Genomic DNA, 81181 nt, shown 5'->3' with positions numbered 1-81181 from the left:
GCCGCCGCGGAGCCGGCCCAGCTCGGCGGCGAGGTCGGCGCCGGAGGAGAGGGCGACGGCGTCGAGCAGGGCGACGAGCAGCGGCGCGGCCCGCGACCTGACGGCGGCGGCGCCGTCGTGCAGGGCGCGGGCCAGCCGGGGGTGCAGCCCGAGCCCGGCCATCCGCTCGCCGCGGGGTGTGGCGGCGCCGCCGGCGTCGACCGCACCGAGCGCCCGCAGCACCTCGCGCCCGGCCGCGAGCGGGCCATCCGGCGGGGTGTCCCACCAGCGCAGACCGGACCCGTCCGGGGTGCCCCAGACGGCGAGGTCGAGCGCGAGCCGGGTGAGGTCCGCGGTGCGGATCTCCGGCTCCGGGAAGGGGGCGAGCACCTGCCCCTCGGGCCAGCAGCGGTACGCCTCGCCCGGCGCCTCCCGGCCCGCCCGTCCCGCCCGCTGCTCGGCGACGGCCGCGGACTCCGGGATCGTCACCAGCCCGGCCAGGCCCCGGCGGTGGTCGACCCGCGGGACCCGCGCGAGCCCCGAGTCGACGACCGCGCGCACGCCCGGCACGGTCAGGCTCGACTCGGCGATCGAGGTCGCCAGGACCACCCGCCGCCCGTCGCCGCGCAGGGCCGCGTCCTGCTCCGCCGGCCGCAGCCGGCCGTGCAGCGGCAGCACCGGCACCCCGAGCCCGGTCAGCAGCCCGGCCAGCGCGGCCTCGGTCCGGCGGATCTCCGGCACGCCCGGCAGGAACGCGAGCACCGCGCCGTCCGTCCGGTCGAGGGCCGCGCGGACGCCGCGCGCCACGCACGCCTCGATCCGCTCGCCCCGCTGCGGCGGCAGGTGCCGGACGGCGACCGGGTGGGTGCGGGCCTCGACCTCCACCACGGGGGCCGGCTCGTCGGCCCCGAGCAGGGCCGCCAGGCGGCCGGCCGCGACCGTGGCCGAGGCCGCCAGCAGCGGCAGGTCCGGGCGGAGCCCCTCGCGCGCGTCGAGCAGGAGGGTGAGCAGCAGGTCGGCGTCGAGGTGCCGCTCGTGGCACTCGTCGAGCACCACGGCCCCGACGTCCGGGAGCTCGGGGTCGCGGGCCAGCCGGCGCAGCAGCAGCCCGGAGGTCACCACCTCGACGCGGGTGTCCGTCGAGGTGCGCGAGTCGCCGCGGACCGAGTAGCCGACCCGGCCGCCGACCTCCTCGCCGAGCAGGGCCGCCATCCGCCGGGCGGCGGCCCGGGTGGCCACGCGCCGGGGTTCGGCGACGACCACCCGCCCGTCGACCGCGTCGGCGAGGGCGAGCGGGACGAGGGTGGTCTTGCCGGTGCCCGGCGGCGCGACGAGCACGGCGGCGCCGTGGGCGGTGAGCGTGCCGGTGACCGCGGCGAGCGCCGCCCGGACGGGCAGGTCGGGGAGCGCGCCGGGATCGGCGACCAGGGCGGGCACGGTCCGCAGTGTGCCCGCCGGACCGGTGAGCGCGGGCGGCGGGCATGCGGACGAGCGGGGCGCGCAGGGCTGCGCGAGGGCCGGGTGCGCGGGCGCCCGCACACGCGGCGGGGCCGGAGGGGCCCGCCGGTCCGGGTGGGTCGGTCAGACCTCGGTGCCGCTGTCGGCGCGGCGCTGCGTGGTGGCCTCGACCGCGGCGCGGGCGCGGGCCAGGTTGCGGCCGACCAGGGCGAGGATGCCGACGGTGCCGCCGATGCTCAGCAGCACGGCCAGCGCACCTCCGGCGCCGCCGACCGCGGCCGCGACGATCACCATGATCAGGGCGACCACGGCGAAGACGGCGCGGGCGAGACGGACCTCGGCGGGCGCGGCGTGGCCGGCGCCGGCGGTGTTCTGGAAGCGGTGGTCGAGATCGGGGAACTGGCCGACCAGGCGACGCTCGAGCTCCTCGAGCTGCTGGCGTTCGGCATCGGTCAGGCGCGGGGGGCGGGACTCCGGGACGCTCACCCTTCCTGCATACCCCTGACGTGCGGATCCCGACACTCCAGGGGCGTCCGGTCCGTCACCCGTTCGGTGAACAGGCGTCCGCGCGGGGCGAGCGGCCCGGCTCTATCTTAACGAGCGTTCATCACATATCGTCGCGGCATGAGCACCGCTGCCGACTCGTCCCGGGTCGCGGACGCCGCGCGGAAGGTCGTGCAGGAGCACGACCCGACGAGCGTCCCGACGCGGGAGTTCCTCGCCGCCTGTTTCGACGCCGGCCTCTCCTGGGTCCACTTCCCCGAGGGCCTCGGCGGGCTCGGCGTCTCCCGTGGCCTGCAGTCCGTGGCCGACGGGATCCTGCAGGACGCGGGCGGGCCCGTCCCGTTCGCCCTGAACCCCATCGGCTACGGCATGGCCGCGCCGACCCTGCGTGAGCACGCCCGGACGGACGAGCTCAAGCGCGAGTGGCTGCGCCCGCTCGCGACCACCGAGAACATCTGGTGCCAGCTCTTCTCCGAGCCCGGTGCCGGCTCCGACCTGGCCGGGCTGGCCACCTCCGCCGTCCGGGACGGCGACGAGTGGGTGGTCAACGGGCAGAAGGTGTGGACCTCGCTGGCGCACCGGGCCCGCTGGGCGCTGCTGCTGGCCCGCACCGACCCGGACGCGCCCAAGCACAAGGGCCTCACCTACTTCGTCGTCGACATGCAGGGGCCGGGCGTGGAGACCCGGCCGCTGCGGCAGATGACCGGGCAGGCCGAGTTCAACGAGGTCTACCTGAACGACGCCCGCATCCCCGACGCCCACCGGCTCGGCGAGGTCGGCGACGGCTGGCGGGTCGCCATGACCACGCTGATGAACGAGCGCAGCTCGATCGGCGCGAGCGGCAGCCGGCGCGGCACCGGCACGATCGCCGACGCGGTGGCCCTGTGGGCCTCGCGGCCGGACCTGCACACCCCGGTCCTCGAGGACCGGCTGACGAAGCTCTGGCTGCGGGCCGAGGCCCAGCGGCTGACCTCCGAGCGCTCGCGCGCCACGGCGACGGTCGGCGGCCCGGGCCCGGAGGGCTCGGTGGGCAAGCTCGTGGGCGCCGAGCTGAACCAGCAGGTCTACGAGTTCTGCATGGACCTCCTCGGCCCCGAGGGGATCCTGTACGACGACTACACGATGCGGGACATGGAGCGCACGGACGACTGGCGCGGCCCGCTGCAGCAGCGCTTCCTGCGCTCGCGCGCCAACACCATCGAGGGCGGCACCTCCGAGGTGCTGCGCAACATCCTCGGCGAGCGGGTGCTGGGCCTGCCCGGTGACCTGCGCGCCGACGCCGGCAAGCCCTGGAAGGAGATCCCCCGTGGCTGACCAGCAGGAGACCCGGCCGTTCGTCTTCTCCGACGAGCAGCGGGAGCTGCGCACCGCGGTGCGGAAGTTCGCCGCGGACAACGCCGACGAGCAGACGGTCCGGCGGCTGATGGAGTCCGATCCCGGGTTCGACGCCAAGGCCTGGACGCGGCTGGGCTCCGAGCTCGGGGTACTGGGGCTGTCGGTGCCGGAGGAGCAGGGCGGGGTCGGCGGCACGCTCGTCGACCAGGCCGTCGCCGTCGAGGAGCTGGGCGCGACCCTGTACCCGGGGCCGGTGTTCGGCACCGTCGCGCTGGCCATCCCCGCGCTGGTCGCGGCCTCGGACGGCCCGGTGCGCTCGGAGCTGCTCGGCCCGCTCGTGGAGGGCACCCGGACCGCGGCGGTGGCCGTGGCCGACCGCGCGGGGGCGTTCGACCCCGCCGCGGTCACCGTGCGGGCCGCGCGGGCCGGCGACGACTGGGCGCTCTCCGGGACCGTCGAGCGGGTGGTCGACGCGGCCGCGGCGGACGACCTGCTGGTCGCCGCCACCGGCCCGGACGGCGTGGCGCTGTTCGCCGTCGACGCGACCGCCGGTGGGGTCGAGCGGACCCCGCTGACCACGCTCGACCTGACCCGCCGCCAGGCCACGTTGCGCTTCACCGACGCCCCGGCCCGGCTGCTCGCCGGCCCGGACGAGGCGGAGCGGGTGATCGGCCACGCCCTCGTGGTGGGCTCGGTGCTGCTCGCCGTCGAGCAGGTCGGCGCCTCGCAGCACCTGCTCGACCTCACGGTCGAGTACGCGAAGGGGCGGCTGCAGTTCGGCCGGCCGATCGGCTCGTTCCAGGCGGTGAAGCACCGGCTGGCGGACATGCTGGTCGACCTCGAGCACGCCCGCTCGGCGGCCTACCACGCGGTCTGGGCGCTCGGCGACGGCTCGGACGACCCGGCCCTGGCCGCGAGCATCGCGCAGGCGACCTGCTCCGAGGCCTTCTCGCGGATCGCCGCCGACACCATCCAGCTGCACGGCGGCATCGGCTTCACCTGGGAGTACCAGGCGCAGCTGTACTACAAGCGGGCGATCACCGACGCCGCCCTGCTGGGCAGCGCCGAGCAGCACCGGGCGCGGATCGCGCGGCTGGTGCTCGACACGGCGTCGGGCGACGGCGCCCCGTCGATCGCGACCGGCTGACCCACGCACGAACGAACGGCGCTCCCGCTGTGAAGTGAATGGACTGCAGCCGGGCTACGCGGTCTTGTCGAGGGTGACGCGGTAGCCGAGGTTGTGGAGTTGGCCGACGAGTCGGTCGCGTTGGCGGTCGGTGTTGCGGCGGGTGAAGTAGTCGCCGCCGAGGTCGGTGTAGTCGCGGTCATCGGCCAGCAGGTGCCAGCTGATGACCAGGATGGAGTGGGCGACGGCGATGGCGGCTTTCTTCTTCCCGATCCGGCGGGCGAGGCGCCAGAACTGGGCGGACAGGTAGGTGTCGCGGGTCCGCGCGGCGGCCCAGGCGCACTGGACGAGGATCTCGGTCAGCCACACGTCGCCGTGGGTGGTCTTGCCCGAGCCGCGTTTGCCGCCGGTGATGTTGTTGCCCGGGGCCAGGCCGGCCCAGGACGCCAGGTGCGCGGCGGTCGGGAAACGGGTCATGTCGACGCCGATCTCGGCGATGATGGTTTCGGCGGCCCGTTTCCCGACCCCGATGATGGTGTCGAGCCGGTCACGGGCCCGGACGAAAGGGACCCCGGGCTCGCTGTCCCGGTCGGGCCCGGTGTGGGTGGCGAACAGGGTGTCGACGCGGTCGTCGAGTTGGGCGATCGCCTGCTCCAGGGTGCGCGGTGTGTGCCAGCGACAGCCCGATCAGCAGGGCGTGGTGGTCGGTGAACCGGCCGCGCAGCGCCTTGCGTAGCGCGGGGATCTTCTTGCGGAGCTTGCCCTTGGCCAGCTCGGCGAGCACGTTCGGGTCGCGTTCACCGGTGACCAGGGCGGCCAGCATCGCCCGCCCCGAGACGCCCAGGACGTCGGAGGCGACCGAGTCGAGCTTGATCCCGGCGTCTTCGAGGGTCTTCTGGATGCGTTGACACTCGCTGGTGTGGTCCTGGATGAGCCGTTTGCGGTAGCGGGTCAGGTCCCGCAGCTGCCGGATCACCGGCGGCGGCACGAAACTGCCCCGCAGCAGCCCGTGCTCGAGCAGCTCGGCGAGCCACTCGGCGTCGAGCACATCGGTTTTGCGACCGGGCAGGATCTTCACGTGGTGGGCGTTGACCAACATCAACTCCCACCCCTGGCCCTGTCCCGCACGGTCTTCGAGGACGTACCAGATCGGCTTCCAGTACGACCCGGTCGCCTCCATCGCGATGGCGGTGACCCCTTCGGCGGCGAACCAGTCGGCCATCGCCTCCACCGAGGAGGTGAAGGAGGCGAACGTGCGGGTCTGCTTGCGCCGGCCCCGCCCCTCGGCGGCCGGAGTTCGCACGCAGGCGACCACCTCGTCCTTGCCGATGTCGATCCCCGCGCACCGCTCGATCAGCACGTCCACCGTCGGCCTCCCCGCCGTCCCCGGACAGATCCAGGCGGGGCCGGCGGGGCCAACCGATCAACGACGCTGTGAAGCGTGTACGAGATCAACAGTTCGAGGTGCCGGGAAGGCCCCAGGCGTCAGTCTCAGTACCGGGTTCGCACGCACCAAGCGCGAACGAGCACAGCCGACCCCCACCCCGATTCTCATCCCTCGAGGCGGCCCGGGGTAGGGCCATGACATCTCAGTTGGGTCTGAGCGGGAGCGCCGTTCGTGTGTTCCGGGGCCGGGTGTCAGGACACGATGACGTAGAGCCCGTAGCCGACGATCAGGGCGCTCGCGGCCAGGCACAGTCCCGCGACCGCGGTGCCGGCGGCCGGGCTCAGCCCGCGCCGCCCGGCGGTGGCCGGCTGGCTGCGGGCCGACAGCCCGACCAGGGCGAACGCGAGCAGCGCGATCACGGCGACCCCGACGACCAGCGACACGACGACGACGGTGCCGAGCGCTCCCCAGGCGATGTTCACGGGTTCCTCCCTCGGATCCGTACGGTCTCAGGCCGCCAGCCGCACCGGCGGCTCGGCCGGCTGCGGGGCGGGGACGTCGTTGACGTTCTCGGCGGTGACCGGCTTGCGCCGGGACGCCGCGTAGATCCCGGCGGCCACGGCGACGCCGACGACCGCGACCACGATCGTTCCGAGGGTGCCGCTCGATGCGACCCATGCCGCCGCCGCGCCGACGATCCCGGCCGCGGGCAGGGTGAGGACCCAGGCGATCGCCATCTGCCCGGCGACGCCCCAGCGCACCCCGGCGAGCCGGCGGCCGGCGCCCGCGCCGAAGATCGCGCCGGTGGCGACCTGGGTGGTGGACAGGGCGAAGCCCAGGTGCGAGGAGGTCAGGATGACGGCCGTCGAGGCGGTCTCGGCGGCGAAGCCCTGCGGCGACTCGATGTCGCTGACCCGCTTGCCGAGCGTCCGGATGATCCGCCAGCCGCCGAGGTACGTGCCGAGCGCGATCGCCAGGCCGGCCGAGGCGATCACCCAGAACGGCGGGCCCGAGTTCGGGGCCAGCACGCCCGCGGTGATCAGCGTCAGCGTGATCACGCCCATGGTCTTCTGCGCGTCGTTGGTGCCGTGCGCGAGCGCGACCATCGACGCGGACACGATCTGCCCGGTGCGGAAGCCCTTCGAGACCGTGTCACGCTCGGCGCGTGCGGTGACGCGGTAGCTGATGTAGGTCCCGATCAGGGCGACCAGCCCGGCCAGCACGGGGGAGATCAGCGCCGGGACGACGACCTTCGTGACGACCGTGCCGAAGTTGACGGCGCCGACACCGGCCGCGACCAGCGACGCGCCGATCAGCCCGCCGAACAGCGCGTGCGAGGAGCTCGACGGCATCCCCACCAGCCAGGTCACCAGGTTCCACACGATCGCGCCGACGAGGCCGGCGAAGATCACCACCGGAGTGATCTTGGATTCGTCGACCATCCCGCTGGAGATCGTCTTGGCGACCTCCACGGACAGGAACGCGCCGACCAGGTTGAGCACACCCGCCACGGCGACGGCGACCTTGGGCTTCAGGGCCCCGGTGGCGATGGACGTCGCCATCGCGTTCGCCGTGTCGTGGAAACCGTTGGTGAAGTCGAAGATCAACGCGGTGACCACGACCACGATGACGATGAGGGACAGATCCATGTCGCCGCCCGCTTCTGCAGAGGTATTGCCGGGCGAAACGGTAGGTTCACCGGGTGAACGGAGGGTGAACACAGGGCGAAGGTGAGATGCGGAGCGTGCGCGCTGTGTCACGCGCGACGACGAAACGACGTCACACCGTGCGGTTCCCGGGACTACTCCGTTCGGCCCTGTCGGGAACTACGTACAGACGCGGCGGAGGCGCGGGGGTGCAGTGGATCACCCACCACGGGTGGGCCGACCGACGTGCGGAGGACCCGATGGCCAGGATGATGATCGACTGTCGCACGATGCCGAGCGAGTCGGGCTGCAGCCTGACGATCGCGGGGGAGCCCGAGGAGGTGCTGCGCGCGGCCGTCATGCACGCGGTCGACGTGCACGGTCACACGGACGACGAGGAGCTCCGCGACGGGATCAGCGCCGGCATGGTCCCGGCCCCCGCGGACGTCGGCGCCGAGAGCTTCGTCCAGGTCGTCGACTTCACCAGCGACGACGTCGAGCGCTTCGAGGAGCTCGAGGCCGAGTGGCTCGAGGGGATCGGCGACGGCCGCACGGCCACCTGGTCGGTGATGGCCACCGACCGCGACGAGCCGGGCCGCTACTACCTGCTGGTCGGCTTCCCCGACTACGAGGCCGCGATGCGGAACTCCAAGCACCCGGCGACCCAGCAGATCGCCGAGAAGATGACCGCGATGGCGTCGAACGAGCCCACCTTCCGCAACCTCGACGCGAAGCGGGTCAAGAACTTCTGAGCCCGGACGCCCGGCCGGGACCCGTTCCGGGGCGACGGATCCCGGCCGGAGGAGCACCCTGGGGGCATGGTTGCCTCCATGCGTACCGCGGTGCTGCGGCGGGTCGGGGAGATCGTGCTGGAGGAGCGGCCGGTGCCGGAGCCCGGCCCGGGCGAGGTGCTGGTCCGGGTGGCGGCGGTGGGTGTGTGCGGCTCCGACGTCCACTACTACGAGCACGGCCGGATCGGCGACTTCGTGGTCGAGGCGCCGCTGGTGCTCGGGCACGAGCCGTCCGGCGAGGTCGTCGCGCTGGGGGAGGGGGTGACGCGGGTCGGGCGGGGCACGCGGGTGTCGATCGAGCCGGGCCGCCCGGACTTCACCTGCGCGCAGTGCCTCGCGGGCCGCTACAACCTGTGCCCGCGGATGGAGTTCTTCGCGACGCCGCCGGTCGACGGCGCCCTCGCCGAGTACGTCGTGGTCCACGAGGCCTTCGCCCATCCCGTCCCGGACTCGCTCGACGACGACCGGGCCGCGCTCCTCGAGCCCCTCTCGGTCGGCGTCTGGGCGGCGCGCAAGGGCGGAGTCGGGCCGGGGAGCCGGGTGCTGGTCAACGGCGCCGGCCCGATCGGGCTGGTCGCGGTCCAGGTCGCGGTGGCCGCCGGCGCGGCGAAGGTCGTGGTCGCCGACGTGAACGCGCACCGTCTCGAGGTGGCCGCCCGGCTGGGCGCGACGGCCACCGTCGACGTGTCGCAGTCGAAGCTCGACGGGCTCGAGCCCGAGGTGCTGCTGGAGTGCTCCGGCCATCCCGCCGCCACGCGCGCCGCGCTCGAGGTGCTGGCCCCGGCCGGCCGGGCGGTGCTGGTCGGCAGCGGCTCGGCGGACCTCGCGCTCCCGCTGGGTTCGTTGCAGCGCAGGGAGATCGAGCTGACCGCGACCTTCCGCTACGCCAACACCTGGCCGACCGCGATCGCGCTGGCCGCCTCCGGACGCGTCGATCTCGACGCCCTCGTGACGGGTCACTACGGGCTGGCGGACACGGAGGCGGCGCTCACGGCTCCGGGCCGTGACCGTACCGCGATCAAGTCGGTGATCCGTCCGGGCGACTGAGCTGCGAGAATGCCGGGCGTGGACGTGCGCACGCAGATCCTCGACGCCGCGGTCGAGTGCCTCGCCGCCACCGGGTTCGACGGCACGTCGCTCAGCGCCGTGGCCGGCCGGGCCGGCGTGTCGCGGCCCACGGTGTACCGGCACTTCGGCTCCCGCGAGCAGCTGGTGGAGGCGGCCCTGCTGCGGCTCTCGGAGCAGATCGTGGAGCGGATCTGGGAGAGCGCGCAGGGGGCGGGCTCGGCGGCCGAGCTGGTCGTCGAGACCACCCTGCGCGCCCGCTACGAGTTCCGGACCCAGCCGGCGCTGGCCCCGGTCGCCTTCCCGGACCGCTCGACGTTCGTCCTGGCCAGGGCCAGTCTCTCGGCCGAGGCGCTGGCCATGACCAAGCGGTTCCTCACCCCGGTGCTGCGGTTCCAGCCCGAGCTGGAGGCCGAGCTCGACGAGATCGCCGAGACCGTCATCCGGTTCCTGCTGTCCCTGGTGTGGTTCGACGGCGACGCCGCCGACGAGGACGCGCTGCGCGGCTACCTCCATCGCCGGCTGGTCCCGGCGCTCGGGATCCGGCCGGCCGACGACCCCGTCGCCGCCCGCGCGGGTCAGACCCGGCCGATGACCTCCGCCCCGTAGGCCTCGATCGTCGCCTCGCGGTCGTCGTGCATGGCGTAGATCGCGAACTGGTCGACGCCGAGCGAGGCCAGCTCGGCGAGCCGTTCGCGCTGCGCCGCGGGCGGCCCGAGCAGGCAGAACCGGTCGACGACCTCGTCGGGCACGAAGTCGGTGGACCGGTTCCCGGCCCGGCCGTGGTGGCTGTAGTCGTAGCCGGCGCGGCCCTTGATGTAGCCGGTGAGCTCGGCCGGCACCGCCGCGGAGGTCTCGCCGTAGCGGGTCACCAGGTCGGCGACGTGGTTGCCGACCATGCCGCCGAACCAGCGCGTCTGGTCCCGGGCGTGCGCAGTGGAATCGGCACTGCCGTCGGTCACGTACGCGGGCGCGGCCACGCACATGGTGATCGCGTCGGGATCGCGGCCCGCGTCGGCGGCGGCCGCCCGCACGGTCTTGATCGTCCACTCCACCAGGTACGGGTCGGCGAGCTGGAGCACGAACCCGTCGGCGCAGCGCCCGGCCAGCGCGAGCGCCTTGGGCCCGTACCCGGCGACCCAGACCGGCACGGCCGGCGCGCCCTCGCGGACCCACGGGATCCGCACCTCGGTGCCGCCGAGGTCGACGGCCCGCCCGGCGGTGAGCCCGCGGATGACCTCGATCGACGCCTCGAGCCGGGCCAGTGTGGTCGGCGGCCGGCCCTGCACGCGCATCGCCGAGTCGCCGCGCCCGATCCCGCAGACCGTGCGCGGGCCGAACATGTCGTCGAGCGTGGCGAACAGCGAGGCCAGCACCGTCCAGTCCCGGGTGCCCGGGTTGGTGACCATCGGCCCGACGACCAGCCGCGAGGTCCGCTCCAGGATCCGGCTGTAGATCACGAACGGCTCCTGCCAGAGCACGTGCGAGTCGAAGGTCCAGCCGTGGCCGAACCCGAGCCCCTCCGCCCGCGCCATGAGGTCGACGACCGTCGACGCGGGCGGGTCCGTCTGCAGCACCAGTCCGATGTCCACCGCACTCACTCCGATCAGCGCAGGTACTGGCAGGTGTCGCGGGGCAGGAACGTCCCGTGCCCGGGCTGTCCGAGGTACTCGCCGCCCGCGATGATCACCTTGCCGCGGGAGAGCACCGTCTCGACCTTGCCGGTGGTGGTCCGGCCCTCGTAGCAGGAGTAGTCGACGGCCATGTGGTGCGTGGCCGCCGAGTGCGTGTGCTCCGCGGTGGGGTCGTAGATCACGATGTCGGCGTCCGACCCGGGCGCGATGGTGCCCTTGCGCGGGTAGAGGCCGAACATCCGCGCCGGCGTGGCGCACGCCAGCTCGATCCACCGCCGCCGCGAGATGTGCCCGTCGACGACGCCCTGGTGCAGCAGGTCCATCCGGGTCTCGACGCCCGGGAGCCCGTTCGGGATCTTCGTGAAGTTCCCGCGCCCCAGCTCCTTCTGCCCCTTGAAGCAGAAGGGGCAGTGGTCGGTGGAGACCACCGACAGGTCGTCGTTGCGCAGCCCCCGCCACAGCGCGGCCTGGTGCTCGGCCGGGCGCAGCGGCGTCGAGCAGACGTACTTGGCGCCCTCGAAGTCCGGGCGCGCCAGGTCGTCCGTGGACAGGAACAGGTACTGCGGGCAGGTCTCGGCGAACGCGTTCACGCCGCTCTCCCGCGCGTGCGCGATCTCCGCGAGCGCCTGCTGCGCCGACAGGTGCACCACGTAGAGCGGGGCGCCGGCGACGCGGGCGAGCTGGATCGCGCGGTAGGTCGCCTCGGCCTCGAGCAGCGCGTGCCGGACGTCGCCGTGGTACCGCGGGTCGGTCTGCCCGCGCGCGAGCGCCTGCTCGGCCAGCACGTCGATGGCGATCCCGTTCTCGGCGTGCATCATGATCAGGCCACCGGTCTCGCCGGCCTTCTGCATGGCACGAAGGATCTTGCCGTCGTCGGAGTAGAAGACGCCGGGATAGGCCATGAACAGCTTGAAGCTGCTCACGCCCTCGCCGACGAGCACCTCCATCTCCTTGAGCGAGGACTCGGTGACGTCGGCCAGGATCATGTGGAAGCCGTAGTCGATCGCGCACTTCCCGGCGGCCTTCTCGTGCCAGGCGTCGAGGCCCTCGCGCAGCGACCGCCCGACCGACTGGATCGGGAAGTCGATGATCGTGGTCGTGCCGCCCCACGCCGCGGCGCGCGTGCCGGTCTCGAAGGTGTCCGCGGCGAAGGTCCCGCCGAAGGGCATCTCCATGTGCGTGTGCGCGTCGACCCCGCCCGGGATCACGTACCGGCCCGCCGCGTCGAGCTCGGTGTCGGCGCGGAAGTCCAGCGCGCCGGGCGCGGCCAGCGCGACGACCTTCTCGCCGTCGACGAGGACGTCGGCCACCACCTCGTCGGCCGCGGTGATCACCGTGCCGCCGCGGATCGCCAGGGTGCTCACGACGGGCCTCCCTTCGCCGGAACCGCCGCCTCGAGCGCGTCGACCAGGATCGCCAGCCCCTCCTCGGCCTCGTCGGCGGTGAGCGACAGCGGGGGAGCGATGCGCAGGACGTTGCCGTGCAGGCCGCCCTTGCCGACCAGCAGCCCGCGCTCCCGGCAGCCCTCCAGCACCACGGTGGCGAGCGCCGGCGCGGGGCGGCCGGGCGTTCCGGAGCCCGGCTCGACCAGCTCGACGCCGATCATCAGGCCCTTGCCACGGACGTCGCCGACGACCGGCACCCGGGCCGCCTTCAGCCCGTCGAGCAGGATCGGGCCGACCTTCGCCGCGTTGGCCTGCAGGTCGTGCTCGCGCAGGTGGCGCAGGTTCGCCAGCGCGCCCGCCGAGGTGATCGGGCTGCCGCCGAAGGTGGAGATCGAGTTCGCCGGCAGGTTGTCCATGATCGACGCCGGGGCGATCACGCCACCCATCGACAGCCCGTTCCCGACGCCCTTGGCGAAGGTGACGATGTCCGGCGTGGCCCCATGCGCCTGCCAGCCCCAGAAGTGCTCGCCGGTCCGGCCCCAGCCGGTCTGCACCTCGTCGGAGATCCAGAGGATGTTCCTCGCCCGGAGCACCTCCGCGAACGCGCCCAGCACGCCGTCGGGCCCCGAGGTGAAGCCGCCGACGCCCTGGATCGGCTCGGCGATCAGCGCCGCCACCCGCCCGTCCGTCTGGTCGAGCACGTCCTCCAGGTCCGCGACGCAGGCCTCGACGAAGTCCTCGTCGGACAGGTGCGCGAAGGGCGACCGGTACCGCTGTCCACCGTGGACGTAGTAGGTCTGGAAGGGCGAGAGCGAGGTCGGCGACCAGGCGCTGTTGCCGGTGATCCCGATCGTCGAGAAGGACCGGCCGTGGTAGCTGTTGCGCAGCGCCAGGATCTGGTTCGCCCCGTTGCGGGAGCTGGCCAGCAGCAGCGCGGCGTCGTTGGCCTCCGTGCCGCTGGTGGTGAGGAAGACCTTCGCGTCGGGGATGCCGCTGACCTCGGCGATCTCCTCGCACAGCTCCACCATGGGCCGGTTCAGGTACAGCGTGGACGAGTGGACGATCTTCGCGGCCTGCGCGGCGACGGCCTCGGTGACCGCGGGGAGCGCGTGCTCGGTCATCGTGGTGAGGATGCCGCCGAAGAAGTCCAGGTAGCGGTTCCCGTCCGCGTCCCAGACGTGCCGGCCGGAGCCGTGGTCGAGCTCGATCGGCTCGGCGTAGTAGAGCGCGAGCCAGCTCGGCAGGACCGCGCGGGTGCGGTCGTAGAGCTCGCTCATGACTCCACCAGCGGGCCGTACGCGTCGGGCCGGCGGTCGCGGTAGAAGGCCCACAGCTGCCGGACCTCCTCGATCATGTCCAGGTCGAGGTCCCGGACGAGCAGCTCCTCCTCCGTGCCGGACGCGACGTCGCCGACGAACTGCCCGCGGGGGTCGACGAAGTAGCTGGTGCCGTAGAAGTCGTTGTCCCCGTACTCCTCCACGCCCACCCGGTTGATCGCGGCGACGAAGTACTCGTTGGCCACGGCGGCGGCCGGCTGCTCGAGCTGCCAGAGGTAGGCCGAGAGCCCGCGGCTCGTGGCGCTGGGGTTGAACACGATCTCGGCGCCCGCGAGGCCGAGCGCGCGCCAGCCCTCGGGGAAGTGCCGGTCGTAGCAGATGTACACGCCGACCTTGCCGACCGCGGTGTCGAACACCGGCCAGCCGAGATTGCCGGGCTTGAAGTAGTACTTCTCCCAGAAGCCCTTGACCTGCGGGATGTGGTGCTTGCGGTACTTGCCGAGCACGGTGCCGTCGGCGTCGATCACGGCGGCGGTGTTGTAGTAGTTCCCGGCGCTCTCGATCTCGAAGACCGGCACCACGAGCACCATCCCGGTCTCCCGGGCGAGCGCCTGCATGCGCTGCACGGTCGGCCCGTCCGGCACGGGCTCGGCCCAGCGGTAGTGCTCGGACTCCTGCACCTGGCAGAAGTACGGGGCGTTGAAGACCTCCTGGAAGCCCATGACCTGGGCGCCCTGCTCGGCGGCGGCACGGGCGTACGACTCGTGCACGTCGACCATGGACGCGGTGTCGCCGGTCCACTTGGCCTGCAGGATCGCCGCCCGGACGGTTCGCGACATCGAAGCCCCCCTTCGCGCGGAACGTGAGGCGGTCACCTTGCTGCCGCGACGCCCGCCCGCGCAAGGGGCATCGGTGCCGCGACGCGTGATCGTCACGTCCGGTGCGCGTGCTGTCACCCCGTTGCCGAGTCGTGACCGCGGGAGACCGGTTGGAGGCAGTGGGAACCTGTCGGTAACGCCGCCGTCATGCCAACCTCTCAGGATTCGCCTTCGTCCGGATCACCGGGCGAGCGAGGGGGGCACCATGGGGAGCACGCGGAGGCTGCGCAGCGCGGCGTCGGCCGTCGCCGCGTTCGTCCTGCTGGTCGTGCTGTGGGAGCTGGCCAAGCTCGTCCTGCCCGACGCCGGCGTGACGGTCGGCGGCACCCGGATCCTGCCCCGGACCGACGACGCCGCGATGCCGCATGTGTGGACGGTGCTGGCCCGGCTGGGCGCCCCGGAGGTCGCGGGCGCCGCGGAGCCGCGCGCGGTCGGGGCGGCGATCGCCTCGGGCGCGCTGTTCACCCTCGGGCTCGCGCTGGGCGGGCTGGTCCTCGGCGGGATCGCCGGGGTGCTGCTCGCGGTGCTCATGCAGCGGTTCGCCGTCGCCGAGAAGGCGGTGCTGCCCTACGTGATCGCCTCGCAGACCGTCCCGCTGATCGCGATCGCGCCGCTGGTCGCGGGATGGGGCGGCAAGATCGCGATCGGGGGCTGGGCGTGGGAGCCGTGGGCCAGCGTCATGGTGATCTCCTCCTACCTCGCCTTCTTCCCGATCTCGGTCGGCATGCTGCGGGGGCTGACCTCGCCGCGGGAGGCGGACGTCGAGATGTTCCGCAGCCTGGCCGCGGGCTGGTGGACGACGCTGGTGCGGCTCCGGCTGCCCGCGTCGGTGCCGCACCTGGTCCCGGCCGTGCGCCTGGCGGCGGCCGCCGCGGTCGTCGGCGCGATCGTCGCGGAGATCTCCACCGGCACCCGCGGCGGGATCGGACGGTTGATCATCGAGTACGCGCAGTCCGCCACGGGCGACCCCTCGCAGATGTACGCCGCCATCCTCGGTGCGGCCGTCCTGGGCCTGGTGGCCGCGGGCGCGGTCGGGCTGCTGGAGCTGGCGCTGCGGCGGTACCGGGGGAGCGTCGCGTGAGCACGGAAAGGAATGCGGAGACGAACGCCGCGGGGAACGCGGGGATCAGCGCCGTCGAGCTGCAGGGGGTGGACAAGACCTTCGGCGTCGTGCGGGCCCTCGCGGGTGTCGACCTGACGGTCGCCGCGGGGGAGTTCGTCTCGCTGATCGGCCCGTCCGGCTGCGGCAAGTCCACGTTGCTGCGGGTGGTCGCGGACCTGGTGGAGCCGACCGCCGGGACCGTGGCCGTCGCCGGCACGAGCGCCCGGCAGGCCCGGCTCGACCAGCGCTACGGCATCGCGTTCCAGCAGGCCGGCCTGCTGGACTGGCGGACGGTCGCCGAGAACGTCGAGCTGCCGCTGCAGGTCCACGGGGTCGGCAGGGCGGAGCGGCGGCGCCGGGCGGTGGAGCTGCTCGAGCTCGTCGGGCTCGCGGAGTTCGCGGGGGCCCGGCCGGCCGAGCTGTCCGGCGGCATGCAGCAGCGGGTCGCGATCGCGCGGGCGCTCGCGCCGAGCCCGGGGCTGCTGCTGATGGACGAGCCGTTCGGCGCCCTCGACGAGATGACCCGCGAGCGGATGCAGGCCGAGCTGCTGCGGATCGCCGGGGAGACCGGCGCCGCGGTGCTGTTCGTGACGCACTCGATCCCCGAGGCCGTCGTGCTCTCGGACCGGGTCGTGGTGATGTCGCCGCGGCCGGGGCGGATCACCGAGATCGTCGCCGGGCGCCGTCCGCCGGTGGCCGGGGACGACCTCGTCCCCGACACCGTGGAGGACGTCCGCGAGACCGCCGCGTTCTTCGAGGCGGTCACCGCGGTGCGGGAGGCGCTGCGCAAGGGCGCCGCGACCGAGGGGCACGCGGAATGAGCGCGGAATCGAGCGCGCTGTGAGCGCGCCGGTCGGGGGTGCGGCCGCCGCGGGTGGCGTCGGTGCGGTGGCCGGGCCGGGCCGCCGGTTCCGCGGCGTCTCGGTGATCGTCGCGCCGGTGGTCTTCGGGGCCGCGGTCCTGGTGGTCTGGCAGCTGGTCGTGACGGTCGGCGGGCTGCCGGCCTTCCTGCTGCCCGCGCCGACCGCGATCGCCGAGCAGATCGGCGCGCAGTTCCCGGTGCTCCTCGAGACCGCGGCCGTCACCGGCGGGAACGCGCTGGTCGGGCTGGTCCTCGGGTTCGTCCTCGGGGTGCTGCTCGCGATCCTCGCCGCCGGCGTTCGGGTGGTGTCGGACCTGGTCACGCCGGTGGTGCTGGCGGCGAGCGCCATCCCGATCGTCGCGCTGGCGCCGGTGTTCACCACGATGTTCGGCTCCACCACCGAGATCCCGCGGCGGCTCGTCGTGATGGTCGTCGTCGTGGTGCCGGTGTACGTGTCGACCGCGCGCGGGCTCCGCCAGGTCCGCCCGGTGCACGACGAGCTGATGGTCGCCCTGGCGGCCACCCGCCGTCAGTACACCCGGTTCGTGCGGTTGCCCGGGGCGATCCCGTACGTGATGACCGGCCTGCGGCTCGCCGCACCCGCCGCCGTGATCGCCGCGATCGTCGCGGAGTACTTCGGCGGCCTGCAGAACGGGCTGGGCAGCCGGATCTCCGCGGCCGCCGCCAACACCGCCTACGCCCGCGCGTGGGCCTTCGTCGCCGCCTCGATCGTCCTGGGGCTGCTCTTCTTCCTCGCCGGGCTGCTCGCCGAGCGGCTCGTGACCCGCAACCGCCCCGGAGGTGCCTCGTGAAGAGACCCCGTTTCGGCCGCACGGCCCTGGCGGCGATCGGCGCCGCCGCGGCCGTCGTGCTCGCCGCCTGTTCCACCACGCCCGCCGGCCAGCAGGCCTCCGGTGGCGCCACCACCGCGGCCGGCGGTCTGCAGCCGGTGACCCTGCAGCTGCAGTGGTTCACCCAGGGCCAGTTCGCGGGCTACCTGGCCGCGATCGACCAGGGCTACTACCGGGAGAAGGGGCTCGACGTCCGGATCAAGGAAGGCGGTGTCGACATCGTCCCGCAGACGGTGCTGGCGCAGGGCCAGGCGGACTATGCGATCGCCTGGGTGCCCAAGGCCCTCGCCTCGCGGGAGCAGGGCGCCGCGATCACGGACGTCGCGCAGATCTTCCAGCGCTCCGGCACCCGGCAGGTGGCGTTCGCGGACAAGGGCATCACCCAGCCCGGGCAGTTCGCCGGGAAGAAGATCGGCAACTGGGGTTTCGGCAACGAGTTCGAGCTGTTCGCGGGCATGACCAAGGCCGGCCTCAAGCCCTCCGACGTGACGCTCGTGCAGCAGCAGTTCGACATGCAGGCGCTGCTCTCGGGCGAGATCGACGCGGCGCAGGCCATGTCCTACAACGAGTACGCGCAGGTCCTCGAGGCGCAGAACCCGGCGACGGGGCAGCTGTACCAGCCGTCGGACTTCACGGTCGTCGACTGGAACACCGACGGCACCGCGATGCTGCAGGACGCGATCTGGGCGAGCACCGACAAGCTCTCCGACCCCGCCTACCAGGACCGGACGGTGCGCTTCGTCGCGGCGTCGATCAAGGGCTGGGCGTACTGCCGGGACAACGTCGCCGCCTGCCGCGACATCGTGGTCAAGGCCGGGTCGAAGCTCGGCGCCAGCCACCAGCTGTGGCAGGTCAACGAGGTCAACAAGCTGATCTGGCCCTCGCCCGCCGCGGGCGCCGGCACGATCGACCCGGCGGCCTGGGCGCAGACGGTGAACGTCGCCCGTACCGCGGTCAACGCCGACGGCCAGACCGTGCTCACCAAGGACCCCGACCCCGAGGCCTACAGCAACGACTACGTGACCAAGGCGATCGACATGCTCAAGGGCGAGGGGGTCGACGTCGTGGGCACGAGCTACCAGCCCGAGACCGTCACCCTCAACCCCGGCGGCAACTGACCGCCGGCTGCAACGACGATCCGCTGAGACGGGGCGCCCGGGCGAGCGGCCCGGGCGCCTCGCGGCCTCCCGGAGCTGCTGTCCGCGAGTCGCGAGTTCCGGTAGCGCGAGTCGCGAGTTCCGGCAGCGCGAGTCGCGAGTTCCGGCAGCGCGCGGGTTGATCAAAGCCTCTCCACACATGATCGGCGACTGCGTGCAGCGGGGACAGCTCGACCAGCCGCACGTGCACACCAGTGGCGATCATCAGGTGCTGTCGGCACAGTCGTGCGGCGCGGCTGGTGCCGTAACTAGCGCTTCCGTGCAGTGGTGGCGGGTCAAGGAGCCCTGCGCGCACACCTTCGGCGATCACCGAGACGAGACGCGCCTGTCGCACTGCCCCGGCCGACTCGCCGCCGACCTCCGCTCGTAGTCGAGCGAAGCGCTGCCCGGAGCTGCCGCGCAACGCCTCACACACCCCGTCCGCCGGCCCTCGGCGTTCTCGCAGACTGCACTGACCAGGCGATCTGAACGAGTGTTCTGTACGCCACACCTCCGGGCGGTCAGAACTGACTGTTTCGCTGCTACGGTGCGGGGAAGGCGACGGCGCTCCGCGCGGGCACCGTCGGCAGCAGTCCGCTGCGACCTCACCCGCGAGACAAGGAGCTCGACCGTGCGTGATGCAGTCATCGTCGAAGCCGTGCGCACCCCCGTCGGCAAGCGCAACGGCGGCCTGTCCGGCATCCACCCCGCCGACCTGTCGGCGCACGTCCTGACCTCGCTGGCCGAGCGGTCGGGCGTCGACCCCGCCGTGATCGAGGACGTCATCTGGGGCTGTGTGTCCCAGGTCGGCGAGCAGACCATGGACATCGGCCGCACCGCCGCGCTCGCGGCCGGGTTCCCGGAGACCGTCACCGGCGTGACCGTGGACCGCCAGTGCGGGTCCTCGCAGCAGTCCGTGCACTTCGCGGCCGCCGGCCTGATCGCGGGCCAGTACGACGTCGTCGTGGCCGGTGGCGTCGAGTCGATGTCCCGGGTGCCGATGGGCTCCTCGTCCAACGGCCAGAACCCGTTCGGCGAGAAGTTCCTCGCCCGCTACGACGGTGTCTTCCCGAACCAGGGCATCGGCGCCGAGATGATCGCCGAGCAGTGGGGCTTCTCCCGCACCCAGCTCGACGAGTTCGCGATCGGCAGCCACGAGAAGGCCGCCGCCGCCCAGTCCTCGGGCCGGTTCGAGAGCCAGATCGCCCCGGTCACGCTGCCCGACGGCACCGTGATCAGCCAGGACGAGGGCATCCGCCCCGGCGGCTCGGTCGAGGGCCTGGCCAAGCTGAAGACGGTCTTCAAGGAGGACGGCGTGATCCACGCCGGCAACGCCTCCCAGATCTCGGACGGCTCGGCCGCGCTGCTGATGACCACGTCGGAGAAGGCCGCGGAGCTCGGCCTCACCCCGATCGCCCGGGTACACACCGCCGTCCTCGCCGGTGCCGACCCGGTCATCATGCTGACCGCGCCGATCCCGGCCACCCAGAAGGCGCTCGCGAAGTCCGGCCTCAAGATCGACGAGATCGGCGCCTTCGAGGTCAACGAGGCGTTCGCCCCGGTGCCGATGGCGTGGCTGGCGGACATCGAGGGCGCGGACGTCAAGGCGCTCAACCCCAACGGCGGTGCGATCGCCCTGGGCCACCCGCTGGGCGGCTCCGGCGCGCGGATCATGACCACGCTGGTCCACCACATGCGCGACAACGGGATCCGCTACGGCCTGCAGACGATGTGCGAGGGCGGCGGCCAGGCCAACGCCACCATCCTCGAGCTGCTCTGACCCCCATTCGTCGAGGGCGCGGCGCCGACCGGTGCCGCGCCCTCGTCACTTCCCCCACCGAGCTGGAGGTTCCTCACCCCATGGACATCACCGGACAGGTCGCGCTCGTCACCGGCGGGGCCTCCGGTCTCGGCCTCGCCACCGCCGAGACCCTGCTCGACGCCGGCGCGTCGGTCGTGATCGTCGACCTGCCGTCGTCGCAGGGCGCCGAGATCGCCGAGAAGCTGGGCGAGAAGGCCCGGTTCGTCGCGGCCGACGTGACCGACGAGGCACAGGTCACCGCGGCGCTCGACGTCGCCGCCGAGCTGGGCACGCTGCGCGTCGCGGTCAACTGCGCCGGCATCGGCAACGCGATCAAGACCGTCGGCAAGCAGGGCGCGTTCCCGCTCGACGCCTTCACCAAGGTCGTCACGGTCAACCTGATCGGCACGTTCAACGTGATCCGGCTGGCCGCCGAGCGCATCGCGCAGACCGACCCGGTCGACGGCGAGCGCGGCGTCATCATCAACACGGCCTCGGTCGCGGCCTTCGAGGGCCAGATCGGCCAGGCGGCCTACTCGGCGTCGAAGGGCGGTGTCGTCGGCATGACGCTGCCGATCGCCCGCGACCTCGCGAGCGCGCAGATCCGGGTCAACACCATCGCGCCGGGGCTGTTCGAGACCCCGCTGCTGGGCGGCCTGCCCGAGGAGGCCAAGGAGTCGCTGGGCAAGCAGGTGCCGCACCCGGCCCGGCTGGGTAAGCCGAGCGAGTACGGTCTGCTCGCCGCGCACATCGTGGCGAACCCGATGCTCAACGGCGAGGTCATCCGCCTCGACGGCGCCATCCGCATGGCCCCGCGGTAGGGAGTTCCCGACATGAAGCGCACCCTCTACGACAGCGACCACGAGGCCTTCCGGGAGTCGTTCCGGAAGTTCGTCGAGGTCGAGATCGCCCCCCACGACGAGCAGTGGAACCGGGACAGCATCGTCCCGCGGGAGGTGTTCGCGAAGGCGGGGAAGAACGGCTTCCTCGGCATGGACGTGCCCGAGGAGTACGGCGGCGGCGGGGTCAAGGACTTCCGCTTCAACGCCGTGGTCATCGAGGAGCTCATGCGCGCCGGGTGCGGCGGCTCGGGCCTCGGCCTGACGCTGCACAACGACATCTGCATGCCGTACTTCCTCACCTACGCGAACGAGGAGCAGAAGAAGCGCTGGCTCCCCGGCATCGTGTCCGGTGACCTGATCACCGCGATCGCGATGACCGAGCCGGGCATCGGCTCCGACCTCGCGTCGATGTCGACGACGGCTCGCCGCGAGGGCGACCACTACGTCGTCAACGGGGCGAAGACCTTCATCACCAACGGGATCAACGCCGATGTGGTGATCACCGCGGTGAAGACCGACCCGTCGCAGAAGCACAAGGGCATGTCCCTGCTCGTGCTCGAGCGCGGGATGGAGGGCTTCGAGCGCGGCCGCAACCTCGACAAGCTCGGCCAGCACGCCCAGGACACCGCGGAGCTGTCGTTCACCGACGTCCGGGTCCCGGTCGCGAACCTGCTGGGCGAGTCGGAGGGGCAGGGCTTCACGCAGCTGGTCACCAAGCTGCCGCAGGAGCGGCTGTCGATCGCCGTCGCGGGCGTCGCGGCCGCGGAGGCCGCGCTGAACTGGACCCTGGAGTACGTCAAGGAGCGCAAGGCCTTCGGCCAGCCGATCGGCTCGTTCCAGAACTCCAAGTTCGTGCTCGCCGAGATCGCCACGGAGGTCGAGCTGGCCTGGCACTACGTCGACGACTGCATCCGCGCGCTCAACGCGGACGACCTCACCGCGGTCGACGCCAGCAAGGCCAAGTACTGGTGCACCGAGCTGCAGGGCCGGGTCGTCGACCGCTGCCTGCAGTTGCACGGCGGCTACGGGTACATGAACGAGTACCCCATCGCGAAGGCGTACGCGGACGCCCGGATCACCCGCATCTACGGCGGCACCACCGAGATCATGAAGGAGGTCATCGGCCGTTCCCTCGGCCTGTGACCTCGCCTGTGACCTCATGACGGGCACCGAACCCAGGACCCGGGCGCAGCGCACGAGCGACAGCCGCGCCCGGATCCTGGACGCCGCGGTGGCCGCCCTCGTCGAGGGCGGCTACTCCGGCGCCACCACCCTCACCATCCAGGCCGGCGCGGGCGTCTCCCGCGGACGCCTGCTGCACCACTTCCCCTCCCGCGACCTGCTGCTGGTCGCCGCCGCCGGGCACCTCGCCGCCAAGCGCGTGCAGGACACCGAGGACCGCCTGACGCGCCTGCTCGACGAGGAGGGCACCCGGGACGTCCGCCGGCGGGCCGACCGGGTCGTGGAGCTGCTGTGGGAGAGCTTCTCCGAGCCCCACTTCTGGGCCGCGATCGAGCTGTGGACGGCCGCGCGGTCCAACCCGGACATCGCCGGGGCGCTGCGCCCGACCGAGCGCGGGCTGGGGTCCGCGATCCGCGAGTCGATGGCGCGCATGTTCGGCGAGGAGCTCGCCGGGCACCCGCGCTTCCGCCAGCTCCGCGACATCCTGCTCACGAGCATGCGCGGAGCCGCCCTGACCTACGCCTTCGATCCGCGCGACCACACCACCGATCCGCTGGTGGCGCAGTGGAAGGACCTGGTCAGGACGTTGCTGACCACCTGACGCCACATCTCGGACGCACCGTCGCCCGCCCGGGTTGCTTCTTCGTGGGGAATCCGACTTCTCGCAGCGGAGCCGTAACGTCGCGGGATCTCACTGAGCGTGGTCAGCACGCACTCACCTGATCACGCAGGGTCGAGCTGGTTGACAGTTGAACGCGTGTATAACATCGTTATGACTCGCCTCAGTGACCTCTCAGCCACCCTCTGGTGACCGTCCGGAAGGGACCTCGCTAGCTTCTCGACATCCCGATCGGTCACGCAGAGCAACCCCTTTGTCGTACCGGACGGGTGGTCATGAGAAACCTGAGAGGGGAGACCTCCATGCAGATGCGCACCACCGTTCGTCGGACGGCGACGGTCGGGGCACTGGCCCTCCCGTTCGCCCTGGCGGCGTCCGGGATGGCGTTCGCGGGCGAGTCGGGCGGGCACGGACACGGGCACGGGCACGACTGCGACGGCGCCGGTCCGGTCGCGACCCAGGACGGCGGGCTGCTCGGGCTCGACGGCGGCGTGAACCCGGGCCTGAACGTCGGCGGCGTGCTGGGCAACGGGCCCACCACGCAGCAGGTCGTCCAGGCCGACCAGGCCAACTCGGGGATCGTGCAGTCAGGCGGTGGCTGCACGAACCCCGGCGCGGAATCGATGGTCGGCTACGCAGGCTCCGCATTCCAGAGCAGGGACCTCGTGGACGCGGCGCTCGACGTGAGCCCGGGCGTGAACGTCGGCGGCATCGGCGGCGGCCCGGTGAGCCAGTCGATCAGCCAGGTCGACCGGTCCAACTCCGGGATCCTGCAGGACGGGCCGGGTGCCGGCGGGTTCGCCTCGCAGCAGGGCGGCCTGCTCGGGCTGGACCTGGACGTGAGCCCGGCGATCAACATCGGCGGCATCCTCTCGGGGTCGACGCAGCAGTCGATCGCCCAGGCGGACGCGTCGAACTCCGGGATCGTGCAGGGCTGAGGGCCCGCCCGGGAACGCTCCGCCCGGGTCCTGCGCGACGGTCCCGGGCGGGGCTCCGGCCGGTCCGCCCGAGTGCTCGGCGGTGGGCGCTCGGGCGGGCCGGCCCCCGGAGACCGCTGTCCACGGCCGGACCAGCGGTTTCCGGTCCGACGGCGACGGAGCGTGGCGACGCGGGATCCGGATCACCCACCCGGAGCCGTGAGTCCCGGAGATCGGAAAGTTAGCCTGCCCTGAGTAAAGAGAGGCTTGCCGACCGTGCCTGACGCCGGGCACCGAGAGGACACGATGACCGTCGCGCCCACGAACACCCCCGACCACCCGCGCGCCGAGCGGGCGGCCGACGGCGTGGAGGTGGTCGACGTCCTCGGGATCGGGTTCGGGCCGTCCAACCTGGCGCTGGCGGTCGCGCTGGCCGAGCGCAACGCCGCGGCGCCGCCGGACGAGCGGCTGAGCTACCGGTTCGTCGAGCGGCAGGAGCGGTTCGGCTGGCACCGCGGGATGCTCCTCGAGGACGCGACGATGCAGATCTCGTATCTCAAGGACCTGGTCACGCTGCGGAACCCGGCCAGCCCGTTCACCTTCCTCGCCTACCTGCACGACCGGGACCGGCTCGTCGACTTCATCAACTACGGCAGCGCGTTCCCGACCCGGCTGGAGTTCCACGACTACCTGGAGTGGGCGGCCGCGCGGTTCGCCAACGTGGTCGAGTACGGCGCCGAGGTCACGGAGGTCGTGCCGGTGGAGGGTGAGGGGACCGTCGAGCTCGCCGAGGTGGTCGGCTTCCGCTCCGACAGCGGGCCGGTGCGGATCCGGGCGCGCAACGTCGTGCTGGCCCCCGGACTCACGCCGAACGTCCCGCGCGGGGTCACGCTCGGGCCGCGGGTCTGGCACAACCGCGACCTGCTCCACCTGGCTCCGCAGCTGCGCACCGCCGCGCGCTGTGCGGTGGTGGGCGCCGGGCAGAGCGCCGCCGAGACCGTGGACTACCTGCACCGGACCTACCCGGACGCCGAGGTGCACGCGGTGTTCGCCCGCTACGGCTACAGCCCGGCGGACGACAGCTCGTTCGCCAACCGGATCTTCGACCCGGCGGCGGTCGACGACTTCTACGCCGCGCCCGACCCCGTCAAGAAGATGATCATGGGTTATCACGCGAACACGAACTACTCCGTGGTCGACCCGGACCTGATCACCGAGCTGTACCGGCGGCACTACCACGAGCGGGTCGCGGGGCGGGAGCGGCTGCGCTTCCACAACGTGTCCCGGGTGGCCGACGTGGTCGACACCGGCGAGCGGGTCGAGCTCGCGGTGGAGTCGCTGATCGACGGGGCGCGGGACGTGCTGACCGCGGACGTCGTCGTCTACGCCACGGGGTACCGGCCCACGGACCCCTTGTGGCTGCTCGACCCCGCCCTCGCCGCCGCGTGCACCCGCGACGACGCCGGCCGCCCCGAGGTCCGCCGCGACTACCGGCTGACCACGGGCGCGACCCCGCAGGGCAGGCCCGTCGACGTCGGGCTGTTCGTGCAGGGCGCGACCGAGCACACCCACGGCATCACCTCGACCCTGCTCTCCACGGTCGCGGTGCGGGCGGGGGAGATCGCGGCGGCGCTGGCCGGCGCGACCACCCCCGCCCCGGCCCGGCTGCCGGCCTGGGAGACTGCCTAGCCGAGGACCTCGGCCAGCTGCGGGGAGACCTCGTCCGCCGCGTACGGCAGGCTCAACGGGCTGGAGTAGCCCAGCGCGCCGGCGAACGGGGTGGTGTAGCCGCCCATGTTCACGACCCGGCCCTGCTGCACGGCGTTGAGGTTCTGGAACACCGGCGAGTCGTACTGCTCCTGCGTGCGGCCCATCGACACGATCACGTCCTGGTCGAGCGGGCCGAGCGTCTCCGGGCTGAGCGTCTCGGTGGTGGCCGGGACGGTGAAGCCCAGCCCCGTGAACAGCTGGGCGCGCAGGTCGTCCGTCCCCAGCTTGTACGGGGTGCCGTCGACCATGAAGTCCATGGCCAGCGTCCTGCCGGCGAACGACGGCGCGGCGGCGTCCTTCAGCTTCTGCTCGGTCTCGGCGATCACCTGCTCGGCCCGGTCGCTGCGGCCGAGCGCCTGCCCGGTGATCCGGGTCTGCTCCTGCCAGGTGGCGGCGGCACCCTCACCGTTGGCCGTCGGCTGGGCGACGGTCGGGGCGATCGTCGACAGCCGCTCGTAGGTCGGCTGGTCGATGAACGAGTACACCCCGAGGATCAGGTCGGGCCGGAGGCTCGCGATCGTCTCGAGCGGCAGCTCGCTCGACGCCAGCGGCACGGGCCGGGCACCGTTCTTCGCCGCGGCGGCCCAGGGCCGGTTCTGCCAGTCGAAGCCGCCGAAGAACTCCCGCTCGGCCAGCGGCACCACGCCCAGGGCGAGCGCGAAGTCGCCCTCGTTGAAGCCGATGGTGACGACGCGCGTCGGCTCGGCCGGGATCGTCGTCTCGCCGTAGGCGTGCTTCAAGGTCACCGGGAAGGCGTTCTGCGCCGCGGCCGACGTCTCGGGCGCGCCGGACGAGGGGGCCTGCGAGGGGCTGGAACAGGCGGCGGCCACGAGGGCGGTCAGGGCGGCCGCGGCGAGCGCCCGCAGGGCGGTGCGCCCGGCGCGGCGGCCGGGGCGGGGGACGTGCGACATCTGGGTCCTTCCAACGACGATCACGATCCCGGTGAGGTTTGCCTAACCAACTGATCGTGTCAATTCAGGCGGCGTGCCCGATTCGTGTCGCGCAGTGCTGCCCGTGCCGCCGCCCGGGGTCGGTCCTGTCGATCAGTGCCGCTCCGCCCACGCCGCCCACAGCCGCGCGTACACGCCGTCCGCGGCGACGAGCGCCTCGTGGGTGCCCTGCTCGACGATCCGGCCGCCGTCGAGCACCACGACGTGGTCCGCCCCGGCGGCCTGGGTGAGCCGGTGGGCCACGGTGATCGCCGTGCGCCCGGCCAGCGCCCGCTCGGCCGCCGCCTCGAGGACCCGGGAACCGGCGCTGCCCGCCTCGGCGGTGGCCTCGTCGAGGATGGCGACCGGCGGGTCGGCCAGCACGAGCCGGGCCAGCGCGAGCTGCTGGGCCTGCACCGCGGTGAGCGCGTGCGCCCCCGCCCCGACCACGGTGTCGAGACCGTCGGGGAGGGTCTCCGCCCAGCTCAGGGCGTCGACCGTGGCGAGCGCGGCGCGCAGCTCGGCGTCGGACGCGCCGGGCCGGGCGAGCCGCAGGTCCTCGGCCAGCGGCCCGGCGAACACGTGCACCTCCTGCGTGATCAGCGCGATCGTGCCCCGGACGCCGGCCGGGCCGAGCTCGGCGAGCGGCACGCCGCCGAGGTCGACCGCCCCGCGGGTCGGCTCGTGCACCCCGGCGAGGATCGACGCCAGCGTGGTCTTGCCCGCGCCCGACGCCCCGACCAGCGCGACCCGGGTCCCGGCCGGGACGTCGAGGTCCACGCCGTGCAGCACCGGGTGCCCCTCGACGTAGGCGTGCTCGAGCTCCTTGGCGCGCACCCCGCCGTCGATTGGGACGCCCGGCTGCTCGGGCTCGGTCTCCGGGTCCAGCGAGGCGACGCCGACGATCCGGGCCAGGCTCGCCGCCGCGGACTGGGCGACGTCGAGCAGGAAGAGGACCTGGTTGACCGGCCCGAACAGGTTGATGAAGTACAACGCGGCCGCACTCGCCGCGCCGACCGTGGCCCCGCCCGAGCCCACCAGCAGGAAGCCCGCCCCGAGCACGCCCGCGACCCCGACGAACTCGGCGGCGTTGAGCCGGCCGAAGAACCGGGTCTGCAGGACGACCACCCGGCGGTTGAGCTCGACGACCTCACCCGCGCGCTCGCGGATCCGCACGGCGCGGCGGTCGTGCAGCCGGAAGGCGCGCACGGTCCCGATCCCGCCGACGGTGTCGAGCAGCTCCTGCTGCTGCGCACCCCCGGCGATCCGCTCGGCCGCGTAGACCTTCTGCGAGCGGCCGAGGTACCAGCGCGCGGTCCACACCTGGATCGGCACGGCGAGCAGCGCGCCGACGAGGAAGCGCCAGTCCAGCGCGGCCAGGCCCACGAGGGTGAGCAGGATGATCAGCGCCGCCCGCGCGAACTCGGGCACGGCCTCGCGGACCGCCTCGCCGACCGTCGTGACGTCCGTGGTGACCCGCGCGGTGAGGTCGCCCGAGCCGGCCTCCTCGAGCCGGCCGAGCGGCAGCTCCAGCGCGCGGGCGACGAACCGCTCGCGCAGCGTGGCCAGCATGGTCTCGCCGACCCGGGCGAGCAGCCGCAGGCCCAGCACGGCCAGGACGCCCTGCACGATCGCGACCACGACCAGCAGCAGCACCGGCGCCGTGAGGGCTGCCGGCTCGCCACCGCCGACCACGAGGTCGACGATCCTGCCCAGCAGGGGAGCGGTGACCAGGCTCGCCGCCGCCCCGGCGACCAGCGCGAGCACGGCGGCGACGGCCCGTCCGCGGTGCGGCCGGGCCAGCTCGCCGATCGCGGCCCGGACCGCGCGGCCGTCGGCGACGGGGAGCAGTCGGCGTGTGCTCACGCGAGCACCAGGCCGCGGTAGGCGGGGTCGCCGGCGAGCAGGTCGGCGTGCGTGCCCTCGGCCCGCACCCGTCCCTCGTCGACGACGACGACGCGATCGGCCACCGCGAGCAGCGTCGGGCTCGTGGTGAGCAGCAGGGTGGTCCGGCCCGCGCGCAGCAGCCGCAGCCCCTCGGCGATCCGCGCCTCGGTGACCGTGTCGACCGCAGTGGTCGGGTCGTGCAGCACCAGCACCGGGGCGTCGGCGACCAGCGCCCGGGCCAGCGCGACCCGCTGCCGCTGCCCGCCGGACAACGACCGGCCCTGCTCGGTGACCGCGGTGTCCGCGCCCTCGGGCAGGCTCTCGACGACCTGGTCGGCACCCGCGGCGGCCAGCGCGGCGGCCGGGTCGCCCGGCCCGCCGGCCCGGACGTTGTCGGCGACGGTCCCGGCGAACAGCGCCGCCTCGTGCGCCGCGACCAGCACCACCGCGCGGGCCTGCTCCGGCGGGTACGCACCGAGCGGGACCCGGTCGAGCTCCACGCTGCCCTCCTCGGGATCGGTCTCGCGGGCCAGCGCGGCCAGGAGCGCGGTGGCGGCCGCCGGATCGGCGACGACCCCGACCAGCTCTCCGGCCGGGACGTCGAGGTCCAGCCCGGTCAGCGGCCCCGCGCGCAGGCCGCGCACGGTGAGCGCGCCGGGGGAGTCCTCGGGGACGGGGCGGTCGCCGGGCGCGACGGCCGGCGGCGCCGACAGCACCTCGGCGATCCGCTCCGACGAGGCGCGCGCCTGCGCGAGCCGGGCGTTGACGAAGCCGATCGTCTCCAGCGGCCCGACGAGGAACTGCGCGAGCCCGACGGCGGCGACCAGCCCGCCGACGCTGAGCTCGCCGGCCAGCGCGAGACGTCCGCCGACGAGCGCGACCAGGGCGAGGAACAGGCCGTTGAGCAGCAGGACCGCGCCCTGGAACCACGCCTGCGAACCGGTGGCCCGCAGGGTCGCGCGCAGGGCCGCGCGGCTGGTGCCGGTGTAGCGGTGCACCGCGGCCGGCCCCGCGCCGATGCCCTTCAGCACGCGGATGCCCGCCACGAGGTCCGCGGCGACGCCCGACGCCTGGGCGGCCCGCTCCTGCTCGGGCCCGCTCCGCTTCTCCAGGGGGCGGCCCAGCAGGTGCAGCAGCAGGAGCAGCGGCGGCGTGCCGAGCAGGATCAGCAGCCCGAGCGGGAGCGAGATCCGCAGCAGCGCGACGGCGGCGACCACGAGCGCGGTGCCCTGCGCCAGGAGCAGCGGCAGCCCGAACCCGAGCCCGGCGACCCGCTGGGTGTCCGAGGTGGCCACGCTCGCCAGCGCACCCGGGAGCCGCCCGGACTCGGCGCCGCCGCGCGGGTCCAGCACCCGGTCGGCGATCCGCAGCCGCAACCGGCGGTCGGTGTGCCGCTCGGCGTGCCTGGCCCGGCGCGCGCCGAAGCGGTAGCAGTTCGACAGGAAGAGGAAGTCGAGGCCCAGCACGAGCAGCCACAACAGCATCGCCCGCAGGTCCCCGCCGGCGACGCCCTGGTCGATCACGACACCGACCAGGACCGGGACCAGCGCCTCGCCGGCCTGGTGCCCGCAGAGCAGCAGCACCGCCGCGAGCACGTGCCACCGTTCGGCCCGGATCGCTCCCCATCGGACGGACCGCCCGGTGATCTCCCCCGTCATGTGGGGAAGGCTAACCTCACCCACCGACGCTCTCGGGGTGCCGGTGGTCGTCAACGCACTGTCCGTTCGGGTCTTCTCCGGCCCCGTCCGCCGTGGGTAGCGTCGGTGCTCCTGCCCGTCGACGTGCGAGGAGATCATGTCCGACCTCACGACCCTGCGCGCGGTGAGCGGCCTCCCCGCCGACCCGCCCGCGCTGTCCGCGTCCACGCTCGTCCTGATCGACTGCCAGAACACCTACACGCGCGGCCTGATGGAGCTCGAGGGCGTGCAGGCGGCTCTCGACCAGGCCGAGGAGCTGCTCGACCGGGCCCGCGCCGCCGGCATCCCGATCGTCCACGTCCAGCACGACGCCGGCCGCGGCACGCCGTACGACGTGCGGGAGGAGATCGGCGCGATCGTCGCCCGGGTCGCGCCGCGCTCCGGCGAGGCGACGGTGGTGAAGCACTACCCGAACTCCTTCACCGGCACCGAGCTGGACACGCTGCTCAAGCAGCACCCGGCCCGCCCGCTGCTGCTCGCCGGGTTCATGACGCACATGTGCGTGAACTCCACCGCCCGCGGCGCCTTCAGCCTGGGCTACGCGCCCACCGTGGTCGGCGGCGCCACCGCCACCCGCGCGCTGCCGGGCACCGGCGGGGGCCCGGAGGTGTCGGCCGCCGCGCTGCAGGCGGCGAGCCTCGCCGCGGTCGCCGACCTGTTCGGGGTGGTCGTGGCCGACCAGCGGGAGATCCCGGACTAGGCCTGCGGTCCTCAGCGGTCTCCCAGGATCGCGGGAAACGATCCCGGGGCCGGCGCCGAATGCGTGTACGCAGGCCGCTCCGGTCCCGGGACGTGCCTGCCGCTGCCCTCGCCGAGGAGGTCGCATGACGCAGGTCCGACCCCGCACCCGGACGCGCCTGCGGTGGGTGCTGCCGGTCGTCGTCCTCGCCGTGCTGGCCGGGTGCACGGCCACGGGTCCGGCGCCGGGCCCGGCCGTGCCGGTCGTCGACGGGCAGCTGGCCCAGCAGCTCAAGGGTGCGGTGACCGACGCGGGAACCGTCGTGCACCTGCAGGAGCTCCAGGGGATCGCCGACCGGAACGGGGGCAACCGTGCCTCGCCCGGCCCCGGGTACGTGGCGAGCGTCGACTACGTCACCGGCGTCCTGCGCGACGCCGGGTACGACGTCGCGACGCCGGACTACCCGTTGTCGCGGCGGCGCGGCGGCGAGGACGGCCGGACCACGGCGCAGAACGTCGTCGCGCAGACGCGTACGGGCGATCCCGCCCACGTCGTGATGATCGGCGCGCACCTCGACTCGGTGAAGGAGGGGCCGGGCATCGTCGACGACGGGTCCGGGGTGGCGGCGCTGCTGGAGATCGCGACCCGGCTCGGCTCGTCGCCGGCGGTGCGCAACGTCGTCCGGTTCGGGTTCTGGGGCTCGGAGGAGACCGGGGCGCAGGGGTCGACGGGCTACGTGACGAGCCTGTCCGACGAGGAGCGCGGGAAGATCATGCTGTACCTCAACGTGGACATGATCGCCTCGCCGAACGGTGGCTACTTCGTGCAGGGCGGGACGGGGGACGAGGTCTCGGAGGCCGGCCCCCCGGGCTCGGCGGCCGTGGCCGACGTGCTCGCCGCCCAGCTGGGCAGCACGGGGGTGGACGTCGAACGCATCAAGTTCGTCGGCGACGACGAGACCCCCTTCGTCGCCGCCGGCATCCCCTCGGCGGGAGCGGAGAACGGCGACCGCCGGAGGAAGAGCGAGGAGCAGGCCCGGACCGACGGCGGGCAGGCCGACGAGGTCTACGACCCCTGCTACCACCAGGCCTGCGACCGGCTGGAGAACGTGAACCGGACGGTGCTGGACCGCTACCTGCACGCGCTCGCCGGCACCGCCGCCCACTTCGCGACGTCGCCGGAGACGATCTCCTGACCCGGATCAGCGGGTCAGCTCGGCCCACAGCACGTCGAGGTGCTCCGGGCCCGTGCCCAGGCCGCCGATCGCCACGCGGATCGCGTAGCGCCCGTCGATCGTGGTGTGGGTGAGGAAGGCGCGCCCGCTGGCGTTGACGCGCTCGAGCAGGGCGCGGCCGGCGGCGTCGTCGGGCTCGCCGTCGGGGCCGAGGACGTGCAGGCAGACCAGGGCGAGCGAGGGCGGCGCGGCCAGGGAGAACCGCGGGTCCGCCTCGACCCGCGCGGCCAGGTCCTGCGCCAGCGCCACGTGCCCGCGGATCCCCTCCCGCAGCCCCTCGAGCCCCGCGCCCTGCACCACCGCCCAGAGCTTGAGCGCGCGGAAGCGGCGGCCGAGCGGCACCTGCCAGTCCCGGTAGTCGACGACCTCGCCGGAGTCGGTCGCGGCGTTGCGCAGGTACTCCGGCGTGATCGACAGCGCCGCCGGCAGGGCGGTGCCGTCGCGGACCCACAGGAACGACGCGTCGAACGCCGTGGCCAGCCACTTGTGCGCGTCCGTGCAGACCGAGTCGGCCAGCTCCGCGCCGTCGAGCACGTGCCGGAACTCCGGGCAGAGCGCGGCCACGCCCGCCCAGGCCGCGTCGACGTGCACCCACGCGCCGCCCGCGACCTCGCAGACCTCGCGCACGGGGTCGATCGCCCCGGTGCCGGTGGTGCCGACGGTCGGGCACACCAGCACCGGCCGCAGCCCCGCCGCCCGGTCCTCGGCGAGCATCCCGCCCAGCGCCTCGGCGGACATCGCGAGCGTGCCGGGGGAGAAGGGCACGGTGCGCAACGCCCGGGACCCCAGCCCGGCCACCCGCACCGCTTTGGCCAGCGACGAGTGCGTCTCCGCGGTGACGTAGACGCGTTCGGTGCCGTCGACGCCGGTCTCCCGCCACTCCGGCGACGCCCGGTGCAGCGCGGCGAGCAGCGCCACCAGGGCCGCCGACGACGCCGAGTCCTGCAACGACCCGCCCCCGCCGCCGGCGAAGGTGAACGTCTCGCCGAGGCCGAGCGCCCGGGCGAACCCGTCGACGAGCACCTGCTCCACCTCGGTCCCGGCGGGCGAGGTGGACCAGAGCATCCCCTGCGCGCCGAGCCCGCCGGAGGCGAGGTCACCGAGCAGCGACAGCAGCGAGGCCTGCGCGGGGAAGTAGCCGTAGAACCCGGGGTGCTGCCAGTGCAGCGACCCGGGGACCACGACGTCGTCGAGCAGGTCGGTCAGCGCCACGCCGAGGTCGTCGGCGGGCTTGTCGGGCAGGTCCGCGGGCAGCGCGGCGCGGATCTCCCCGGGCCGCACCGCCGGCCGGACCGGCAGCTCCGCCAGCCCGGCGCGGTGCGCGGCCACCCAGTCGACCAGCGCGTGGCCGAGCCTGCGGAACTCCTCCGGATCGAGATCGGGCACCCCGGCAACCTAGGTCGTGAGCGGCGAGCGTCGCCACTCACGCGCCTCACACCGCGGGCTGGGAGACCAGCGAGCCCGCCTGGTTCTGCTCGCGCAGCGCGGTCTTGAGGACCTTGCCCGAGGGGTTGCGGGGCAGGGCCTCGACGATCGCGACCCGGCGCGGCCGCTTGTACCCGGCGAGGTGCTCCTTGCAGTAGGCCTCGATGGACTCGACGGTCGGCGGGTCGGCCGGGTCCGCGGGCACGACGACGGCCAGCGGCGTCTCGCCCCACTTCGGGTCCGGCACCCCGATCAGCGCGACGTCCCCGATGCCCGGGTGGCCGGCCAGCACGTTCTCCACCTCGGCGCAGTAGATGTTCTCGCCGCCGGAGATGATCATGTCCTTCTTGCGGTCGACCACGTAGTAGTAACCGTCCTCGTCCTGGCGCACGAGGTCCCCGGAGTGGAACCAGCCGCCGCGGAAGGCCTCGGCGGTCTCCTGGGGCTTGTTCCAGTACCCGCTCATCACCAGCGGGCCGCGGTAGACGATCTCGCCGATCTCGCCGGGCGCGACGTCGTTCATCTCGTCGTCCACGACCCGGACCTCGACGTTCGCCATCGGCGTCCCGACCGAGCCGATCTTGCGGATGGAGTCCGCGCCGCGCAGCAGCGTGGTGACCGGGCTGCACTCGGTCTGCCCGAAGGACGTGGTGACCTCGGCCTGGGGGAAGGTGTCGATCATCGTCTGGAGCAGGGTGGTGGACGCGGGCGCCGCGCCCCAGGAGATCCGGGTCAGCGCCGAGAGGTCGCGGTCGGCGATGCCCGGCACCGCGCAGATCGCCGCCCACTGGGCCGGCACGCAGAAGCAGGAGGTGACCTGCTCCCGCTCCAGGATGTCCAGCGTCTCGACCGGGTCGAAGTTGCCCGACTTCGGGATCACGACCGTGCCGCCCGCGGTGATCGCGATGTGCGAGCCCGCGACCCCGGCGATGTGGAACAGGGGCGCCGCGGACATCGACACCCCGTGCCGGCCGGTGCCGCCGAGGTGGGCGATGTTGGAGAACGAGTGCAGGTACAGGTTGCGGTGGCTGAGCATCGCGCCCTTGGGCCGCCCGGTGGTGCCGGACGTGTACATGATGAAGGCGGTGTCGTCGTCCGAGTTCGGCAGCTCGACGTAGTCCGGCGACGCCGCGGCGAGCACGTCCTCCAGGTCCCCGCCGATCGTGATCACCTGGCGGACGCCCGGTGCCTTCTCCAGCGCCTTGTCCAGCGTGGGCGCCAGGCCCGCGTCGACGATCACCGAGACGGCACCGGAGTCCGTGAGCGCGTACGCCACCTCGTCCGCGACGAGCCGGAAGTTGATCGGCACGCAGATCGCGCCCGCGCGGAGCGGCGCGATGTAGGCCTCGAGCAGGTCGGCGCTGTTCAGGCCCAGCACCGCGACCCGGTCGCCGGGGGTGACCCCGCCGGCGGCGAGGGCGTTCGCGAGCCGGGTGATCCGGTCGTCCGACTGGGCGTAGGTCCGTCGGACGCCGGCCCCGGCGTCGACGAACAGCACGGTCTCGGGGGTCACGCGCGCCCAGCGCGCGACGATGTCGCTGAAGCTCATGCCACGGCCGACGATGGCGCCTGACTGCGTCGTCATGCCGCACAGCCTGCCCAATTGAGCGAACGTTCGGCAAGGTCCGTTCGGGCCGGAGCGGGACCGAACAGGTCAACGGCTCGAGGCCGCGGGAGCCGGGCGCCGCCGACCTGTGCGATCAGTGCGGGTAGCGGTCCCGCAGCTCCTGCTTGACCAGCTTGCCGGTGGGGGTGCGGGGCAGGAAGTCGGTGAAGTCGACGCTGCGCGGCGCCTTGTAGTGCGCGATCCGCTCGCGGACGAAGGCGATCAGCTCGCGCTCCAGCTCCGGCCCGGCGTCGACCCCCGGCGCGGGCTGCACGATCGCCTTGACCGACTCGCCCATCTCCGGGTCCGGCACGCCGATCACCGCGACGTCGAGCACCGCGGGGTGCGTGACCAGCACGTCCTCGACCTCGCGCGGGTAGATGTTCACACCACCCGAGATGATCATGAACGCCTTGCGGTCGGTGAGGAAGAGGTAGCCGTCCTCGTCGAGGTAGCCCAGGTCGCCCGTGGTCGTCCAGGTCGGGTGGTCCGGGTGGGTCGCGCCGGCCGTCTTCTCCGGGTCGTTGTGGTACTCGAACGGCCGCTCGTCCCGCTCGAAGTAGATGGTGCCGACCTCGTACGGCGCGAGGAGCTTGCCCTCGTCGTCGCAGATCCGCACGGTGCCGAGCCCGGCCCGGCCGACGGTGCCCGGCCGCTCCAGCCACTCCGGCGAGCTCACGAACGTGATCCCGTTGGCCTCGGTGGCGGCGTAGTACTCGTGGAGCACCGGGCCCCACCAGTCGATCATCGCCTGCTTGACCTCGGGCGGGCAGGGTGCGGCGGCGTGGATCGCGACCCGCAGCGACGCGTGGTCGTACCTGCGTCGGGTCTCCTCGGGCAGCTTGAGCATGCGGACGAACATCGTCGGCACCCACTGGCTGTGCGTGACCGAGAAGCGCTCGATCGCGGCCAGCGCGGCCTCCGGGTCGAATCGCTCCATCACGACGGCGGTGCCGCCGATCGCCTGGACCGTGGCGCAGAAGCGCAGCGGCGCGGCGTGGTACAGCGGCGCGGGGGAGAGGTAGACGGTCTCGGTGTCGAAGCCGTACATCGGCCCGAACAGGTCGATGTAGGTGTCGCCCGGCTCGTCGACCGAGGAGTCCGGCAGCGTCGGCTTGATGCCCTTGGGGCGGCCGGTGGTACCGGAGGAGTAGAGCATGTCCGCGCCGCGGGGCTGCTCGGGCAGGGGCTCGGCCGAGACGCCCTCGAGGGTCTCGTCGTAGTCGGCGTAGGCGTCCGAGCCGGGGATCGGGCCGCCGAATGCCAGCCGGACGTCGACGGAGACCTGGTCGCCGATGGCGGCGGCGAGCCCGGCCACCCCCGCGGACGCCAGCAGCGCCTTGGCGCCGCAGTCCGTGACGATGTAGGCCGCCTCGGGCGCCGAGAGATGGTGGTTGACCATCGTGACGTAGAGACCGGAGCGGCGGGCGGCCCAGTAGATCTCGAAGACCCGCGGAGTGTTCTCGGTGACGACGGCGATCACGTCGCCGCGGCGCAGCCCGGCCTCGTGCAGGTACCGGGCCAGGCGGGCGGAACCCTCCTCGAGCTGGCGGAAGGTCAGCGTCTCGCCGCTGCCGGCCATCACCACCGCGGGCTTGTCGGGTGTCGTGGCGGCGTGCGTGCCCGGGTACATGTCCGTCCTCTTCCTCGATCGACGTCCTGCTGTCGGAAGACCCGATCCTGGCAGACGATCGCCGGCGGCGGACGGAGGTGAGGCTCATCTCGCTCGGGGAGCGGGGCGCGGGCGGCGGGGAGGTGCCGGAGAGGCTGCCGCGCGGTCCCGGGCGGCTCAGGCGGAGGCCGCGGGCGGCTCCGTGCTCTCGAGGGACGGCGCGCCGGACCCGGCGCAGCGCTGTGCGGTGACGACCGTGCCGCGCGCGGAGAACCGGTTGTGCAGGCGCAGGGTCGACTCGGGGGTGACGTGCTTCAGTCGTGCGCAGACGGGACAGGTGCCGTAACCGTTCGTGACCTTCTCGCTCACGTCTCGTGCCTCTCTTCCTCTCCCGTCACCGGGTCGGGGTACCGGTGCGGGTCGGAGGAGTCTACCGGGCGAACGGAACGCGACGGCATCACCGCGACGGGTGGGAAGATCCTCACCGGACGTGCAGGTCGGCTCTCGGAGCGGAACGGGCGCCGTTCCGTGCCCGCGCGGGAACGGTGGGCGACGACCGGGAAATGGCGGGGTCGGCACGGTTCGGGTGACGAAAGACTCGCCCTTGTCACCGAACCGTGACGGATGTTCCGACGTGTGCTCAGTGGGCCGCGTGGTACGCGTCGAGAACATTGGACGGGATCCGGCCGCGCTCCGAGATCTTCATCCCCTGTGCCACCGCCCATTCCCGAATCGCCTGGTTCTGCTGGCGGTCGGAAACGGGCCGCGAGGCCGGTGCGGGCGCGCTGCCCGACGCCCGCCGGCCGGAGGTACGGCGAGCTGCGGCAATGAACGGCGCCAGCGCCTCGCGCAGCTTCTCGGAATTCTTCGCCGACAGGTCGATCTCGTACGACTTGCCGTCGACGGAGAACTCGACCTGCTCGTCCGCCTCGCCGCCGTCCAGGTCGTCGATCAGCGTGACCGTGGTCTGCTTCGCCACGTTCCCTCAGCCCTTCTGCTCACCGGGCTCCTGCCCCCACCGGGCTCCACGCGGGCAGGAAGCATCGCCCGGTGCGGTGTCCGGGTGCTTTCCGGGAGCGGAGTGGATCGGCGTGCGGAACAGGAGAATGCGTCGCCGTCGACAATAAAGGAAGGCGCCGCGGAAAGTCGATTCGGGTCCCCTGTTCCGCGGGCGCGCGTCGCGCGGATCACCCCTTCGGAGGCATCCGGCGGGTTTTGCGGAGCCCGATCCCGGGGGGACCGGCGGGATCCGCGGTAATGGCGCCGTTCAGGCGACCGGCGTCCACCAGTCCGCGGTCGGCGGCGGGCCCGTCAGGTCGATTCGCTGGCCCGGAACGGGCAGCGCGAGCGGGATTCCGGCCGTTTCCGCGGCGGCCCGCAACCGGGTCACGGGCTCCGACCAGGGATGGAGGCCGAGATTGAAGGTCGCCCAGTGCACGGGCAGCAGCACCCCGCCGCGGAGATCGCGGTGGGCGGCCACGCTTTCCTCCGGATTCATGTGGATGTCCGGCCACAGATCCGCGTAGGCGCCGATCGGCAGCAGCGTGACGTCGAACGGTCCCCAGCGCTCGCCCGCCCGGGCGAAGGCGGCGGTGTAGCCGGTGTCGCCGCCGAAGTAGGCCCGGTGCCGCGGCCCCGCGACGGCCCACGAGGACCACAGGGTGGTGTCGCGCCGCAGGCCCCGGCCCGAGAAGTGCCGCGCCTCGGCGCACGTGAGGGTCAGCCCGGCCACCTCGGTCCGCCCGTCCCAGTCCAGCTCGACGATCCGGTTCTCCGGCACGCCCCAGGCCCGCAGGTGCGCCCCGATCCCGAGCGGCACCACGAACGGCGCCGAACCGTGCCGCGGGTCGGCGACCAGGGCGCGCACGGTGGGCAGGTCGAGGTGGTCGTAGTGGTCGTGCGAGATCAGCACGGCGTCGACCGGCGGCAGGTCGGCCAGCGGGACGGGGGCCGGGTGCAGCCGGCGCGGTCCCACCAGACGGGAGGGCGACACCCGCTCGCCCCACACCGGGTCGGCGAGCACCCGCCGCCCGTCGATCTCGAGCAGCACGCTGGAGTGCCCGAACCAGGTCACCGCGAGGTCTCCGGCGGGTCCGCCGTCCGGGCGGTTGAGCGGGACCGGGCGGGTCGGGCGGCCGGCCCGGCGGCCGACGACCGCGCGCAGGGCGGCCGGCACCGTGCCGGACGGCAGCCCGGTGCCGGGCTCGGTGTTGCGGAAGCGGCCCTCCCGGGCGTGCGCCGACCCGTCGGCGGCGCGGCGCAGCTCCTCGGGCGTCGCGCCCATCGCGCGCGGGATGCCCCACGCGGCCGCGCCGGCCGCGGCGAGTCCGCCGGTGGCGGCGAGGGCGAGAGCGGTCAGCACCCCGGTGCGGAGGGGGAGCGGCGTCGGGCGGGCCACGCCCTACAGGGTACGAGCGCGCCGGGCGGGAGATCGCCGGGCGGTCTCAGCCCGCTCCCAGCCGGCGGCCGCGGGTTCGGCCCGGCCGCGCGACCTGCGCTCCCGCGCGACCGGGCCGGGAGGCCGTCAGCCCGTCCGCAGCGCGGTGAGCGGGGCCGCCAGCTCCCGCCACTGGTCCTCGGGCACGCCCCGCTTCTCCGCCGGCAGCGCCTGGACGGCGACGTGGTCGGCGCCGGCGTCGAGGTGCGCCTGCACCCGGGCGACCACGGTGTCGACGTCGCCCCAGGCCACCAGGGCGTCGACGAAGGCGTCGGACCCGCCGTGGGCCAGGTCGGACTCGTCGAACCCGAGGGTCTTGATGTTGTTCACGTAGTTGGGCTGGGCCAGGTAGGTCGCGGTGTAGCGGCGGCCGATCTCGCGGGCCTTCGCCGGGTCCGTCTCGAGCACGACGGCCTGCTCCGGGCAGAGGAGCGGCTCCGCGCCGAGGATCTCGCGCGCACGGGCGGTGTGCTCGGGCGTGACGAAGTACGGGTGTGCCCCGTCCGTCCGCTCGCCGGAGAGCTCCAGCATCTTCGGGCGCAGGGCGGCGAGGACGTACCGGACCGGGGTGGTCGGCCGCTGGGCGGTGTACGGCGCCGCGTCGATGCCGTCGAGGTACTCGCGCATCGCGGTGAGCGGCTTGTCGTACTGGTGCCCGCGCAGGCCGCTGACCAGGTTCTGGTGGCTCACCCCGAGCCCGATCAGCACCCGCTCCGGGTAGGCCTCGGTCAGCGCCTTGGTGGCGCAGGAGGTGGCGACCGCGTCCCGCGCCCAGATGTTGGCGATGCCCGTCGCGCCGACCAGCCGCTCGGTCGCCGACAGCAGCATCGACAGGTGGACGAAGGGGTCCCGGCCGGCGACCTCGGGGATCCACACGGCGCCGTAGCCGAGGGACTCCAGCTCGGCCGCGAGCTCCCGGGCCCGCGCGGCCGGCACGACGTCGAGCGCGCCGGTCCACAGGCCGACGGCGGGGAGGGCGAAACGTGATCTCGTGTCCGTCACCCTCCGGACTCTAGGGTCGGGTCGTGAGCACCTCTACTGCGACGGAGCACCGGGTCTCGACCGAGCGGCGCGGCCGGGTCCTCCTGATCCGGATGGAGCGGGCGGCCAAGCGCAACGCCGTCGACGCGGCCATGACCGCCGCGCTCGACGCCGCGCTCAACGAGCTCGAGGACGATCCCGAGCTGTGGTGCGGCGTCCTCACCGGCGGGCCGACGGTCTTCTGCGCCGGCACGGACCTCGCGGGCGGTGCGGGTGAGCGGACCGCGCGGGGCGGCAACTACGGCGTCGTCCGGCGGGAGCGCTCGACGCCGCTGATCGCGGCCGTCGAGGGCGTGGCCTACGGCGGCGGGTTCGAGATCGTGCTGGCCTGCGACCTGGTGGTGGCGGGCCGGTCGGCGCGGTTCGGGCTGCCGGAGGTGGCGCGCGGGCTGGTCGCGAACTGCGGGGCGCTGTTCCGGGCGCCGCGCCCGCTGCCGCTCAACGTGGCCAAGCAGATGCTGCTCACCGGGCAGCCCCTCGGCGCGGACCGAGCGCACGAGCTGGGCCTGGTCGCCGACGTCGTCGACGACGGGGGAGCGGAGGCCGCCGCGCTCGCCCTCGCCGAGCAGGTGTGCGCCAACGCCCCGGTGGCGGTGCGGGCCACGCTGCGGGCGGTCGAGACCGTGGCGGGGGAGCCCGACGAGCGGGGCTGGGCCGCCACCCGGGAGGCGACCGAGGCCGTGCTCGCCTCGGCCGACCGGCAGGAGGGCGTGGCCGCGTTCCTGGAGAAGCGCGAGCCGCGGTGGACCGGTCGGTAGCCTGGCGATCATGACGGACGGGGCACGGCGGGACGAGCTGGTCCGGCTGCTCCAGGCCTACGCCACCGAGTCCGCGCGGCTCGCCCAGGCCTTCTCCGAGCAGCACGGCCTGCACACGACCGACCTGCACGCGCTCATCGCGGTGCTCAACGCCGACCGGGTCGGCGAGCCGCTCACCGCGGGCCGGCTCGGCGCCCACCTCGGCCTCTCCTCGGGGGCGACGACGGCGCTGGTGGACCGGCTCGAGCGGCACGACTACGTGCGCCGGGACCGGGACGAGCGGGACCGCCGCCGCGTGGTGCTGCGGTACGGCTCGGCCGCGGCCGGGATCGGCCAGGCCTTCTTCGGGCCGCTCGGGGCGGGGATGGACGCGATGCTGGAGGGCTACGACGAGGCCGAGCTGGCCGCCGTCGCCCGGTTCCTGTCCGGGGTCACGGAGCTGGTGGCGCGGCGGCGTCGGGAGGTCGGACCGCTCGCCCCTTCCTGAGGGATCGGCTGTGTGCGCCTTCCCGTTGCGCACGGGCGGCACGCCGGGCGAGGCTCACCGTCGTGAGCAACGCCGCCGACACCCCCGACACCCCCGCCCCCGATCCCGCCCTCCTGGACGCCCTGTCGTTCGAGCCGCTGACCCCGACCGCGTACCTGGATCGCGCCGCCGCGGCGCACGGCGACCGGATCGGGGTCGTCGACGGGGACCGGCGGTGGACCTACGCCGAGCTGCACGAGCGGTGTACGCGACTGGCCGGGGGGCTGGCTCCCCTCGCGGACGGCCGGCCGGTGGCGGTGCTGGCGCCGAACACCCACGTCCTGCTGGAGGCGAACTTCGGGGTGCCGTGGGCGGGGGTGCCGCTGGTCGCGGTGAACACCCGGCTCTCGGCCGGCGAGGTGGCCTACATCCTGCAGCACTCGAAGTCCGCCGTGCTGATCCACGACCCGTCCTTCGACACGCTGGTCGACGACGTGTTCGCGCAGCTCGACGCCCCACCGCACCGCATCCGCTCCGGTGCCGAGTACGAGGCGCTGCTGGACGGCGCGGAGCCGCTGCACCGCACGCCGTCGGACGAGCGGTCGCTGCTGTCGATCAACTACACGTCGGGGACGACGGGCCGGCCCAAGGGCGTGATGTACCACCACCGCGGGGCCTACCTGCAGGCGGTGTCGATGGTGGGCCACACCGGGCTGACGCCGTCGAGCGTGCACCTGTGGACCTTGCCGATGTTCCACTGCAACGGCTGGTGCTTCCCGTGGGCCGTCACCGCGGCCGCGGCGACGCACGTCTGCCTGCCCAAGGTGGACCCGGCGGAGGTGTGGCGGCTGATCCGCGAGGAGGGCGTGACGCACCTGAACGGGGCGTCCACGGTGCTGTCGATGATCGCGTACGCCAAGGACGCGTCGCCGTTGCCGGAGGGACACACGGTCCGGATCGCGACGGGCGGGGCGCCGCCGTCGCCGGCGATCCTGCGGCGGATGGGGGAGCTGGGCTTCGAGGTCACCCACCTGTACGGGCTGACCGAGACCTACGGGCCGGCGATGCTGTGCGACTGGCGCCCGGAGTGGGACTCCCTCGACGCGGAGGCGCAGGCGCGGCTCAAGGCGCGGCAGGGCGTCGGGAACATGATCTCGTGCGCGGTCCGGGTGATCGGCGAGGACGGCGCCGACGTGCCCGCCGACGGCACCGCGACGGGCCAGATCGCGTTGCGCGGCAACAACCTGATGCTGGGCTACCTCGACGATCCGGAGGCGACCGCGGCGGCGGTGCCGGACGGTTGGTTCCGCACCGGGGACATCGGCGTCGTGCACCCCGACGGGTACGTGGAGCTTCGTGACCGCTCGAAGGACGTGATCATCTCCGGCGGGGAGAACATCGCGTCGGTCGAGGTGGAGCAGGCGATCATGGACCACCCCGCGGTGCTGGAGGCGGCGGTGATCGCGGTGCCGGACGAGCGGTGGGGCGAGGTCCCGGCGGCGTACGTGACGCTGCAGGAGGGCGCGTCGGCGACCGAGGAGGAGATCGTCGAGCACGTGCGCGGGCGGCTGGCGCGGTTCAAGGCGCCCAAGTCCGTGACCTTCGGCGAGCTGCCCAAGACCTCCACCGGCAAGATCCAGAAGTTCGTGCTCCGCGACAAGGCGTGGGCCGGGGTGGAGCGCCGGATCCAGTGAGCGGACGGCGCTCTCGCTCGGTCCCATTGAGCGAGAGCGCCGCTCGTGCGGGCACGGTCAGGTGCTGAGCTTGCTCATCGTCCTCCACTCGTCCCACGGCACCGCCCAGTCGTAGATGTCGCCGTCCTGGGCGGACAGCGGGACGCTGCTGCCGGTCACCTCGACGGGGTCGCCGTACATCGCGGTGTCGAAGTAGGCCTTGGCGTTGGCGATCGACAGGTTGATGCAGCCGTGCGAGATGTTGCGGCGGCCCTGCGCGGACTGCGAGGCCGGGTTGGCGTGGATGAACTCGCCGTTGTTGGAGATCCGCACCGCCCAGTACTCCGGCATGTTCACGTAGCCGTAGTCCGGGTTGGACATCAGGACCTTCTCGGACTTCGCCATGACGATGTGGATGCCGCTGCGGGTGACCCGGCGCGGGTCGCTCTCCAGGCCGTAGCTGGCGGGCAGGTCCATCACCTGCTGGCCGTCCCGGATCACGACGATCCGGTGGCTGTTCTCGTCGGCCTTCACGATCTGGCTGCGGCCGATGGTGAAGTGGGTGGTCAGGTCGGCGGAGCCGTAGCCGGCGGTGCCGAGGTCCTTGCCGTACAGCGGCACGACCACCGAGACCTGTGTGCCGACCGGCCAGTACTCCTTGGGTCGCCAGTGCACCCGCGAGCCGCCCCAGTCGTCCGGCAGCCAGGCCCAGGCGCCCTCGACCGGGGTCGACGTCGTGATCCGCAGCCCGCGCTCGACCTCCGCCTTCGCCTCGTCGGACAGGTCGCGGTTGAAGCGGATCGCGACGGGCGCGGCGATGCCGACCGTCGCGCCCTCGCCGATGTTGCTCGAGGCCTTGACCAGGCGCGCCGGGGCGACGGTGGTGAAGGAACCGGCCAGCGGGGTGACCGCGCCGTCGGGCGCGACCATCGAGCCGCTCCAGGTGTAGGTCTCGTGGTAGGCGAGCGGCGCGGTGGCGGTCCACTGGGCCTGGTCGCCGGAGTAGCTGCCGGGCAGCGTCTCGCCGTCCGAGTCGGTGAGCGCGACGTCCCGCAGGGTGCCCGCGCTCGCGGACGCCCGGGCGGCGCCGAGGGGGTGGACGTCGGCGGTGCCGGCGGCGGGCTGCAGCTCGAGCCGCGGGACGATGGCCGCAGGGGCCTGCGGCGCGGCGGCCGCCGAACCGTTGTGCGCAGCGTCGGCATTGGCACTCGCGCAGGCCGCGACGAGCCCGGCGGACACCCCGAGCGCGACCGCCCCCGCCAGGATGCGGCGCACGGCACGCCACTGCACCGATTTCACGGCTCCCCCTCGCGTCACACGAACCCCACGATCATCATGCCAACGGTCGGTGAGGATCCGGAGCGGAGCGTGATTGCGATTCGATAGCGTTACGGGAATCACCCGAACGGCCCAGGGGAATGGGACGGCGCCATTCCGGGCGGATCGTCCGGATCCCGAATCACCCCTTCGCGCGGCCCGCGAGCAGCGTCGCGATCCGGAAGAGTGGGCCGGCGGCGGGGCATCGCGGTCAGTGACGGGGTGTGTCGCGACCACGGGCGTCGGCCTGTCCAGGGGCGCGGCGCCGGCCCGACCACCGAACCGGCGGCAGGCCATGGTTGGCCCGGCGCCCCGGGTGGTACCCGGCGCCCACTGCGCCACGTCGGTCGCCACGTCGGTGCGCCGCCGGGGCGCAGGGCGGCGCGGGTGTCGCACCGCGGGAGCGGGGGCGCCGGCGGGAACCACCGGTGCGCCCGGGACGACCGGAGGTGACGGGAGCATGACGTCGGGCGAGGGTGGCGAGGTCACCGGAACCAAGGACAAGGACTACAACCTCATCTGGTTCACCGAGCAGTGCCTGAACAACGCGCTGCGGCTGGAAACCTACGTCCAGGACGCCGAACGCGACGGCGACGGCGACCTGGCCGAGTTCTTCCGGCGGGCGCAGGGGGAGAGCCGCAAGGGCGCCGAGCAGGCCAAGCAGATGCTCGGGCGGCGGCTGGCCGGCTGACGGGACCGGACGCGAGAACACGGTCGCCCGGCTCCGCTCCACGGGGATCCTCGACGAGCGGGTCGTGGCGACCGTGTCCGCTGCCGGGACAGGGGGGTCCCGGAACACCTGCGCGACCGGGTCAGCGGAGGCCGAGGGTGCGGTAGCGGCGGCGCCGGCGGACCAATCGGTCGACGGGGGAGAGCGGGAGCAGGGCGCGCAGCTCGGACTCCACCGCGTCGGCGACCCGGCGGGCGAAGGCCTCGGGCTCGTCGGCGGCGTCCGGGAGTTCGTCGACGATCGTGTCGACCGCGCCCGCCCGCAGCAGGTCGACGGCCCGGACGTGCTGCTGTGCCGCCACCTCGGCCGCCTTCTCCGGCGTGCCGTGCACGATCGTGCTGGCGCCCTCGGGCGGCAGCGGGGTGAGCCAGCCGTGCCGGGCGGCGATCACCCGGTCCGTCGGCAGCAGGGCGAGCGCGGCGCCGCCGGTGCCCTGCCCGAGCAGCACCGAGACCGTCGGGACGGGGAGCTCGGTCAGCTCGCCGAGGCAGCGCGCGATCTCACCGGCCAGGCCGCCCTCCTCGGCCGCCACCGACAGCGCCGCCCCGGTCGTGTCGATCACCGAGACCACCGGCAGGCCCAGCTCGGCGGCCAGCCGCATGCCGCGCCGCGCGGTCCGGAGCGCGCCCGGCCCGAGCGGTTCCGCGGCCTGCGGCCGCCGGTCCTGCCCGAGCAGCACGCACGCGACGCTGCCGAACCGCACCAGCGCCAGCAGCAGGCCGCGCCCGGCCTCGCCCTCCCCGGTCCCGGCCAGCGGGACGACGTCCGTGGCCGCCAGCCGCAGCACGTCCCGCACCCCGGGCCGCTCCGGCCGCCGGGACCGCTCGATGGAGCCCCAGGCGTCCTCGTCCGGACCGGTGGGCTCGCCGCGGGCCGGCGCCGACGGGGGCAGCCGCATCGGGTCGACGGGGTCGAGCATCGCCAGCACCCGTGCCGCGACGCCGGCGAGCCGCTCCGCGGGGAGCACCGCGTCGACGATCCCGTGCCGGTGCAGGTTCTCCGCCTTCTGGACGCCCTCCGGGAACTGCTCGTCGTACAGCGCGGAGTACACCTTCGGCCCCAGGAACCCGACGAGCGCGCCGGGCTCGGCCACGGTGACGTTGCCCAGCGAGCCCCACGAGGCGAACACCCCGCCCGTGGTCGGATGCCGCAGGTAGACGAGGTACGGCAGGCCCGCCGCCTTGTGCGCGGTGACCGCCGCCGAGATCGCCGCCATGCGCAGGAACGCGATGGCGCCCTCCTGCATCCGGGTCCCGCCCGACGCCGTCGCGGCCAGGAGCGGCAGGCGCTCGTCCGTCGCCCGCTCGATCGCCCGGATCAGCCGCTCGGCGGTGGCCACGCCGATCGACCCGGCGAGGAACGCGAACTCGCTGCACACCACCGCGACCCGCCGGCCCGCGATCCGGCCCTCGCCGGTGATCACGGCCTCGTCCACGCCGCTGCGCTCGTGCGCCGCCGCGAGCTCGGCCCGGTACTCCGGGGTGTCGGCGACGAGCGGCACGGGGGCCGGCGTGGTGTCCCAGGACCGGAAGGTCCCGTCGTCGAGCACGGTGTCCAGCAGCTGGCGCGAGCGCGGCGTCACGGGGTGAGCCTGCCACCCGCGAGGGCTCCCAGCAGGACCGTGACCACCATCGGGGGCCCACCGTCGGCGCTGACAGGAGGCTCACAGAAAGTCCTCACGGACCCCACACGACCGGCCCGCACAGTAGGCGTATGACCGCCACGGCGACGCACCGGCGCGCAGCCCTGCGCACCCGGGTCGAGGGTCGGCGCGGCAGGCTCAGCAGGCCCGGCACCCGGCACTCCCTGCGCGCCCGGCTCGTGGCCGCGGTGATGCTCCTGCTCGCGACCGTGTGCGCCGTCGTGGGGCTGGCGACGGCGATCGCGCTGCGCCACTTCATGCTCGACCAGCTCGACGACGACCTCGTCTCGGCCGGCGGCCGGTTCGTCTCCATCCAGAACGGGGCCGGCCCCGGGGGACCGGGCCACCCCGACGACCGCGGTGGGCGCGGCGCCGACTTCGGTGCCGACTTCCTGGGCCCCGCCCAGGCCCCCCGCACGGTCGGCGCCACCATCGTCGCCGGGCAGGTCACCGACGCAGTGGTCACCGACCGCGGCGGATCCTTGCAGCAGGTGCCCGCCGACGCCCTGGCCACACTCGCCGCCGTCCCGACCGACGGGCACCCGGTGAGCGAGGACCTCGGTGACCTCGGCACCTACCGGCTCCTCGCCTCGGTCGACGGTTCGGGGACGGTGCTGGTCACCGGCCTGCCGCAGGCGGACGTCGACCACCTCACGGAACTCCTCGTCGTCGCCGAGTCGATCGTCATCGGGCTCGCGCTGACCGGGGCCGGGGTGGCCGGCGCGATCGCCGTCCGGCGCGAGCTGCGGCCGCTGGAGCAGGTTGCCGAGACCGCCGGGCGGGTGTCCGCGCTGCGGCTCGACAGCGGCGAGGTCGAGCTCCTCGAGCGCGTCCCCGCCGCGCACACCGACCCGGGCACCGAGGTCGGGCAGGTGGGCGCCGCGCTGAACCGCATGCTGGACAACGTCGCCGCCGCCCTGGACGCCCGGCACGCCAGCGAGGTCCAGCTCCGCCAGTTCGTGGCCGACGCCAGCCACGAGCTGCGCACCCCGCTCGCCGCGATCCGCGGCTACGCCGAGCTGACCGCCCGCGACCGCACCCTCTCGCCGACCGTCGCGCACTCGTTGTCCCGGATCACCTCGCAGGCCGAGCGCATGTCCACGCTGGTCGAGGACCTGCTGCTGCTCGCCCGCCTCGACGCGGGCCGCCCGCTGGAGCGGACTCCGGTCGACCTGACCCGCCTGGTGCTCGACGCCGTGTCCGACGCCGGCGCGGTCGGCCCCGACCACCGGTGGCGGCTGGACCTGCCGCCGGAGCCGGTGGTGGTGCTCGGCGACACCCTGCGGCTCACTCAGGTGGTGACGAACCTGCTGGCCAACGCCCGCACCCACACCCCGGCCGGCACGGAGGTGACCGTGGGGTTGCGGACGCCGGCCGACCCGGCCGACCGTGCCGTGCTGGTCACCGTCTCCGACACCGGCCCGGGGATCCCGCCCGCGCTCGCGGCGCACGTCTTCGAACGGTTCGCCCGCGGCGACGGCTCCCGCTCCCGCGACCGGGGCAGCACCGGCCTCGGCCTGGCGATCGTGCAGGCGGTGGTGGCCGCACACGGTGGCACGGTCTCCGTGGCCAGCCGGCCCGGCCGCACCACCTTCACCGTCCGGCTCCCCGCGCCCGCCATCCCCGTCCCCGACGGCCCGACCATCCCGCTCCCCGCCCTCGCCACCCCGTGAGCGGCAACTGCCCCTAGAGGGGCAGTGGCCACTCACGACCCCGGATCACCAGCGGGTTCCGGGTCGACCCGTCGAGCGGTGCCCCCGGCCACCCGGTGGTCCTACGGTCGGCTCATGGTCGACCAGGAGGCGGACCGCCCGCGCGCGGCGGACCCGCGGGTCGCGGCCGCGGTGATCGACGTGTTCGTCTACGTCGTCGTGCTGAACCTGTTCATCGAGTACCTGCCGCAGGTGCTCAGCGAGACGTTCACGCTGTCGTTGCTCACCGCCGTCCTGCTCAAGCTGGTCCTCGAGGTGGTCGTGGCGGGCAAGGACCGGGCGAAGGCCCGCTTCCGGGCCGCGTCGGGCCCGGCCGGCAAGGTCGTGGCCGGGCTCGTGCTGTGGCTGGTGCTCGTCGGCAGCAAGTTCCTCGTCCTGGAGGCCGTCGACCTCGTGTTCGGAGCGAGCGTCTCGCTCGGCGGCTTCTTCTCCGTGACGCTGCTGATCCTCGTCCTGCTGCTGGCCCGCGCCGGCGTCCGCCGCCTGCTCGGCGCCCTGGGTTCCGCCGCGACCGTCTCCTAGCGTGCTCGGCCGGGGCTCAGACCCTGCGGGCGTCACCCGGCCGACGTACCCTTTCGCGCACATCGTGCCCGGCTGTACTGATCACGGCGGATCACCCTGGAGTGCGGATGAGCGAGACCGGCCAGCAGACCACCACCGGCACACGCCATCGGCTGCCCGTCAGAACACTCGTCGCCGCCTCCATCGGCAACGCGATCGAGTGGTACGACTGGACGATCTACGCGACGTTCTCGATCTACTTCGCGACGCAGATCTTCCCGCCCGGCAACGAGGCGCTGGCCCTGATCAGCACGCTCGCCACCTACGCGCTGGCCTTCTTCTTCCGGCCGCTCGGCGGGTTCCTGCTCGGCCGCTTCGCCGACGTCCGCGGCCGCCGCACGGCGATGATGCTGACCATCCTGCTGATGGCCGGCGGCTCGCTGGTGATCGCGATCCTGCCGACGTTCTCGATGGTCGGCTGGCTCGCCCCGGTCCTGCTGCTGCTCGCCCGCATCGCGCAGGGAATGTCGCTGGGTGGCGAGGTGTCCAACGCGTCGGCCTACCTCGGCGAGGTCGCCCCGCCCGCCCACCGCGGCCGCTACTCGTCCTTCTTCTACATCTCCACCGGCGGGGCCGTGCTGATCGCGAGCGTGCTCGGCGTGATCCTCTCCGGCTCGCTGTCGGAGGACCAGGTCTCCTCGTGGGGTTGGCGGATCCCGTTCGTCGTCGGCGGCCTGCTCGGGCTCCTCGGGCTCTGGCTGCGCCGGGCGATGCCGGAGACCGAGCAGTACGAGACCAACAAGGCCAAGGCCCAGACGATCCGCAACCCGCTGATGGTCACGCTGCGCGAGCACCCGAAGGCCGTCGGCCAGCTCGTCGGCTTCACCCTGCTCTCGACGCTCTGCTACTACACCTTCTTCTCCGCGCTGACCCCGTACGCCACGAAGTCCCGCGGGGCCGACCCGTACGACGTCTTCCTCGCCCTGTCGATCGCGACGGGACTGTTCGTCCTGCTGCAGTACCCGATGGGCGCGCTGTCGGACCGGATCGGGCGCAAGCCCCAGCTCCTCTTCTGGTCCGCGGCGACCGCCCTCCTCATCGTGCCGCTGTCCGCCCTGGTCCGACCCGGGTTCGTCGGACTGCTCGTGGTGTTCTGCGTGGGCCTCGGGCTCTACACGATGATGACCTCGATCGCGCCGGCGATCATGAGCGAGCTGTTCCCGACCGAGGTGCGCGGGCTGGGCATCGGCGCCTGGTACAACCTCACGGTCGCGCTGTTCGGCGGCACCGCGCCGCTGATGATCCAGTGGCTGGGCGGGGCGTTCTTCTGGTACGTCGCCGTCGGCGCGGTGATCGCGTTCCTGACCGTGCTCACGCTGCCCGAGACGAAGGGGACCGTCCTGCGATGAACCGTGCGAGGGTGGGGACGTGAGCCAGCCCGCGAGCTACGACGTCGCCGCCCTCCGCACGCAGTTCCCCGCGCTCAAGGCCGGGACCGCGCACTTCGACGGGCCCGGCGGCTCGCAGACCCCCGAGCCGGTGGCCCGCGCGGTGTACGAGGCGCTGACCTCCCCCGTCGCGAACCGCGGCACCGTCACCAAGGCCGAGCGGCACGCCGACGGGATCGTCCTGCGGGCCCGGGCGGCGATGGCGGACCTGCTCGACGCCGACCCGCGCGGGATCGTCTTCGGGCGCAGCATGACCCAGCTGACCTTCGACCTCGCGCGCACGCTGGCCGAGACGTGGCGACCGGGGGACGAGGTCGTCGTCACCAGGCTGGACCACGACGCCAACATCCGGCCCTGGGTCCTGGCCGCGGAGGCCGCCGGCGCGACCGTGCGCTGGGCGGACTTCGACCCGGAGACGGCCGAGCTCACCGCCGCGGACGTCGCCGCCGTGCTGTCGCGCCGCACCCGGTTGGTCGCGGTGACGGGGGCGTCGAACCTCGTCGGCACGATCCCGCCGATCGCCGAGATCAGCGCCCTCGCGCACGACGCCGGGGCCCTGACGATGGTCGACGGCGTGCACCTCACCGCGCACGCCGGGATCGACGTCTCGGAGCTCTGCGCGGACTTCTTCGCCTGCTCGCCGTACAAGTTCCTCGGCCCGCACTGCGGGGTGCTCGCCGCCCGGCCGGAGCTGCTGGAGGAGCTGCGCCCGGCGAAGCTCGCGCCCAGCAGCGACGCCGTCCCGGAGCGGTTCGAGCTGGGCACCCTGCCCTACGAGCTGCTCGCCGGCACCACGGCCGCGGTCGACTTCCTCGCCGGGCTCACGGGCTCGCAGGCGGACCGGCGCACCGCGCTGCTCGAGACGATGGGCGCGATCCGGGCGCACGAGGAGCCGCTGCGCATCCGGATCGAGCAGGTGCTGGCGGAGCTCCCCGGCGTCCGCGTGCGGTCCCGGGCGGCCCACCGGACGCCGACCCTGCTCGTCGAGTTCGCCGACAAGCACCCGGCCGACGCCTACCGCTACCTCGCCGAATGCCGGATCAACGCCCCGGCCGGCTCCTTCTACGCGCTGGAGGCCAGCCGCCGGCTCGGGCTGGGCGACCACGGGTCGCTGCGGATCGGCCTGTCCCCGTACACGGACGACTCGGACGTCGACCGGCTCCTCGACGGCCTGGCCTCGTTCGTGGCCCTCCCGTGAGCGGCAACCGCCCCTAGAGGGGCACCTCGCACGCACGACCCCCGATGACCTGCGGCGGATGAGCCGGGGATCACATCACCGGTCCCGCGCACGCGGGTGCGGCCGGAGATCGCCGCGGCCCGCCGCGTCCACGGAGGACGCGCGCGGGCCGCCGGACGGCCGGATGGCAGCCCCCGGTCGGGTGCGGCTACGGTCGCCCGCGGCGCGGCCGGCCGGCCGCCCGGGACCAGGGGGTTCTCCTATGACGACCGCAGCCGCGCTGGGCGAGCTGCTCATGAGCCGCAGCCTCGACGACCCCGAGCTGCAGGCCGCCACCGACGCCGTGCCCGACGAGCGGGTCCTGCCCGACGTGCACGTGCTCAAGATCGGCGGGCAGAGCCTGCTCGACCGGGGCCGCTCGGCGGTCTTCCCGGTGGTCGAGGAGATCGTCGCCGCGCTCCCGCGGTACCGGCTGCTGATCGGCACCGGCGGCGGCACCCGCGCCCGGCACGCCTACGCCCTGGCCGCCGAGCTCGGCCTGCCCACCGGCGTGCTCAGCGACATCGGCTCGGCCGTGGCCGGGCAGAACGCGACGATGCTCGGCCACCTGTTCGCCAAGTACGGCGTCCCGGTGGTCGGCGGCGAGGCGATGGCCGCGCTGCCGCTGCGCGTCGCCGAGGTCGGCGCCGCGATCTTCGCCGGCATGCCGCCCTACGACATGTGGCAGCGCGTGCCGGCCGAGGGCGTGATCCCGCCCTACCGGACCGACGCCGGTTGCTACCTCGTCGCCGAGACCTACGGCTGCGCGTCGATGACCTTCGTCAAGGACGAGGACGGCCTCTACACGGCCAACCCGAAGACGGACCCGTCGGCCACCCTGATCCCGGAGATCACGGTCGACGAGCTGATCGCGCGGGACCTGCCCGACCTCGCCGTCGAGCGCCCGGTGTTCGACCTCATGCGGAACGCGCGGTTCGTGAAGAAGATCCAGATCGTCAACGGCCTGAAGCCCGGCCTGGTCACCCGCGCGCTCGCGGGCGAGCACGTCGGCACGATCATCACGGCGGAGGGCTGATCATGACCGAGCACAGCAAGGACGTCCCGTCGCTGCTGGCGCGGCAGACGCTGCTCGACCGCGACCTCGTCCGGCCGGTCACCTCGCGCCCGGTGACCCGGCTGCTGCCCTGGCTCGACATCGTCGTGATCGGCGGCGGCGCGATCGTCGACCGGGGGCGGGACGCGATCCTGCCCCTCGTCGACGAGCTGCGCGGCGCCTTCGGCGACCACCGGATGCTCATCCTCACCGGCGCCGGCATCAGGGCCCGGCACGCCATCGGCGTGGGCCTCGACCTGGGCCTGCCCACCGGCGCGCTGTCGGAGCTCGCGGCCACCGAGGCCGAGCAGAACGGTCACCTGCTGGCCGCGCTGCTCGCGGCCGACGGCGTGTCCTACGTGCCGCACGGGACCGTCGCCCGGCAGCTGGCGGGGCACCTGGCGGCGGCCCCGGCCGTCGTCTCCAACGGGTACCCGCCCTACGGGTCCCACGAGTTCCCGGCCGTGGTCGGCAAGCTGCCGGTGCACCGCACGGACGCGGGTGCGGTCCTGCTCGCCGACGCCTTCGGCGCCCAGCGGCTGATCTTCGTCAAGGACGTCGACGGCCCCGGCGGCCGCGTCCCCGCCACCACCCCGGACCTGCCCGTGGACCGGCTGGCCTGCGAGCTGCTGCCCACCGCCAAGCACGTCCGCGAGTTCCGGGTGGTCAACGGGCTGACCCGGGGCGCGCTCACCGACGCGCTGGCGGACAAGGAGACCGGCACCGTCGTCCACGCCTGAACCCCACGGGCGAGCGGCCCTCTTGCTCACCAGGTCCGAGCGAGGGGGCCGTTCACTCGTGCTCAGGCCAGCCAGCCCGGCCGCACCAGGCCGGTCTCGTACCCCAGCACCACGAGCTGCGCGCGATCCCGCACGCCCAGCTTCACCATCGACCGGCTGACGTGCGTCTTCGCCGTGGCCGGGCTGACCACGAGCTTCTCGGCGATCTCGTCGTTGGACAGCCCGGCGGCGACCAGCGCGAGCACCTCGCGCTCGCGGCCGGTCAGCGCGTCGAGCCGGCGGTCGGGTGCGGGCGGGCGGGACCGCGCGGCGAACTCCTCGACGAGCCGGCGGGTCACGCCGGGGGAGAGCAGCGCCTCCCCGGCGTGCACCACCCGCACCGCGTGCAGCAGCTCGGCCGGCTCGGTGTCCTTGACCAGGAAACCGCTGGCGCCGGAGCGCAGCGCCTCGAAGATGTAGGCGTCCTCGGCGAAGGTGGTCAGCACGACGACCCGGACCCCGGCCAGCCGCGGATCGGCCACGATGTCCCGGGTCGCGGCCAGCCCGTCCCGCCCGGGCATCCGGATGTCCATGAGCACGACGTCGGGTGCGGTGTCGCGGCAGACCCGCAGCACCGCCTCGCCGTCCTCGGCCTCGCCGACCACCTCGAGGTCCGGCGCGGAGCCGAGCAACGCCCGGAACCCGGCCCGGACCAGCGCCTGGTCGTCCGCCAGCATGACCCTGATCACCCTGTCTCCTCCTCGGACCGCGCCCCGACCGCCCCGACCGCCGCGCCGCCGGAGCCGGCGAGCGGCAGCACCGCCTCCACCCGGAACCCGCCGCCGGGCGCGCGCCCGTGGCTCAGCGTGCCGCCCAGCGCGGTGGCGCGCTCGCGCATCCCGACCAGCCCCGTGCCGCCCTCGCCGGGCCGTTCGGGCGGGCCCGCGCCGTCGTCGTCGACGACGACCCGGAGCGTGCCGTCCGCCGCGGTCACCTTCACGAGCGCACGCCCGGCGCCCGCGTGCTTGCGGACGTTGGTCAGCGCCTCCTGCACGATCCGGTAGGCGGCGAGGTCGACGCTCCGCGGCAGGGCGCGGACGTCCGCGTCGACCGAGGTGCTGACGGCCAGCCCGGCGGCCTCGTTGTCGGCCACCAGCCGGTCGAGCATCCCGAGGCCGGCGGTGGGCGCACGCGGCGGCTCCTCGTCGATCCCGCGCAGGACGCCGAGGGTGGAGCGCATCTCGCGGAGCAGGTCCCGGCTGGCGTCCTTGATCGTGGCCAGCGCCCGCCGGGCCTGCTCGGGGTCGTCGTCGATCAGGTAGAGGGCGACGCCGGCCTGCACGTTGATCAGCGAGACGTGGTGGCCGAGCACGTCGTGCAGCTCCCGGGCGATCCGCAGCCGTTCCTCGCCGGCCTGCCGCCGCGCGGTCTCCTCGCGCGCGGCCGCGGCCTGGGCGCGGCGCTCGCTGCGGGCCCGCCACAGCTCGCACCCCGCGACGTACGCGGCCAGCCACGCCAGCCAGCCCAGCCGGCCCTCGAGCCCGGCCGCGCCGCCGCGGACCACGATCTGGATCGCCAGGCCGGCGAGCACGGCGACGCCCGTCGTCACGTAGGCGACCCGCCGGTGCCCGCGCAGGATCGCCTCGGCCAGCGCGACCAGCGAGGGCACCACGACCGGCCCGAACGGGTAGCCGAGCGCGAGGTAGCCGAGCAGGACCGCGGTGCAGCCGACCAGCACCGCGGGCGGGTGCGCCCGGCGGACGACGAGCAGCAGCGGGCCCAGCACGATCAGGGCGATCCCGAGCGCGTCGACCGGGCGGGCCGTCGGCACGAAGCGGGACGCGTTGAGCGCGGCGACCAGCCCCACGACCAGCCAGGCGGCCGGGGTCAGGACGGTGTGCGGCACGCTCTGCCACGAGCGCCGCAGCAACCCGACCCACCAGGACACACCCGCACCCTAGAGCGACGCACGCCCCGGACGCGTCGGTCGGCGGGGGACCGGCGGCGTACTCCGCGGGGCGTACGCCGCGGGCCCGCGGCCCCCCTCCGGCGGCAGCACAGGTCCCGCCCGCGGGCCGACGTGCGCGTCGCCGCTCCCCGGCACCGTGGAGGCACACCACGAGAACACCTGGGGGACAGCATGAGCGAGAGCACCGATCACACCGGCCACACCGCCCGCCTCCGCACCGACGCCGCGCTGCGGCTCTCCGACGCCGACCGCGAGGCCGTCGCCGACCGGATCCGGGCGGCCGCCGCCGAGGGACGGCTGACCCTCGAGGAGGCCGACGAGCGCCAGCAGGCCGCCTACGCCGCGAAGGTCGAGGCGGACCTGATCCCGCTGACGGCCGACCTGCCGGCCCCGCCGCCCCCGCCGCCGGGCCTGCGGACCCTTCCGCCCGACGCCCGGCGCCGCCTGGTGATCCACGCCGGGATCGGCCTCGCCGTGGTCCTGCTGGTCCTGGTGCGCTGGATCGTCGGCCCGGTGTCGTTCTTCTGGCCGGGCGGGCCGATCTTCTGGATCGCCGTGAGCATCGCGGCGCACTACTGGTTCGCGACCCGCCGCCGATCCGGCACCACCTGACCTCGTGAGTAGCGATAGTCGCTCTGGCGACTATCGCCACTCACAGGGGTGGTTGTCCGTAGGTCCGCAGCTTCTCGCCGACGGCGGCCAGCTCGTCGTCGGCGAGGAGCGTGGGCTCCCCGAGCAGCCTGGCCTGGTGGTAGAGCCGGCACAGCCACTCCAGCGTGACGGCCCGGTCGTAGGCCCGCGCCAGCGTGTCGCCGCACGTCGTGGCGCCGTGGTTGCGCAGCAGCACCGCGCTGCGCCCCGCCATCGCCCGCACGCTCGCCTCGGCCAGCTCGACCGACCCGTACCGCTCGTACGGTGCGACCCGCACCGGCCCGCCCAGCTGCATGACCAGGTAGTGGATGCCGGGCAGCTCGTCGACCACCGTGGACAGCGCCGTCGCGTACAGCGGGTGCGTGTGGACGACGGCCCGCTCCGCCGTGCCCGCGTAGACGGCCAGGTGCATCGGCAGCTCGGACGAGGGCAGCGGTCCGTCCTCGACCGGGCGCCCGCCGAGATCGACCACGCACACCCCCGCCGGGGTCAGCGCGCCGTAGTCGACGCCGGTCGGCGTGATCGCGACGAGGTCCCCGCGCCGCTCGCTCACGTTGCCCGAGGTGCCGACCGTGAGCCCCGCGGCGGCCATCCGCCGGCAGCACTCCACGATCCGCACCCGCTCGTCCGCCAGCAGCACGCCGTCTCCTGTCACGCTCCGTCATCCGGTCCGGAGCGATGGTAACCGTCCGTGGTGCGGTGGGTACGCCGCTCGGCGCGCCGGGGGCCGGGCGAACGGCGGGATACGACCGTCCGTCGCGTGATCGACTCCGTCCGTCGGAACGCGAAGCGATCATGGTGGGACGGCCCGTCACCTGATCGTGGACCCGTCGTTCATCCGATCGTGCACAGCGCGTCGGAGTCCTCCCCGGTCCACGCCGCCGCCCCCGCCAACCGGTCGTGGGCTGCGTGATGGCGAACCACACCCTGCCCCCGCGGATCCGCCGGTCCGCCTCGCGCTCCGGGCGTTCGCGGTCCGGCCTCGTCCTCTGGGCCGGCTTCGGCGTCGTGGCCCTGCTGGCGATCGTCCTGGTCGTCGGGCTGCTGCTCGGCGGCGCCCCGTCGCCGGTCGCGCAGCAGGGCGGCACCGCCGCCGGCGCCGACCCGGTCGCCGCGGCCGTCGACCCGGCCTCGCTGCAGGAGAGCACCACCTACACCACCCTGCAGGGTGCCGTGCCCGACCCGGCGCCGCAGGAGACCACGGACGGCCGGGTCGCGCACCCGGTCCGCGAGACGGTGGTCCACGACGCGCCCGGCGGCACCCCGATCGCCCGCATGCCCGTGACGCAGATCGGCGACACGTGGCTCCCGGTGATCGCGCAGCAGGGGGAGTGGGCGCAGGTCCTGCTGCCCTCGCGGCCCAGCTCGTCGACGGGCTGGCTGCCGCTGGCCGACCTCGACGTGAAGACCACGCCGTACCGCATCGCCGTGCACCTGAACTCCATGAAGCTCGCCCTCTACGAGGACGGCGCGAAGCTCGCGGAGTGGACGGTCGGCATCGGCAAGCCCTCGGCGCCCACCCCCACCGGCCGCACCTTCCTGCTCGGCGCGTTCAGCGACGACCAGCAGCAGTACTCCCCGGTGATCCTGCCGCTGGGCACGCACAGCCCCACGCACGACACCTTCGGCGGCGGCCCGGGGACCGTCGCCATCCACACCTGGCCGACCGACGACGTGCTCGGCACCGCCACCAGCGACGGCTGCATCCGCGTCCCCGCGGACGCGCTGCGCCAGCTCACCGAGGTGCCCCTGGGCACGCTCGTGACGATCGACGAAGCATGATCCAGAAAGGGACCCGACGCGTGAAGACCTCCAAGTTCGCCGGTGCCGGTGCGGCCGCGGTGGGTGCGGCCACGGCCGCGGCGGTGCTGCTGCTGGGCTCCACCGCCGCCGCGGCCGAGCCGTCCGTGGACTCGTCCGCCTCCGTCTTCCGGACGGACGGCCTGCTGTCGATCAGCCCGAGCCCGTACGCCGAGTCCCGGGACGGCGAGCACGACCGGCAGAGCGTCGCCGACGTGACCGCGCTCCCGCTGCACGGCAAGCCCGGCATCGGCCTGTCCGCCCTGGTCGCCGAGGCCGAGGGTCACCGGGCCGAGGCGACCGTGGCGAAGGTGAACGTGCTCGACGTCCTCAAGGCCGAGGCGTTCCGGACCTGGTGCGACGGGGCGGACGGCGGGTCGGCCGGGGTCGACCTCGTCAACGCGTCGATCCTCGGGACACCGGTGAAGGCGCCCCTGGAGGAGGAGCGGTTCGACGTGTCCCCGCTCCTGCGGATCACGCTCAACCAGCAGGACCGCGACGACGACTCGATCACGGTCACCGGCTTCACCCTCACCCTGGTGCCGGGGCAGGACCGCGCGCGCGACCTCACCGACAAGGAGCAGGAGATCGCGCCCGACCTCGTCGGCCTGGTCACCGGGCAGCTGCCGGACCTGCGGAAGACCCCGCTGAAGACCGTCGACGACCTGCTCCGGGCGCTCTCGCCGAAGGGTGACCTGCTGAAGATCACCGTCGGGTCCGCGACCTGTGCGCTGGAGGCGGACGAGGAGCACGACGAGCCGGCGGTGAAGAAGCACGAGCCGGAGCCCGGCGAGGCGCCGCGGCCCGAGGTCGTGCAGAAGAACCTGCCCGTGACCGGCTGACGGGGGCCGGACGGGAGGTCGGGGGCCGGGCCCGCGCGTGGGGGACGCGCGGCCCCGGCCCGTGCCCGTGGGCAGCTCAGGTGTCGCGGGCGGCGTCGGATGCCGCGCGCTTGCGCCGCTTGCCCTCGTGCATCGCCTGCACCCGCGCGACGGGGATCGCGTGCCCCTCCTCGAGCAGGTCGGCCGGGAGCTCCTGCGGCGCGGCCAGCGCCTCGGTCCAGGTGGACCGGCCCGCCAGCAGGTCCGGCGCGGTGCGGAGGGTGAAGTCTGTGGGGGAGACCGCGTCGAGCTCGTCCCAGGCCAGCGGGAAGGACACCGGCAGGCCGGGGCGGATGCGCGGGCTGTAGGCGGCGACCACGGTCGCGCCGCCCGCGCGGGTGGAGTCGACGAAGACCTTGCCCTCGCGTTCCTCGCGGAGGAAGGCGGTGGTGGCGATGCCCGGGTCGAGCTTCTCGGTCCGCGCGGCGAGGGCGCGGGTGGCGGCCGCGGCGTCGTCGAACGGGGTCGGCGCGAGCGGGACGACGATGTGGACGCCCTTGGAGCCGCTCGTCTTGAGGGCCCCGGTGAGCCCGGCGCCGGCGAGCGCCTCGCGTACCAGGTGGGCCACCGCGACGACGGCGGGGAAGCCGGCGCCCTCCGGCGGGTCGAGGTCCAGTACGAGCTGCGACGCGTGCGACGCCCCGACCGTGAACAGGGCCGGGTGGTACTCCACGGCCCGCTGGTTGGCCAGCCAGAGCAGGGTCCGCTGGTCGTCGCAGAGCGCGTACCGGACCTCGCGGCCGGTCTGCGAGCGGATGACCGTGCTGCGCACCCAGTCCGGGGTGTAGCGGGGGAGGTTCTTCTGCATGAACGGTTCCTGGCCCGGCCGCACGCGGATCACCGAGAGCGGCCGGTCGGCCAGGACCGGGACCAGCCGGTCCGCGACGGCGTCGAGGTAGTCGACGAGGTCCCGCTTGGTCGCGTCGTCCCCGTCGACGAGCGGGGAGTCCAGGCTCGAGAGCGCGACGCCCGCCCGTTCCTCGCCCGCCGTCACGCCGGCCCCCTCATGAGCACCTCGTCATGCAGGCATCATGGCCCGGCGCGCGGCCGGGGTCACGCGGTGGCGCCCTCCGGGTGGACGGAGTGCTCCCCCTCCGCGAACTCCTCGACGATCTTCGCGCAGAAGGCGTCGAGGTCGCCGGGGTTGCGGCTGCTGACGAGCCCCTGGTCGGTGACGACCTCCTCGTCGACCGGGTTGCCGCCCGCGTTGCGGATGTCCGTCCGCAGGCTCGGGAACGACGTCAGCGTGCGGCCCTTCACCAGGTCCGCCTCGACCAGCGTCCACGGCCCGTGGCAGATCACGCCCACCGGCTTGCCGGCGGCGAACACGTCCTTGACGAACGTCAGCACGTCCTGGTCCATGCGCAGGCGGTCCGCGTTGACCGTCCCGCCCGGCATGATCAGCGCGTCGTAGTCCGACGCCGACACCTGCGACGCCAGCTTGTCGACCGGGTACACCCCGCTGGGCGAGATGTCGGAGTTCATCGACTGGATGGCGTCCTCGGAGATCGACACGATCTCGGTGGTGGCCCCGGCGTCCTCGACCGCCTTCCGCGGCTCGGTCAGCTCGACCTCCTCGACGCCGTCGGTCGCGAGGATCGCGACGCGCTTGCCGTCCAGTGCACCCATCGTGGCTCTCCTTCCGGCCGCGGTGCGCCCGCGGCCTCGTGGCGGCGATACCCGTACGGACGTCCGCTACACCCCGCACAGGGCGCCGCGGTGTGCCATGGTGGGGGCCACGCACGTTGAGCAGGCAGCGTCGCAGCCGCCCCCGCGAGCCGCGGGACCACCGACGAAGGGGTCGACGTGCGCACCTCCGCCGAACCGTGCAGCGAACCGGTGATGGCCCTGTTGCGAGTGAAGGCGCCGGCCGACGTGGACCCGCACGTCCTGGAGGCCGCCCTCACCCGTGCCCTCTGCACGGACGCCGACCGCCCGCTCACCGCCGAGCTGGAGTGGGTCCCGGCCTGGCGGCCCGCCCCGCGCGCCGCGAAGCGGCGGTTCGTGTTCGTCGCCGTGCTGCGCGGGTCGCGGCACAAGGGGGCCGAGGAGCTGGCCGCGGCCGCGGAGCGCTCGGCGAAGCGGGCGCTGAAGCGGATGTTCGGCAAGTCCACCAGCGCGAAGGCGCGACCTGCCGCGGATCCGGAGGTCGCGACCTTCTGGTGTGCCTTCCGCGGCACCCCGCACAAGGTCACCGCCTGACGGCGCGGGCCCTCAGGCCGGTTGCTCGGCGAGCCGGTGCGGGTCGGTCCGCAGCCCGTCGCGCACCAGCCGGGGCAGCGCCCGCCGGTGCCGGACCAGCTGCGCCACGCCGAGCAGCGCATACACCCCGGAGAGCACCAGCGACACGGTGTGCACGGTCTCGGTCGGCAGCGAGATCGACGTCGCGAACTGGATCGCGAACAGGACGACGAGCGCCAGCGCGCCGCGCCAGGTCAGCCCGAGCGTGACCAGCAGGCTCACCGCGAAGAAGGACTGTGTACCGGTGAGCAGCAGCTCGACGCGCTGCTGGTCGTCGAGGGGCAGGCCGTGCAGCGAGCCCGACGCGATCGCGAACACCAGCGGGAGTGTTCCCACCAGCAGCGTCCACTGGTTGACCTTGCTGGAGAGCAGCGTGCCGAGCGAGTCGCCCGCCTTGAGCCGCTTCGCGTACAGGCAGGCGACGATCAGCTCGGGGGCCTCGCTCGCCAGCGGCGCCACCCACTGGACCAGCACGAACCGGTCGACACCCAGCTCGGACCCGGTCTGCACCAGGCCGTCGGCGAAGTGCTCGGCCGTGGCCAGGATGATCAGCGCGGCGATGACGAAGAGCGCTCCGTAGATCCAGCGCCGGGACACGGCGGGGCGTTCGGCGACCCACTTCGCGCTGCCGTGCAGGTCGGGTTCCTCCGCGGGGAACCGGGCGAGGCGGATCGCGTAGGCGACGAACACGGCGACGAGCACGAGCGTGTCGATCAGCGTGAGGGTGCTGCGCAGGGGGAGCGAGAGCGAGTAGAGGGTGGCGACGCCGAGGAACACGACCTCGGCGGACAGGGTGCGCGGGAGCCGCACCCCGGCGCGGTCGCCCTCGTGCCCGCCGCCGTCGTCGTCCCGGCGGCCCCGCTTGCGCGCGGCGAGGATCGCGACCAGCACGACCAGCGGCCAGCCGATGCCGACCAGCACCCGGTTCGCGCCGGTCATGTTGGCCAGCGCCAGCGAGCAGGGGTTGCTGCCGCCGGGATCGGGCGCGCAGTGGCCCTCGGCGGCGAAGATCTCGCCCGCCCGCATGGTGAAGACGAAGTCGACGGCGTACTCGGGAAGCACCGCGAGCAGGGCCAGGATCGCGAGCGCGAGGCCGGCGCTCATGTCGACCTGTGCGGCCTCGCCGGCCCAGGACAGCACGAACGCGGCACCGACGATCGCCAGCCCGTAGACGGCGACGGCGGCGGGGGCGGGGAGCTCGGGGTGCGGGAGCCCGAGGAGGCTCGCCGCGCCCAGGTAGAGGCCGGGGAGCGCGACGACGACCGCGGCCGTCAGGGCCAGGGGCGGACGCCGCCCGGGGGAGTTCGAACGCGCCACGGGTCAGCGCCCGGCCACCGGGACGAGCACGACCGGGCAGCGGGCGTGCTCGGTGCACCGCCGCGCGACGTCGTCGAGCCGGCCGCCGATGTGCCCCAGCACCAGCAGCTGGGCCGCCGTCGCGTGCGCGAGCAGCACGGTCGCGGGATCGCCGCGCTCCGCCACGGTCCGCACCTCCACCTCGTCGCCCGTGGCCCCGAGGGCCTCGTCCAACCAGCCCTCGTGGTCCTCGGCGAGGGGGACGACGTCGACGACCACGTCCCGCGTCCGGGCCTCGGCCACCGCCCAGCGCAGGGCGGCGCGGGACTGCGGCGAACCGTCGAGCCCGACGACCAGGGCCCCGAACGGCGTCTCCGGTGCGGGCGTCGCCAGGGTCTCCGGCGGGGCGTCGGGGCGCAGGGCGTCGTGCCGGTCGCGGGGATGGAACCCGGTCTGCGGGTCGTGCTCCTCGCGGCGCCCCGGGACGTTGCCCGGGTCCGACAGGGTCGGGATCATCGCGCTCTCCTGCGGCGTTCGGTGGGCGTTCGGCGGGGCGGTGGGTCAGTCGGACGGCTCGGCACCGGGCCCGTCCGGGGCGTCGCCGCCCGGCTCGACGTCCTGGCGGTGGGCCGGGCGGGGGTCCTCCTCCTCGTCCCGGCGCTGGTCGACGCGGTGCCCGACCACCTCCTCCTCGAGCCGGTCGACCGTCTCCTCGGTGCGGGTGGGGTCGGTGGGGTCGGGGGCGTCGGCGGGGTTCTCGGGCCGCTCGGTCATCGCGTGCCTCCGTTCGTCGGGGTGGGGAAGCGCGGCGGGCCGGTCGGCCCACCGGGGTAGGTGCCGGGCCCGCGGCGGCCCCGCCTGCGGCGTTCGCGGCGGGTCGCGGCGGCGGTGCCCTCGGGGTACCCGGCCTTGATCGCCCGGTGCTCCGCGGCGGCCTCGACGAACGCCAGGGAGTAGAGCAGGCCGATCACCGTGCCCATCACGACGGCGGTGGCGCGGATCGCCGGGGAACCCGGGACCAGCAGGTACAGGGCCACGCCGAAGGGCGCGATCTGCACGACGGACCGGACCAGGTGCCGCAGCACCCAGGTGGGGGCGGTGACGTCGTGCAGCACCCAGGTCCGGTGCCGGGCGGGGAGCCCGGCGCCGAACGCGTAGGCCAGCCAGCGCAGGGGGCCGGGGCGCACGATCTCGGTCATCGCACGGGGTACCCGGTGCGGGCGCCCCGAACCGCCGCGGGCTCAGGCGGCGAGCTCGGCATGGACGGTCTTCCCGGGGTCGTCGGCGTCGTGCAGCTCGTAACCCCAGTCCCGGCACACCGCCTGCACCACGAGCAGTCCGCGGCCCCGGGAGGATCTCGGGTCCATCCCGCGCGGCTCCGGTACCTCCCGGCACCCGTCCCGGACGAACACGTGCAGCACCCCGGGCTCGCGGTGCAGCGTGATCTCGAAGGGCGTGCCGGCGTGGTCGACGACGTTCGCGACCAGCTCGGTCACGACGAGCAGCACGTCCTCGGCGGTCTCGCCCTCCACGCGCCACGCCTCGAGCACCGGTCCGAGCCTCCGGCGCACGCCCGCCGGCGCATCGGGAGCGGGACCGTAGCTCCAGCACACGTGGCCGCCGGCGGCGTCGCCCTCCGTGGTCGCCGTCCCGATCGAGGTCATCCCGCACCCCCTCTCCCCGTCGTCACCACCGTTCGGTCGGGGGCGTACCCCCTCGGCCCCCGCGACATACGCACCGGCCGCGATCGACTTGACACGGCGTGCCACCGGCCCATCGCGCTCACCCGATCGTGTGAAACGGACGAAAGCGGGTACAGGGGAGGGGCACCGGCCGAGGCGGGAGGAGCGACGGATGTCCGTGGCGGCGACGGTCACCGACGAGACCGAGGACTGGAACACCCGGCACCGGGCCGAGGGTCCGCTGAACCGTGCGGACCGCAACTTCGCGGAGCTGCTGCAGGAGCTCCGCGTGGTGTTCACCGGCGTGCAGATCCTGTTCGGCTTCCTGCTCACGATGTCGCTGAGCGAGCGGTTCAAGGAGCTCGACGCAATGCAGCACGCCCTGTTCGTCGCCACCCTCGCCGGCGCGGCGGCGTCGTCGACGCTGATCGTGGCACCCGTCGCCGCGCACCGGATCCTCTTCCAGCGCAACCGCAAGCGCGAGCTCGTCCGGGCCGGGCACCGGCTGGCCATGGCCGGGCTGGGCAGCCTGGCACTGACGCTGGCCGCCGGACTGATGCTCGTCCTGGACATCGCGGTCGGACGGCTCGCGGGGATCGTCGGCACGGCCGCCCTGCTGGGCGCCACGGTGGTGCTGTGGGTGCTCTTCCCGCTGTACCTGCGCCGGGACGCGCGCGCCGCCCCCGCCCTGGCGGATCCGGAGGCCTGATCCGCGGTTCGCGGGTTTCCGCGGCACGGCCCGAGGTATCCGCCTCCCATGTCCACCAACGTTCTGGAGAGCATCGACGTCGAGGTCCCGGTCAGCACCGCGTACAACCAGTGGACGCAGTTCGAGTCGTTCCCCCGCTTCATGGGCGGCGTGGAGCGCATCGAGCAGCTCGACGACACGCGGACGCACTGGGTCACGAAGATCGCCGGGGTCCAGCGCGAGTTCGACGCGGAGGTCACCGAGCAGCACCCCGACGAGCGCGTGGCGTGGAAGTCGGTGACCGGCCCGCAGCAGGCCGGCGCCGTGACCTTCCACCGCATCGACGAGACCCACACGCGGGTCACCCTGCAGCTCGACTTCGAGCCCGAGGGCGTGGTCGAGAAGGCCGGTGACGCGCTCGGCATCGTCGGTAAGCAGGCGAAGGGCGATCTGAGCCGTTTCAAGGAGTTCATCGAGTCGCGCGGTGCCGAGGAGGGTGCCTGGCGCGGCGACGTGAACCGCGCGCCGCAGCAGGGGGAGACCCCGCCGCCTCCGGCCTGACGCACGCACGAGTTCGACGGCCCGTCCCGTGTGGACGGGCCGTCCGCGTTCTCGGCGTGTGGCCGGCGGCGGCGCGGGGTACGTGCCCGGCATGAGCGGCACGAAGAAGTCCGACCGCAAGCCCGCCGAGCTCGGCGACGACCTGCCGGGCGCCCTGAAGCTCGCGTACAAGCCGGTCGGCCTGGTGTCCGGCATGATCGGCGGGCTGATCGCCGGGCAGGTGTTCGCCCTGGTGTGGAAGCGGGTCTCCAACGAGCCGGAGACCCCGCAGCCGCTGTCGCGCGACTACGGGACCAAGGAGGTCCTGATCGCGGCGACGCTGCAGGGCGCGATCTTCGGCCTGATCAAGACGGCGGTCGACCGGTACGGCATGAAGGCCTACCACCGGTTCGTCGACAAGCCGCGCCCGGCGACGCGCTGACCCGACCGGCACGACGCGGCCCGCCCGGTGACACACACCGGGCGGGCCGCGTCGTCGTCACCGGGGCCGGGGCCGGGGTCAGACGACCTCGTTGAGCTTCCCCGTCGAGACGTCGAAGACGAACCCGCGCACCGAGTCCTTGCGCGGGACGAAGGGGTTGCTCCTGATCCGCGCGACGGACTGGCGTACGTCGTCGTCCAGGTCGGCGAAGGCCTCGGCGGACCACTGCGGCGTGATGCCGGTGTCGTCCTGGATCGACTTCCTGAAGTCGTCGTCGGTGAAGGTCAGCATGCCGCAGTCGGTGTGGTGGATGAGGATGATCTCCTCGGTGCCGAGCAGGCGCTGGCTGATGGCCAGGGAGCGGATCTCGTCGTCCGTCACGACGCCGCCGGCGTTGCGGATGACGTGCGCCTCGCCCTCGTTGAGGCCGAGGATGCGGTAGACGTCCAGGCGGGCGTCCATGCAGGCCACGACGGCGACCTTCTTGGCGGGCGGCAGGGGGAGCGGGCCGGAGAAGGTCTCGGCGTAGCGGGCGTTGTTGGCGAGCAGGTCGTCCGTCACGGACATGGGGTCTCCAGGGTTCGGCGGTGCTGTCGGCGGGGTCGCGGAGCTCGTATCCGCGACCGGGACACGAGACGGCCGCGCGGCGGCCGGCACTGCCCGGAGCGGGCAGGGGCGCCTACGCGGCCCGGGGACAGAACTCGTCGAACTGGCACACGCGGCGGCTCGGCCAGAAGAACTCGAGCCGCATGCGCATCACGCGATGAGTCAACCGCACCGGGAGGAGGCCCGGCAACCCGCTGCGTCCCACCCGTTCGGGCCGGTCAGGGGGCCGTGTCGCCCCGCCGCCACCACCGGACCCGGGCGTCCTTCCGGTCGGCCGGGGCGACGGCCGGGCCGGGCCCGCCCGGCGGCGAGGACCCGCGGACGTCGGGCCGCTGTCGGCGTGCTCCGTGCCGGTCTCGGCGACCGCGGTCCGGCCGTAGTGCCGCGCCACCAGCCCCGTCGACAACCCGTGGATCACGATGCTCGCGACGACGGTGACCACGGTGACGGCGAGCACGAAGTCCTTCTGCGGCCCGGCCAGGTCGATGAACGCGAGCATGCCGAACACCAGGGTCGCGATGCCCCGGGGCCCTGCCCACCCGAGGACGAGCCGGTCCTTCGCCGAGACGTCCGTACGGATCAGGGCCAGGACGACCGGCAGCATCCGGGCCACGGTCAGCGCCAGCAGCGCGTACAGCACGACCTGCCAGGTGATGGCCCCGCCGGCGAGGGTCTGGTTGACGATCGCACCGAAGATGAACCACAGCGCCAGCGAGAGGAGCGTGCCGACGTCCTCGACGAGGTGCAGGGTCCCGGGCGGCAGCCGGCGGGCCGCCGGCTCGAAGAACACGCCGGCGACGAACGCCGCGACGAAGCCGTTCCCCTCGACGAGGGCTGCGGCGCCGTAGGCGAGCAGCGGCAGCGCGAGCACCCCGATCCGCAGCGCGGACGACTGGGTCCAGCCGGAGTCGAGCGCCCGGTGCAGCACCCGCGCGGCCGCGGCACCGACGACCGCACCGGCGAGGATGGCCATGGCCAGTGACGGGAGGGCGTGCACCGCGGCGTCGGCCAGCCCCTCGCCGCCGACGGCGGTGGCCCCCGCGAGGGCGAACAGGAAGACCGGGGCGATGAGGCCGTCGTTGAGGCCGCTCTCGGCGTTGATCACCTGCCGCAGCCGCTCCGGGATCCGCCGGTCCCGGACGACGGCGATGGCGGGCGCGAGGTCGACCGGCATCACGACGGTGGCGAGCACGAGGAGGAGCCACCCGCCGGCGCCTTCGAAGAGGACCGCGCCCCCGAACCACGCCACCACCAGCGAGAGGGGGAGGGCGATCAGGAGGAGCCGCAGGGTGAGCCGCGGCTGTCGGCCCAGGATGCCGCCGGGGATCTCCGTGGCGTCGGTGAACAGCAGGATCGCCAGGATGCCCTCGACGACGTGCTCCGCCGACTCGATCTCGACGTCGAAGATGAACACGGGGTTCGGCCCCGCCGTGAGCGCGACGCCCGCGGCGAGCATCGCGAACGGCATCGTGACGCTGAACCGCGCGAGCCTGCCGGCGACGAGCGCCCAGGCGAGCAGGATCAGCATGATGACGACGAGCGCGAGCATCGGTCCCCCAGGCGTCGGCCCACCGGCGTTCGCCGGGAGTGTGGCACCCGGCTGTTCGTGGCTCCACGGCCCGGCGTGACGGGTGATCTCCGCCCGGTCTTCCGTGCGGCCCGTCCGGGTGGCATTGTGACGCTGACGTCACACTCTCATTCGGGGCCGCCCGCCGGGGCGGCCCGCTCGTCGACACGGAGGGCGCCGCGATGAAGCCGCGCATCGGCACGACCCTGGCCAGCACGACCGACGCCACGACCGTGGTCGTGGTGCGGTGGGGGGACACGGACGTGGAGGTGACCTGCGGGGGCGCGCCGATGGTGGACGCGAAGGGCCCCGAGGCGGGCACGACGCACCCGGCCGACCCGGACCAGCAGGCGGGCACGCAGATGGGCAAGCGCTACGCCGACCCCGACCTCGGCATCGAGCTGCTCTGCACCAAGGCCGGTGCGGGCACCCTCGCGGCGGGTGGTGCGCCGCTGCCGCTCAAGGACGCCAAGCCGCTGCCGGCGTCGGACTGAGGCGGCGCGGTGAACCTGTCGGTGCTGCTGGACATGGCCGCCGAGGGCTTCGGCGACCGCGTCGTGGTGGGTACCCGGGCCGAGGGGCTGACGGCCGCGCGGGTCCGGGAGCTCGCCGCGGGGGGCGCGACCCTCGTGGCCGAGGCCGGCGCGGACGCGGTCCTCTACCTGGCGGTCAACGGCCCGGCTTTCCCGGTCGCGCTGTTCACCGCGGCCCGAGCCGGGGTGCCGCTGGTGCCGGTGAACTACCGCCTGGGCGCCGCGCAGCTCGACCACCTGGTCGCGCAGCACCCCAAGGCGCTGGTGATCGCCGACGCCGCGCAGGCCGCCGTGGCGGAGCGGGCCGGGCTGGGGTTCCGCACCCCGGCCGAGTTCCTGCGGGACGCCGCCGCGGCCGCCCCGGCGGAGGAGGGGTTCGTCGACCCGGACTCGGCCGCGGTGGTCATCTACACCTCGGGCACCACGTCGGCGCCCAAGGGTGTGGTGCTGCGGCACGCCAACCTGGTGTCGTACGTGCTCGGCACGGTGGAGTTCGCGGCCGCCGAGGAGACCGAGGCGGCGGTGATGAGCGTGCCGCCGTACCACATCGCGGCGGTGTCGAACGCGCTCACGAACCTCTACGCCGGCCGTCGGGTCCTGGTGTTGGAGGCGTTCACCCCGGCCGGCTGGGTCGACCTCGTGCGGACCGAGGAGGTCACCAACGCGATGGTCGTGCCCACGATGCTCGCCCGGATCATGGACGAGCCGGGCCTGGACCGGGCGGTGCCGTCGCTGCGGTCGCTGGCCTACGGCGGGGCGGCGATGCCGCGCCGGATCGTCGAGCAGGCCCTGGCCGAGTGGCCGCACGTCGGGTTCGTCAACGCCTACGGGCTCACCGAGACCTCCTCGACGATCACCGTGCTCGGCCCGGACGAGCACCGGGCCGCGCTGTCGTCGTCGGACGAGGCGGTGCGCGCCCGGTTGTCCTCGGCCGGCCGGGCGGTGCCCGGGATCGAGATCGAGGTCCGCGACGAGGACGGCACGCCGGTGCCGGCGGGCACGGCGGGGCGGATCTGGGTCCGCGGGGAGCAGGTGTCCACCGAGTACGCCGGCCGCGGCTCCTCGCTCGACGGCGCGGGCTGGTTCGACACCCGCGACCAGGGCCGGCTCGACGCCGAGGGGTACCTGTTCGTGGAGGGCCGGGTCGACGACACGATCATCCGCGGGGCGGAGAACATCGCCCCGGCCGAGATCGAGGACGTGCTGCTGGCCCACCCCGGCGTCGCCGACGCCGTGGTCGTGGGGGTGCCGGACGAGGAGTGGGGGCAGCGGATCGAGGCCGTGGTCGTCGCCCGCCCGGGCACCGACCTCGACGACACCGCCCTCGACGCGCTGCGCGAGACCGTCCGGGCCACCCTGCGCAGCTCGAAGACCCCGGACCGCATCACCGCCTGGCCCGAGATCCCCCGCACCCCGACCGGCAAACTGCTCCGCAGGGACGTCGTCGCCGGCCTCGCGCCGGCGGAGCAGATCCGTTGAGCGCCGGGAGGTCGTGGTGAAGATCGACACCAGCCTGCCCCTCGCCGGGCCGGCCGACCCGCGCGAGGCCGCCCGCCACGCCGAGGAGGCGGGGTACGACGGCCTGTGGGCGGCCGAGGTGAAGCACGACCCGTTCGTCGCGCTGACGCTCGCCGCGACCGTCACCGAGCGGGCCGAGCTCGGCACGTCCATCGCGCTCGCGTTCGCCCGCAACCCGATGAGCCTCGCCGCCACCGCCAACGACCTGCAGGTCCTCAGCGGCGGGCGGCTGCTGCTTGGGCTGGGCACGCAGGTCAGGGCGCACATCACCCGGCGGTTCTCGATGCCCTGGTCGCAGCCGGCCGCGCGGATGCGCGAGTTCGTGCTGGCCCTGCGGGCGATCTGGGAGTGCTGGGCGGACGGCACCCGGCTGGACTTCCGGGGCGAGTTCTACTCGCACACCCTGATGACGCCGATGTTCGTGCCGGAGCCGCACGGGTTCGGCGCCCCGAAGGTGCTGCTCGCCGGCGTCGGGGAGGCGATGACGCGGACCGCGGCCGAGGTGGGCGACGGTTTCCTTTGCCACGGGTTCACCACCGAGCGCTACCTGCGCGAGGTCACCGTGCCCGCGCTGCGGCAGGGCCGCGGGGGCGAGCTCGGCGACTTCCAGCTGGTCGGGCTGCCGATGATCGCGACCGGGCGGACCGAGGAGGAGCTGGCGCGGGCGGTGGCGGGCGTGCGCGCGCAGATCGCCTTCTACGGCTCCACGCCCGCCTACCGCGGGGTCCTGGACCTGCACGGTTGGGGTGCGCTCGGCGAGGAACTGCACGGGTTGTCGAAGCAGGGGGAGTGGGAACGGATGGGAACCTTGATCGACGACGACGTGCTCGACGCCGTCGCGGTGGTGGGCGAGCCGGAGGAGATCGCCCCCGAGCTGCTCCGCCGCTACGGCGACCTCTTCTCCCGCTGCTCGCTCTACACGCCCTGGGACGCCGACGCCGCGCTCGTCACGGGGATCGCCGCCGACGTGCGCACGGGTGCGGCCGAGGAGGGACAGGCATGAGTGTCGTCCGGACCGAGGACCGCGGCGCGGTCCGCATCGTCACGATCGACCGGCCGGAGGCCCGCAACGCCTTCGGCGGCGAGGTGATCTCGCAGCTGTACCGCGCGCTGGTCGAGGCGGACTCCGACGACGGCGTGCTCGCCGTGGTCCTGACCGGGGCCGACCCGGCCTTCTGTGCCGGCGTCGACCTCAAGCAGGCCGCGGCCGAGGGCGAGGCCTACTTCCGCCGGCACCGGGACGAGCCGGTGATCGCGCAGACCGGCCGGATGCGGAAGCCGATCATCGGCGCCGTCAACGGCGCCTGCTTCACCGGCGGCCTCGAGCTGGCGCTGGGCTGCGACTTCCTCGTCGCCTCCGAGCGGGCCGTCTTCGCCGACACCCACGCCCGGGTCGGCGTCCGGCCCGGGGGCGGGATGACGGCCCGGCTCCCGAGCGTGGTCGGGATGGCGTGGGCGCGGCGGATGTCCTTCTGCGGCGAGGTCGTCGACGCCGCGCTGGCCCTGCGGATCGGCCTGGTCACCGAGGTCGTACCGCACGAGCGGCTGCTCGACCGGGCCGTCGGGCTCGCGACCGCCGCCACCGAACCGCCCGCGGACGTGCTGCAGGCGGTCAAGCGGATGTACGTCGAGGGCTCGGGGGCGCCGGTGCAGGCGGCCCTGGAGACCGAGCGGGCCATCGCCGAGGCCGGTTCCACCGACCTGGCCGCGCTGGAGGAGCGACGGCGGGCGGTGACCGCCCGCAACCGCGCGCAGCTCGCGCGGTGAACCCCCGTCAGTGCTCCAGCACCAGGCAGAACGGGTGCCCGGCCGGGTCGAGGTAGACCCGGAAGTCCGTCCCGGGCTGCACCTCGTGCTTGCGCGCGCCGATCGCGAGGACCCGGGTCTCGCCCTCGTCGAGGTCCGGGACGTCGAAGTCGAAGTGGGCCTGCTGCGGGTGCGCGTCGCCCGGCCAGTCCGGGGGCGTGTGCCCTGGCGCGAGCTGGAAGGCGAGCGTGGCCCCGCCGCCGGGGACGAGCTCCACCCACTCGGTGCCGGGTGCCTCGTCGCCGGGGCGGATCGGCCAGCCGGTGAGCGCGGAGTAGAAGCGGGCGAGGCCCAGCGGGTCCCGGGTGTCGAGGGCGGCCACGGAGAAGGTCGCGATGCCGGTCATGGGCCGACCGTAGATCGGCGCGGGCGTCCGGCCCAGCGAGTTCCGCCGTCGTGGGGAAGGGTGGCGGCATGCACGACCGGTGGATCGACCACGCGATCTGGTGGCACGCCTACCCCCTCGGCTTCGTCGGCGCCGAGCGCGACGCGCTCGCGCCCGGCAGCCCCGTCGCGCACCGGCTCGGCCGGTTCGAGCCCTGGCTCGACCATCTCCTCGAGCTGGGGTGCTCCGGGCTGGCCCTCGGGCCCGTCTTCGCGTCGGAGACCCACGGTTACGACACCGTCGACCACTTCCGGATCGACCCCCGCCTCGGCGACGACGCCGACTTCGACGCGTTGGTCGAGGCTGCCCGCTCCCGCGGCGTGCGGCTGCTGCTCGACGGCGTGTTCAACCACGTCGGCCGCTCGTTCGCACGGTTCCGGGCCGCGGAGGAGGGCGATGCCGACGCCCGGCGCTGGTTCCGTTGGGAGGGCGACGGGCCCGCCACGTTCGAGGGGCACGGCCGGCTGGTCGCCCTGGACCACGACGAGCCCGCCGTGCAGGAGCACGTCGCCGCCGTCATGCGGCACTGGCTGGGCCGCGGCGCCGACGGCTGGCGGCTCGACGCCGCCTACCAGGTGCCGACGGCGTTCTGGCGGGCCGTGCTGCCCGGCGTGCGCGCGGAGTTCCCCGACGCCTGGTTCGCCGGCGAGGTGATCCACGGCGACTACGCCGCGATCGTCGCCGAGTCCGGGATGGACTCGGTCACCCAGTACGAGCTGTGGAAGGCGATCTGGAGCGCGTTCAACGACCGCAACCTCTGGGAGCTGGCCCACGCCCTGGAGCGGCACTCGGCGATGGTGGAGTCGTTCGCGCCGCTGACCTTCGTCGGGAACCACGACGTCACGCGGCTGGCGAGCCGGCTGGACCGCACCGAGCACATCGGGCACGCGGTGGCGGTGTTGATGACCGTCGGGGGTGTGCCGAGCGTCTACGCGGGCGACGAGCAGGCCTTCACCGGCGTCAAGGAGGAGCGCGAGTTCGGCGACGACGCCGTGCGCCCGCCCTTCCCGGACACCCCTGCCGAACTCGCCCCGTTCGGGGCTCCGGTGCAGGAGCTGCACCAGCGGCTCATCGGCATGCGCCGCCGGCACCCGTGGCTGGTCCGCGCCCGCACGACCGTCGAGCACCTCACCAACACGACGATGGCCTTCCGCTGCAGCGGTTCCGGCGGTGAGCTCGTCACCCTGCTGTCCGTCGACGACGAGCCCCGGCGTTTCCCCGACGAGCTCGGCGGGCAGACGCTGGAGGACGCGCAGGGCGGCACGCCCGACGAGGCACTCCTGCTCCCGCCGCACTCGTGGCGCGTGCTCGCCCCCTAGAGCTCTCCGGGAGGAACGATGACCGCAGTGACCGTGCTCGGGACCGGGATCATGGGCGCCGGGATGGCCACCAACCTGGCGAAGGCCGGCCTGGAGACCACTGTGTGGAACCGCACGCGGGACAAGGCGCGCCCGCTCGCCGACGCCGGGGCCCGGGTCGCGGAGGACCCCGCCGAGGCGGTGTCCGGCGCGGACGTGATCGTCACGATGCTGTTCGACGCCGACTCGGTCGCCGAGGTCATGGAGCGCGCGCTCCCCGCGGCCGAGCCGGGCGTGACCTGGGTGCAGACCGCGACGGTCGGGCTCGACGGCACCGAGCGGCTGGCCGCGCTGGCCGGCGAGCACGGCGTCGCGTTCGTCGACGCGCCCGTGCTCGGCACCCGCCAGCCCGCCGAGGCCGGGCAGCTGGTGGTCCTCGCGGGCGGGCCGGCGGAGGTGCGCGCGGCCGTCGCCCCGGTGTTCGACGCCATCGGCTCGCGTACGGTCTGGGTCGGCGACCGTCCGGGGGACGGGCACCGGCTCAAGCTCGTCGCGAACTCGTGGGTGCTGTCGATCGTGACCGCGACCGGGCAGGCCGTCGCACTGGCGCAGGCGCTGGGGATCGACCCGCAGCAGTGGCTCGACTCGATCGCCGGCGGGCCGCTCGACAGCGGGTACGCGCAGCTCAAGGGCAAGGCGATGATCGCGGGCGAGTTCCCGCCCGCCTTCGCGCTCGACGGTGCGGTCAAGGACTCCGGCCTGATCGCCGAGGCGCTCGCCTCCCACGGTGTCTCCGACGGGCTCATGAACGCCATGCACGACCGCTTCGCCGCCGCCGCGGCCCGCGGGCACGCCGACGAGGACATGGCGGCGGTGCTGCACGGCTTCCGGGAGGAGTGAGCCGGCGCGAACCGCGCGGAACCGTCGAGAACTGCCCATCGTGATCACGCGTGCACGGACAGTGGAAATGTGTCCGGAATCGTGCTGCGGACCATTCGCGAAAGGGGTTACCGGTTCGTTAACATCCCTCCGGCCGTCCGGCAGCGGAGGGCGCGCGGCCTAGGCTGGCCGCGCGTCGGGACACCGGTGTGGACGGCACGGCACGGAGAAGGCGGTGGTGGGCAGCATGATCGGCGGTACACCGGGGCCGGTTCCCCGAGCCTGCGCTCCCGCGTGAGCGCGAACACCGGCGACACCGCCTGGGTGCTGGCGAGCGCCGCCCTGGTCATGCTGATGACCCCGGGCCTCGCATTCTTCTACGCCGGAATGGTGCGGGCGAAGAGCGTCCTGAACATGCTGATGGCCAACGTCGTCTGCCTCGTGGTGGTCGGCCTGGTGTGGGCCGTGGTCGGCTTCGACCTGACCTTCGGCGACGACGGGGGCCCCGGCCTGATCGGCTCCATCGGCACGGCCGGTGACCACTGGTCGGTCACGCAGCTCGCCGGGTTCGCCGGCGACGGCGTGCCCTGGCCGGGCGCGCACGCGGTGCCGGTGCTGGCGTTCGCGATGTTCCAGCTGATGTTCGCGGTGATCACGCCCGCGCTGATCTCCGGCGCGGTCGCGGAGCGGACCCGGTTCTGGCCGTGGGTCGTGTTCGTGGCGCTGTGGAGCGTGCTCGTCTACGCCCCGGTCGGCCACTGGGTCTTCGCCTTCGACGGGTTCCTCGCGCCCGACGCCGTCGGCGGGTGGATCGCGAACCGGCTGCAGGCCGTCGACTTCGCGGGGGGCACCGTCGTGCACATGAACGCCGGCGCCGCGGCGCTCGCGCTGGCCGTCGTGCTGGGCCGGCGCAAGGGCTGGCCGGACGTCGTCGCCCGGCCGCACAACCTGCCCTTCACCGTGCTGGGCGCGGCGCTGCTGTGGTTCGGCTGGTACGGGTTCAACGCGGGATCGGCCCTGTCCGCCGACGGCCTCGCGGCCATGGCCTTCGCCAACACCACGGTCGCGACGTGCGCGGCCGTGCTGGCCTGGCTGCTCGTCGAGCAGCTGCGGACCGGGCGCCCGACCACGCTCGGTGCGGCGTCCGGGGCCGTCGCCGGGCTCGTCGCGATCACGCCCGCCTGCGGGTTCGTGGACCTCTGGGGCGCGATCGCGATCGGCGTGGTCGCCGGCGTGATCTGCCCGCTGACCTGCGCGCTCAAGTGGCGGTTGCGGCTCGACGACTCGCTCGACGTCGTCGCGATCCACCTGGTCGGCGGGCTCGTCGGCACCCTGCTCGTCGGCGTGTTCGGCACCACCGCCGTCAACGCGGCCCTGCCCGCCGACGGCCTGGTCCACGGCGGCGGGTTCACCCAGCTCGGCCGGCAGGCGGTCGCGGCCGGGGTGGTCGCGGGCTACTCGTTCGTCGTCACCCTCCTGCTCGGCTACCTGATCCGCGTCACCATCGGGTTCCGGGCGTCGGCGGAGGCCGAGGCGGGCGGGCTGGACCTGCACGAGCACGCCGAGACGGGCTATGACGTGACCGCCACGCGCAGCGGCGTCGGTCCCGAGGGCGGCGCGGACGGTCGCGTCCCGCCCGGACCGCTGCCCGTGCCGCGGCACGCCACCGACCCGGGCCGCATCCCGGTCCAGGCCCCGCCGATCCTCCTCGACCCGCACCGGAACCGGGGCGCCGATCCCCGCCACTCCCGCGACCTCGGCCACGCCTCCCGGGGCGTCCCCGCGCCCCGCCGCGAACAGGGCTGAGGACGCATCCGGCGGCGTCGGACGCGCAGCGTGACCACTGTCACGCCGGTCGAAGGACTTCGGTCGGCGCCATTCGGTAGGAGCGCGGAATTGCCGGGCGCATTCGTGCGCGGCTGAGTGGTACTCGCCCAGGTACACAATGGAAAACGTCGGGCGGGTCGCCTCTCGTGCTTCCCGCAGTGGCTGAGCGGACCGTGCGCGAACGGCTGCGCTGAGCGTACGACCTGCCTCACCAGAGGTGATCACGACACTCCATATCGTCGCGAAATGGTTGCGTGGCGGATTGCCGCACACGACCGACGCGCCCCTACCCGAAAGGTGTGTGAGGATGCCCTAACAGGTCCGAGGGGTGGAGCGAGGAGGACGGGGAATGCACACGACGCCGAGTCGCGGGTGGACGGCGGGCGACGTTGAGTGACACGTCCTGTGCCGACCGCGCCCGCGCGGGCACCGATCACGAGGACCGCGCCGCCCGGATGGTGCACGCCCACGACCACGCGACCGTGCTGCCGGTGCGCGCGGACGGGGTCGCGGCGCTCGGGACCCGGGTGCACCTGCTGGGCGCGGGGGTCGAGCGCGTGGTCGAGGTGGTCGCGCGCCGGCAGCGGATGCGCTCCACCGAGGTCCACGCACTCGTGGTGATCGCGGCCGCCGAGTCCGCGGGCGTCCCCGCGACGCCCGGGGAGCTCGCCCAGACGCTGCGGCTGACCACCGGTGCGATCACCGGGATCGTCGACCGGCTCGTCCGGTCCGGACACGTCCGCCGCGACCCGGACCGCGCCGACCGCCGCCGGATCCGGCTGGGCTGCCGCGAGGCCGGCCGTGCCGTGGCCGCCGAGCTGCTCGACACCCTCGGCCACCGGGCGTCCGGTGTGGTCGGTGCGCTGAGCGCGGACGAGCTCGCCGTCGTCGACCGGGTCCTCGGCGAGCTCGCGACCGCCCTCACGGCCTACCTGCTCTCCCCGGAGGCCCGCGGGGAGCCCTGACCGGCGTTCACCCGCAGCTGATCGCCCCACCCCGTTCCGCGTCCTACGCTCGGCCCCACCACTCCCGACCGCCCACCGACGGAGGCCGCATGCCCCGGACCGCGCTGACCATCCCGGCCCCCGACGGCGAGTGCGCCGCCACGCTGCACACCCCGGAGGGGGAGGGGCCCTGGCGCGGCGTGCTGATGTACCCGGACGCGGGCGGGGTGCGGGAGATCTTCCTGGGGATGGCCGACCACCTCGCCGATCTCGGCTACGCGGTGCTGCTGCCGGACGTCTACTACCGCGCGGGCGGGTTCGAGCCCTTCGACGTCGCGACGCTGTTCAGCGACCCCGCCGAGCGGGCGCGGATGGGGGAGCTGGCCCGGCCGCTGACCGCGCAGGCGATCGGGGCCGACGCGGCCGCGTACGTCGACGCCCTGCTCGCCCGGCCCGAGGTCCGCGGCGACGCCGTCGGCACCACGGGCTACTGCATGGGAGGCCGGGCCGCGCTGATCGCGGCGGGTGCGCTGGGCGGCAGGGTCGCGGCCGCGGCGTCGTTCCACGGCGGGCGGCTGGCGGTGCCCGACGACCCGGACAGCCCGCACCACCGCGCCGCCGACGTCCGGGCCACGGTCTACGTCGCCGGGGCGCACGACGACGCGTCGTTCGGGCCGGACCAGTTCGCGCTGCTCGACGAGGCCCTCACCGCGGCCGACGTGCGGCACACCCTCGAGACCTACCCGGCCGGGCACGGCTTCGCGGTCCCGGACAACCCCACGCACGACGCCGACGCCGAGAAGCGGCACTGGGCCGCCCTCGCCGACCTCTACGCGGCCGCGCTGCCCTGACGCCGCTGCCCTGACGCCGCTGCCCTGACGCCGCTGCCCCGACGCCGCTGCCCTGACCGCCGCTCCCGGTCAGCTCGGCAGGTCGGCCGCGGGGAAGGGCCGGCGCTCGTCGAACCGCAGGGACAGCCGACCGGCGGCCCGCCAGGCGCGCGCCACCAGGTCCGTGTCCTCCTCGGTCACCAGGTTGCCCATGACCCGCAGCGCGACCCGCATCAGCGGGGTCGAGCGCATGCCGACGGGGCCGGCAAGCGGGAGCAGCCTCGGGATCGTGAGCAGGCCGGCGAGCCGGCGGGCGATGGAGAAGGCCTGGCCGTAGTGCCCGCGCAGGGTGGCGGGCCAGGCCCGGTCGAGGTCCTTCTCGCTGGCCGTCAGCTCCGCGACGAGCCGGCCGGTCTCCAGGCCGTAGTCGATGCCCTCGCCGTTGAGCGGGTTGACGCAGCCCGCGGCGTCGCCGACCAGCGCCCAGTTCGGCCCGGCGACCCCGGACACCGCCCCGCCCATCGGCAGCAGCGCGGAGCGGACCAGCCGGACCGGCCCGTCGAGCTGCCAGTCCTCGCGGCGCAGGGTCGCGTAGTGCTCGATCAGCGACTTGAGCTGGACGCCCGCGGGGCGCTTGTCGGTCGCGAGCGTGCCGACGCCGATGTTGACCTCGCCGGTGTGCAGCGGGAACACCCAGCCGTACCCGGCGAGCACCTCGTTCTCGGTGCCCCGCAGCTCCAGGTGCGAGGAGATCCAGGGGTCGTCGTGCCGGCCCGAGCGGATGTAGCCGCGGGCGGCGACGCCGTAGGCGGTGTCCTTGTGCCACTCCCTGCCGAGCACGCGGCCGAGCGTCGACCGGGCGCCGTCGGCCACGACCAGCCGCTCGCAGCGGATCGTGGCGCTCCCGCCCTCGGCCAGCGCGAACGTGACGCCGGAGACCCGCTCGCCGTCGCGTTCCACTCCGACGGCCTTCGCGCCCTGCACCGGCACGGCCCCGGCCTCGAGGGCGACCTCGCGGATGCGCGCGTCGAGCTCGGTCCGGGCCACCGCGCTGCCCTCGGAGGGCAGCGACCCGCCCGGCCACTCCAGCAGCAGCTCCTGCCCGAAGCCCGCCGCCCGCAGGCCCCGGTTCGCGCCGTGCCCGCGCACCCACTCGCCCAGCCCCAGGCGGTCCAGCTCCGCGATCGCGCGGGGGGTGAGCCCGTCGCCGCAGGTCTTGTCCCGGGGGAAGACCGCGGCGTCGGCCAGGACGACGTCCAGACCCTGCCGGGCGGCCCACGCGGCAGCCGCGGACCCCGCCGGCCCGGCCCCGACGACGAGCAGGTCGGTGGACCCGGGGACGGGGCTGGGATCAGGCGCCATGCCACCAGTGTGACAAGCGGAGATCGGTACCGAGGAGCAGGGCGGGCGGGGTCACAGCACGCAGGCGGCGACGCCCGGGCACCCCTTCGGCCCGGGCGTCGCCCCGACTCGCGCGCTCAGACCTCCCGGGCCCGGGCGGCGACCCGCATCGAGGCGGCGGCCGCGCTGCCGGTGAGGGTGGCGACGGCGAGTCCGATCACCAGGTGCACCGCGGCGAGGGCGAGTGCCGCGCCGAGGGACGCCGTGGTGACGAAGGGCAGGACGACGGCGACCGCGGTGCCCAGCCCGACGATCCAGCCCAGGTACTCCAGCGGCCGCGGGGTCGAGAGCAGCAGCAGGTGGGCGATGCCGGTGGCGGCCAGGGCGGCCGTCGCGGCGAGGGTGCAGAGCAGGACGATCCCGGCCGTGCCGAAGGTGCCGGTGACGAGGGCGTGCGCCCCCGGGACGAAGCCCGCGACGACCCGCACGACGAGCGCGCCGACCAGCCCGGCCAGTGCCGCGACCACGGCGGTGGCGAGCCCGCCCGACCACAGCCGGCCCGCGTCGGCCGCGGGCCGGGCCGGGCGCGGGGACGGGATGCGGCGGGTGGGGTAGACGGTCTCCGGGGTGACGGCGAATCCGTAGGGGGCGGTCATGGCGAGCCTTCTTCCGGCCTTGCGCGGGTGGTTCCCGCGGCACGGGAGAAGGGTCGCGCCGCGGCGCGGCCGGCACCGTCGGGCGACCGGACGGCCCGCGGGTCGATCCCGGTGTCGGGCGATCGGGGGACGGCGGGGTCGGCCGGCCGGTCAGGCCCGGGCCGGCACCTCCGGGGCGGTGGGGAGCAGGGACCGCATGGCCAGCACGCCGAGCACCGGGCCCGGGAGCAGGACGAGCAGCGCGGCCGGCCACCCGCCGGCGGCCGCGACGAGTGGGACCACCTGGATGCTCACCGCGGTGAGCAGGAAACCCAGCGCGGTCTGCGTGGTCAGCGCGGTGCCGACGTACCGGCGGTCGGCGACGTCGCTCAGCGCGCCGGTGAACACGCCGGAGTCCGCGACCACCGACGCGCCCCACACCGCGCAGAACACGACCAGCCCCGGCGTACCGGCACCGATCATCACCGGCGAGAGCAGGCAGCACGTGCCGCTGACGGCCAGCGCGGTGATCGCGACGGGCGCCGGCCCCACCCGGTCCGCCACCCGGCCGGCCACCGCGCAGCCCACGGCGCCCGCGAGGCCGGAGGTCGCGAACACGACCAGCTCGATCGGCAGCCCGCGCGGCTGGGTGGTCGCGGCCGGGGCGGCGGCGAGGTAGGCCGGCAGCCAGGTCCAGAAGGCGTAGAGCTCCCACATGTGCCCGAGGTAGCCGCACACCACGAGCCGCGGCCCGCGTTCGCGGAGCATCCGCACGGCGTACCGGCTGTGGGGCGGCGGCGCGGGCGCGTGCCCCGGGCCGGGCCGGACGAGCGTGGCGGCGAGCAGCGCGGCCAGCAGGCCCGCCGCCGCGGCGCCGAGCAGGACGCCGCGCCAGGGCAGGGCCGGTCCGGCGAGGCCGCCGAGCAGGTGGGGGAGGGCCGAGCCGAGCGTCAGGGCCCCGACCAGCACACCGAGGTCGCGGAACCGGCTCCCCGGCCCGGACCAGGACGTCGTGAGCTTCATGCCGACCGGGTAGACCCCGGCGAGGAGGACGCCGGTCAGCGCGCGGAGGGCGAGCGCGGGCCCGGGAGAGTCGACGACGGTGGCCAGCACCAGCGTGCACACGGCGGCGCCGAGCGCGGACCAGGCCAGCAGCCGGTGCGGGCGCACCCGGTCCGGCAGCGTGAACACGGCCGAGGTGACCGCGCCCGCGACGAACCCGAGTTGGACCGAGACCGTCAGCCAGACGACCGTGGCGTCGCCGATGCCCCACTCGACCCGCAACCGCGGCACCACCGCCGAGGCCGAGAACCACACCGCGAGCCCCAGGACCTGGACCAGCGCGATCGCGGCGCGCGGGCCGGTCCACGCGGGAACACGGTGGCGGGCGACCCGCATCGGTCCTCCGTAAGGTTGTTGATGTTCGGGACGAGGTGTTCCGGACGCCCGCGACGGCAGGGTGTGGCTGATCGGTTCTTGTCGTTGGTGGCTT

81 protein-coding genes are annotated in these 81181 nt (G+C 74.1%); 43 read left to right on the top strand and 38 right to left on the bottom strand.

The annotated features are described in order from the left end of the window. Both PKE99_RS29360 and PKE99_RS29355 read right to left on the bottom strand, forming a co-directional pair. Positions 1-1416 (bottom strand): helicase-related protein (locus PKE99_RS29360; RefSeq protein ID WP_271214938.1); only part of this gene is annotated, 1416 nt, incomplete at its 3' end. 144 nt (positions 1417-1560) lie between these two features. Beyond that, positions 1561-1923, bottom strand: a complete 363-nt coding sequence (locus PKE99_RS29355; RefSeq protein ID WP_037050524.1) for a DUF3040 domain-containing protein — start codon at positions 1921-1923, stop codon at positions 1561-1563. Positions 1924-2061: 138 nt separating this feature from the next. Between PKE99_RS29355 and PKE99_RS29350 the strand changes: the two genes are divergently transcribed. Continuing rightward, a complete protein-coding gene (locus PKE99_RS29350) occupies positions 2062-3255 on the top strand; it encodes an acyl-CoA dehydrogenase family protein (RefSeq protein ID WP_037050526.1) in 1194 nt (397 codons plus the stop codon). Continuing rightward, positions 3248-4423 carry an acyl-CoA dehydrogenase family protein gene (locus PKE99_RS29345; protein WP_037050528.1) on the top strand — a complete coding sequence of 392 codons (1176 nt, stop codon included), beginning with the start codon at positions 3248-3250 and terminating at the stop codon, positions 4421-4423. Before PKE99_RS29350 ends, PKE99_RS29345 begins: the two co-directional genes overlap by 8 nt. Positions 4424-4477: 54 nt before the next feature. Here PKE99_RS29345 and PKE99_RS29340 read toward each other — a convergent pair whose 3' ends face one another. The 4 genes from PKE99_RS29340 to PKE99_RS29325 all read right to left on the bottom strand — a co-directional run bounded on the left by PKE99_RS29340 (position 4478) and on the right by PKE99_RS29325 (position 7438). Next, positions 4478-4891: a transposase gene (locus PKE99_RS29340; RefSeq protein ID WP_231498360.1), complete on the bottom strand. Its 414-nt coding sequence runs from the start codon at positions 4889-4891 to the stop codon at positions 4478-4480. Between the two features lie 58 nt (positions 4892-4949). Next, positions 4950-5768: an IS110 family transposase gene (locus PKE99_RS29335; RefSeq protein WP_231498358.1), complete on the bottom strand. Its 819-nt coding sequence runs from the start codon at positions 5766-5768 to the stop codon at positions 4950-4952. Positions 5769-6040: 272 nt separating this feature from the next. Beyond that, positions 6041-6271: a hypothetical protein gene (locus tag PKE99_RS29330; protein ID WP_037051190.1), complete on the bottom strand. Its 231-nt coding sequence runs from the start codon at positions 6269-6271 to the stop codon at positions 6041-6043. A gap of 27 nt (positions 6272-6298) precedes the next feature. Beyond that, a complete protein-coding gene (locus PKE99_RS29325) occupies positions 6299-7438 on the bottom strand; it encodes an inorganic phosphate transporter (protein ID WP_037051187.1) in 1140 nt (379 codons plus the stop codon). A 287-nt stretch (positions 7439-7725) separates the two neighbouring features. On the opposite strand from PKE99_RS29325, the gene PKE99_RS29320 reads away from it, so the two are divergent. From PKE99_RS29320 to PKE99_RS29310, 3 genes are all read left to right on the top strand, one after another. Beyond that, a complete protein-coding gene (locus PKE99_RS29320; protein WP_231498374.1) occupies positions 7726-8187 on the top strand; it encodes a DUF1059 domain-containing protein in 462 nt (153 codons plus the stop codon). A 66-nt stretch (positions 8188-8253) separates the two neighbouring features. Further along, positions 8254-9273 (top strand): NAD(P)-dependent alcohol dehydrogenase, encoded by a 1020-nt coding sequence (locus PKE99_RS29315; protein WP_037051185.1) that lies wholly within the window; start codon positions 8254-8256, stop codon positions 9271-9273. Between the two features lie 18 nt (positions 9274-9291). Next, positions 9292-9900, top strand: a complete 609-nt coding sequence (locus tag PKE99_RS29310; protein WP_197040808.1) for a TetR/AcrR family transcriptional regulator — start codon at positions 9292-9294, stop codon at positions 9898-9900. Here PKE99_RS29310 and PKE99_RS29305 read toward each other — a convergent pair. Genes PKE99_RS29305 through PKE99_RS29290 form a run of 4 tightly spaced genes read right to left on the bottom strand, consistent with a single transcriptional unit; the run spans position 9870 to position 14426 of the window. Next, positions 9870-10883: a TIGR03842 family LLM class F420-dependent oxidoreductase gene (locus PKE99_RS29305; RefSeq protein WP_037051182.1), complete on the bottom strand. Its 1014-nt coding sequence runs from the start codon at positions 10881-10883 to the stop codon at positions 9870-9872. The two genes, PKE99_RS29310 and PKE99_RS29305, sit on opposite strands and share 31 nt — an antisense overlap. A gap of 14 nt (positions 10884-10897) precedes the next feature. Next, positions 10898-12289: a dihydropyrimidinase gene (gene hydA, locus PKE99_RS29300; RefSeq protein ID WP_037051179.1), complete on the bottom strand. Its 1392-nt coding sequence runs from the start codon at positions 12287-12289 to the stop codon at positions 10898-10900. Continuing rightward, entirely contained in the window at positions 12286-13587 is a 1302-nt protein-coding gene (locus PKE99_RS29295; protein ID WP_037051176.1) for an aspartate aminotransferase family protein, read from the bottom strand. The genes hydA and PKE99_RS29295 overlap by 4 nt, the downstream gene beginning before the upstream one ends. Then, positions 13584-14426 carry a nitrilase-related carbon-nitrogen hydrolase gene (locus PKE99_RS29290; RefSeq protein ID WP_037051174.1) on the bottom strand — a complete coding sequence of 281 codons (843 nt, stop codon included), beginning with the start codon at positions 14424-14426 and terminating at the stop codon, positions 13584-13586. Before PKE99_RS29290 ends, PKE99_RS29295 begins: the two co-directional genes overlap by 4 nt. Before the next feature lie 244 nt (positions 14427-14670). Here PKE99_RS29290 and PKE99_RS29285 point away from each other — a divergent pair, with 244 nt between their 5' ends. From PKE99_RS29285 to PKE99_RS29240, 10 genes are all read left to right on the top strand, one after another. Next, on the top strand, positions 14671-15546 hold the full coding sequence (locus tag PKE99_RS29285) for an ABC transporter permease (RefSeq protein WP_051738042.1): 876 nt from the start codon (positions 14671-14673) through the stop codon (positions 15544-15546). Next, positions 15543-16388, top strand: coding sequence for an ABC transporter ATP-binding protein (locus PKE99_RS29280; RefSeq protein WP_037051170.1), 846 nt, complete (start codon positions 15543-15545; stop codon positions 16386-16388). The genes PKE99_RS29285 and PKE99_RS29280 overlap by 4 nt, the downstream gene beginning before the upstream one ends. Before the next feature lie 19 nt (positions 16389-16407). Beyond that, the gene (locus PKE99_RS29275) at positions 16408-17241 is read left to right on the top strand and encodes an ABC transporter permease (protein ID WP_197040807.1); all 834 of its coding nucleotides are present in this window, start codon (positions 16408-16410) and stop codon (positions 17239-17241) included. Further along, the gene (locus PKE99_RS29270; RefSeq protein WP_037051167.1) at positions 17238-18398 is read left to right on the top strand and encodes an ABC transporter substrate-binding protein; all 1161 of its coding nucleotides are present in this window, start codon (positions 17238-17240) and stop codon (positions 18396-18398) included. Before PKE99_RS29275 ends, PKE99_RS29270 begins: the two co-directional genes overlap by 4 nt. A gap of 649 nt (positions 18399-19047) precedes the next feature. Further along, entirely contained in the window at positions 19048-20196 is a 1149-nt protein-coding gene (locus tag PKE99_RS29265) for a thiolase family protein (RefSeq protein ID WP_037051162.1), read from the top strand. An 80-nt stretch (positions 20197-20276) separates the two neighbouring features. After that, positions 20277-21038: a 3-hydroxyacyl-CoA dehydrogenase gene (locus PKE99_RS29260; RefSeq protein ID WP_037051161.1), complete on the top strand. Its 762-nt coding sequence runs from the start codon at positions 20277-20279 to the stop codon at positions 21036-21038. Between the two features lie 12 nt (positions 21039-21050). Next, positions 21051-22202, top strand: a complete 1152-nt coding sequence (locus tag PKE99_RS29255) for an acyl-CoA dehydrogenase family protein (protein WP_037051160.1) — start codon at positions 21051-21053, stop codon at positions 22200-22202. 16 nt (positions 22203-22218) lie between these two features. After that, on the top strand, positions 22219-22842 hold the full coding sequence (locus tag PKE99_RS29250) for a TetR/AcrR family transcriptional regulator (RefSeq protein ID WP_037051157.1): 624 nt from the start codon (positions 22219-22221) through the stop codon (positions 22840-22842). A 320-nt stretch (positions 22843-23162) separates the two neighbouring features. Next, positions 23163-23798, top strand: a complete 636-nt coding sequence (locus PKE99_RS29245) for a hypothetical protein (RefSeq protein WP_037051154.1) — start codon at positions 23163-23165, stop codon at positions 23796-23798. A 285-nt stretch (positions 23799-24083) separates the two neighbouring features. Further along, positions 24084-25466, top strand: coding sequence for a lysine N(6)-hydroxylase/L-ornithine N(5)-oxygenase family protein (locus PKE99_RS29240; RefSeq protein ID WP_081924585.1), 1383 nt, complete (start codon positions 24084-24086; stop codon positions 25464-25466). Here the strand turns inward: PKE99_RS29240 and PKE99_RS29235 are convergent. The 3 genes from PKE99_RS29235 to PKE99_RS29225 form a co-directional block, all read right to left on the bottom strand. Continuing rightward, complete coding sequence (locus PKE99_RS29235) at positions 25463-26458, bottom strand: iron-siderophore ABC transporter substrate-binding protein (RefSeq protein ID WP_051738041.1); 996 nt, start codon at positions 26456-26458, stop codon at positions 25463-25465. The genes PKE99_RS29240 and PKE99_RS29235 overlap by 4 nt on opposite strands. A gap of 132 nt (positions 26459-26590) precedes the next feature. Then, a complete protein-coding gene (locus PKE99_RS29230; protein WP_037051152.1) occupies positions 26591-28342 on the bottom strand; it encodes an ABC transporter ATP-binding protein in 1752 nt (583 codons plus the stop codon). Continuing rightward, positions 28339-30021, bottom strand: coding sequence for an ABC transporter transmembrane domain-containing protein (locus PKE99_RS29225; protein ID WP_037051150.1), 1683 nt, complete (start codon positions 30019-30021; stop codon positions 28339-28341). The genes PKE99_RS29230 and PKE99_RS29225 overlap by 4 nt, the downstream gene beginning before the upstream one ends. 136 nt (positions 30022-30157) lie before the next feature. Between PKE99_RS29225 and PKE99_RS29220 the strand changes: the two genes are divergently transcribed. Next, positions 30158-30760 (top strand): cysteine hydrolase family protein, encoded by a 603-nt coding sequence (locus tag PKE99_RS29220; RefSeq protein ID WP_037051148.1) that lies wholly within the window; start codon positions 30158-30160, stop codon positions 30758-30760. Between the two features lie 124 nt (positions 30761-30884). Further along, on the top strand, positions 30885-31934 hold the full coding sequence (locus PKE99_RS29215; RefSeq protein ID WP_051738040.1) for a M28 family peptidase: 1050 nt from the start codon (positions 30885-30887) through the stop codon (positions 31932-31934). 6 nt (positions 31935-31940) lie between these two features. Here PKE99_RS29215 and PKE99_RS29210 read toward each other — a convergent pair whose 3' ends face one another. The 7 genes from PKE99_RS29210 to PKE99_RS29180 form a co-directional block, all read right to left on the bottom strand. Next, positions 31941-33359, bottom strand: a complete 1419-nt coding sequence (locus PKE99_RS29210; protein ID WP_037051145.1) for a pyridoxal phosphate-dependent decarboxylase family protein — start codon at positions 33357-33359, stop codon at positions 31941-31943. A gap of 46 nt (positions 33360-33405) precedes the next feature. Beyond that, positions 33406-34983: a long-chain-fatty-acid--CoA ligase gene (locus tag PKE99_RS29205; protein WP_037051143.1), complete on the bottom strand. Its 1578-nt coding sequence runs from the start codon at positions 34981-34983 to the stop codon at positions 33406-33408. 115 nt (positions 34984-35098) lie between these two features. After that, positions 35099-36637 (bottom strand): acyl-CoA synthetase, encoded by a 1539-nt coding sequence (locus PKE99_RS29200; RefSeq protein ID WP_037051140.1) that lies wholly within the window; start codon positions 36635-36637, stop codon positions 35099-35101. Between the two features lie 156 nt (positions 36638-36793). Then, positions 36794-36985 (bottom strand): hypothetical protein, encoded by a 192-nt coding sequence (locus PKE99_RS29195; RefSeq protein WP_037051138.1) that lies wholly within the window; start codon positions 36983-36985, stop codon positions 36794-36796. 271 nt (positions 36986-37256) lie between these two features. Continuing rightward, positions 37257-37595 (bottom strand): histone-like nucleoid-structuring protein Lsr2, encoded by a 339-nt coding sequence (locus PKE99_RS29190; RefSeq protein ID WP_037051136.1) that lies wholly within the window; start codon positions 37593-37595, stop codon positions 37257-37259. Between the two features lie 288 nt (positions 37596-37883). Continuing rightward, positions 37884-39014, bottom strand: coding sequence for an MBL fold metallo-hydrolase (locus PKE99_RS29185; protein ID WP_231498373.1), 1131 nt, complete (start codon positions 39012-39014; stop codon positions 37884-37886). 126 nt (positions 39015-39140) lie between these two features. Further along, positions 39141-40055 carry an LLM class F420-dependent oxidoreductase gene (locus PKE99_RS29180; RefSeq protein ID WP_037051134.1) on the bottom strand — a complete coding sequence of 305 codons (915 nt, stop codon included), beginning with the start codon at positions 40053-40055 and terminating at the stop codon, positions 39141-39143. A gap of 23 nt (positions 40056-40078) precedes the next feature. Between PKE99_RS29180 and PKE99_RS29175 the strand changes: the two genes are divergently transcribed. From PKE99_RS29175 to PKE99_RS29165, 3 genes are all read left to right on the top strand, one after another. After that, positions 40079-40852 (top strand): enoyl-CoA hydratase-related protein, encoded by a 774-nt coding sequence (locus PKE99_RS29175; protein ID WP_037051132.1) that lies wholly within the window; start codon positions 40079-40081, stop codon positions 40850-40852. Between the two features lie 10 nt (positions 40853-40862). Then, a complete protein-coding gene (locus PKE99_RS29170) occupies positions 40863-41339 on the top strand; it encodes a MarR family transcriptional regulator (RefSeq protein WP_037051129.1) in 477 nt (158 codons plus the stop codon). Positions 41340-41452: 113 nt separating this feature from the next. Next, complete coding sequence (locus tag PKE99_RS29165) at positions 41453-43012, top strand: acyl--CoA ligase family protein (RefSeq protein ID WP_037051227.1); 1560 nt, start codon at positions 41453-41455, stop codon at positions 43010-43012. A gap of 57 nt (positions 43013-43069) precedes the next feature. Here PKE99_RS29165 and PKE99_RS29160 read toward each other — a convergent pair whose 3' ends face one another. Continuing rightward, positions 43070-44290 carry a L,D-transpeptidase gene (locus PKE99_RS29160; protein WP_271214937.1) on the bottom strand — a complete coding sequence of 407 codons (1221 nt, stop codon included), beginning with the start codon at positions 44288-44290 and terminating at the stop codon, positions 43070-43072. 478 nt (positions 44291-44768) lie between these two features. Here PKE99_RS29160 and PKE99_RS29155 point away from each other — a divergent pair, with 478 nt between their 5' ends. Beyond that, positions 44769-44999 (top strand): hypothetical protein, encoded by a 231-nt coding sequence (locus PKE99_RS29155; protein ID WP_037051121.1) that lies wholly within the window; start codon positions 44769-44771, stop codon positions 44997-44999. A 121-nt stretch (positions 45000-45120) separates the two neighbouring features. On the opposite strand, the gene PKE99_RS29150 is transcribed toward PKE99_RS29155, so the two are convergent. After that, the gene (locus PKE99_RS29150) at positions 45121-46620 is read right to left on the bottom strand and encodes a carboxyl transferase domain-containing protein (protein ID WP_037051119.1); all 1500 of its coding nucleotides are present in this window, start codon (positions 46618-46620) and stop codon (positions 45121-45123) included. 131 nt (positions 46621-46751) lie between these two features. On the opposite strand from PKE99_RS29150, the gene PKE99_RS29145 reads away from it, so the two are divergent. From PKE99_RS29145 to PKE99_RS29120, 6 genes are all read left to right on the top strand, one after another. Then, positions 46752-48353, top strand: a complete 1602-nt coding sequence (locus PKE99_RS29145; RefSeq protein ID WP_051738039.1) for a sensor histidine kinase — start codon at positions 46752-46754, stop codon at positions 48351-48353. Between the two features lie 114 nt (positions 48354-48467). Continuing rightward, complete coding sequence (locus tag PKE99_RS29140) at positions 48468-48914, top strand: hypothetical protein (RefSeq protein ID WP_037051223.1); 447 nt, start codon at positions 48468-48470, stop codon at positions 48912-48914. Positions 48915-49021: 107 nt separating this feature from the next. Beyond that, a complete protein-coding gene (locus PKE99_RS29135) occupies positions 49022-50302 on the top strand; it encodes an MFS transporter (RefSeq protein ID WP_037051117.1) in 1281 nt (426 codons plus the stop codon). Positions 50303-50321: 19 nt separating this feature from the next. Further along, positions 50322-51539 (top strand): cysteine desulfurase-like protein, encoded by a 1218-nt coding sequence (locus PKE99_RS29130; RefSeq protein ID WP_037051116.1) that lies wholly within the window; start codon positions 50322-50324, stop codon positions 51537-51539. A gap of 241 nt (positions 51540-51780) precedes the next feature. Next, on the top strand, positions 51781-52593 hold the full coding sequence (locus PKE99_RS29125) for an amino acid kinase family protein (RefSeq protein ID WP_037051114.1): 813 nt from the start codon (positions 51781-51783) through the stop codon (positions 52591-52593). Between the two features lie 2 nt (positions 52594-52595). Next, positions 52596-53351 carry an amino acid kinase family protein gene (locus PKE99_RS29120; RefSeq protein ID WP_037051107.1) on the top strand — a complete coding sequence of 252 codons (756 nt, stop codon included), beginning with the start codon at positions 52596-52598 and terminating at the stop codon, positions 53349-53351. 62 nt (positions 53352-53413) lie between these two features. Here the strand turns inward: PKE99_RS29120 and PKE99_RS29115 are convergent, their stop codons facing one another. Both PKE99_RS29115 and PKE99_RS29110 read right to left on the bottom strand, forming a co-directional pair. Then, the gene (locus PKE99_RS29115; protein WP_037051105.1) at positions 53414-54079 is read right to left on the bottom strand and encodes a response regulator transcription factor; all 666 of its coding nucleotides are present in this window, start codon (positions 54077-54079) and stop codon (positions 53414-53416) included. After that, entirely contained in the window at positions 54076-55278 is a 1203-nt protein-coding gene (locus PKE99_RS29110; RefSeq protein ID WP_051738038.1) for a sensor histidine kinase, read from the bottom strand. Before PKE99_RS29110 ends, PKE99_RS29115 begins: the two co-directional genes overlap by 4 nt. 192 nt (positions 55279-55470) lie before the next feature. Here PKE99_RS29110 and PKE99_RS29105 point away from each other — a divergent pair, with 192 nt between their 5' ends. Continuing rightward, entirely contained in the window at positions 55471-55911 is a 441-nt protein-coding gene (locus PKE99_RS29105) for a DUF1707 SHOCT-like domain-containing protein (RefSeq protein ID WP_051738037.1), read from the top strand. 40 nt (positions 55912-55951) lie between these two features. Here the strand turns inward: PKE99_RS29105 and PKE99_RS29100 are convergent, their stop codons facing one another. Next, on the bottom strand, positions 55952-56590 hold the full coding sequence (locus PKE99_RS29100; RefSeq protein WP_037051104.1) for a class II aldolase/adducin family protein: 639 nt from the start codon (positions 56588-56590) through the stop codon (positions 55952-55954). A 272-nt stretch (positions 56591-56862) separates the two neighbouring features. On the opposite strand from PKE99_RS29100, the gene PKE99_RS29095 reads away from it, so the two are divergent. After that, entirely contained in the window at positions 56863-57732 is an 870-nt protein-coding gene (locus PKE99_RS29095; RefSeq protein ID WP_156067967.1) for a L,D-transpeptidase, read from the top strand. 20 nt (positions 57733-57752) lie between these two features. After that, positions 57753-58592: a hypothetical protein gene (locus tag PKE99_RS29090; RefSeq protein WP_037051102.1), complete on the top strand. Its 840-nt coding sequence runs from the start codon at positions 57753-57755 to the stop codon at positions 58590-58592. A 76-nt stretch (positions 58593-58668) separates the two neighbouring features. Here PKE99_RS29090 and PKE99_RS29085 read toward each other — a convergent pair whose 3' ends face one another. Further along, on the bottom strand, positions 58669-59625 hold the full coding sequence (locus PKE99_RS29085; RefSeq protein ID WP_037051094.1) for a DNA polymerase domain-containing protein: 957 nt from the start codon (positions 59623-59625) through the stop codon (positions 58669-58671). A gap of 59 nt (positions 59626-59684) precedes the next feature. After that, positions 59685-60260 carry a type 1 glutamine amidotransferase domain-containing protein gene (locus PKE99_RS29080; RefSeq protein ID WP_037051092.1) on the bottom strand — a complete coding sequence of 192 codons (576 nt, stop codon included), beginning with the start codon at positions 60258-60260 and terminating at the stop codon, positions 59685-59687. 213 nt (positions 60261-60473) lie between these two features. Between PKE99_RS29080 and PKE99_RS29075 the strand changes: the two genes are divergently transcribed. Beyond that, positions 60474-60833, top strand: coding sequence for a hypothetical protein (locus PKE99_RS29075; protein ID WP_156067965.1), 360 nt, complete (start codon positions 60474-60476; stop codon positions 60831-60833). 12 nt (positions 60834-60845) lie between these two features. Here the strand turns inward: PKE99_RS29075 and PKE99_RS29070 are convergent, their stop codons facing one another. The 5 genes from PKE99_RS29070 to PKE99_RS29050 are packed head-to-tail and all read right to left on the bottom strand — an operon-like array spanning position 60846 to position 63832. Continuing rightward, positions 60846-62189, bottom strand: coding sequence for a calcium:cation antiporter family protein (locus PKE99_RS29070; protein ID WP_037051088.1), 1344 nt, complete (start codon positions 62187-62189; stop codon positions 60846-60848). Between the two features lie 3 nt (positions 62190-62192). Next, a complete protein-coding gene (locus PKE99_RS29065) occupies positions 62193-62684 on the bottom strand; it encodes a universal stress protein (RefSeq protein ID WP_037051083.1) in 492 nt (163 codons plus the stop codon). A 45-nt stretch (positions 62685-62729) separates the two neighbouring features. After that, the gene (locus PKE99_RS29060) at positions 62730-62942 is read right to left on the bottom strand and encodes a hypothetical protein (protein ID WP_037051082.1); all 213 of its coding nucleotides are present in this window, start codon (positions 62940-62942) and stop codon (positions 62730-62732) included. Beyond that, positions 62939-63367: a DUF5313 family protein gene (locus tag PKE99_RS29055; protein WP_051738035.1), complete on the bottom strand. Its 429-nt coding sequence runs from the start codon at positions 63365-63367 to the stop codon at positions 62939-62941. The genes PKE99_RS29060 and PKE99_RS29055 overlap by 4 nt, the downstream gene beginning before the upstream one ends. Before the next feature lie 42 nt (positions 63368-63409). Next, entirely contained in the window at positions 63410-63832 is a 423-nt protein-coding gene (locus PKE99_RS29050; RefSeq protein ID WP_051738034.1) for an ATP-binding protein, read from the bottom strand. 190 nt (positions 63833-64022) lie between these two features. On the opposite strand from PKE99_RS29050, the gene PKE99_RS29045 reads away from it, so the two are divergent. The 3 genes from PKE99_RS29045 (at position 64023) to PKE99_RS29035 (ending at position 65520) form a co-directional block, all read left to right on the top strand. Then, positions 64023-64559, top strand: coding sequence for a DUF6328 family protein (locus PKE99_RS29045; RefSeq protein ID WP_037051081.1), 537 nt, complete (start codon positions 64023-64025; stop codon positions 64557-64559). A 48-nt stretch (positions 64560-64607) separates the two neighbouring features. Further along, complete coding sequence (locus PKE99_RS29040; protein ID WP_037051079.1) at positions 64608-65099, top strand: SRPBCC family protein; 492 nt, start codon at positions 64608-64610, stop codon at positions 65097-65099. A 91-nt stretch (positions 65100-65190) separates the two neighbouring features. Next, positions 65191-65520 carry a DUF4235 domain-containing protein gene (locus tag PKE99_RS29035; protein WP_197040806.1) on the top strand — a complete coding sequence of 110 codons (330 nt, stop codon included), beginning with the start codon at positions 65191-65193 and terminating at the stop codon, positions 65518-65520. A gap of 78 nt (positions 65521-65598) precedes the next feature. Here PKE99_RS29035 and PKE99_RS29030 read toward each other — a convergent pair whose 3' ends face one another. Continuing rightward, entirely contained in the window at positions 65599-66087 is a 489-nt protein-coding gene (locus tag PKE99_RS29030) for a beta-class carbonic anhydrase (protein ID WP_037051078.1), read from the bottom strand. A 112-nt stretch (positions 66088-66199) separates the two neighbouring features. Next, entirely contained in the window at positions 66200-67675 is a 1476-nt protein-coding gene (locus PKE99_RS29025) for a cation:proton antiporter (RefSeq protein WP_081924584.1), read from the bottom strand. Positions 67676-67875: 200 nt separating this feature from the next. On the opposite strand from PKE99_RS29025, the gene PKE99_RS29020 reads away from it, so the two are divergent. The 4 genes from PKE99_RS29020 to PKE99_RS29005 are packed head-to-tail and all read left to right on the top strand — an operon-like array spanning position 67876 to position 71511. Continuing rightward, positions 67876-68187: a hypothetical protein gene (locus tag PKE99_RS29020; RefSeq protein ID WP_037051076.1), complete on the top strand. Its 312-nt coding sequence runs from the start codon at positions 67876-67878 to the stop codon at positions 68185-68187. A gap of 9 nt (positions 68188-68196) precedes the next feature. Continuing rightward, a complete protein-coding gene (locus tag PKE99_RS29015) occupies positions 68197-69705 on the top strand; it encodes a class I adenylate-forming enzyme family protein (protein ID WP_037051074.1) in 1509 nt (502 codons plus the stop codon). 16 nt (positions 69706-69721) lie between these two features. Continuing rightward, a complete protein-coding gene (locus PKE99_RS29010; protein ID WP_037051204.1) occupies positions 69722-70747 on the top strand; it encodes a TIGR03617 family F420-dependent LLM class oxidoreductase in 1026 nt (341 codons plus the stop codon). Next, on the top strand, positions 70744-71511 hold the full coding sequence (locus tag PKE99_RS29005; RefSeq protein WP_037051072.1) for an enoyl-CoA hydratase: 768 nt from the start codon (positions 70744-70746) through the stop codon (positions 71509-71511). The genes PKE99_RS29010 and PKE99_RS29005 overlap by 4 nt, the downstream gene beginning before the upstream one ends. A 7-nt stretch (positions 71512-71518) precedes the next feature. Here the strand turns inward: PKE99_RS29005 and PKE99_RS29000 are convergent, their stop codons facing one another. Further along, positions 71519-71896, bottom strand: a complete 378-nt coding sequence (locus PKE99_RS29000; RefSeq protein WP_037051068.1) for a VOC family protein — start codon at positions 71894-71896, stop codon at positions 71519-71521. Between the two features lie 68 nt (positions 71897-71964). On the opposite strand from PKE99_RS29000, the gene PKE99_RS28995 reads away from it, so the two are divergent. The 5 genes from PKE99_RS28995 (at position 71965) to PKE99_RS28975 (ending at position 77734) form a co-directional block, all read left to right on the top strand. After that, positions 71965-73254: an alpha-amylase family protein gene (locus tag PKE99_RS28995; protein WP_037051067.1), complete on the top strand. Its 1290-nt coding sequence runs from the start codon at positions 71965-71967 to the stop codon at positions 73252-73254. An 18-nt stretch (positions 73255-73272) separates the two neighbouring features. Next, complete coding sequence (locus PKE99_RS28990) at positions 73273-74133, top strand: NAD(P)-dependent oxidoreductase (RefSeq protein ID WP_037051066.1); 861 nt, start codon at positions 73273-73275, stop codon at positions 74131-74133. Between the two features lie 327 nt (positions 74134-74460). Continuing rightward, on the top strand, positions 74461-75918 hold the full coding sequence (locus PKE99_RS28985; protein ID WP_197040809.1) for an ammonium transporter: 1458 nt from the start codon (positions 74461-74463) through the stop codon (positions 75916-75918). 410 nt (positions 75919-76328) lie between these two features. Then, entirely contained in the window at positions 76329-76904 is a 576-nt protein-coding gene (locus PKE99_RS28980; RefSeq protein ID WP_051738033.1) for a MarR family winged helix-turn-helix transcriptional regulator, read from the top strand. An 89-nt stretch (positions 76905-76993) separates the two neighbouring features. Further along, positions 76994-77734 (top strand): dienelactone hydrolase family protein, encoded by a 741-nt coding sequence (locus PKE99_RS28975; RefSeq protein WP_037051065.1) that lies wholly within the window; start codon positions 76994-76996, stop codon positions 77732-77734. Between the two features lie 69 nt (positions 77735-77803). On the opposite strand, the gene PKE99_RS28970 is transcribed toward PKE99_RS28975, so the two are convergent. The 3 genes from PKE99_RS28970 to PKE99_RS28960 form a co-directional block, all read right to left on the bottom strand. Continuing rightward, positions 77804-79075 carry a geranylgeranyl reductase family protein gene (locus PKE99_RS28970; protein ID WP_037051063.1) on the bottom strand — a complete coding sequence of 424 codons (1272 nt, stop codon included), beginning with the start codon at positions 79073-79075 and terminating at the stop codon, positions 77804-77806. A 116-nt stretch (positions 79076-79191) separates the two neighbouring features. Then, positions 79192-79710, bottom strand: coding sequence for a DUF6069 family protein (locus tag PKE99_RS28965; RefSeq protein WP_051738032.1), 519 nt, complete (start codon positions 79708-79710; stop codon positions 79192-79194). A 150-nt stretch (positions 79711-79860) separates the two neighbouring features. After that, positions 79861-81087: an MFS transporter gene (locus PKE99_RS28960; protein WP_051738031.1), complete on the bottom strand. Its 1227-nt coding sequence runs from the start codon at positions 81085-81087 to the stop codon at positions 79861-79863. Positions 81088-81181 lie beyond the last annotated feature (94 nt).

The organism is Pseudonocardia halophobica, assembly GCF_027922425.1.
GTDB classification, from domain to species: domain Bacteria; phylum Actinomycetota; class Actinomycetes; order Mycobacteriales; family Pseudonocardiaceae; genus Pseudonocardia; species Pseudonocardia halophobica.
This window is presented reverse-complemented; position numbering and strand designations above follow the sequence as displayed.

Bases quoted from the DNA above. Each gene is read 5' to 3' on its own strand.
- PKE99_RS29255 (WP_037051160.1), top strand. From the start codon at position 21,051: ATGAAGCGCACCCTCTACGACAGCGACCACGAGGCCTTCCGGGAGTCG.
- PKE99_RS29035 (WP_197040806.1), top strand. From the start codon at position 65,191: ATGAGCGGCACGAAGAAGTCCGACCGCAAGCCCGCCGAGCTCGGCGAC.
- PKE99_RS29125 (WP_037051114.1), top strand. From the start codon at position 51,781: ATGACGACCGCAGCCGCGCTGGGCGAGCTGCTCATGAGCCGCAGCCTC.
- PKE99_RS29170 (WP_037051129.1), top strand. From the start codon at position 40,863: ATGACGGACGGGGCACGGCGGGACGAGCTGGTCCGGCTGCTCCAGGCC.
- PKE99_RS28965 (WP_051738032.1), bottom strand. From the start codon at position 79,710: ATGACCGCCCCCTACGGATTCGCCGTCACCCCGGAGACCGTCTACCCC.
- PKE99_RS29040 (WP_037051079.1), top strand. From the start codon at position 64,608: ATGTCCACCAACGTTCTGGAGAGCATCGACGTCGAGGTCCCGGTCAGC.
- PKE99_RS29030 (WP_037051078.1), bottom strand. From the start codon at position 66,087: ATGTCCGTGACGGACGACCTGCTCGCCAACAACGCCCGCTACGCCGAG.
- PKE99_RS29075 (WP_156067965.1), top strand. From the start codon at position 60,474: ATGGCCCTGTTGCGAGTGAAGGCGCCGGCCGACGTGGACCCGCACGTC.
- PKE99_RS29315 (WP_037051185.1), top strand. From the start codon at position 8,254: ATGGTTGCCTCCATGCGTACCGCGGTGCTGCGGCGGGTCGGGGAGATC.
- PKE99_RS28975 (WP_037051065.1), top strand. From the start codon at position 76,994: ATGCCCCGGACCGCGCTGACCATCCCGGCCCCCGACGGCGAGTGCGCC.
- PKE99_RS29045 (WP_037051081.1), top strand. From the start codon at position 64,023: ATGTCCGTGGCGGCGACGGTCACCGACGAGACCGAGGACTGGAACACC.
- PKE99_RS29320 (WP_231498374.1), top strand. From the start codon at position 7,726: ATGCCGAGCGAGTCGGGCTGCAGCCTGACGATCGCGGGGGAGCCCGAG.
- PKE99_RS28970 (WP_037051063.1), bottom strand. From the start codon at position 79,075: ATGGCGCCTGATCCCAGCCCCGTCCCCGGGTCCACCGACCTGCTCGTC.
- PKE99_RS28995 (WP_037051067.1), top strand. From the start codon at position 71,965: ATGCACGACCGGTGGATCGACCACGCGATCTGGTGGCACGCCTACCCC.
- PKE99_RS29235 (WP_051738041.1), bottom strand. From the start codon at position 26,458: ATGTCGCACGTCCCCCGCCCCGGCCGCCGCGCCGGGCGCACCGCCCTG.
- PKE99_RS29105 (WP_051738037.1), top strand. From the start codon at position 55,471: ATGAGCGAGAGCACCGATCACACCGGCCACACCGCCCGCCTCCGCACC.
- PKE99_RS29095 (WP_156067967.1), top strand. From the start codon at position 56,863: ATGGCGAACCACACCCTGCCCCCGCGGATCCGCCGGTCCGCCTCGCGC.
- PKE99_RS29005 (WP_037051072.1), top strand. From the start codon at position 70,744: ATGAGTGTCGTCCGGACCGAGGACCGCGGCGCGGTCCGCATCGTCACG.
- PKE99_RS29020 (WP_037051076.1), top strand. From the start codon at position 67,876: ATGAAGCCGCGCATCGGCACGACCCTGGCCAGCACGACCGACGCCACG.
- PKE99_RS29200 (WP_037051140.1), bottom strand. From the start codon at position 36,637: ATGTACCCGGGCACGCACGCCGCCACGACACCCGACAAGCCCGCGGTG.
- PKE99_RS29325 (WP_037051187.1), bottom strand. From the start codon at position 7,438: ATGGATCTGTCCCTCATCGTCATCGTGGTCGTGGTCACCGCGTTGATC.
- PKE99_RS29225 (WP_037051150.1), bottom strand. From the start codon at position 30,021: ATGACGGGGGAGATCACCGGGCGGTCCGTCCGATGGGGAGCGATCCGG.
- PKE99_RS29350 (WP_037050526.1), top strand. From the start codon at position 2,062: ATGAGCACCGCTGCCGACTCGTCCCGGGTCGCGGACGCCGCGCGGAAG.
- PKE99_RS29205 (WP_037051143.1), bottom strand. From the start codon at position 34,983: ATGACGACGCAGTCAGGCGCCATCGTCGGCCGTGGCATGAGCTTCAGC.
- PKE99_RS29240 (WP_081924585.1), top strand. From the start codon at position 24,084: ATGACCGTCGCGCCCACGAACACCCCCGACCACCCGCGCGCCGAGCGG.
- PKE99_RS29245 (WP_037051154.1), top strand. From the start codon at position 23,163: ATGCAGATGCGCACCACCGTTCGTCGGACGGCGACGGTCGGGGCACTG.
- PKE99_RS29250 (WP_037051157.1), top strand. From the start codon at position 22,219: ATGACGGGCACCGAACCCAGGACCCGGGCGCAGCGCACGAGCGACAGC.
- PKE99_RS29055 (WP_051738035.1), bottom strand. From the start codon at position 63,367: ATGACCGAGATCGTGCGCCCCGGCCCCCTGCGCTGGCTGGCCTACGCG.
- PKE99_RS29145 (WP_051738039.1), top strand. From the start codon at position 46,752: ATGACCGCCACGGCGACGCACCGGCGCGCAGCCCTGCGCACCCGGGTC.
- PKE99_RS29065 (WP_037051083.1), bottom strand. From the start codon at position 62,684: ATGATCCCGACCCTGTCGGACCCGGGCAACGTCCCGGGGCGCCGCGAG.
- PKE99_RS29135 (WP_037051117.1), top strand. From the start codon at position 49,022: ATGAGCGAGACCGGCCAGCAGACCACCACCGGCACACGCCATCGGCTG.
- PKE99_RS29295 (WP_037051176.1), bottom strand. From the start codon at position 13,587: ATGAGCGAGCTCTACGACCGCACCCGCGCGGTCCTGCCGAGCTGGCTC.
- PKE99_RS29025 (WP_081924584.1), bottom strand. From the start codon at position 67,675: ATGCTCGCGCTCGTCGTCATCATGCTGATCCTGCTCGCCTGGGCGCTC.
- PKE99_RS29215 (WP_051738040.1), top strand. From the start codon at position 30,885: ATGACGCAGGTCCGACCCCGCACCCGGACGCGCCTGCGGTGGGTGCTG.
- PKE99_RS29060 (WP_037051082.1), bottom strand. From the start codon at position 62,942: ATGACCGAGCGGCCCGAGAACCCCGCCGACGCCCCCGACCCCACCGAC.
- PKE99_RS29155 (WP_037051121.1), top strand. From the start codon at position 44,769: ATGACGTCGGGCGAGGGTGGCGAGGTCACCGGAACCAAGGACAAGGAC.
- PKE99_RS29000 (WP_037051068.1), bottom strand. From the start codon at position 71,896: ATGACCGGCATCGCGACCTTCTCCGTGGCCGCCCTCGACACCCGGGAC.
- PKE99_RS29120 (WP_037051107.1), top strand. From the start codon at position 52,596: ATGACCGAGCACAGCAAGGACGTCCCGTCGCTGCTGGCGCGGCAGACG.
- PKE99_RS29140 (WP_037051223.1), top strand. From the start codon at position 48,468: ATGGTCGACCAGGAGGCGGACCGCCCGCGCGCGGCGGACCCGCGGGTC.
- PKE99_RS29080 (WP_037051092.1), bottom strand. From the start codon at position 60,260: ATGGGTGCACTGGACGGCAAGCGCGTCGCGATCCTCGCGACCGACGGC.
- PKE99_RS28985 (WP_197040809.1), top strand. From the start codon at position 74,461: ATGCTGATGACCCCGGGCCTCGCATTCTTCTACGCCGGAATGGTGCGG.
- PKE99_RS29260 (WP_037051161.1), top strand. From the start codon at position 20,277: ATGGACATCACCGGACAGGTCGCGCTCGTCACCGGCGGGGCCTCCGGT.
- PKE99_RS29285 (WP_051738042.1), top strand. From the start codon at position 14,671: ATGGGGAGCACGCGGAGGCTGCGCAGCGCGGCGTCGGCCGTCGCCGCG.
- PKE99_RS29050 (WP_051738034.1), bottom strand. From the start codon at position 63,832: ATGACCTCGATCGGGACGGCGACCACGGAGGGCGACGCCGCCGGCGGC.
- PKE99_RS29290 (WP_037051174.1), bottom strand. From the start codon at position 14,426: ATGTCGCGAACCGTCCGGGCGGCGATCCTGCAGGCCAAGTGGACCGGC.
- PKE99_RS29220 (WP_037051148.1), top strand. From the start codon at position 30,158: ATGTCCGACCTCACGACCCTGCGCGCGGTGAGCGGCCTCCCCGCCGAC.
- PKE99_RS28960 (WP_051738031.1), bottom strand. From the start codon at position 81,087: ATGCGGGTCGCCCGCCACCGTGTTCCCGCGTGGACCGGCCCGCGCGCC.
- PKE99_RS28990 (WP_037051066.1), top strand. From the start codon at position 73,273: ATGACCGCAGTGACCGTGCTCGGGACCGGGATCATGGGCGCCGGGATG.